General features: G+C 61.5%; 95 protein-coding genes, 2 tRNA genes and 3 rRNA genes (2 of these 100 cut by a window edge). 34 read left to right on the top strand and 66 right to left on the bottom strand.

All coding sequences use genetic code 11. The features are described 5' to 3' along the window. The 4 genes from PPGU16_RS28695 to PPGU16_RS28680 form a co-directional block, all read right to left on the bottom strand. Window positions 1-427, bottom strand: partial view of an alpha/beta fold hydrolase gene (locus PPGU16_RS28695; RefSeq protein WP_180723740.1) — the 5' portion only. 605 nt of this gene lie to the left of the window's left edge; the window shows 427 of its 1,032 coding nt (coding positions 1-427); the start codon lies at window positions 425-427; its stop codon lies beyond the left edge, outside the window. Window positions 428-723: 296 nt separating this feature from the next. Further along, complete coding sequence (locus tag PPGU16_RS28690) at window positions 724-1,140, bottom strand: cupin domain-containing protein (protein ID WP_224031137.1); 417 nt, start codon at window positions 1,138-1,140, stop codon at window positions 724-726. A gap of 55 nt (window positions 1,141-1,195) precedes the next feature. After that, entirely contained in the window at window positions 1,196-2,143 is a 948-nt protein-coding gene (locus PPGU16_RS28685; RefSeq protein ID WP_180723738.1) for an AraC family transcriptional regulator, read from the bottom strand. Window positions 2,144-2,245: 102 nt separating this feature from the next. Then, window positions 2,246-3,715, bottom strand: a complete 1,470-nt coding sequence (locus PPGU16_RS28680) for an aldehyde dehydrogenase family protein (RefSeq protein WP_180723737.1) — start codon at window positions 3,713-3,715, stop codon at window positions 2,246-2,248. 868 nt (window positions 3,716-4,583) lie between these two features. On the opposite strand from PPGU16_RS28680, the gene PPGU16_RS28670 reads away from it, so the two are divergent. Then, complete coding sequence (locus PPGU16_RS28670; RefSeq protein ID WP_224031140.1) at window positions 4,584-5,033, top strand: universal stress protein; 450 nt, start codon at window positions 4,584-4,586, stop codon at window positions 5,031-5,033. Window positions 5,034-5,083: 50 nt separating this feature from the next. On the opposite strand, the gene PPGU16_RS28665 is transcribed toward PPGU16_RS28670, so the two are convergent. From PPGU16_RS28665 to PPGU16_RS28635, 7 genes are all read right to left on the bottom strand, one after another. Next, window positions 5,084-6,484 carry an amidase family protein gene (locus tag PPGU16_RS28665; protein WP_180723735.1) on the bottom strand — a complete coding sequence of 467 codons (1,401 nt, stop codon included), beginning with the start codon at window positions 6,482-6,484 and terminating at the stop codon, window positions 5,084-5,086. Between the two features lie 39 nt (window positions 6,485-6,523). Beyond that, window positions 6,524-6,961 (bottom strand): DUF3331 domain-containing protein, encoded by a 438-nt coding sequence (locus tag PPGU16_RS28660; protein WP_180723734.1) that lies wholly within the window; start codon window positions 6,959-6,961, stop codon window positions 6,524-6,526. A 117-nt stretch (window positions 6,962-7,078) separates the two neighbouring features. Beyond that, window positions 7,079-7,462: a BON domain-containing protein gene (locus PPGU16_RS28655; protein WP_180723733.1), complete on the bottom strand. Its 384-nt coding sequence runs from the start codon at window positions 7,460-7,462 to the stop codon at window positions 7,079-7,081. Window positions 7,463-7,645: 183 nt separating this feature from the next. Further along, complete coding sequence (locus PPGU16_RS28650; RefSeq protein WP_180723732.1) at window positions 7,646-8,023, bottom strand: response regulator transcription factor; 378 nt, start codon at window positions 8,021-8,023, stop codon at window positions 7,646-7,648. A 152-nt stretch (window positions 8,024-8,175) separates the two neighbouring features. Beyond that, entirely contained in the window at window positions 8,176-8,838 is a 663-nt protein-coding gene (locus tag PPGU16_RS28645; RefSeq protein WP_180723731.1) for a response regulator transcription factor, read from the bottom strand. 134 nt (window positions 8,839-8,972) lie between these two features. After that, on the bottom strand, window positions 8,973-14,042 hold the full coding sequence (locus PPGU16_RS28640) for a trifunctional serine/threonine-protein kinase/ATP-binding protein/sensor histidine kinase (RefSeq protein WP_180723730.1): 5,070 nt from the start codon (window positions 14,040-14,042) through the stop codon (window positions 8,973-8,975). Between the two features lie 132 nt (window positions 14,043-14,174). Then, window positions 14,175-15,446 (bottom strand): epoxide hydrolase family protein, encoded by a 1,272-nt coding sequence (locus PPGU16_RS28635; RefSeq protein ID WP_180723729.1) that lies wholly within the window; start codon window positions 15,444-15,446, stop codon window positions 14,175-14,177. A 332-nt stretch (window positions 15,447-15,778) separates the two neighbouring features. Here PPGU16_RS28635 and PPGU16_RS28630 point away from each other — a divergent pair, with 332 nt between their 5' ends. The 7 genes from PPGU16_RS28630 to PPGU16_RS28600 all read left to right on the top strand — a co-directional run bounded on the left by PPGU16_RS28630 (window position 15,779) and on the right by PPGU16_RS28600 (window position 24,099). Continuing rightward, complete coding sequence (locus PPGU16_RS28630; protein WP_180723728.1) at window positions 15,779-17,506, top strand: FAD-dependent oxidoreductase; 1,728 nt, start codon at window positions 15,779-15,781, stop codon at window positions 17,504-17,506. 247 nt (window positions 17,507-17,753) lie between these two features. Further along, complete coding sequence (locus tag PPGU16_RS28625; protein ID WP_180723727.1) at window positions 17,754-18,797, top strand: alpha/beta fold hydrolase; 1,044 nt, start codon at window positions 17,754-17,756, stop codon at window positions 18,795-18,797. A 52-nt stretch (window positions 18,798-18,849) separates the two neighbouring features. Then, a complete protein-coding gene (locus PPGU16_RS28620; RefSeq protein WP_180723726.1) occupies window positions 18,850-19,605 on the top strand; it encodes a response regulator in 756 nt (251 codons plus the stop codon). Between the two features lie 248 nt (window positions 19,606-19,853). Further along, window positions 19,854-21,599: a cytochrome c biogenesis protein DipZ gene (locus PPGU16_RS28615; protein ID WP_180723725.1), complete on the top strand. Its 1,746-nt coding sequence runs from the start codon at window positions 19,854-19,856 to the stop codon at window positions 21,597-21,599. Window positions 21,600-21,905: 306 nt separating this feature from the next. Beyond that, window positions 21,906-22,232, top strand: a complete 327-nt coding sequence (locus tag PPGU16_RS28610) for a DUF4148 domain-containing protein (RefSeq protein WP_180723724.1) — start codon at window positions 21,906-21,908, stop codon at window positions 22,230-22,232. Between the two features lie 102 nt (window positions 22,233-22,334). After that, window positions 22,335-23,114, top strand: a complete 780-nt coding sequence (locus PPGU16_RS28605; protein WP_180723723.1) for an alpha/beta fold hydrolase — start codon at window positions 22,335-22,337, stop codon at window positions 23,112-23,114. A 16-nt stretch (window positions 23,115-23,130) separates the two neighbouring features. Then, a complete protein-coding gene (locus tag PPGU16_RS28600) occupies window positions 23,131-24,099 on the top strand; it encodes a quinone oxidoreductase family protein (protein ID WP_180723722.1) in 969 nt (322 codons plus the stop codon). A 162-nt stretch (window positions 24,100-24,261) separates the two neighbouring features. Here PPGU16_RS28600 and PPGU16_RS28595 read toward each other — a convergent pair whose 3' ends face one another. Next, on the bottom strand, window positions 24,262-25,032 hold the full coding sequence (locus PPGU16_RS28595) for a response regulator (protein WP_180723721.1): 771 nt from the start codon (window positions 25,030-25,032) through the stop codon (window positions 24,262-24,264). A gap of 348 nt (window positions 25,033-25,380) precedes the next feature. Between PPGU16_RS28595 and PPGU16_RS28590 the strand changes: the two genes are divergently transcribed. The 4 genes from PPGU16_RS28590 (at window position 25,381) to PPGU16_RS28575 (ending at window position 31,122) form a co-directional block, all read left to right on the top strand. Continuing rightward, complete coding sequence (locus PPGU16_RS28590; protein ID WP_180725240.1) at window positions 25,381-26,298, top strand: LysR family transcriptional regulator; 918 nt, start codon at window positions 25,381-25,383, stop codon at window positions 26,296-26,298. A 961-nt stretch (window positions 26,299-27,259) separates the two neighbouring features. Next, complete coding sequence (locus tag PPGU16_RS28585; protein ID WP_180723720.1) at window positions 27,260-28,867, top strand: sugar ABC transporter ATP-binding protein; 1,608 nt, start codon at window positions 27,260-27,262, stop codon at window positions 28,865-28,867. Then, complete coding sequence (locus PPGU16_RS28580) at window positions 28,864-29,862, top strand: ABC transporter permease (RefSeq protein WP_180723719.1); 999 nt, start codon at window positions 28,864-28,866, stop codon at window positions 29,860-29,862. Before PPGU16_RS28585 ends, PPGU16_RS28580 begins: the two co-directional genes overlap by 4 nt. 117 nt (window positions 29,863-29,979) lie before the next feature. Beyond that, the gene (locus PPGU16_RS28575) at window positions 29,980-31,122 is read left to right on the top strand and encodes a substrate-binding domain-containing protein (RefSeq protein ID WP_180723718.1); all 1,143 of its coding nucleotides are present in this window, start codon (window positions 29,980-29,982) and stop codon (window positions 31,120-31,122) included. 72 nt (window positions 31,123-31,194) lie between these two features. Here PPGU16_RS28575 and PPGU16_RS28570 read toward each other — a convergent pair whose 3' ends face one another. From PPGU16_RS28570 to PPGU16_RS28560, 3 genes are all read right to left on the bottom strand, one after another. Then, window positions 31,195-32,028 (bottom strand): EAL domain-containing protein, encoded by an 834-nt coding sequence (locus PPGU16_RS28570; protein ID WP_243460623.1) that lies wholly within the window; start codon window positions 32,026-32,028, stop codon window positions 31,195-31,197. Between the two features lie 401 nt (window positions 32,029-32,429). Beyond that, window positions 32,430-33,854, bottom strand: coding sequence for a heavy metal sensor histidine kinase (locus PPGU16_RS28565; protein ID WP_180723716.1), 1,425 nt, complete (start codon window positions 33,852-33,854; stop codon window positions 32,430-32,432). 22 nt (window positions 33,855-33,876) lie between these two features. Next, window positions 33,877-34,500 (bottom strand): hypothetical protein, encoded by a 624-nt coding sequence (locus PPGU16_RS28560; RefSeq protein ID WP_180723715.1) that lies wholly within the window; start codon window positions 34,498-34,500, stop codon window positions 33,877-33,879. A 778-nt stretch (window positions 34,501-35,278) separates the two neighbouring features. Here PPGU16_RS28560 and PPGU16_RS28555 point away from each other — a divergent pair. Next, a complete protein-coding gene (locus PPGU16_RS28555; RefSeq protein WP_180723714.1) occupies window positions 35,279-36,031 on the top strand; it encodes a MipA/OmpV family protein in 753 nt (250 codons plus the stop codon). 281 nt (window positions 36,032-36,312) lie between these two features. Here PPGU16_RS28555 and PPGU16_RS28550 read toward each other — a convergent pair whose 3' ends face one another. From PPGU16_RS28550 to irlR, 3 genes are all read right to left on the bottom strand, one after another. Further along, window positions 36,313-37,473, bottom strand: coding sequence for a porin (locus PPGU16_RS28550; protein WP_180723713.1), 1,161 nt, complete (start codon window positions 37,471-37,473; stop codon window positions 36,313-36,315). Between the two features lie 296 nt (window positions 37,474-37,769). Then, window positions 37,770-39,191: a heavy metal sensor histidine kinase gene (locus PPGU16_RS28545; protein ID WP_180723712.1), complete on the bottom strand. Its 1,422-nt coding sequence runs from the start codon at window positions 39,189-39,191 to the stop codon at window positions 37,770-37,772. A 249-nt stretch (window positions 39,192-39,440) separates the two neighbouring features. Then, complete coding sequence (gene irlR / locus PPGU16_RS28540; protein WP_180723711.1) at window positions 39,441-40,115, bottom strand: heavy metal response regulator transcription factor IrlR; 675 nt, start codon at window positions 40,113-40,115, stop codon at window positions 39,441-39,443. Between the two features lie 367 nt (window positions 40,116-40,482). Between irlR and PPGU16_RS28535 the strand changes: the two genes are divergently transcribed. The 3 genes from PPGU16_RS28535 to PPGU16_RS28525 all read left to right on the top strand — a co-directional run bounded on the left by PPGU16_RS28535 (window position 40,483) and on the right by PPGU16_RS28525 (window position 44,605). Beyond that, window positions 40,483-41,733: an IS701 family transposase gene (locus PPGU16_RS28535; RefSeq protein ID WP_180723710.1), complete on the top strand. Its 1,251-nt coding sequence runs from the start codon at window positions 40,483-40,485 to the stop codon at window positions 41,731-41,733. Window positions 41,734-41,873: 140 nt separating this feature from the next. Then, window positions 41,874-43,463 carry a hypothetical protein gene (locus PPGU16_RS28530; RefSeq protein ID WP_180723709.1) on the top strand — a complete coding sequence of 530 codons (1,590 nt, stop codon included), beginning with the start codon at window positions 41,874-41,876 and terminating at the stop codon, window positions 43,461-43,463. A 188-nt stretch (window positions 43,464-43,651) separates the two neighbouring features. Then, the gene (locus PPGU16_RS28525) at window positions 43,652-44,605 is read left to right on the top strand and encodes a SphA family protein (protein WP_180723708.1); all 954 of its coding nucleotides are present in this window, start codon (window positions 43,652-43,654) and stop codon (window positions 44,603-44,605) included. An 18-nt stretch (window positions 44,606-44,623) separates the two neighbouring features. Here PPGU16_RS28525 and PPGU16_RS28520 read toward each other — a convergent pair whose 3' ends face one another. Further along, window positions 44,624-44,833, bottom strand: coding sequence for a hypothetical protein (locus PPGU16_RS28520; RefSeq protein ID WP_180723707.1), 210 nt, complete (start codon window positions 44,831-44,833; stop codon window positions 44,624-44,626). 213 nt (window positions 44,834-45,046) lie between these two features. Here PPGU16_RS28520 and PPGU16_RS28515 point away from each other — a divergent pair, with 213 nt between their 5' ends. Beyond that, window positions 45,047-45,304 carry a hypothetical protein gene (locus PPGU16_RS28515; protein WP_180723706.1) on the top strand — a complete coding sequence of 86 codons (258 nt, stop codon included), beginning with the start codon at window positions 45,047-45,049 and terminating at the stop codon, window positions 45,302-45,304. 105 nt (window positions 45,305-45,409) lie between these two features. On the opposite strand, the gene PPGU16_RS28510 is transcribed toward PPGU16_RS28515, so the two are convergent. The 7 genes from PPGU16_RS28510 to PPGU16_RS28480 form a co-directional block, all read right to left on the bottom strand. Next, entirely contained in the window at window positions 45,410-46,489 is a 1,080-nt protein-coding gene (locus PPGU16_RS28510; protein ID WP_180723705.1) for a GlxA family transcriptional regulator, read from the bottom strand. A 7-nt stretch (window positions 46,490-46,496) separates the two neighbouring features. Further along, window positions 46,497-47,858, bottom strand: a complete 1,362-nt coding sequence (locus PPGU16_RS28505; protein WP_180723704.1) for an MFS transporter — start codon at window positions 47,856-47,858, stop codon at window positions 46,497-46,499. A 281-nt stretch (window positions 47,859-48,139) separates the two neighbouring features. Next, window positions 48,140-49,615 (bottom strand): purine-cytosine permease family protein, encoded by a 1,476-nt coding sequence (locus PPGU16_RS28500; RefSeq protein WP_180723703.1) that lies wholly within the window; start codon window positions 49,613-49,615, stop codon window positions 48,140-48,142. A gap of 15 nt (window positions 49,616-49,630) precedes the next feature. Further along, window positions 49,631-50,434 carry a creatininase gene (locus PPGU16_RS28495; RefSeq protein ID WP_180723702.1) on the bottom strand — a complete coding sequence of 268 codons (804 nt, stop codon included), beginning with the start codon at window positions 50,432-50,434 and terminating at the stop codon, window positions 49,631-49,633. 68 nt (window positions 50,435-50,502) lie between these two features. Next, on the bottom strand, window positions 50,503-51,759 hold the full coding sequence (glyA, locus tag PPGU16_RS28490) for a serine hydroxymethyltransferase (protein ID WP_180723701.1): 1,257 nt from the start codon (window positions 51,757-51,759) through the stop codon (window positions 50,503-50,505). Window positions 51,760-51,825: 66 nt separating this feature from the next. Then, on the bottom strand, window positions 51,826-53,037 hold the full coding sequence (locus tag PPGU16_RS28485; RefSeq protein WP_180723700.1) for a M24 family metallopeptidase: 1,212 nt from the start codon (window positions 53,035-53,037) through the stop codon (window positions 51,826-51,828). 149 nt (window positions 53,038-53,186) lie between these two features. Then, on the bottom strand, window positions 53,187-54,200 hold the full coding sequence (locus tag PPGU16_RS28480) for a GlxA family transcriptional regulator (RefSeq protein ID WP_180723699.1): 1,014 nt from the start codon (window positions 54,198-54,200) through the stop codon (window positions 53,187-53,189). Between the two features lie 189 nt (window positions 54,201-54,389). Between PPGU16_RS28480 and PPGU16_RS28475 the strand changes: the two genes are divergently transcribed. Further along, window positions 54,390-54,659 (top strand): hypothetical protein, encoded by a 270-nt coding sequence (locus tag PPGU16_RS28475; protein ID WP_180723698.1) that lies wholly within the window; start codon window positions 54,390-54,392, stop codon window positions 54,657-54,659. A 239-nt stretch (window positions 54,660-54,898) separates the two neighbouring features. Here the strand turns inward: PPGU16_RS28475 and PPGU16_RS28470 are convergent, their stop codons facing one another. Next, complete coding sequence (locus tag PPGU16_RS28470; protein WP_180723697.1) at window positions 54,899-55,369, bottom strand: ribonuclease; 471 nt, start codon at window positions 55,367-55,369, stop codon at window positions 54,899-54,901. 386 nt (window positions 55,370-55,755) lie between these two features. On the opposite strand from PPGU16_RS28470, the gene PPGU16_RS28465 reads away from it, so the two are divergent. Genes PPGU16_RS28465 through PPGU16_RS28455 form a run of 3 tightly spaced genes read left to right on the top strand, consistent with a single transcriptional unit; the run spans window position 55,756 to window position 59,385 of the window. Continuing rightward, window positions 55,756-57,045, top strand: a complete 1,290-nt coding sequence (locus tag PPGU16_RS28465; RefSeq protein WP_180723696.1) for an LssY C-terminal domain-containing protein — start codon at window positions 55,756-55,758, stop codon at window positions 57,043-57,045. After that, the gene (locus PPGU16_RS28460) at window positions 57,042-58,295 is read left to right on the top strand and encodes an LssY C-terminal domain-containing protein (protein WP_180723695.1); all 1,254 of its coding nucleotides are present in this window, start codon (window positions 57,042-57,044) and stop codon (window positions 58,293-58,295) included. The genes PPGU16_RS28465 and PPGU16_RS28460 overlap by 4 nt, the downstream gene beginning before the upstream one ends. Continuing rightward, window positions 58,282-59,385 carry a lipase family protein gene (locus tag PPGU16_RS28455; protein ID WP_180723694.1) on the top strand — a complete coding sequence of 368 codons (1,104 nt, stop codon included), beginning with the start codon at window positions 58,282-58,284 and terminating at the stop codon, window positions 59,383-59,385. Before PPGU16_RS28460 ends, PPGU16_RS28455 begins: the two co-directional genes overlap by 14 nt. A 169-nt stretch (window positions 59,386-59,554) precedes the next feature. On the opposite strand, the gene rrf is transcribed toward PPGU16_RS28455, so the two are convergent. The 5 genes from rrf to PPGU16_RS28430 form a co-directional block, all read right to left on the bottom strand. Then, window positions 59,555-59,668 (bottom strand): 5S ribosomal RNA (rrf, locus tag PPGU16_RS28450). A gap of 207 nt (window positions 59,669-59,875) precedes the next feature. Then, window positions 59,876-62,756, bottom strand: a 23S ribosomal RNA gene (locus tag PPGU16_RS28445). A gap of 308 nt (window positions 62,757-63,064) precedes the next feature. Beyond that, window positions 63,065-63,140 (bottom strand) — tRNA-Ala (locus PPGU16_RS28440). Between the two features lie 62 nt (window positions 63,141-63,202). Next, window positions 63,203-63,279, bottom strand: a tRNA-Ile gene (locus PPGU16_RS28435). Window positions 63,280-63,344: 65 nt separating this feature from the next. Beyond that, a 16S ribosomal RNA gene (locus PPGU16_RS28430) occupies window positions 63,345-64,875 on the bottom strand. The 16S, 23S and 5S rRNA genes sit together here with 2 tRNA genes alongside, the layout of an rRNA operon. A gap of 604 nt (window positions 64,876-65,479) precedes the next feature. Between PPGU16_RS28430 and PPGU16_RS28425 the strand changes: the two genes are divergently transcribed. The 3 genes from PPGU16_RS28425 to PPGU16_RS28415 are packed head-to-tail and all read left to right on the top strand — an operon-like array spanning window position 65,480 to window position 68,789. Then, a complete protein-coding gene (locus PPGU16_RS28425) occupies window positions 65,480-66,781 on the top strand; it encodes an NAD(P)/FAD-dependent oxidoreductase (RefSeq protein ID WP_180723693.1) in 1,302 nt (433 codons plus the stop codon). Then, the gene (locus PPGU16_RS28420; protein ID WP_180723692.1) at window positions 66,778-67,575 is read left to right on the top strand and encodes a DUF1365 domain-containing protein; all 798 of its coding nucleotides are present in this window, start codon (window positions 66,778-66,780) and stop codon (window positions 67,573-67,575) included. Before PPGU16_RS28425 ends, PPGU16_RS28420 begins: the two co-directional genes overlap by 4 nt. 2 nt (window positions 67,576-67,577) lie before the next feature. Then, the gene (locus tag PPGU16_RS28415) at window positions 67,578-68,789 is read left to right on the top strand and encodes an SAM-dependent methyltransferase (RefSeq protein ID WP_180723691.1); all 1,212 of its coding nucleotides are present in this window, start codon (window positions 67,578-67,580) and stop codon (window positions 68,787-68,789) included. Window positions 68,790-68,828: 39 nt separating this feature from the next. On the opposite strand, the gene PPGU16_RS28410 is transcribed toward PPGU16_RS28415, so the two are convergent. From PPGU16_RS28410 to PPGU16_RS28335, 16 genes are all read right to left on the bottom strand, one after another. Next, window positions 68,829-69,428, bottom strand: coding sequence for a lipocalin family protein (locus PPGU16_RS28410; RefSeq protein ID WP_180723690.1), 600 nt, complete (start codon window positions 69,426-69,428; stop codon window positions 68,829-68,831). Window positions 69,429-69,432: 4 nt separating this feature from the next. Continuing rightward, window positions 69,433-70,530 (bottom strand): SAM-dependent methyltransferase, encoded by a 1,098-nt coding sequence (locus PPGU16_RS28405; RefSeq protein ID WP_180723689.1) that lies wholly within the window; start codon window positions 70,528-70,530, stop codon window positions 69,433-69,435. 39 nt (window positions 70,531-70,569) lie between these two features. Then, on the bottom strand, window positions 70,570-71,349 hold the full coding sequence (locus PPGU16_RS28400; RefSeq protein ID WP_180723688.1) for a DUF1295 domain-containing protein: 780 nt from the start codon (window positions 71,347-71,349) through the stop codon (window positions 70,570-70,572). Window positions 71,350-71,582: 233 nt separating this feature from the next. Then, a complete protein-coding gene (locus PPGU16_RS28395; protein WP_180723687.1) occupies window positions 71,583-72,671 on the bottom strand; it encodes an ABC transporter ATP-binding protein in 1,089 nt (362 codons plus the stop codon). A gap of 43 nt (window positions 72,672-72,714) precedes the next feature. Then, a complete protein-coding gene (locus PPGU16_RS28390; RefSeq protein ID WP_180723686.1) occupies window positions 72,715-73,590 on the bottom strand; it encodes an ABC transporter permease in 876 nt (291 codons plus the stop codon). Continuing rightward, complete coding sequence (locus tag PPGU16_RS28385) at window positions 73,590-74,540, bottom strand: ABC transporter permease (RefSeq protein WP_180723685.1); 951 nt, start codon at window positions 74,538-74,540, stop codon at window positions 73,590-73,592. Before PPGU16_RS28385 ends, PPGU16_RS28390 begins: the two co-directional genes overlap by 1 nt. Then, window positions 74,537-75,634 (bottom strand): ABC transporter substrate-binding protein, encoded by a 1,098-nt coding sequence (locus PPGU16_RS28380; RefSeq protein WP_180723684.1) that lies wholly within the window; start codon window positions 75,632-75,634, stop codon window positions 74,537-74,539. The genes PPGU16_RS28385 and PPGU16_RS28380 overlap by 4 nt, the downstream gene beginning before the upstream one ends. Before the next feature lie 219 nt (window positions 75,635-75,853). Next, a complete protein-coding gene (gene dhaK, locus PPGU16_RS28375) occupies window positions 75,854-76,843 on the bottom strand; it encodes a dihydroxyacetone kinase subunit DhaK (RefSeq protein ID WP_180723683.1) in 990 nt (329 codons plus the stop codon). A 14-nt stretch (window positions 76,844-76,857) separates the two neighbouring features. Further along, complete coding sequence (dhaL, locus tag PPGU16_RS28370) at window positions 76,858-77,496, bottom strand: dihydroxyacetone kinase subunit DhaL (protein WP_180723682.1); 639 nt, start codon at window positions 77,494-77,496, stop codon at window positions 76,858-76,860. Beyond that, window positions 77,493-78,512, bottom strand: coding sequence for an ABC transporter ATP-binding protein (locus PPGU16_RS28365; protein ID WP_180723681.1), 1,020 nt, complete (start codon window positions 78,510-78,512; stop codon window positions 77,493-77,495). The genes dhaL and PPGU16_RS28365 overlap by 4 nt, the downstream gene beginning before the upstream one ends. Continuing rightward, window positions 78,505-79,626: an ABC transporter ATP-binding protein gene (locus tag PPGU16_RS28360; protein WP_180723680.1), complete on the bottom strand. Its 1,122-nt coding sequence runs from the start codon at window positions 79,624-79,626 to the stop codon at window positions 78,505-78,507. The genes PPGU16_RS28365 and PPGU16_RS28360 overlap by 8 nt, the downstream gene beginning before the upstream one ends. A 3-nt stretch (window positions 79,627-79,629) precedes the next feature. Beyond that, entirely contained in the window at window positions 79,630-79,824 is a 195-nt protein-coding gene (locus tag PPGU16_RS28355; protein ID WP_042310889.1) for a hypothetical protein, read from the bottom strand. Next, complete coding sequence (locus PPGU16_RS28350; RefSeq protein ID WP_180723679.1) at window positions 79,821-80,774, bottom strand: carbohydrate ABC transporter permease; 954 nt, start codon at window positions 80,772-80,774, stop codon at window positions 79,821-79,823. Before PPGU16_RS28350 ends, PPGU16_RS28355 begins: the two co-directional genes overlap by 4 nt. Next, window positions 80,771-81,727, bottom strand: coding sequence for a carbohydrate ABC transporter permease (locus PPGU16_RS28345; RefSeq protein ID WP_180723678.1), 957 nt, complete (start codon window positions 81,725-81,727; stop codon window positions 80,771-80,773). Before PPGU16_RS28345 ends, PPGU16_RS28350 begins: the two co-directional genes overlap by 4 nt. A 79-nt stretch (window positions 81,728-81,806) precedes the next feature. Continuing rightward, on the bottom strand, window positions 81,807-83,135 hold the full coding sequence (locus PPGU16_RS28340; RefSeq protein ID WP_180723677.1) for an ABC transporter substrate-binding protein: 1,329 nt from the start codon (window positions 83,133-83,135) through the stop codon (window positions 81,807-81,809). Between the two features lie 114 nt (window positions 83,136-83,249). Further along, window positions 83,250-84,269: a LacI family DNA-binding transcriptional regulator gene (locus PPGU16_RS28335; RefSeq protein ID WP_180723676.1), complete on the bottom strand. Its 1,020-nt coding sequence runs from the start codon at window positions 84,267-84,269 to the stop codon at window positions 83,250-83,252. A gap of 275 nt (window positions 84,270-84,544) precedes the next feature. On the opposite strand from PPGU16_RS28335, the gene bfr reads away from it, so the two are divergent. Continuing rightward, a complete protein-coding gene (gene bfr / locus PPGU16_RS28330) occupies window positions 84,545-85,021 on the top strand; it encodes a bacterioferritin (protein WP_180723675.1) in 477 nt (158 codons plus the stop codon). Window positions 85,022-85,060: 39 nt separating this feature from the next. On the opposite strand, the gene PPGU16_RS28325 is transcribed toward bfr, so the two are convergent. From PPGU16_RS28325 to manD, 6 genes are all read right to left on the bottom strand, one after another. After that, window positions 85,061-87,550: a glycogen/starch/alpha-glucan phosphorylase gene (locus PPGU16_RS28325; RefSeq protein ID WP_180723674.1), complete on the bottom strand. Its 2,490-nt coding sequence runs from the start codon at window positions 87,548-87,550 to the stop codon at window positions 85,061-85,063. Between the two features lie 224 nt (window positions 87,551-87,774). Further along, complete coding sequence (locus tag PPGU16_RS28320) at window positions 87,775-88,620, bottom strand: GntR family transcriptional regulator (RefSeq protein ID WP_274599985.1); 846 nt, start codon at window positions 88,618-88,620, stop codon at window positions 87,775-87,777. 30 nt (window positions 88,621-88,650) lie between these two features. Then, the gene (locus PPGU16_RS28315; RefSeq protein ID WP_180723673.1) at window positions 88,651-89,949 is read right to left on the bottom strand and encodes an MFS transporter; all 1,299 of its coding nucleotides are present in this window, start codon (window positions 89,947-89,949) and stop codon (window positions 88,651-88,653) included. Window positions 89,950-90,004: 55 nt separating this feature from the next. Then, entirely contained in the window at window positions 90,005-91,042 is a 1,038-nt protein-coding gene (locus PPGU16_RS28310; RefSeq protein WP_180723672.1) for an L-idonate 5-dehydrogenase, read from the bottom strand. A 64-nt stretch (window positions 91,043-91,106) separates the two neighbouring features. Continuing rightward, window positions 91,107-92,477, bottom strand: coding sequence for an MFS transporter (locus PPGU16_RS28305; RefSeq protein ID WP_180723671.1), 1,371 nt, complete (start codon window positions 92,475-92,477; stop codon window positions 91,107-91,109). A 38-nt stretch (window positions 92,478-92,515) separates the two neighbouring features. Beyond that, entirely contained in the window at window positions 92,516-93,724 is a 1,209-nt protein-coding gene (manD, locus tag PPGU16_RS28300; protein WP_180723670.1) for a D-mannonate dehydratase ManD, read from the bottom strand. 95 nt (window positions 93,725-93,819) lie between these two features. Between manD and PPGU16_RS28295 the strand changes: the two genes are divergently transcribed. Then, complete coding sequence (locus tag PPGU16_RS28295) at window positions 93,820-95,289, top strand: mannitol dehydrogenase family protein (protein ID WP_180723669.1); 1,470 nt, start codon at window positions 93,820-93,822, stop codon at window positions 95,287-95,289. 85 nt (window positions 95,290-95,374) lie between these two features. Here the strand turns inward: PPGU16_RS28295 and PPGU16_RS28290 are convergent, their stop codons facing one another. The 3 genes from PPGU16_RS28290 to PPGU16_RS28280 form a co-directional block, all read right to left on the bottom strand. Continuing rightward, the gene (locus tag PPGU16_RS28290) at window positions 95,375-96,742 is read right to left on the bottom strand and encodes a TRAFs-binding domain-containing protein (RefSeq protein ID WP_180723668.1); all 1,368 of its coding nucleotides are present in this window, start codon (window positions 96,740-96,742) and stop codon (window positions 95,375-95,377) included. A 7-nt stretch (window positions 96,743-96,749) separates the two neighbouring features. Next, the gene (locus tag PPGU16_RS28285; protein WP_197986843.1) at window positions 96,750-97,334 is read right to left on the bottom strand and encodes a hypothetical protein; all 585 of its coding nucleotides are present in this window, start codon (window positions 97,332-97,334) and stop codon (window positions 96,750-96,752) included. Window positions 97,335-97,565: 231 nt separating this feature from the next. Continuing rightward, complete coding sequence (locus tag PPGU16_RS28280) at window positions 97,566-98,615, bottom strand: hypothetical protein (RefSeq protein ID WP_180723666.1); 1,050 nt, start codon at window positions 98,613-98,615, stop codon at window positions 97,566-97,568. Between the two features lie 265 nt (window positions 98,616-98,880). On the opposite strand from PPGU16_RS28280, the gene PPGU16_RS28275 reads away from it, so the two are divergent. Next, window positions 98,881-99,210 (top strand): ArsR/SmtB family transcription factor, encoded by a 330-nt coding sequence (locus PPGU16_RS28275; RefSeq protein WP_180723665.1) that lies wholly within the window; start codon window positions 98,881-98,883, stop codon window positions 99,208-99,210. 74 nt (window positions 99,211-99,284) lie between these two features. Beyond that, complete coding sequence (locus tag PPGU16_RS28270) at window positions 99,285-100,346, top strand: alkene reductase (protein ID WP_180723664.1); 1,062 nt, start codon at window positions 99,285-99,287, stop codon at window positions 100,344-100,346. Window positions 100,347-100,419: 73 nt separating this feature from the next. Here the strand turns inward: PPGU16_RS28270 and PPGU16_RS28265 are convergent, their stop codons facing one another. Then, window positions 100,420-100,986 carry a GNAT family N-acetyltransferase gene (locus tag PPGU16_RS28265; protein ID WP_243460621.1) on the bottom strand — a complete coding sequence of 189 codons (567 nt, stop codon included), beginning with the start codon at window positions 100,984-100,986 and terminating at the stop codon, window positions 100,420-100,422. A gap of 81 nt (window positions 100,987-101,067) precedes the next feature. Here PPGU16_RS28265 and PPGU16_RS28260 point away from each other — a divergent pair, with 81 nt between their 5' ends. Beyond that, on the top strand, window positions 101,068-101,679 hold the full coding sequence (locus tag PPGU16_RS28260) for a LysE family translocator (RefSeq protein ID WP_180723663.1): 612 nt from the start codon (window positions 101,068-101,070) through the stop codon (window positions 101,677-101,679). 30 nt (window positions 101,680-101,709) lie between these two features. Then, window positions 101,710-102,864: an FUSC family protein gene (locus tag PPGU16_RS28255; RefSeq protein WP_180723662.1), complete on the top strand. Its 1,155-nt coding sequence runs from the start codon at window positions 101,710-101,712 to the stop codon at window positions 102,862-102,864. A 24-nt stretch (window positions 102,865-102,888) separates the two neighbouring features. Here PPGU16_RS28255 and PPGU16_RS28250 read toward each other — a convergent pair whose 3' ends face one another. Both PPGU16_RS28250 and PPGU16_RS28245 read right to left on the bottom strand, forming a co-directional pair. Continuing rightward, window positions 102,889-103,197 carry a helix-turn-helix domain-containing protein gene (locus PPGU16_RS28250; protein WP_180723661.1) on the bottom strand — a complete coding sequence of 103 codons (309 nt, stop codon included), beginning with the start codon at window positions 103,195-103,197 and terminating at the stop codon, window positions 102,889-102,891. A gap of 30 nt (window positions 103,198-103,227) precedes the next feature. Next, the gene (locus PPGU16_RS28245) at window positions 103,228-104,655 is read right to left on the bottom strand and encodes an aminotransferase-like domain-containing protein (protein WP_180723660.1); all 1,428 of its coding nucleotides are present in this window, start codon (window positions 104,653-104,655) and stop codon (window positions 103,228-103,230) included. A 193-nt stretch (window positions 104,656-104,848) separates the two neighbouring features. On the opposite strand from PPGU16_RS28245, the gene PPGU16_RS28240 reads away from it, so the two are divergent. Continuing rightward, the gene (locus PPGU16_RS28240; protein ID WP_180723659.1) at window positions 104,849-107,173 is read left to right on the top strand and encodes an FdhF/YdeP family oxidoreductase; all 2,325 of its coding nucleotides are present in this window, start codon (window positions 104,849-104,851) and stop codon (window positions 107,171-107,173) included. A 763-nt stretch (window positions 107,174-107,936) separates the two neighbouring features. Here the strand turns inward: PPGU16_RS28240 and PPGU16_RS28235 are convergent. Then, window positions 107,937-108,794 carry an NmrA family NAD(P)-binding protein gene (locus tag PPGU16_RS28235; protein WP_180723658.1) on the bottom strand — a complete coding sequence of 286 codons (858 nt, stop codon included), beginning with the start codon at window positions 108,792-108,794 and terminating at the stop codon, window positions 107,937-107,939. Between the two features lie 131 nt (window positions 108,795-108,925). On the opposite strand from PPGU16_RS28235, the gene PPGU16_RS28230 reads away from it, so the two are divergent. Next, on the top strand, window positions 108,926-109,858 hold the full coding sequence (locus PPGU16_RS28230; protein ID WP_180723657.1) for a LysR family transcriptional regulator: 933 nt from the start codon (window positions 108,926-108,928) through the stop codon (window positions 109,856-109,858). Between the two features lie 9 nt (window positions 109,859-109,867). Here the strand turns inward: PPGU16_RS28230 and PPGU16_RS28225 are convergent, their stop codons facing one another. After that, complete coding sequence (locus PPGU16_RS28225) at window positions 109,868-110,296, bottom strand: hypothetical protein (protein ID WP_180723656.1); 429 nt, start codon at window positions 110,294-110,296, stop codon at window positions 109,868-109,870. A 206-nt stretch (window positions 110,297-110,502) separates the two neighbouring features. On the opposite strand from PPGU16_RS28225, the gene PPGU16_RS28220 reads away from it, so the two are divergent. Beyond that, on the top strand, window positions 110,503-111,411 hold the full coding sequence (locus PPGU16_RS28220; RefSeq protein WP_180723655.1) for a glutamate/aspartate ABC transporter substrate-binding protein: 909 nt from the start codon (window positions 110,503-110,505) through the stop codon (window positions 111,409-111,411). Between the two features lie 139 nt (window positions 111,412-111,550). Further along, entirely contained in the window at window positions 111,551-111,772 is a 222-nt protein-coding gene (locus PPGU16_RS28215; protein ID WP_180723654.1) for a hypothetical protein, read from the top strand. Window positions 111,773-111,870: 98 nt separating this feature from the next. Here the strand turns inward: PPGU16_RS28215 and PPGU16_RS28210 are convergent, their stop codons facing one another. The 4 genes from PPGU16_RS28210 to ftrA all read right to left on the bottom strand — a co-directional run. Further along, window positions 111,871-112,794 (bottom strand): recombination-associated protein RdgC, encoded by a 924-nt coding sequence (locus PPGU16_RS28210; protein ID WP_180723653.1) that lies wholly within the window; start codon window positions 112,792-112,794, stop codon window positions 111,871-111,873. Window positions 112,795-112,893: 99 nt separating this feature from the next. Continuing rightward, window positions 112,894-113,952, bottom strand: coding sequence for an ABC transporter substrate-binding protein (locus tag PPGU16_RS28205; protein WP_180723652.1), 1,059 nt, complete (start codon window positions 113,950-113,952; stop codon window positions 112,894-112,896). Between the two features lie 277 nt (window positions 113,953-114,229). After that, window positions 114,230-114,802, bottom strand: a complete 573-nt coding sequence (locus tag PPGU16_RS28200; RefSeq protein ID WP_180723651.1) for a nitrogen fixation protein NifQ — start codon at window positions 114,800-114,802, stop codon at window positions 114,230-114,232. A 52-nt stretch (window positions 114,803-114,854) separates the two neighbouring features. After that, window positions 114,855-115,343 carry the 3' portion of a transcriptional regulator FtrA gene (gene ftrA, locus PPGU16_RS28195; protein WP_180723650.1) on the bottom strand. It continues 477 nt past the right edge of the window, so only the last 489 of its 966 coding nucleotides appear in the window; the start codon falls outside the window, past its right edge — the gene reads right to left on this strand; it ends in the stop codon at window positions 114,855-114,857.

Below are 115,343 nucleotides of genomic sequence, written 5' to 3'. Positions count from 1 at the left end.
CCTTGTCGATTTTCAGCGCGTCCATCAGCGCGATGATGTCGACGGCGATCACGGCTTGCTGGCCGTTGCGCGGCGTATCCGCGGACAGGAAGCGCGTGCTGCCGTAGCCGCGCAGATACGGCATGATCACCCGATAGCCCGCGGCGGCAAGCAGCGGCGCGACTTCGGCAAAGCTGTAGATGTCGTACGGCCAGCCATGCAGCAGAATCACCACCGGCCCGTTCTGTGGGCCCGCTTCCGCGTAGCCGATGTTCAGCGTGCCGGCATTGATCTGTTTGATCGTATCGAACGAAGCCACGCGTCCGCCCGTCTTCGTGCCGCTGGTTTGCGCATTGGCGAACCCGCTCAAGCCCAGTTCCATCAGGCCGATGCCTGCAACGGTCGTCCCGAGCAGACGACGGCGCCGCGTGTTGATCTGATCCGACATGTTTTTTTCCTCAGGTACGGTTGCTTGGATGACATCTGCGCGCTCTTGCCGGGCGCGCAGCCTGTTGATTCGGCAGCACACGGAACGCGGACCGCGCGAACGTCCGTTCGCGCTTCCCGTTCGCAACGCCAGAACGGCTGGCATGGAGGTATTAAACATGTCGGACGTATCTGCGGTTTGTCCGCAATGTCCGCCAATGAGTCGTTATGTATCAGGCGGCGGCGCAGATACATTGGGATACAAACTCGCTGCTACATACGGTCCGCGAAACGGATTCAGCCGTCCGGACCGTCTTACTACTTCTTTGCCTCGTCCGCATCGTAGGTGACGTAGAGCTTCGTATAGCCCTGTGTGTCGAATTGCCCCGTCCATCCTTTCGGAAGCGTGACGGCTTCGCCTGTATTCACGACCATCACCGAACCATCCGACGACGTCAGCTTCACGCTGCCAGAAAGAAAATAAAGAAACTCGCTATACGGCAGCCCTTGCGGACCCTTTATGTCCTCGTGCAGCGGACCGGATTTGTACACGCCCGTCTGATACGCGTTATCGGGCGACGTGAAGGTGACCACGTCAGTACTGCGATGACCGTTTTCGTCCTTCTTGACTGCGTCTTGACGGTTGAATATCGCGCCTGCAAGTTCGGGCTTCGATACCTTGACGGGCTTGATCGTTTCCGCGTGCACACCCGCCGATGCGATTGCACTGCTCATTGCCACTGCTGCGAAAAATGCTTTGTACACGATGTTTTCCTGTGACTGAATGCTTCTACAACTGATTACCCGAAAAGCGGAAATCCGATGGCGACACGCCATATTGCCGCTTGAACAGACGGCTGAAATGCGCTGCTGTGGTGAATCCGCATTGCCATGCAATTTCCTGAATCGAACTGTCGTACGCGCCGCGCGTTCGCAGCAACAACGCCGCGCGTTCGAGCCGCGCCTGCCACAGATACCGCATCAGCGACATGCCCTTTGCACGGAACAGGCGTTGCAGATGCTGTGCGGAAACATGCACGCCTGACGCAATCGCAGCGACGTCCAGCCCGGCCTCGCCGAGATGGCTGTCGATATAGCGCTTCGTCTGATGCACCAACGCTTCGGGACATCGCCTCTTCGACCTTGCGCCAGGATCGATCATCGCGAACTCGACGAGTTCGAGCAACTGATCGCCCATCATGTTTTGCGCAATGACACCCGGCGCAGTAGATTGCCGCGCGATGCACTGAATGAGATCGCAGGTTGCGCGAACATCAGGCGACCGCGCGTCGCCCACCAGCGGCCCCGCACTCGAACGATGCACGCCGCGCTCGCGCAAACGCACCTTCGGCACGCGCAGCACCGTCATCCGCGCGCGCTCCGGAAACACTTCGACAAACGGATAGACGGGGTCGATGATGAACATGCTGCCCGCGTCGAACCGCTCGACCAGGCCGCGCGATTGCACATGCACATGCCCCTGCGTCACGAGCTTCACGAACAGCCAGCCGCCTTGCCACGACGGTAATTCTTCGCCGACGGGCGACAGGGTTTGCGTCGCCAGATTGGCGAGCGAGACACCGACTTCACCCAGGCGCCAGCTCCTGACGGTCGAGTCGATCGATTGCCGCGGATCGAATGCGCATCGCAACCCGCGGCTGTTCAACATGATGTGCGACCATCGTTCGCCCGCGCTCAGACCGGTGTCGAACGTGATCTCGTGCGTGTCGAAGTGCATGAAAACGTCCCATCAATCAAAACGGACGGGCATGCGCAGGACTTTGGCGCGGGCGTCATGAATCGATCACCACGATCGGTCACGCCCGCGCCTCTCTGCCTGTCATCCAGCCGCCGTCGGCATGAACACTGCCTTGGTTTCGAGGTACGCCTCCAGTCCCTCGCGGCCGCCTTCGCGGCCCACTCCTGATAATTTGAAACCGCCGAACGGCACATTCGCAGCCAGTTCGATACCGTTAATGCCGATATGGCCCGACTGGACGCGGCATGCAACCGCGTAAGCCCGCTCCACATCACGGCTATAAACCGAGCCGCTCAAGCCATACGGCGTGTCGTTTGCGATGCGCACCGCGTCGTCGATGTCGTCATACGGAAGAATCGACACGACGGGGCCGAAGATTTCCTGCTGCGCAATCGTCATGTGCGGCGTGACGTCAGCGAATACCGTCGGCTCGACGAAATAGCCCCTCTCGAAGCCGCCGTTGCCCGTTCCGCCCAACACGAGGCGCGCGCCTTCGCCGATACCCCGTTCGATATAGCCGCGCACGCGATCGCGCTGCACGGCGTTCAATACCGGTCCGATACGTGTATCGGCCTCGCGCGGGTCGCCGAGCTTCAGCTTCGAAATGATCTCAGCGTACGCGCTGACGACCTCGTCATGGCGTGCCCTGGGCGCAAGTATGCGCGTCTGCGCGAAGCAGATCTGCCCGGAAAACGGCATCGTGAATGGCGTGAGCGCTGCCAGCGCCGCAGGCAGATCGACGTCGTCGAGCAGAATCGCTGCCGATTTCCCGCCGAGTTCCAACGTCACACGAGCCAACCGGTCCGCTGCCGCGCGCGCGATCCATTGCCCCGTTGCGACGCTGCCCGTAAAGCTGATCTTGTCGACATCGCGCGATTGCACCAGTTGCGCGCCCTGGTCGCGGCCCGCCGTGATGACATTCAGCACGCCCGGCGGAAGGCCCGCAGCCGCCGCGCATTCCGCGATGATCAGCGCATCCAGCGGACTTTCCAGCGGCGACTTGACGACGACCGTGCAACCCGCCGCCAGCGCGGCCGCGATCTTGTGCGCCACGATCGGGAAGGTCGCATTCCACGGCGCAATCAACGCGGCGACGCCGACGGGTTCGCGTCGCACGCGCGCATGGCCGCGCCGCGTCGGTCGCGCGTCCTCGAATTCGAACGTCTCCGCGAGCGATGCAAAGAACTCGAAACGCGTGATGCCCGTCGGAAGCAGGCCGCTCGCGAACGTAATCGGCGCACCAACCTGATCGGTCCACAGTTGCGCGAGCACCGGCAAGCGCTGGCGAATTTCTTCTGTCAACCGCTTCAGATACGCGCTTCGCTCGGCACCCGAAAGCTTCGGCCACGGACCCTCGTCGAACGCCCGGCGAGCCGCCGCGATCGCACGGTCGACGTCCACGGAATCCGCGAGCGGAACCGACATGAACGGCTCTTCCGTTGCAGGAGAAATCAGGACATGTCGCGCGTCGGCGTGGTTCAGCACCCATTCGCCATCGATAAAGAAGCGATTACGGACATTCGACGAAACTGCTGTGGCGTACCCGGTCATGGTCTTTCCGATTGAAAGTCTTCTACAGCTACAGTGAAAGGGTTTCGAAGCACGTACCCGTCGTATTGCGCAATGTCGGGTTGAAACCCACCAACGGATTCCGCCAACGTCGGGAACCTGTGACTTTTCAGTGTAGTGATTCGACTCTTTCGGAAATTGTCCAAAGCAATTCGTCGCTTGTCCAAAACGCGCATTCTGACCGACGCCTGGTTATAGCCTGGTTTTAGCGCAGGCGTATGTCGCAATGTATCTGCCACCGCTCCCGATACATCCGGTTTCAAAGACCTTTACCGGACATGAACACTTGCTGCCGTTCGCGTTGTTAGTGTTCGAATGCGCGTTCCAGACAAGACAAATGCGCCGTATGGACAAGGCATCCGTGAACGGGAAGCGATAGAGTTGGCAGTTCCCCTCAGTCAATCCGCTTCTCGATTGCAATGCAGTGCATAGATCTTTCGCTCATTCTTCCGGACATGCTTCCCCGGCTCTGGTCTTTCGCGTTACGGCTGACAGAGAGCGAATATGAAGCGGAAGAACTGGTTCATCGGGCCTGCGCGCGCGGGCTTGAAGACTCACACAATCTGCCTCGCGATACATCGCCGCACGACTGGATGTTTTCGATCGTCTATTCGATCTGGCGCGCCGACCCTGGGCGCCATGCGCGACGGCATTCTACTGCGAAGAAAAGTTCTCATTGTTCACAACACCTTTTCCAGAAAAACGTGCGCGGAATAGATCCGCCTGGCTAAGCGTTGTTGAGAGGAGCACCGGAAAATCCAGCATCGGATGCATCCGGCTCGCATTACGAAACTCTCACTTTCAATCGGAGTACGACCCGCTTCGCACTCCGTTACGGCCTCGAAAGAACATGTCATCCTGCTCAAGAATGCTGCTCGTCTACGACGAAACGCTCGAAGCTCAAGCCGCGCTGAAACGTTGCTCGCAATTGTCGCTGGCGTTGTCCGCGCATGTCGATGTGATTTCCGTCGTCGATGCGATCACGGCCAGCGCGACCTGTGCAGGCATGCTGTCGGATCTCGCGTGCAGCAGCATGGAGGCGCACGCGCGTCACGCGCTCGACGTTGCGGTCGGTCATCTCGTGAATCTCGGCGTCACCGCGCATGGCTTCGTCAAGTTCGGACGCCCTATCGACGTGATTCCACTGCACGTCGCGGCATTCAATGCCGATATCGTGGTGATCGGCCATCGCGTGCAAACGGGGCTAGCGCGCTGGTGGGGCGAGCGCCCGATTCATCTCGATCTCGCCGAACGGCTGCGCGGCTCGGCGATCGTGGCCGTCACCGCGCCCCTCGCCTGATCTTGTATGAGGACGCGTGCGGACCGGGCGGCAGCAGCCGCCCGGCAAGCTCAAACAACCGGATCGATCGGCGCAGGCGGCACGCCGCGCGCTTCGATCGCTTCACCCGCGAGCAGACACAGATCCTCGCGATAATGCGCGGCGACGATCTGCACGCCGACGGGCACGCCATCCACGAGTTGCGTGGTGACAGCCAGCCCCGGCAGGCCCATCGCGGGCAGCGCGCGCATCGTGAGCTGCGCTTCCCATACCCGGTCGAAACCTTCTGCACCACGCTGATCCAGGTCGTCGGGGAAAGGCAGTTCGCCGGACACGGGCATCAACACCACGGCATACTGATCGAGAAACAGACGCCACTGACGCACCAGCGTCGAACGCCGCACCAGCGAACGGCTGATCACATCGGCGGGCAGACCTTGCACCTTCAGACGCGCCGCCGCGACGACGGCCGCCGCGCCCGGATCGCCGTCACGCGCAACGGAGTCGGCCAGTGCATCGAAGCCGTCGCCCAGCCATAAGCGCTCCTGCAGTTGCCCGGCTTCGCGGATCGACGGCACGTCGTCGATTTCCTCGACGCTCCAGCCTGCATCGACGAGCCGGCGCGCCGCATCGAGCAACGCCTCCTCGACTTCCTTCGCGATCTGCAGACCGCCGGGCCGCAGGCACAGCGCCGCGCGCCGTGGCACGGCTCGCCCTTCCAGCGGCAGCGGCACATACCAGGGATCGCGAAGATCCGGCGCGGCAAGCGCAAGCAGGCCGAGACGCAGATCGTCGATCGTGCGGGCAATCGGTCCCGCTGCCGACATCAGTTGCGCGCCGATCGCGCGTTCCGGCGACGACGCGTTGAACGCCGGCACACGCCCGAAGCTCGGCCTGAGTCCGTGCACACCACACGCATAGGCCGGATAGCGGACCGAGCCGCCGATATCGGTGCCGAGCGCAAGCTGTCCGATCCCCGCCGTAACGGCGGCAGCCGCGCCGCCCGACGAGCCGCCCGGCGTGAGCTTCGGGTCGCGCGGATTCAACGTGCGGCCATGTACCTGATTCGACGTGAACCAGCGCAGCGCGAAGGTCGGCGAATTGCTGCGGCCAAGCAGCACCGCGCCCGCCTTCGAGAGATTGTCGACGGCCGGACTGCTCGTTTCGGCAATCAGGTTTTCCTGCAGACGCGTGCCGTTCGTGGTCGCAAAGCCGGCCTGATCGACGTTGATTTTCACGGTGACGGGCACGCCCGCGAGCGGACCCGGGTCTTCGCCGCGCGCGATCGCGCGGTCGATCTCGTCCGCCTGGCGCAGCACCCATTCGGGCTTGTGCGCGACGACCGCGTTGATGATGGGGTTCACTGCATCGAGACGCGCCAGCGCGGACTGCGCCGCGTCGCGCGCGGATACTTCACGGCTGCGAACCCGCCTCGCGAGTTCAGCCGCCGACAAGCGCCATAGTTCACTCATGTTGTCCCCGATAAAGATTCGGACTGGAAATGATACGCCTCATGCAACGGGCTGTTCCGCGTGCGGATCGAGCGTCGCCGCGAGGATCATCTGATGCCGGTTGGAAGGGACATGAAAGTCGTGCGCGCGCGGACGGAACACCTCGTCGCCGCGGCTGATCGCGCGGCCCGTCAGCGCGCATACGGCTGCGTCGCGCGCGAGTCCGCTGCGCCAGATCTGCGCGTTGTATCGCCCCGAGCAGGGATCGCTCCACGAGACGCTGATCGTGCACGACGACAGCCGTTCTTCGACCACGATATGTGCGGGCCGCGACGGCGCGTCGCTTGCCTCTTCAACGACAGGCGACGGTAAGCTGACGCGCAGCTTCTTCAGCGCGGCATAACGGTTGACCGCGCACGCATCGCGCTGTGCTGCGGAAGGGTCCAGCACATTCAGCAGTGTGCGAACCACGATATTGTCTTCGGATAGCGCGCTCATCGGCTTGTCTCCCGTCACTGTCGCGGGCCATAGCGTGAAAACGTCTTCGTTCTGACGGCGGCGGCCCTGCGGGTTGCATTCCCGCGGGGCCGTTCGCCGCCGTGTATTACGCCGCGATCAACCGCCGCCTTGCTGGCGCAGCGTCAGCTTGCTGACGACGGCCGTCACGCCGTGCACCTGCTTTGCCGTTTCGACGGCGAGGTGGTCCTGGTCTTCGCTCACGATCTGGCCGGCCAAGGTCACCTGACCCGTCTTCGCGTTGCCGAATACGGTGATCGACGAATCTTCCAGGCCCTTCGTCTTCAACAGCGTCTTTTGAACGGTCTTCGAGAACGCGCGATTCGCGACGCGAACCGACTTCTTCGACGTGGCGGCGGGAGCGGCCGTCGTTGCGGCTGCATCCGTTGCCGATGCTGCTGCGTCCGCAGCGAAGGTCGGCGCGCAAGAGAAAGCGATCACGGCGGCGAGGCCGCTGCCCATCACGAATTGGCGGAGGTTCATTGTCTTGTCCTTGTCGTTGTAGAAACTGGTTTGCAGGCCATCGACGCGCTAACGCCGATGCCTGCCAGGGATTAGAAGCGCCGAATGTGTCGTCTGTTTTTCCTCGACGTATCCAAATGTATCGGCATTACAGTTGCATTGCATTCGCTCACGCGTCACGCTTTCAACAGCACGGCCCGAGCGTCATCCATATCCGAGCGCGCGGCCAATCCACGTCTCCAGTTCCACGGCTTCGATCGGCTTTTCGATCATGCAAAGCGCCGCGCCCGCCTGCACGCGCTCGCGGATGCGAACCGTGGCGAAGGCGGTAATGAAGATCGTGGGGATGCGCATGCCTTTGCGCTCGAGCGTCTCGACTAGCTCGATGCCGTCCATATCGGGCATCTGCACGTCGCAGACGAGGCAACGCGTGCGTTCGAGCACGCCGGAAGCAAGCAGCTCCGCGCCGGATGAAAAGACCCGCGCTTCCCATCCAAACGAACGCACCAGACTGCTGGTCGCGGCGCGTACGAGGGAATCGTCGTCGACGATGGAGACTAGCTCGTTGTTGTGCTGGAACAAGGACACTCTCGCTGATGGCCCGGCAAGCGAATGAGCGGATCGCAATCTTGCCCGGCAGCTTCAGGATAGAGCGCGCCTCAACGGGCCGCCATCATATGATCGTATATGGCCCTACTTGCCGTGCGTTGGCCGGCGGCGTGCGGCTATTGCGGCTATTGCGGCGCTCGCGCGATTCCCAGCGCTTCCATTTTGCGCATCAGTTCCGCGACGGAACGTGAGTTCATCTTGCGCATGGCCTGGCCGCGGTGGATCTTCGCGGTGATCTCCGCGATTCCCATGTTCGCGGCAATCTGCTTGTTCAACAGACCCGTGGCGACGAGTTGCAGCACTTCGCGCTCGCGCGGCGTCAGCGAGTCCCACGCCGCGCGCATCGCGTGCAGCGAGCGATCCGACGCGAGACGGCGCGCGTCGCGCTCCAGTGCGGCAATCACGGCGTCGATCATGTCCTGATCGCGAAACGGCTTCGCGAGAAAATCCATCGCACCTGCCTTCATCGCTTTCACCGACATCGCAATGTCGCCGTAGCCCGTCATGAAGATGATGGGCATATGCAGGCGACCATCGTCGATCAGCGTTTGCTGCAACGCGAGTCCGCTTTGACCGCGCAGCCGCACGTCGAGCACGAGACACGAAGGAATGGCCGGCTTGTCGGCAGCCAGAAACTCTTCCGTCGACGCGAACGCGCGCACATCGATATCGATCGAGCGCAACAGGCCCGAGAGCGCGCCACGCACGAGCTCATCGTCATCGACTACGTACACGAGGCGCGCATCGGATTCAAGGGAACCAGTCTGGAACGGCGTGGATTTGGACATCGTTGGTTTTTGCTGTTTTCGACGACGCGAACGTCCGCGCAATCAGGCGGACGGCGATGGTAACAAATGCGATTGCGATGGTCCACGACGCTCATCGGCGAACGCGCGGCAATCATACGATCGTATGCGGCGGCTCATGACACGAAGCGCGGCAACGTGAACGTCGCGCGCGTGCCTGTTACTTCGCGCGGCGACAGCGTCAACGTGCCGCCATGTGCTTCGACGATCGAGTTGCAGATGGCGAGGCCCATGCCCATGCCGTTTTCCTTCGTGGTGAACAGCGGTTCGAGCAGACGCCCGGCAATCTGCGGATCGATACCGCTGCCGCGGTCTTCCACCGATACACAAACAGGCGCCCCGTCATCCGAGGTGCAGATCAGCCTCAGCTTGCGCTCGCCCTGCGCGAGCGACGCCATCGATTCGGCGCCGTTGGTCAGCAAGTTGATCGCGACCTGCTGCAACTGGATGCGGTCGCCGCGCACCTGCACGGGACAATCAAGGCCGCGCAATTCCAATGTGATCTTCATGGCATCGAGTTGCCCGGCCACGAGCGCGGCCGCTTCCCGCAGCGCCTCGTTCAGATCGAGCGTCGTGAATTGCGGCTCTGCCCGGCGCGCCTTCGCGCGCAGTCCCTGAATGATCGCCCTCGCCCGCGTCGCGCTCAGGCTGATATGCGAGAGCATCTCGCGCGTCTCGCCGATTTCGGGCGGATTGCGGTTCAGCCAGCGCAACGCCGCGCTCGCCGACGTATCGACGGCAGCGAGCGGCTGCCCGACTTCATGCACGATCGACGCGACCAGCTCGCCCATCGCCTTCAGACGGCTCGCGCGCTCCAGCTCGCCTAGCGCATTGCGCAACTGGTCTTCGGCCTTGGCGCGCTGCCGGTTCTGCTCGAACAGCTCTTCATAGAGACGCGCGTTTTCGAGCGCGAACGCCGCTTGCGAAGCGACGACTTCGAGCAACGCCGCTTTCGCCGACGTGAACACATTCGCCGCGAGATTGTTCTCGATATAGAGCACGCCCACGAGCATCGCATAACGCATCAGCGGCACGCACAGCACCGAGCGCGGACGATGACGCCGCACGTAATCGTCCTGCGCATAGGCGGGCGAATCGCACACGTCGTCCAGCACGAGCTTTTCCTGCGTGCGCGCGACGGCATGCACGATCGACACCGGCAGCGTCGCCGACGAGAAATCGGCCGCTTCGTGCGAGACGACGATCGCGCCGCCCAGCACATGCGCGCGCGCCGCCACACGCCACACGCCACGCTGCAACAGCACGAGCGCGCCCTGCTCGGCGCCCGCGCTTTCGAGCGCCGTGCGCAACAGCGTTTCGACCAGACGCGCCGGCACGATGTTGCTGGCGAGCGCATTGGAAATCCGCAGCACGGCCTGCACGTCGAGTTCCTGCAGACGGCTTGCACCCGGTGCGCTGCTATCGGATTCGAAATAATCCGGGTAGTCGGCCTGCAACTGACGCACCTTGCCCGTCGCGCCCCAACGCTGCCACGCGCCGCGCGCGTGATTCAGATACGCCTGCGCGGGCACCTCTTCTTCGCGGGCGGCATGAAAGCGCGCCGCCAGTTCGGCGGCCAATGCTTCGACCTGCGTGAAGCCGTGACGGCGCGCGTGCGACACAGCCTTCGCATACCCTTGCCCTGCTTCGTTCGAAAGGCCGACTGCGCGCAGGTATTCGGCGCGCACCAGTTCGCGACGCGCGACGAAGTTCATCGGGCAGGCGCGAGCCCATACATCGAGCTGATCCATATGACGCTGAAGCGCCGCTTGCTGTCCGGCATCGCGCGTGGGCAACGCGAGCAGCGTCAGCGCGCCGTAGTACGGCAACTCGGCGCGTTCCGCGAACGAGCGCGCGAAGTGCGCGCAGGCTTCGGCGCGACGATGCGACTCGACGGCATCCTGAAGATCGCCGAACAGCAGCGCCCGCTGCATGCGGTACACCCAGTACGCGAGATCCACCAGCGTGACGGGCGCACCCTCGACGGGAACGGGCGGCGGCTCTTCGCCGGGGTCCGGTGCGCCATCCTGCAGCGCCGTGACGAAGGCCCACTTCGCGAGAAACGATTTGATGACGAGGCGAAAATTTGCATCGCGCACCAGCGCGAGACCTCGCGTAATCGTTGCGCGCACGTCGCCGAGGAACTCGCCAGCGAACAGCATCCCCGTGACCTGGTTGCTTGGGCAATACATCGCGAAGGTGTGATCGCCGCTTTGGACGGCGACATCGAACGCACGGCGGATGTAGTCGTGCCCGGCCCTCGCCGGCAACGCCCACGGCACGACGAAGGTGCCGAACACCATATAGACCCGCGCGCGATAACGCGCGAGACCGCGCTCGTCGACGAGATGCAGCGCAAGCTCGCCGAACGGCAACGCGGCCGTATGGTCGCCGTAACGCGCGCCGAAAATCTGCTGCATGCAGGTGTACACATTCGCGGACGCATCGGAGTGACCGTGCTCGATCCCGAGATTGACGGCGCGCAGCAGCATCAGATCGACGAGATCCTGATCCGTGTATAGCGCGGGCGGAATCAGGTCGGCGAAGATGTCGGTGATCGCGCGGCGCAACGGGTCGGCGACGATCGGCAGGCGGCGCAGCGCGTCGATGCCATGCTCGTCGAGCCAGCCGCGCAGGCGCGCGTATTCGCGATCGACGTCGCAGGCGCCCGGGCGCAACGGCACGTCGATGCCCGCTTTGCTCAGGAACGCGAGCCCCACTTGCAGCGCGAGATCGTAGCGGCCGAGCGTCGTGTACAGCGCCGCGCGCAGCCGCGCGAGGTCCGCCCCGAAGATGCCGTCGCCCGCCACCTGTTCCAGCGCCGCAAGCCGCGCCTCGGCCGGTTCGAGCGCGCCCGTCATGAACTCCGCCTCGCCGCACAGCATGCGGGCTGTCAGACCATCTTCGCTGGCGTCGTCGCCGAGAAAATCCAGCGCGGCGCGAAACAGACCCAGGGCTGAATGGTGCGCGGTCGCTGCCTTCGCTTGCCGGCCGGCATCGAGGTTGAGACGCGCGAACGCGAGCCGTTCGTCAGCATCGATGACGACGGGCCGCGCGAGATTGACCTGCACGGCCATCGCGAACACGTCAGCCTGTGCGCCGCGATGCGCGATCATGCGCCGCGCGATCTTCAGATGCAGCAGCGCGCGGTCGGCTTCCGGGATCGACGCATACGCCGCCTCGCGGATGCGGTCATGCCAGAACACCCAGTCGTCGCCATCGCGATAGACGCTGCCCGCTTCGAGCGCGGCTTGCAGACCCTGGACCGCATCGCAGGTGGGCAGCGCCGAGGCGATGGCCAGCATGTCGCCCGATGCGCGGTCGCCGAGGCAAGCCAGCGTGCGCAGCACGCACTGTGCGGGCACGGGCAACTGTTCGAGCTTGTGCGTCAGCAGTTCGATGACGTTGTCCGCGCCGCGATGGCTTACGATGCGTTCGAGATGCCAGCCCCACGCGCCCGTTTCGAGGTCGTATTCGAGCGCGCCTTCGTCGGCAAGTACCCGCAGCAGATGGCGAACGAAGAACGGGTTGCGCCCGGTCTTGCGACCGATCTCGTCGGCCAGTGGCGCGAGCGCGTGCATGTCCCGATGTAGCGCCAGCGCGATCAGTTCGCGCAGCGCGTGGTCGTTCAACGGCCCCAGCTCGATGCGCAGCGTGTCGCGCGACTGGGCAAGCGGACCGACCCGCAACGGATGGTCCGCGCCGACCTCGTTGCCCCGGTATGCGCCGATGAACAGCAGCGCCGCGTCCGCCTGCCTGAACAGGCGCTCGAGCACATGCAGCGTGCCGACATCGGCCCATTGCAGGTCGTCGAGCAGGAGCACGAGCGGACGCGAGGCCGTCGCGAAGCACGCGATCAGACGCGCCATGCCTTGCAACACGCGCTCGCGTTCGAGCGAAGGCTGCGGGTCCGGCGCCTCGCCGATGCCCGGCTGCGAACCGAGCACGGCCGTGAGGGTCGGCAACAGGCCTGCGAGCGTGCGGCCTGCCGGACCTGCCGCCTCGCGAATGCGGTTGCGCCATTGCGCGAATTCGTCGTCGGCACAGCCCAACACGTATTGCAGCAATGGCTCCAGTGCCTGCACGAGGATCGCATAGGGTGTCGCGCGGCGGCCTTCCTCGCTCTTGCCCGCGGCAAGCAGCGGCGCGTCCGTACGGCGGATGCGCGCGACAGCTTCCTGCAGCAAGGTCGACTTGCCGATGCCGGACGCGCCGGCTATCCACGCGACGCGCGCCTTGCCGCCGTCAGCGACGACACGGTAAGCCGTGGTCAATGCTTCGAGTTCGGCTTCGCGTCCGAACACACCGTCCGCGCGCTGCAGCGATTGCAGCGCGGCGTGCGTGTCGAGTGCAAATGGTGGGATATGCCCGACCCGGTCGTACAGATCCTCGCAGCGGCGCAGGTCGGCGAGCAGGCTTGCGGCATTGGCGTAACGCTGCCCGGGCGCCTTCTCCAGCAGCTTCATCACCAGTTGCGAGAGTTGCGGCGGTACGTGCGGGGCGAGTTCGACGGGAAGACGCGGGCGATGCGTCGCGTGCGCGTGGACACGCGAGGCGGCATCGGTTGCGCCGTCGAACGGCACGACACCCGTCAGCAGTTCATAGAGGATGCAGCCTAGCGAATAGAGATCGGCCCGTTCGTCGACCCGCACGTTCATGCGCGCGCCAAGCTCGGGCGCCATATAGCTGAAGCTCGCTTCGCACCATTCGAAGTCGGCGTCGGGCACGCTCGTCATGTCGTTCACCGCACACGACGCAAAGCCGAAGCCCACCAGGCGAGCCCGGCCTGCTTCGTCGATAAGGAAGCTGCGCGGCATCAGCGCGCGATGGATCAGGCCGGCCGCATGCATCGCGTCCAACGCCGTGGCAAGACTCACGGCCAGCGCAAAGAATGCCTTCAACCCTGCCGGACCTTGCGTGCCCGCAGGCAACAACTCGCCGCCCGGGTCGGCGAGGATCAGCAGTGCGCCATTGCCATGCGCCTGCAACGCCAGCGGCATCGCGCACCATGCTTCGTGCAACCGGTCCCGCAGCGCGTACTCGCGTTGCAGCGCGGCCAGTTCGGCGGGCGTCGCATTGGCACGGCCGACGACGAGAACGGGCGCCGCGTCGTCGGCGACGGCCCGTTGCAGTCTAAGCGCTCCCGCGCTGAGTTCAATAAAGGTTCGGGTGAAAAGATCGATCATGCGATGACGTTGCAGACACGGCGGCAGGCGTAACAGGCTCGCTACTGTACCGTGCCTGTCACCCCGCAACGCCCGTATGTGATGCCGGGCTCATATTGTGGCGCCGGCCATCGCGCGTCGATCTCCCCGATCTCAACGCAATGGTCTGAACCCGGCCCGCACTTCCTGGGCGAACAGCAGCGGCTCTTCCCATGCCGCGAAATGGCCGCCCTTGTCGACCTCGTTGAAATAGATCAGGTTGTGATAACACCGCTCGGCCCAGCTGCGCGGCGCCTGATAGATCTCGCCCGGGAAGACCGTGATCGCGGTGGGCAGCGAGATATCGACGGCATTGAAGTTGTTCGAGTGGTCTTCCCAATAGATCTGCGCCGACGATGTCGCGCTGTCGGTCAGCCAGTACAGCGAGATGTCGTCGAGTATCTCGTCGCGCGTCAACGAGCGCTCGGGCACGCCGCCGCTATAGGTCCACTGCGATATCTTGTCGTACATCCACGCGGCCTGGCCGGAGGGCGAATCGGCCAGCGCATAGCCGACCGTTTGCGGGCGCGTGACCATCATCGCCGAATAACCGCAGTTGTCGCGATAGAAGACGGCGAGCTTCTCGTAGGCGTTCTTCTCTTTGGGCGACAGGCCGGCCGGCGCGGGATCGCCCAGTGCCAGCGAGCGTGCGATGTCGGCGGGGACCGTCGCAGGCATGTTCACATGAATGCCGATCAAGCCCTTGACGTGCTGCATCGCCATGCGGTGCGAGACCACAGAGCCGCAATCGCCGCCTTGCGACACGAAGCGCGTATAACCGAGCCGTTCCATCAGCGTGCCCCATGCGCGCGCGATATGGTCCGAGCCCCAGCCCGGCGTGGTCGGCTTGCCCGAAAAGCCGAAGCCAGGCAAGGACGGCACGACCACATGGAACGCATCGTCGGCGCTGGCGCCGTAGGCGGTCGGGTCGGTGAGCGGACCGATCGCCTTGATCAGCTCGAAGATCGAACCCGGCCAGCCATGCGTCATGATCATCGGCATCGCGTTCTTGTGACGCGAGCGGACATGGATGAACTGGATATCCAGTCCGTCGATCTCCGTCACGAACATCGGCAAGGCATTCAGCTTGGCTTCGCCCTTTCGCCAGTCGTATTCGCTGCCCCAGTATTGAACGAGCTGCTGCATGCGCGCGAGCCGAACGCCCTGAGATTCGTCGGCGACCGTTTCCTTACCTGGCCAGCGCGTTCTGGCCAGGCGCTGGCGTAAATCGGCGAGGTCGCTATCGGGTATATGGGCTTTGAATGGGCGGATATTCTCCGCGTTACTCGCGGCATAAATCGCTTCCGGAAATAACGCCATTGCGCCCGCTGCCGCCGTGGCGGCCAGCACATTACGCCGCATCGGCGAGAACGGAGTTGAAGACATGCTGTGTCATCCTGTTTCCAAAGAATGGGCATCGCGTGCATGACGCCATGCACGGCAATGTGAGCGAACTGGCAGAGCAATGCTTGACCGCTTGCGAGGCGCATGGCCCGCAGCGTCCCACTCATTAGAAACCGCGAATGTATCTCGCGTTTGTCCGCGATGTACCGGTTCGTAACAGGCCGGCGTTAAATCACCAGGAATAACTTAACGTTGCACGCGGGAATAAAGGAAGGATTCGATATAGGCGAGCGTGCATATCATACGTTCGTTTGGATTGACCCTCGACCCCATAGCCGCGATTATTCCAGCGCAATAGCCAATAAAGGAATCCGATGAGTCAGCATCGACACGACAGCGACGATCCGCAGGCAGGCAATCGCCCTTCCCCTATGGAGCCGCAATCGGATTCGAATGCGGCTCCGAAGGCCGCGCCTGCCGACGACCGTTACCCGCGCTTCAGCCACGCCGACATCGAAAAGATGATGCGCTTCGGCATGATTGAGCATTGGCGCGCGGGCGACGTGATGTTCCGCATCGGTCAGCCGGGACTCGGCATGCGCGTGCTGCTGAGCGGACGCGCCAGGCTCTCGCGGCGCGATGGACTCGGCCGGTCGCAGACCATCGTCGAACTGGGCGCAGGCCAGTTCCTCGGCGAAGTGGCACAGCTCACGGGCAAGCCCGCGCTCGCGGATGGCCTCGCACTCGACGACGTTCAGGCGCTGATGATCGCGCCGCAGCAGATCCGCGAAATGCTGGTCGCGCAGGCGCACATCGGCGAACGGATTATGCGCTCGCTCGTGCTGCGCCGTTTCGGTCTCGTGCGCGAAGGCGCCGGTCCGGTGCTGATCGGACGTTCCGGCGACCTGAAGTTGCTCGCGCTCGAAGGGCTGCTGCATCGGCTCGATCATCCGTACTCCGTCGCGGACCCCGCGACGGATGCCGACATCCGCGATCTGCTCGAAGAATGGGGCGTCTGGCATGACGACGTGCCCGTCGTGATGCTCGCGGACGGCACGCTGCTTCGCGATCCCGACGAACGGCAGCTGGCCGCGCGCCTCGGGCTGTTGCCCGAACTCGATTCGACGCGCACCTATGACGTCGCCGTAGTCGGCGCAGGGCCAGCCGGCCTCGCTGCTGCCGTCTATGCGGCATCCGAGGGACTGTCGGTCATCGTCTTCGATAGCCACGGACCAGGCGGACAGGCGGGCGCCAGCGCGCGGATCGAGAACTACCTGGGCTTTTCGACGGGCGTGTCGGGCCGCGAGCTGGCGGCGAACGCGTTCGCGCAAGCCGTGAAGTTCGGCGCGGAAGTCGTGATTCCCACGCGCATCGACCGGCTTGATTGTGCGCAGGCGCCGCTACAGCTCGAACTGCAAGGCGGCCAGCGCATCTCGTCGCGCACGGTCGTGATCGCGACGGGCGCGGCGTACCGGAAGCCGGTCATCGAAGGCCTCGACGACGTGAAAGGCCGTGGCGTCTACTACTGGGCTTCGTCGATCGAAGGACGTCTGTGCCGGGGCGCGGAAGTGGTGCTCGTCGGCGGCGGCAACTCGGCGGGACAGGCCGCCGTGTTCCTGTCGACACACGCGAGCCGTGTCCACCTGTTGATTCGCGGCGACAGTCTCGAGACCAGCATGTCGCGTTATCTGATCGATCGTCTTGCTTCGCTGGGCAACGTGGTGCTGCATACCCGGACCGTCGTGGCGTCCGTCAGAAGCGACGAATGGGGCCTCGAAGCCGTCACGTGCAGCACGCCCGAAGGCGAACTCGTGTTCGATACGCGCCACCTGTTCCTGTTCACGGGCGCGAACCCCAACACGCAATGGCTGCGCGACTGCAGTGTCGAGATCGATGATCGGGGCTTCGTCAAGACCGGCCTCGCGGCGGGCGTGCGCGCCGACACGGCATGCTTCGCGTTGCAGACCAACGTGCCCGGCGTGTTTGCGATCGGTGATGTGCGCAATGCATCGGCAAAGCGCGTCGCGGCGGCAGTGGGCGACGGTGCCGCTGTCGTAGCGGAGATTCATCAGTTTCTGAGCGCCGCGTTGCCCGTCGCGTGAGCGCGCCGTTCGCGCGTTGCGAACGAGCCAGGGGAGAAACCCGGCGTAACCTATACGAACGTATGCGGTTGCCCATCCATATGAATCAGCTGGCTAGATGCAGATTGTATGGAACACATGCAAGCCGCAGATTACTCTTTGCACATCGATGCTTTGAAGCGGCGATCGGTCATCTTGCCCTGCATGAACGGAGCGAGCCGCCCGAACGACTCTGACAAAAAACTGTACGAATAAAAGGAGAACGCATATGCAAGACACGGTGAATCTGCGCCGCCGTCGCCTGATCGGGACGACTGCGGCAGGCATCGGGCTGCTGGAACTGGGCCTCGGCAACCTCGCGCACGCGCAGGGCACGAAGAGCGCGCATGCCGCAAAGAAAGCCGCACGCCATACGTCGTTCGATGCGATCGAGCAGATCGACGCGGGCACGCTGAACGTCGGCTACGTCGACATGGGCCCGAAGGACGGGCAGCCCGTCATCCTGTTGCACGGCTGGCCGTATGACATCTACGCGTTCGTCGATGTCGCGCCGATTCTCGCGGCGGCGGGTTATCGGGTGATCGTGCCGTTTCTGCGCGGCTACGGCTCGACGCGCTTTCTGGCCAACGAAACGCCGCGCAACGGCCAGCAGGCCGTGGTCGCCGTCGACATCATCGCGCTGATGGATGCATTGAAGATCGATCAGGCCATCTTCGGCGCATTCGACTGGGGCGCGCGCACCGCGTGCATCATCGCTGCGTTGTGGCCGCAGCGCTGCAAGGGGCTGGTGTCGGTGAGCGGCTATCTGATCGGCAGCCAGGAGGCGAACCGCAAGCCGCTGCCGCCCAAGGCGGAATTCGCGTGGTGGTATCAGTTCTATTTCGCCACCGAGCGCGGCGAACTGGGCTATGCGGCCAACCGCAACGACTTCAACCGGCTGATCTGGCAACTCGCATCGCCCAAATGGCATTTCGACGATGCAACGTATCAGCGCACGGCGGCATCGTTCAACAACCCCGATCACGTGGCCGTGGTGATTCACAACTACCGCTGGCGTCTGGGACTCGTGCAAGGCGAGCCGCAATACGACGAGATCGAGCAGCGTCTCGCGGCGCTGCCCACCATCGGTGTGCCGACCATCACGATGGAAGGCGACGCGAACGGCGCGCCGCATCCCGATCCGTCCGCGTACGCGAAGATGTTCACGGGCAAGTACCAGCACCGCAATGTGAGCGGCGGCATCGGTCACAACCTGCCGCAGGAAGCGCCCCAGGCATTCGCCGAAGCCGTCTTGCAGGTCACCCGGCTTTGATCCCGGATGCGTTCAACCATCACACGCCAATCGTCGCGCCTGACCTGACATCATGGACAAACCCGACCACGTTCTGATCGTCGACGAGGACCGCGGTATGCGCGAGTTCGTCGCCAGCTATCTGGAGAAAAACGGCATGCGCGTATCGCTCGCGTCCAGCGGGCGCGACATGCACGCCGTGCTCGAGCGGCATACGCCCGATGTGATCCTGCTCGATGTGATGCTGCCGGGCGAAGACGGCCTCGCGCTATGCCGCTGGCTGCGCGCGGGGCGTTATCGCGCGGTGCCCGTGATGATGCTGACCGAGCATTGCGACGAGATGGACCGGATCATCGGTCTGGAGATGGGCGCGGACGACTATCTGGCCAAGCCATGCGCGGTGCGCGAGTTACTTGCGCGCATCCGCGCGGTGCTGCGGCGCACGCGCATGCTGCCGCCCGGCATGCTGGTCGAGGAATCGACGGAGATGTTGAGCTTCGGCGACTGGCGGCTCGATACCACCGCGCGTCACCTGCTCGACACCGAGGATGCCGTGGTCGCGTTGAGCGGCGCGGAATACCGGCTGCTGCGCGCGTTTCTCGATCACCCGCAACGCGTGCTGACGCGCGACCAGCTGCTCAATCTGACGCAGCGGCGCAACGCCGAGCCGTTCGATCGTTCGATCGACCTGCTGGTCAGCCGTCTGCGGCAACGGCTCGGCGACGTCGCCCGCGTGCCGCGCTACATCAAGACGCTGCGCAACGAGGGCTATGTGTTTTCGTCGACGGTGAAGGCTGTCGAGGAAGCGCGCGCGAGGCAGCAGGCGTGATGCGTGGCGCGCCCCTGGCGTTTTTATGACGTCGTTTTAGCCCCGCCTGTCTGCGCTCGTATCACCACGTTTGTATCGCCATGTATCCGGCCCGTCTGGCCGATACATCGCGATACGCAACCCCTCCCTCCTGAAATCCGCCGGATACATGTGCGGGCTCTAATCCGTCACAAGGGCACGCGCGAGAACGACATGCGCAGCGTGCAAACCGGTTGAATCAACCGTTTCCGGATCAGGAGGTCGGTTCCATGTTACTCATCGTCATTGCGTTTCTGGGCGGGGTGCTCACCATATTGAGCCCATGTATCCTGCCCGTCGTGCCATTCGTCTTCGCCCGTTCCGACAAGCCGTTCGTGACGGGCCGGCTGCCGCTGCTGCTCGGCCTGGCTATCACGTTCGCGCTCGTCACGGGCGTCGGCATTGCCGGCTTGAGCGGCGCCGCGCAGCTGAACCACTACGGGCGCTGGGTGTCGCTCGCGCTGTTCGGCGTGTTCGGCGCGTCGCTGCTGTTCCCGGCACTCGCGGCGCGTCTGTCGCGCCCGTTCTTCGGGATCGGCAACCGCGTCGCCGCGCTGTCGCAAATGCGCGGCACACGGTTCCAGATCGGCTCTGCGCTGCTGCTCGGCGTGGCGACGGGACTCTTGTGGGCGCCTTGCGCGGGCCCGATTCTCGGCCTGATTCTCACGGGCGCCGCGTTGCATGGCGCGACCTGGGCGACGGCGGCGGCACTGACCGCGTATGCGCTCGGCGCGGCCAGCTCGCTCGCCGTTGTGTCGGGGCTCGGCAAGCAGGCGCTCGACGGACTCAAGCGATCGCTCGGTCTTGGCGAGCGCGTCCGCCGCGCGATGGGCGCGCTGGTGCTGCTCAGCGTCACGGCCATCGGCTTCGGCTTCGATACGCGCGCCCTCGCGCATGTGCCGTCGACGTCGACGACGGGTGTCGAAAGCCGGCTGGTCGGTCTGCTTTCTGCGAACAGCAGCCAGAAGCCGCACATCCAGCGCATCAGCGCAAAGGTGCCGTCCGCGCTGCCCGTCGAAGGCCGTCTGCCTTCGCTCGATGGCGCCGAGAGCTGGCTCAATTCGCCGCCGCTCACCAGCGATGCATTGCGCGGCAAGGTCGCCGTCGTCAACTTCTGGACGTATTCGTGTATCAACTGCCTGCGCACGCTGCCGTATCTGAAGACGTGGTCGGACCGCTATCGTAACGACGGTCTCGTAGTGGTCGGCGTGCATACGCCGGAGTTCGCCTTCGAGCACGATCCGTCGAACGTGAAGCGCGCCGTCGCCGATCTCGGCGTGCACTACCCCGTCGCGATCGATAACGGCTACAAGATCTGGCAGGCGTTCGGCAACCAGTACTGGCCTGCGTTCTATATCGTCGATGCACAAGGCCGCATCCGGTATCACCATTTCGGCGAAGGCGGCTATGCCGAAGCCGAGAAGGTCATCCAGCAGTTGCTGGCGGAGTCGGGGCACACGATGCAAGCGCGCGATCTGCCGCCCATTCAGGGCGCCGGCGCACAGGCGGCCGCAGATAACCGGGATGTCGAATCGGGCGAGACCTATGTGGGTTATCAGCAGGCGCGCGGCTTCGCATCGCCGGAAGACCTCCGGCCCGACGACGTCGCTGCGTACTCCGTGCCGTCGCAGTTGCAACTCAATAGCTGGGCATTCGGCGGGAAGTGGATCGTGGGCGGCGAAGCGGCCGTGCTCGCTGACGCGCATGGGCGCATCGCCTACCGCTTCCACGCACGCGACCTGCATCTCGTGCTCGGCCCCGGCGCGAATGGCAAGCCCGTACGCTTTCGCGTCACGATCGACGGCGCGGCTCCCGGCGACTCCCATGGCGCCGACGTCGCCGCCGACGGCAGTGGTGTCGTGACGAGCGCGCGCCTGTATCAGCTGGTGCGCCAGCACGACGCCGTGCGCGACCGTACCTTCACGATCGAGTTTCTCGATCCGGGTGTGCAGGCCTTCTCGTTCACGTTCGGCTGAACCTGGCCGCAACGCTTCGTGAAACGCCACTGCGCTTTCGCGGCGCAGTGGCGTTTGTCATTGGCAAGCCGCTGCCCGAGATTTGTACCGCAATGTGTATATCCGCGATAGAGAAATACTGGCTTACATTCCGGCGCGTTCTTGAAACAAGCCAGATACGTGAGCGGGTTCAAATAACGACACGCAAGGTTGATTCATGACAGTGCGACTGACCGGGCGCGAAGGCATCGCAAGTGCAATACGCAAAGCGCGATGACCGCCCGGAATGACATCAACGCAGACCCGCTTCACTACTGGAGAATACTCATGAAACTCGTTCAATCCCTCATCGTTGCAGCCTTGATCGCCGCTCCCGCTGTGTCGTTCGCGCAGTCGAGCCAGCCCGTGACCCGCGCCCAGGTGCGCGCCGAATTGGTCCAGTTGCAACAGGCCGGCTACAACCCGGCGAGCGACAACACGCAATACCCGAAGAACATCGAAGCCGCGCTGTCGCGCATCCAGGCTGAAAAGGGTGCTGCATACGGCGGCGTCGCAGCAGGTCAATCGAACTCGGGCGCGCATCGTGACACCGCGCAAACGCCCGCTCCGCAACAAGATGTGCTGGGTCTCGAACCGATCTACGCGCATTCGTAATCGCCACGGCTCCGTTGCCGATGCATGCATGCTCGCAACGGAGCGCCCGACTGACGCAGCAGAAAAACATCCATCGATAACGCGGTACTCAGGGGCAACACAATGACAAGAAGCTTCAGGACCATCCTCGCGTTCGCCACGATGCTGTGCGGACTTTTCGCATTGCAGACGGCGCAGGCGGCCACGCAAGCCGATCTCAAAGGCACCAGTGTCGTTCTCGTTCACGGCGCATTCGCCGACGGATCGAGCTGGAACCGCGTGATCCCGCTGCTCGAAGCACATGGACTGCATGTCGTCGCCGTGCAGAATCCATTGAGTTCGCTCGCCGACGATGTCGCGGCCACGAAACGCGTCATCGATCAGCAGACAGGACCTGTCGTGCTGGTCGGTCATTCGTGGGGCGGCGTGGTCGTCAGCCAGGCGGGCAACGACGACAAGGTCAAGTCGCTCGTCTACGTCGCGGCCTTCGCGCCCGACGCCAACCAGTCGATCGCCGACATCACGCAGGGCATGAAGCCGCCCGCCTGGGCGAACGAACTGCGGAAGGATGCGGCCGGCTATCTGACGCTGTCGGACAAAGCGGTGCGCGACGACTTCGCGCTCGATCTGCCCGCAGGCCAGCAGCGCATCGTCGCCGCGACGCAAGGGCCATGGTTTTCCGGCTGCCTGAACGACAAGGTGACGCAGGCCGCCTGGCACGAGAAGCCGTCGTACTTCGTGATTCCCGGCCGCGACAAGATGATCGATCCGCAGTTGCAGGCGAAGATGGCGACGCAGATCCATGCGCAGGTGACGCGTGTCGACGCGAGCCACGTCGCGATGCTGAGCCAGCCCGAAGCAGTCGCCAACGCGATCATCGCGGCGGCTCGCAACGCGCGCTGATGCGGGGACGCACGACATGAAGACCATCGTGATGGACGGTCCGGGAGGGCCGGAGAAGCTTCGGCTGGCCGAATGCGGCGATCCTGTTGCCGGTCAGGGCCTTGTCGTCGTCGCCGTGGATGCGGCAGGCGTCAACTTTATGGACGTCGGCGTGCGGCGCGGCGGCATCTGGTCGACGATGGCGAATCCGAAACCGCTGGGCGTCGAAGGCGCGGGGCGCGTGCTGAGCGTCGGCGACGACGTCGAGGATATCCGGCCGGGACAGCGTGTCGCGTGGGTCTATGCGCCCGGCAGCTATGCGCAGCGTGTTGCGATACCGGCCGCCTCGCTCGTCCCGATTCCGGATGCGATCGACCACACCACCGCCGCAGCCGTGATGATGCAGGGCCTCACGGCCAGTCACTTCGCGACTGACTTCTACCCCGTGCGTCAGGGCGACATCGCGCTGGTGCATGCGGCAGCGGGCGGCCTCGGGCTGTTGCTGACGCAGATCATCAAGCTGCGCGGCGGTATGGTGATCGGTCGCGTGTCGCATGAAGACAAGATCGAAGCTGCGAGGCAAGCGGGCGCCGATCATGTGATCGTCGACAGTGAAGGCCGGTTCGCCGACGACGTGATGCGCATCACCGACGGCGAAGGCGTGAACGTCGTCTACGACGGTTCGGGGCCGGCGACGTTTCAAGGCTCGCTCGCATCGCTGCGGCGCTCCGGCACGTTCTGCTGGTATGGGCCCGTGCTGGGCGCGGCAGGCCCGCTTCATATCATGAGCCTGCCGAAGAGCATCAAGATCGGCTACGCGACGTTCGCTGATCATATCCACACGCCCGCCCTGCTGCGCGCGCGTGCGAAGCAACTGTTCGACTGGATCATCGCGGGCGTGCTCGACGTGCGGATCGGCGGCGTCTATCCGCTTGCGGATGCCGCACGTGCGCATGCCGATATGGAAAGCCGCAGGACGACGGGCAAGCTGCTGCTGATTCCTTAGGCGAACTCGGGCACGCTGCCGATCGGACAACGCGACAGCTCTCCTGTCGGGGAGAACTCAAGGGAACATGGGCTTGTTAAAGGTCATCCATTAACAAGCCCACTATCCCCCGGTAGTCATTTGAAGAACTGAAATCACACGACACACAACCACGACGAAACGCTACGTGGTGCAGTCGAGTAAAGGCGCATCTGATACATGACTGGCGACACGCATGACCGTGGCCGAGAACAGATAGCCTTCATTGCGCAGCGTCTTGATGAAGCGTCCGTCGCGCACGCCGTCCTGCAGCCGTTGACGCACGCGGCTCACGAGCAGATCGATCGAACGGTCGAGCAGATCGGCGTGACGCCCTTGCGTCAGGTTCAGCAACTGGTCGCGCGTGAGCACGCGGTTCGGATGATCGAGGAATACCCGCAACAGCCGGTACTCCGCGCCGCTCAACGCGACCACCGTGCCTTCGGGATCGAGCAGACGGCGCGCCGCCGTGTCGAGCCGCCATTCGCCGAAGCGCAGCACGGTGGCCGATTCGGCGACGCGCATCCCCGGCGGCAGCATGTTGGTGCGGCGCAGGACGGCACGGATGCGCGCCAGCAGTTCGCGGATCGCAAACGGCTTGGCCATGTAGTCGTCGGCGCCCAGTTCGAGGCCGACGATGCGGTCCGCTTCATCGTGACGTGCGGACAGCATGACGATGGGTATCGCGTGAAATTCGCCTGCGCGCAATTCGCGGCACAGCGACAGGCCATCCGCATCTGGCAGTCTCACGTCGAGGACGATGAGATCGGGCGGGTCGCGGTCGAGCGCCACGCGCATGTCGCGCCCACTGGACGCGCGCGATACCCGCATGCCATTGCGTTGCAGATAGATGGCGACCGGTTCGCGGATCTCACGATCGTCATCGACGATCAACACGTGTTCGAGCTTCTTCATGACAGGTTCAACGACTGCGGCTGCAACGGCGACTGCGGCGGAATGCACTGCTTCCGGATCGCACTGACGGCGCGACGTGGCGGGATGCCCGCACGGTCGCCGCATTCGTACGCGCATGTATCCGGCCCACACCCGCCGATACAAAACACTGCCGGCGCGCCACTTCACGACATGTGACGGATACATCCCGATGCTCAAATGAGCAGCGTCGACACGCGTCACACCGGCCATCGGGTGCGGGTTAATGTGCGCGCATGGTGGCAGGAACCCATCGTTGACACAACAGCAACTGTGCTCACTCTCCGTTGCCCAACGGGCAACACTCGAGATTTCATGGGTCTGACAACGATGCGAACAATCAACCACCAGCGCCTGAGATATTTCTACGCGGTCCTGACGCAGGGATCGATTCGTGGCGCCGCCGACGACATGAACACATCGCCGTCGGTCATCACGCGGCAGATCCGGCTGCTCGAAGAGGAGCTGGGGGTCACGCTGTTCGAGCGGGGCGCGAGAGGCGCCCGGCCGACGGAACCGGCAGCGCATCTGCTGGAGTTCTGGGAGGGCTGCCAGTCGCAGCAGGAAAAACTCGAAGATCAGCTGCATGCTTTTCGCGGCCTGCGTCATGGACGGGTGCAACTGGCCGTCAGCGAAGGTTTCGTCGATACGCTGACCGAGGACGTGCTCGCGCCGTTCTGCGCGCAGTATCCCGCGCTGACGATCGAGATGAGCATGCTGGCACGCGATGGCATCGTTGAAGAGGTGGCTGAAAGCCGCGCGCATATCGGGCTGGCGTATAACCCGCCGCCGCATCCGCGGCTTCAGTGTCGCGCGAGTTCGGTGCAGCGGGCGGTGTTGCTGTTACGGCGCGGGCATCCGCTTGCGATGCGAAAGCGGGCCGCTACGATTCAGGATTTGCGGGCGTTTCCGCTGGCGCTGATGCCGCAGACGTTCGGGATCGGGCACGCGGTGAAGATGCTGGAAATCGCCGAGGGCGTGCAGATCGAGCCGGCTATGACGACCAATTCGCTGGCTGTGCTTAAACGGATGGTGGCGGTGGAGAACTTCGTCACGTTGATTGGGGAGTTTGCTGCGCGGCGCGAAGTGGCAAGCGGTGAGTTGACGACCGTGCCGGTCGATCATCCCGTTTTTCAGAGTACGCATGCGAGGTTGCTGGTGAAGACGAGTCGTATGTTGGGGCCGGGGCCGGCGGCCTTGCTTGAGTGGATTCAGCGAAGGCTGTCGGTGTTTGATGTGCAGGGGTAGGTGTTTTTTTTGTCTGCGACGCTGGGTGGTTTGCCTGCCTTTGTGCTGGCATCCGCGTTTTGTTATTGGTTCGCTAGCGTTGCCCCTGTGCGGGGCGGCACCTACTTTTCTTTGCCGCCGCAAAGAAAAGTAGGCAAAAGAAAGCGGCTAACACCGCCAGCACATGTGTTTGCCTGAGGGCCCCCACAGGTTCTTACGCTTCACACGGCAACGCACCAGTCCGCGCTCGTTGCCAACGTTCTCCCTGTACGCCTCACCTGCTTCATGCCCCCACGTCTCAGCACGCCGCGCCACATAGTCCTCAGCCGCCCAGGTGGCAAACTGTGTGTAGGCATTCGCGCCATAGGCGCATTACTCCGGACTGTGTAGCAGGATTGGTGTTTCTGGTAAGCACGCTGATCTGTACGGTGCGACAACCTGCACACCGTTTGCCACTTGGGCGGCACAAGCCATTCGCTACCGCTGACGGTTGTACGGGTGCCTGAAGTGGGTGACGCGATTGTTCGAAGCGCTGGCAACGGGCAATGAACAACGCGTTACCGTGAGAAGTGTGGGGACGTTGGGGGCCCGTGGATAAGAACAAGGATTGGCGGTGTGAGCCGCTTTCTTTTGCCTACTTTTCTTTGCGGCGGCAAAGAAAAGTAGGTGCCGCCCCGCACAGGGGCAACGCATGCGAACCAGAAGCAAAACGCGGATGCCAGCGCAAGGGCCAAAACCCCAACCCCAAACCCTACCCCAACCCCTACCCCTACCCCAACCGGCAACGCCCGCCCCGAAGGCACCAAAAACGATAGAATCATCACATTCCACGCTACAATCATTCCAAAACCCCAACAATAACAAACCATATAGGGGCTAAATGTTATTGACGCATCATTTGCCTGATGCGAAGATCACAACATATACCGCGATCCGATCGCGAAACATAAGAATTCGTCATACCGACGAAGGAGACTCCAGGATGAGTGAGCCGGTTGCGGTCGCGGCCGCTTCATCGCCCCGTGTGCCATTGATCCGCGTTGCAGGCGTCACCAAGAAATTCGGTGGCGTGCAGGCGCTGCGCGGCGTCAATCTGGAAGTCCTGCCGGGCGAAGTCCACGCCCTGCTCGGCGAAAACGGCGCTGGCAAATCCACCCTCATCAAAATACTCAGCGGCGTCCACACCTACGACGAGGGCTCAATCGAAATCGCCGGCCAGAAGGTCGCGTTCGAATCGCCAGCCAGGTCGCGCGAGGCAGGCGTCGCCGTCGTCTATCAGGACCTGAGTCTCGTCGAATCGTTGTCGGTCGGTGCCAACCTGATGCTCGGGCGCGAGCCACGCACCCGCCTCGGCTTCGTCAGACAGCGCGAACTGATGGCGCAAGTCGGCGCTTTTCTGCGCGAACACAATATCCCGCTCGATCCCCGCGTACCCGTCGATTCCCTGCCGTTCGCGTACCGGCAAATGACCGAGATCTGCAAGGCGCTGATGGGCGACGTGCGCGTGCTCATTCTCGATGAACCGACGTCTGCCCTCACAGGCGGCGAGGAACAGATTCTCTTCGACGCAATCCGCACTGTGACAGCGCGCGGCGTCGGTGTGATTTACGTCACGCACCGGCTGAACGAGGTGTTTCGCATCTCGCAGCGCGTGACCGTGTTCCGCGACGGCGCGAACGCCGGTCATTTCGCCACGGCGGACACCGACATGAAACAACTCGTCGCGGCGATCGTCGGCCCGCGTCATGCTGCGATGCAGGCCCGGCAGGAAACCTCGACGGGCGCGTCGGCGCAAACCGTCCAAAGCAAAGCAGCACAAACAGCAGAACCGAACACGCTCGATGCTCCCGTGCTGGCGCTATCGAACGTGAGCAACGCGCGTTTGCACGGCGTGAATTTCGCGGTGCGCAAGGGCGAAGTGCATGGTCTTGCAGGGCTGATCGGCAGCGGCCGCACCGAGATATTGCAGACCATCTTCGGCCTGCGGCCGATCGACGCCGGCTCGATCGAACTCGACGGCCAGCCGCTCGCCGCGCGTCGCCCCGGCGACGCGATCCAGCGCGGCATCGCGCTCGTGCCGGAAGACCGGCATCTGCAAGGACTCGTGCTCGATCATTCGATCGAACGCAATCTGACCTTGCCGCGCCTGCCGCAGTTTTCGCGCGGCGGCTGGCTGCGCGCGCAAGCCGCCGCGCAACAGGCACGCACGGCGATGAAGCAGTTGTCCGTGAAGGCGCCCGATGCGTCGACGCATGTGAAGTTTCTCTCGGGCGGCAACCAGCAGAAAGTCGTGTTCGCCAAGTGGAATCATCCGCGCCCGAAGGTGTTGCTGCTCGATGAGCCAACCGTGGGCGTCGATGTCGGCGCGCGCGAAGAAATCTATGGCGTGGTCCATGACGCGGCCAGCGCGGGCACGGGCGTCGTCGTGGTGTCGTCGGATCTGGACGAACTGCTGCGGCTGTGCGACCGCATTTCCATCGTGGTGGACGGCTCGATCGTGCGAACCGTCGAGCGCGCGCAGTTACGCACCGCCGAAGAACTGCACCATCTCATTCAACTCCCCCGGCCTACTGAAGAGCTTGCAACATGAACGAGTCCGTTTCGCCCATGCCCGCCGAGCAACAGGCCGCCCAGCGTCACGGCCGCGCCTGGCGCATTGCGCGGCGTCTGCTACAGGGCGATCGCCCGTACATGCTGTATATCGCGTTCGCGATTCTGCTGGTGGTGTTCAGCTTCGCGTCGCCGTGGTTTCTGTCGATCGACAACTTCCTCAATATCGGGCGGCAGACGGCCCTCGTGTCGATCATCGCGATCGGCATGACGTTCGTGATCATCGCGCGGCAGATCGATCTCTCCGTCGGCTCGGCGCTCGCGCTGTCGGGCATGTCGGCCGCGCTGGCGATGTCGCATATCAGCGATACCTGGATCGTCGGCGCGATTGCGGGCATCGGCACGGGCGCGATCGTCGGCGCGATCAACGGCTTCGTCACGACGCGCCTGAACATTCCGTCGTTCCTCGTCACGCTCGGCACGCTGAGCGCGGCGCGCGGCCTCGCGCTGATGGTCACCACCACGCGCCCCGAGATCATCACCAACGATCACTTCATCGCGATCTTCGGCGAAGGCGATATTGCGGGCGTCCCCGTGCCGATTCTGTGGACACTGCTTGCCGTGATCGGCGGCATCCTGCTGCTGCACTACAGCGTGTTCGGCCGGCAGATTTACGCGGCAGGCGGCAACCCGACTGCCGCGCTCTATTCGGGCATCAACATCCGGCGCGTGACGACGCTCGCGTTCGTGCTGACAGGCGTGCTGGCCGGTCTCGCCGCGCTCGTGCTGTCGGCGCGTTCGCATGCGGCGCGGCCGGACGTCGTGCAGGGCATGGAACTCGACGTGATCGCATCCGTCACGCTGGGCGGCTGCAGTCTGTTCGGCGGACGCGGCTTCATTCTCGGCACGCTGCTCGGCAGTCTGATCATCGGCACGCTGAATAACGGCCTCGTGTTGCTCGGCGTCAGTTCGTCGCTGCAACTCGTCATCAAGGGCGTCATCATCGTCGCGGCAGTCGCGTTCACCCGCAAATGAACATTCAGCGGTGACAGTCGATCGGCCTCTTGCGCATGCGGCGTTGCGCGTCGGGCCAAAAAGGGCAATTCCAAAAACGGCAGGAGACGCAGTACATCACGACCAACGGAGGAAAACATGAACGACCGTCGTGTATCAGGAGCGAGGCTGGCGAGTGTGGTGGCGGCGACTGCGCTGGCCATGTGCTGTTCGCAGGCGTTTGCGCAGGCATGCACGAGCCTGCCTGCGAAATCGATTGGACCGGCGGGCATCGTCGGGCAAGGACCGAATGGCGAGAAGGCAGCATCCGCTGATGCCGTCAAGCTGACGGATGCCGAGGCCGCGAAGGTCAAGGCCGGCAAGTTCAAGGTCGGCATCTCGATGCAGACGATGAACCTCGACTGGTCGCAACTCCAGGTCGCCGGCATCACCGATACGCTGAAGAAATACGGCGTCGAAGTGATCGGCACGGCATCGGCCGAGTATCAGGTCGACAAGCAGATCGCCGACATCGAAAACACGATCCAGCGCCATCCTGACGGCATCATTTCGATTCCCGTCGACGGCACGGCGACGGCTGCCACCTACAAGAAGGTCTCGCAGGCAGGCATCAAGCTCGTGTTCATGGACAACGTGCCGACAGGCCTCAAGCATCCCGAGCAGTACGCGGCGATGGTGTCCGCGGATAGCGAGGGCAATGGCCAGATCGCGGCGAAGGTACTTGCATCGTGCGTACCGAAAGGCGGCACGGTCGGTCTCGTGAACTTCGGCGTCGACTACTTCAGTACGACGGAGCGCACGAAGGCCGTCAACGAGTGGCTGAAGAAGAATCGCCCCGACATCAAGGTCAAGCAGGTCGCGTTCACGGACCCGTCGAAGGTCGGCCAGATTGCGGGCGACTTCCTCACCGCGAATCCCGACGTGAAGGGCGTGTTTGCCGTATGGGACCAGCCCGCGCTCGACACGCTGACGTCGATGCGCGCACAAGGCATCAATACGCCCGTGACGACGGTCGATCTCGGACTTGAATCGGCAATCGAAATCGCCAAGGGCGGTCCGCTCAAGGCAACGGGTTCGCAGCGTCCGTACGACCAGGGTGTCGCCGAAGCGATGGCGATGATGAAGGCGCTGATCGGTCAGACGCCGCCGGCATGGATCGGCGTGCAATCGCTGCCCGTCGTTCAATCCAACGTGCTCGAATCGTACAAGACGGTGTTCAAGAAAGATCCGCCGCCGCAACTGGCCGATGCGTGCAAGAAGGCAGCGCCTGCTTGTGGGTAATGAATTGCAGATGCTTTAATGCAGTTGACTGAGTTTGCCTGAGAGCGGAGCCTTTGCGGGCTTCGCTCTTTTTTACGCGCGCAATAACTGCAAATGCGGCGCACCGGCGCAACGCCCACGCTCACCCTTCTTCCCCGACTGTGCATGCTGCTCTAGCCACGGCACCAGTTCGCTAATCGGCATGGCTTTGGCGAAGTACCAGCCCTGTCCGTACTGCACGCCTTTATCCAGCAGATACTCTGCCTGCGCCGCCGATTCGATGCCTTCGGCGACGATCTCCATGCCCAGGTCGTGCGCCATCGCGATGATGCGCGGCGCCACTACGCAACTGGCGTGAGCATTCTCGACGGGACTGACGAACGCCTTGTCGAGCTTCAGGGCATCGACGTGAAAGGTCCCGAGGTAGGAAAGACACGAATAGCCCGTCCCAAAGTCGTCGATATAAACAGGATGTCCCGCCCACCTGAGCGCGGCAATGACGCTGCGCGTTGCGTCCGGATGCATGAAGCCTCGTTCCGTCGCTTCGATTCCCACTTGCGAGGCGTGCACGCCCGTCCATTTCAACGCTTGTGCGAGCACGTCGAGGAAGCGGACACTGCGTAGATCGTCGCTGCCGACATTGATCGATACGCGAAATGACCGGTCAGAACTCAGTATGCAAGCCAGATCCTCGAGGCTCTTATGGAGCACGAAATCGGTCAAGGGTGCCATGAGCCGATGCTCTTCAGCCACGCCAACAAAGATCTCCGGCGAGATATCCTGTCCGTGCAGCCGCCACCTGAGTAGCGATTCGACACCGACGCATTTGTTGTCGGCAAGCCTGACGACAGGCTGATAAAACACCTCGAGTGTCTTACGGGCGATGGCCAGTCTTAGCTGCTCGGGTAATGCGAGTTCGGAGATCATAAAGTCGTGCGATTGACAGGCAGAGTACATAGCATGCCGTCGGGGCGGTGCGCTTCCATGACGCGGACATGAGATTTACGTCATGGTCGACGCTTCGAGGTACGCGCGCGACATGTGGCCGGAAGCTCGAGAACGGCCGATGCAGAATTGAGCCGCGCATCCCTTGCTATTGATCCCTGGCAATGCGACGTGATGAGTCATGCGACAGAATCGTTCTGTCAGCGGCGAGTCGATGGTGCGCGTCGCTGATGTGTCCAGTATCGAAGTTCTCTGTTACCCAACGGAGTGCTCGATCGACCTCCGTTTCGGGCGACTTCGGTCGCCCGTTTTTTTGGCCGCGCCACGCGGCACGCCGTTAGTTTCGATACCTGATTGACGATTTGCGTTGCCGGACATTCCGATCAGCGTGGTTGGCTCGTGTCAGCATCCGGTCTTACATCGCCAGCGGGAAAGCGAAGCCAGAACGTCGTGCGCACACCCGGCCGGCTTTCCACACCACATTGGCCGCCATGGCTTTCCATGATCGACTTCACGATCGCCAGCCCGAGGCCTGTACCTGATCCGGAGTTGCGCCGCGATGGATCGACACGGTAAAACCGTTCGAAGACGCGCTCGACGTGCTTTCCCTCTATACCGACGCCAGCATCCGTAACGGTGATTTCCGCTACACCGCCCTCCTCCCGGCAATCGACCAGAACAGCCGATCCGCGCGGTGCGTGCGCGAGCGCATTGGAAAGCAGATTGCTCAACGCACGCTGATAGAGCAACAGGTTCGCGCGAACGGTGGCGCACCCACTCACCACGATCGTGACTTCCGCATCCGACGCCATCGGCTCGTAGTAACCGGCAACCCGTTCGGCCTCCGCTACGGCGTCGAGCCGGCGAAGCTCGCCGACCGCATGCGTCGCCTCGGATCGGGCAAGGAAGAGCATGTCTTCGATCATCCAGGAAAGACGCCGATACTCGTCCACGCTCGATTCCATGACGTCACGGTATTCCTCCGCTGTGCGCGGCTGCGAAAGCGCCACCTGCGCGGCCGCCTGCAGATTGGTCAACGGCGTACGCATATCGTGCGCGAGGTTCGAGGAAAACTGGCTGAGGCGCGTAAACGAATCGTTCAGTCTTTCCCGCATGCCGTTAAAGGCGTGCTCCAATTCCTTGAGTTCTTCCGAAGTATCGAATCCCGACAAAGGTTGCGCCAGTCGGCTCGACGACATCTCTTCTGCGTATGAGACGAAGCGCCGAAGCGGGCTTAGTCCGAACACGGCAATCGCATAGGCAAAGGCGGCCGCTATCCCTACGCCCACGACTTCGATCAGCACGATCGTCCATGCATGTGCGCGCAATGACGCCAGGTTGTCCGACTTGTCGTACTGGACGACGACGCGCACGGAAACGCAGCCCGCCCCCGCGAGCCGCGTCACCGCCGTGAGATAGCGGAACCTTGCACCTCGGGTATCGAACGCAGCCGTCCGTGTGTCTGACGACAGGTCGCGAAGCACTGCGGATGTCTGAAAGCCGCTCGTGCCGACGAGACGGTTCCCGGCCATATCGTAGATGGCCATGTCCATGTTCTGATGGCCATCCATCTGATCGGTCCAGACATGAGGATGGTTCGAGATGTCGGTCGTCGCGCGCACGCTGGCGAGATCGACCTGCAGGGCCTCCAGCGTGGTCTGCATATGACCGCCTGCCGAGACGGCCATACGGCTGCGCAGCGCCTCGTAAAGCGCGGCACCGCTGAGCGCCAGAATGATCGACGTAGAGAAGAAAATCAGCGCGGTAAGTCTCGCCCCCAGGCTTCGCGGCGCAAACCGATTGATCATCGGTTTCGCACGCCAACGCGCATCAACGTGCATTAATTGGCGTCACTCGCGTCGCATAGGCCGACACGAATACGGCGTGAACGGTATCGCCCACTGTTAAAGTCTTGAAATCGATATCGGGACCGACTACGAGCGTAACGGTCCGATAGGCGCCACGCAACCGCACCTCGCGCTTTTTCGCGTCCATATGCAGCACCGTCGCCTGAACCTCGACCTGGCGCGCGGCGCTGTATCCCGACGGTGTCGACTGATACACGCTCGAATCAACGCGTTTGCGAATGCCCTTGTCCGCGTCTCCGACCTTGTCGGCAGACACCAGCAGTGCGTTTTTGTAGAGCACTTCGACGTCGTCGCCCACCCGAAGCTGATCGAAATTGTCGACCTGCGGCCCGATCGCGACGTCGATGTCGTGCCCCTTCTTCCCATGCAACGTCATGATGCGCGAAGCCCGGTCGATATCCGATATTTTGGCCCTGATCTCCACCGGGGACGCTTTCGCGAGAAGCGACTGTACGCGCGTGGCGAGTGCGGATTGCTCTTGCGTGCCTGAAGCGGTTCGAGCGGCTTGAGCGGTCTGCGCACTCGCCCATGATGTCATTCCAACGCTCACGATGACTGCCACTGCCAGAGTTGCTGCTTTATTCATCCGCATTTTCCTGTTCTAAAGGGATTCTGATAACGAGGTCTATCAGCCGGCTTTGCTTCGATATCGAGTCAAGGGGCACACGTCAGTCGACCTTCCGTTCTCGCCTGACATCACCGACGCGATCACTTCCAGTTTCCCCGCCTCGGAGGGTTCCAGTGAATTTCGCCTTGGGTTCGCTTCGTGTGGGCATCGTCGGCTCGGCTATAGGCGGCATAACCACACGATGCCCGATTCTCCCCGTTGCTTCATAGGGTCCAAAACGAAGACTAAAAGGCTTTTTGTATCACGAGTCTCGGCTTCAACTTCAAGCATGAATCAAATCTTTGATTCAACATAAATTCCGTTATTCAAACGACAACTCGAGTTCGAGAAATGACCAATCTGGACGGTGTTTTCTTTAGAACGACGGTAGAGTAAAAATTCCTGGCAATTAAATTCTCGTCTTACTCAATCAATCATTGATAAGCATGCCTACTCATTAAGGTCACATTTTTTCTTTTCTTAAAGACGCCAGATCATGATCAGTAACTTCACTCACCAATTCAATTTTTAAGAGCCACCAACGACGTTTGACCTTCCAGGCCTTCAACACTGCTCTCTGTCACGGCTGTTCTCCGCGACAGCGCATCGACCTTGCGTTCAAGCGCATGCCAACACCGCAGTTGTTACGCCCCTGACGAAGCCGATCTACAAGAACTTCGCACCCGACATAGCCGCCAGACGTCCTGGCGCAATTGTCAGCCCTGACCCATCAGGTCGATCATTCAAGGAATTATTCATGCGATATCTTCACGTCGCAGCGGCGCTAACCATTGGCGCAGCCATGGCAATCCCATCCAGCCCCGCCTACCCGGCCGAGGCCTCGCTTGGCGCACAAGTCAACGTCATGCCCAAATACGACGGCGCGGCATCGTACCGCGCACTGCCTCTGCCTGTGTTCGCCTATGACAATGGGCTCTTTTTTGTTTCCGGTCTCTCAGCCGGAATACGCTATCCGATCGGGGCTGGATTTTCGACAGGTTTGATCGCGCAGTTCGACTTCGGGCGGGATGCTGACGATTCCTCCCGCCTGGCAGGAACCGATGACATTTCCAACACGGCCCGCCTTGGCGCTTTCGTCGATTGGCGTCACGGCAGATGGCGCGCGTCGCTCAACGCCCTGCAGGCGACGCACGACGGATATGGTCTGAAAGTCCGTCTCACGGGCGGTTACACCGCTTTGGCCACGCCGAAGAACACGGTTCATCTGGCCGTGGGTGCGACTTTCGGTAACGAAGACTATATGAACACCTATTTCGGCGTGACCGGGCAGGAGTCAGTCGCCAGCCAGTCGAGGCTCGCCGCATATTCGCCTTCAGCGGGTATCAAGGGGGTTGATGCAAGCGTCACCTGGAAACACCAGATCAACCCGCATTGGAGCACGGCAGCCGTGCTGGGCGTGTCGAGCCTGGTGGGTGACGCAGCCGACAGCCCCGTCGTGGAACACAAGGCTGCCCTCTTCGGATCGGTTGGTCTAGCGTACCGCTTTTAATTCCGTCGTTGCGGTATGCATGTGCCGACACATGCATACCGCACTCTTCAGCGCAGTCCCGTACGCGCGCGACCCGGTTTCATTTCCACGCGCTGAAAGACGCTTCCGCACACGTCGCATCGTGCGCATTGCTTCGCGCATTCTGTCTGCTAACGTCACCTCGCTTTGACAAGCGAGCCTTCGCCACCGCGGTCCAACCATGGGACACGGAAGGACGATCGGCGAAGTCGGTCACACGTAGGGCAGACGACGCATTGCGTCATCTGCCCGATCAGCGCCGATCAGAAGCGGTGACGCAACCCGATCGTTGCCGCAACCTGGTTGTTGGTCGACGACGGTGTCAGCATATTGATGGATGCCACGTTCGTGATGCCGTTACCGTTCGCGTCATAACCAAGCGAGCCCGAAGCGTGCTGGTACACGCCGGCCAGGTACACGTCGGTACGCTTGCTGAGCGAATAGTCCGTACCCAGAACGAATGTGTGCCACTTCGGAGAATTGCCGCTGCTGTTGCCCGTCACTGTGCCGTCGGTGAACGTGTAGGAACTGACGACCGCCAGCGCCGGCGTAACACGGTATTGGCCGTTGATTTCATAGTTGTCGAGGTGCAGGTTCATCCCCGTGAGACCGGGCAATGCAGCACCGCCACTCGAGAGGCTTGCGAGACCGTCGAGCTGTGAGTGCGTCCACACGAGCCCGACCTGTGCAGGACCGAATGCATAGGTTGCGCCCAGACCATACGTGCGCTGAAGCGTGGCCGAAATGTTCTGGCTCGCCGACGCTGCGCTGTTCGGCGCCCCGAGTCCGCCTGAATTGTTCGACTGCGTGTAACCGGCCGCGACGTTCAACGGACCGGTACCGTACCTGGCGCCAAGGCTCCACGTGCGGCCGTTGGCAAAGCCGTTCGCGTCGTTGCTGAAGCCATACATGGCACCGACCTGCATGCCCGCATAGTTCGAGCTTGTGTACTTGATGGCATTTTTGGTCGAGACCGTCTGCGCGAGGTTGTCGTTGTCGAACGGGTGACCGGCGAGATTGTTTCCGAAGCCTCCGCCTGCCGCCGACAGCGGTCCGAGATACTCCGAGGTCGAATCGTATTGACGGCCCAGCGTCACAGCGCCGTACTGGTCACTCTTCAGACCGACGAAAGCCTGCCGGTTGAAAACATCGTCGCTGTTATGGAAGCCGCCGTTGTTCAGATCGAAGCCGCTCTCCATCGTAAAGATGGCCTTCAGGCCGCCGCCGAGATCCTCGGCACCGCGCAAGCCAAAGTAGTTGTCCGACAGGTTGCCGCTACCCTGCTGCCAGACACTCTTCCCGCCGACGTTGTTCGCGTAGGTGATCCCTGCGTCGATTGAGCCGTAAAGGGTCACGCTGCTTTGCGCATGCGCACTCACGGCAAAGGTACATACCGCACAGGCAAGAATAATATGTTGTTTCATGCTTCAAACTCCTAGGTACATGGAAATCTCCCCGACCGCCGGAACAGCAAAAGCAATCGGTGATCTGACGAGTCAGATTCCAAAGTATTCCATCGATTTGAAGCACTTCCGCTTTAGCACGGCACTACAGTTGATTTCAGAAAAAGAACGGTTATCTGACCAATACGCATAGAAGATTGTTTTCAATGAAATAAAAAGCCCGTGATGCGCCAAGACATCGAGTTCTCTTTATTGTTTATGTCTCCCGGAAACCACGCCTGATGATTCGCGCGCGGATCAATAATGTCAAAACCTGCTTAGGCTTTTCGCGAGGGTGCGCCCGTCGGCTCTTCCTGTGACACAAACCGCAACCAGAACGTCGTGCCGATAGCGGGATCACTTTTCACACCGCACGATCCGCGGTGCAAATCCATGATTGATTTGACGATGGCAAGCCCGAGTCCTGCTCCGCTGGAGATGTCGTTTTGGCGGGCTTGCCCGGTGCGATAGAAACGTTCGAAGATTCGTTCCGCATGGGGCGGTGCAACGCCTGGACCACGGTCGGTCAACAGAACCATTACCGCACCCGGTTCCTCCCGACATTCGACGTCGATCGTCGAATGGCGCGGCGCGTACGCGATCGAATTAGCGAGCAAATTGCTAACCGCGCGCTGATACAACAACAGGTCGGCATAGATGAACCCCTCTCCACGGATATCGATAGTGATATTCGACGCTCGTGCCAGCGATTCGTAAAAGCCAACGACGTGACCTGCTTCCGCCGCCGCGTCGAACTCGCGGATCGACAACACCAGGTCAGCCCGCTCGGCGCGCGCGAGAAAAAGCATGTCGTCGATCATTCGGGACAAGCGCTCGTATTCGCTTAGGCTCGATTCAATGACTTCGCGGTATTCGGGCGCAGCACGTGATTGCGCGAGCGCAAACTGAGCCGCTGCCCGCAAGTTCGTGAGCGGAGTGCGCAGATCATGTGCGAGATTCGAGGAGAACTCGTTCAAGCGTGTGAACGCGTCGTCCAGACGCGCCAGCATGCCGTTGAACGCCTGCCCCAGTTCCAGCAATTCACCCGAGTTGGCGAGCTTCGGCAAAGGTTGCCTGAGACGGTTGATCGACATCTCCTCGGCTCGTGTGACAACGCGGCTCAGAGGGCTCAACCCGAGCATCGTTACGCCATAAGTCGAGATGGCCGCGAGCAGAATTCCGACCATCTCCGTGATAAAGAGGGTCTCGATGTTCGACCTTACCAACTCTCGCTCTTCATTGCTGTCGTACTGTACGACGACACGAACGGCAGCCTTGTCGTGCACGCCAAGCGGCACGATGGTCACGAGATATCGTAACGCGGTAGTGGGTGTGGAAAGACTGACAGGATTGTGAGGCGTCTGTACGTCCAGAACCCGCGAGTAGTCACGAAAACCTCGCGTCGCCAGTACGGCCTTGCCCGTCATGTCGAAGATAGCAAATGCCATGTACTCGCGCCCATGCACATGCTCCTTCCAGACATCGGGATTACGGCTGATCTCTGCCGTCGATTTCAGCCCGGAGAGGTGAGCATCGAGTGCCGACATCACGTCTTCCATCTGTTCGGCCGCATTGGCTTCGACACGGCTCATCATCGCTTCATAGACTGCGAATCCGCTGATCGCGAACGCAACCGATGCATGGAAAACGATCAGCGCGGTGAGCCTTACACGCAGGCTACCCGGCAAATAACGAAGCATGATTAGCTGACGCCGGCTATTGCAACGAGCAGAATGCGCATGCCATCCACCTCAGAGTTCGATCCGCGACCTCCGCGCTGTCGACGAGAGCATAGTACTGTACCCGTTGTCGCCATGTGATTAAGCACGCCGGCAACAGGGACAACTTTGAGAAAACACAAAAAATCCCGATACCTGTCAGGCGCGCGGTAGTCCGCACGACGCATCTTTTGCAGTTTCCCATGCGTGATTCATGAGCAGATCGTCCAGTTACGTATTTCGGACTTCCAGAACATAGCCCATGCCCCTGACGGTATGAATCAGCTTGGATTCGAAAGGGTCGTCCAGTTTGGAGCGCAGGCGCCGGATAGCCGAATCCACCACGTTCGTGTCGCTGCTGAAATTCATGTCCCACACCTTTGACGCAATGATCGCGCGCGGCAGAATTTCTCCTTCGCACCGCATCAAAAGCCACAGCAGCGCGAACTCTTTTGCCGTCAACAGAATGACTTTCCCCTGTCTCGTGGCTTTACGACGTGTGAGATCGAGTTCCAGGTCGGACACACGCAGCGTGTTCGAATCCTGCGACCGCGTGCGGCGAAGGATCGACTTTACGCGCGCAGTCAGTTCGACAAAGTCGAAGGGTTTCGCGAGGTAATCATCGGCGCCGAGTTCCAGCCCGCGGATCCGGTCTCCCACGTCGTCTCTCGCGGTGAGAAAGAGAACCGGTGTCGATTTGCTGCGCCTGAGATTCTGCAGCAGTGTCCACCCGTCTTGCCCTGGCAGCATGACATCCACGATGAGCAGATCATAGTCCTCCGTTTCAGCCTGGTGCTGCCCGGAAATGCCGTCCTCCACCCAGTCGGCGACATACCCCGCTTCCGTCAAGCCCTTGCGTAGATATAAGCCCGTCATGCCTTCGTCTTCGACAATCAGAATTCGCATTACCTGTTACCTCGTTTGAATCACTTTCGGTCCGAAGACCCTCCGGAAGGCGCACAACGATAGCAAAGCGAAAGTTTCCTTGGAAGGCCGCCCCTGCTTTGCGGGTTTCCTCGAGCCTTGCTCCGCGTCAAACATGACAGGAATGTCACGTTCGCCTCATGCAGACGCATCACTCGAACGTCAAGCTATCCGGGTCTCACTTTGACGCTTTCCGCACCCTTGAATTCAAAACCCAATGCTGCCGCATAGCGCTGACTGATATGCCGGGAATTACCTCAGCAGTCCCACTGCATATGCAGATTCACTCACGCAGCCTTTCGATGATGCGACTGAAACATCTGGCGTCCAACGAAGCTATCTCAATGCAATGAGTACATCTCAACGGTTTGATGAATACCTGGAACATCTTTCTCAAGGATTCCGGCACAAGCATCATATTGCCGGGCTGCGTGACTATTGCACGGGACTGATGCGCCCGTTGGAACGAAAGAGCACGAATGCCATTGCGGAGGATCTGCAACCCGCGCGTGCAGCAGCAATGCGTCAGGCGCTGCATCATTTCGTGGCCAGAGCTCCATGGTGCGATGAAGAACTGCTAAGACAGATCGCCCGCTGGGTGACCCCGCGGATGACGGGCTTGTCCCGCAGTGGCTGGTGGGTCATCGGCTGCAACACCTTTCCGAAGCGTGGCAGTCAGCCAGTGGGCGTCGCGAGACAACATCACGGAGCATCGGCCAGATATGACAAATGTCAAATTGCCGTGAGTGTTTCGCTGGCCTGCGAAAGCGCCAGTCTGCCTGTCGGCTGGCGGCTGTATCTGCCGCGCGCTTGGGCCGACGATCCAATCCGGCGCAGAAAGGCAGGCGTCCCCACCGAAGTGCAATTTGCGAGCAGACCCACACTGGCGCTTCAACAGATCGAAAGACTACTGGCCGCAGGAACGCCTTCACGCCCTGTGCTCGCTGATGTCAGCTACGGCATGGATCCGGACTTCAGGCAAGGCTTGATCGACCTCGGGCTGCCATACGTACTGGGTGTCACGTCGCAAGCACGCGTCTGGCGCACGCAAGCCGAAACACCACCGTCGACGGGATACAGGGACGCGGGACGCACAGGCGCACAGACATGGCGTACGGCCGCGCACTACCCCGTCAGTGTCAGGGCGCTCGCCATGGAATTGCCGGCGCACATGTTGCAGACGATCAACTGGCGAGAAGGAAACGGAAATCTGAGAAGCAGCCGGTTTGGCGTGGCGCGGGTGCAGTATGCCGACAACTACGCATGCTGGACGCGATTGCAGCCGCTGCAGTGGCTGCTATTGAAGTGGCCAGTGGGCGAACCGGAACCCGTCAGATACTGGTTGTCGACACTGCCAGAGGACACGTCGATCAGTGAACTCGTCGCAGCGGCACATTACCACTGGCGCACCGATCGGGATCACGAGGAACTTCGTCAGGATTTCGGCCTTGATCATTATTCGGGCCGCGGCTGGAGAGGATTTCATCACCACGCCACGCTATGCACGGCCTCGTATGGCTTCCGTCTCGGAGAGCGACTGGCGAGTGAGCGGGACCTTGCGTCCCGAAGACTCTCAATGTACCCGGAACCTGGCGCGTGATGCACTGCGTCGTTCGTCTGTGTTTGGCCCCCTTGTCAACGCTCTCTATCACTACATGGAGCATCTTCTTTTGAAAATGTAAGCAACAACCCCTCCCTCATTTCGATGGATGATCGCAGTTCCGTGATAAAGGATAATTAATGTCGAAACGTTTCCGTTTGTTGGCTGGTATCGCTACTCTCATCCCTGCATTCGCTCTCCTTGCGCAAGACCTCTCAGCCAACCCGAAACCCAATCCTTATCTGGCGGCAGAAAAATATGCCATTACCCATTTCGATCCATCCCAGAGCGATTCCTTTCCGTATGCCGTTCCGCGCGGCACGTTCAAGGTCGATCTGCGGAAGGAAAAGCGGATTGTCGCGGGTCCCGTCAACATCATGACGCTCGCATCGACTTCTCCGTCTTATATGTGGGGAGTGTCGAGTGAAGGTGTCACCTACATCGACGTGTCGAATGGCGAGTTCAAGGAAGTCGCCCGTATGGCGGCGCCAGGCCAGAAAATCATCTCCGCACAGATGCACGACAAGGTTTTGGGTCAGCATTTCACCAATGCTGCACAAGTGCAAAAAGCAGTGACTGATATCTATGGCCTCGACTGGACGCGCGCGGTGAATGGTGTCTATTCGGTCGTCGACAAGAACAACGACGTGTTCTACAACACCGCCGACGGCTTCCTGACGAAATTCAGCCTGGTCGATGATAAGAACCCGTCCGCAGGGATAAAAGTCATCAAGACCATCAATATGCGTTCGATTATCGGTCCGGACGCGTACCTGGTCGGCACTGGCGTCACGTATGACGGAAAGCTCGTCGTCGCGTCCAATTTCACCGTGAGTGTTCTTGACCGGTCTCTTGAAGGCAACGCGCAAACGATACGCCTCGCACCGGGTGAGGTCGTCACCAACTCATTTGCGATCGACGATCAGAACGGCATCTACATTGCGTCGAACAAGATGATGCACAAGCTGGTCTGGACCGGGACGAAGCTCTCCTCCGACGCGGCGGATGGCGCCTGGACGTCGCCGTACGACACCGGCGAGCAGCCGCCAACCATCAAGCTCGGCAATGGCACGGGCTCCACCCCCACGCTGATGGGATTCGGACGGGATCAGGACCAGCTCGTCGTGATCACCGACGGCGCAAATCGCACGCATCTGGTCGCGTTCTGGCGCAATGAAATCCCCACCGGCTGGAAAGCACCAGCTGGCGCGAAGTCGAACCGCATAGCAGGCCAGATCGCCGTGACGGCTGGATTGACGCCACTGCCGAAATTCATTCAAACCGAACAGTCTGTCGTCGTGAACGGCTATGGCGCCTTTGTAGTCAACAACATTTCGGAATCCGGCGAGAAGGACAAACTCGTCGACGTACTGGCGCTTGGCCCCGTCAACCAGCCGGGCCACGGTACCGAGCGTTTCGAATGGGACCCGAAAACACATCGCTGGCATTCGGTCTGGACGAGAAGCGATGTGATCTCGATCAGCATGGTACCGAGCGTCAGTTCTGCATCGGGTATCGTCTTCGTGAACGGCTATTACAAAAAGACTGGCTGGGAGTTGACAGGTCTTGACTGGAACACCGGCAAAACCGTACAGCGCGTCGAGTTCGGCAAAGACAATCTCGGCAACGGCGCTTACGCAATCATCCAGTACGCGCCGAACGGCGACCTCATCTTCAACAGCATAGGCGGCCCGGTTCGCGTGAATCTGAAAGATCCCGCAAACACCTGATTGGCTGACGGCACCCGAGTGATGGGCTGATCTCCGGAACCGTCCCGGGCCAGCCTTACTCGCCATTTTCGCGCTCAGGCGCGCGTCAATCCGCGAAGCCTCATCGAATGCCCAATCGTTGCGGCAGGTGGTCTGCACGCCGCCTGTCTGCACGTTTGGGGCATTCATAAAACCTAAGCAAAATCACTATGCATAAACGTCGCTTGATTCGACACGTGACCAATAGTCTGCTGGTGACCGTTTGTGTAGCCGGCATACCGCAACATTCGTCGGCGACGGAAACGGGCGTCGGTCGCCCGATAACCGGTCAACAGGTAACGCCATACGGTGGAATCGTTCCACCCACCAGCGAGTGGATCGTTTCGTGGGCGACCATCTATTACGACGGATCGCTCAGTGCCAGCAAGAAAGTGTCGACAGGAAAGCAGATAACAGGCGGCCTGAATTATCAGGTTGTCTACACGATCGCCAACCTGGTTAAGACATGGGGCATCAATCTGGCAGGATGGAACTTTGCTTCATCCATTGGCGTACCTGTTCAGTATTCCAGTGCGTCGTCGTTCAACGGTCTTCTGCGCCCCGACCATGGCACCCAGTTTGCCGATCTCTTCTTTGCACCCGTCATTGCGGGTTATCGTTTCTCGCCAACTGACTACACTGCACTGAGCCTGCAAATCTACGCACCGACGGGCGCGTACAATTCCGGTCGCCTCGCCAACGCCGGTCAGAACACCTGGACATTCACGCCGAATATTGCCTATACGAAGCTGTTTCCCAGCAATAACATCGAGTTGACCGTCAACTACGGCGTCGAGTTCTATACAACGAATGGCGAGACCAACTACCACAATGCCGCCGTCAGCGTACTCGACGTGCTGGCACTCAAGCGCTTCAGGAGTGGATGGAGCGTGGGCGTCGTCGGCGGGTGGATTCAGCAGCTCGGCGACGATACCGGCCCCACAGCTGATCTGATCGGTGGCGCGAAAGGCTACTCCGTCGGCATGGGTCCAATGATCGGCTGGGCCGGCAAGGTTGGGAAAACGCCTGTTTCTGCCAATCTTCGGTGGATCAACGAATTTGCGGCACATGCAAGACCCAGCGGAAATGCAGTGCAGTTGTCGATGAGTGCAACGTTTGAATAGGCCAATTCCAGATGGAAACTAGCGGAAGAATGCGACGACCTGCTGAATCGTTCCAGCCCCGGCAATAACCGTGAACACTGCCGCCAGCCAAACGCCAGCGGTTTCTTCAATCCATTCGGTAACTGATGATGAACGGCCATCCCGGTCGCCGGTATCTATCAGGCGCTGGTCCGATACTTGTTGCGCCATCCCTTTAACAGCCGTCTCGCGATAATTCTTCGTGTTCATTGTAGACCTGTGCCGCAGAGAAGAGAGAAACAGCGAGAGGCGTTGAGCCTTCTGTTGACACTCTGCTATTTCGGCACCGGTCCGAAAAACTTTAAGGTCGCGTACTGGAAAAGCCATTTCGAAATCGCCATCCGCCCCATGCGTTCGAGTGAATGCCACCGGGCACAGGGTGTGCGCTGTGTCTGTCACACCTTGAAATAAGCGGAGGCAGAGATGAACAGATTCTTCTCAATTGCAGCGGTCGTACTGATAACCGCCTCGGCGGGTGCCGGCGCTCAGACGAAACCCGGGGACGCGTCGGGCGGCGACGCGATGAAGATGCAATCCGGCGACGCTGGTAAAAGCCTTACCGACAAGGCGCAACAAGGCGGCCCGGGAAATGCGGAAGGAACGCTGATGGATAAGCGATCGAAAGCGCTATCTCCTCAAGGCGCCTCCGCGGCGGGAAAGACAGGCGAAGTCAAGCAATGATCGTGACCGAAGTCCAGCTGCAAAGACGCGTAGCTGCATAAAAAGGCCGTGGCCGGGCAGCGGGCAATAGCTGCACCCACTGCGCCGGCTTCCCGTCCCTACCACCTACAGCGCGGAATAACCGGCCGCTTTAGGGCTACGGCGAACCGCTTGAGTTTCCCCGTTGCCGCGCGCACCTACCGGCAAATTGCCCCGAGCGGCGCGATACACGTTGGGGGCGACGCCATACTCGCGTCGAAATTCACGCCCCATGTGAGAGGCGTCCGAAAAGCCACAGGTTGCCGCGATATCCGCCACCGTCCGGTCCGAGTCCGTCAACAGCCATGCAGCCGTCTTCAGCCGCATCCGACGCGCGTACGCAAGGGGCGATTCACCCGTTTGCGTCTTGAACAGCCGTTGGAGTTGTCGCACGGACACCTCCACCCGATCGGCCAGTTCTTCCATGCTCAACGGTCGCCCAATGTGCTGCTCCATCAGATGAACGACTCGCTTCACCCGAGGATGTGTCACGGGTTCGGTGCCGGGCGGGTGCGGTTGCGGTGCGCTCGGGCGCTGCGCATCTTCCACGAGCAGGATACGCAGCGCTTTCTGAACAGTCGCAACGTCGATGTGCCGCTGCAGAATGGCCGCTGCCACATCGATGGACGCGCGACCACCCGAGCACGTGATACGGCGCCCATCGATCGCGAACAGCCGGTCGGCGACGAGCAGGCTTTCGTCGACATGCGGAAACCGTCCAATGTAGTCCCAGTAGTGAAACCAGCTGACACACACGCGATGTCCGTCCATCACACCCGCGCTCGACAACGCGAACACGCCAGTGCAAATCCCCACGAGCGTGGACGACGAATCGGCGGCATGTCGAATGAAGCGAAGTGTGGCATCCCCGACGCCAGGTCCCGAATGCAGCAGGCCGCCGATCACGACCACATAATCGAAGCGCCCTGCGTCGTCGAAGGTTTGCCACGGCTGGACCTGAATGCCGCAACTCGCCCTCACTGGCGTCAGCGTTTCGCCGACTATCGTCCATGCGCACCGCACCGGCTTGCTGAAATCGGCATCGTCGCTGGCAAGACGCAAGAGATCCACAAAGCCGGAAAATGCTGTCAGCGTGAAATTCGGCAGAAGGACAATGCCGAAGTGCACGGGCGGCTTGACCTCGAATGAATCGGCTGTAGTGCCCATGGCCGGGTTACTCGTCGGCCAACGGTGCTTGCGAGGTCTCGCGGCTGAAGATCATCGCGATCAGCGCGACACCTGCCGCGCCGACCAGATACCACGCTGGCGCGAGCTTATTGCCCGTCGCACCGATCAGCCATGTCGCGACGAGCGGCGCCGTGCCGCCGAAGAGCGCATTCGCCGCATTGAAGCAGAACGCGAAGCCGCTATAGCGCACCCGTGTCGGAAAGATCTCTGAGAGAAAGCAAGGCAGCGTGCCGTCGTTCATCGTCAGCAATGCGCCAAAGGCGATCTGGATCGCGACGATCATCATGAAGCTCGCGCCGGCCAGCCCCTTGAAGAGCGGCACCGTCAACACCGCGAACAGGATCGACGCGCCGATCAGCATCGACTTGCGTCCGATGCGATCGGACAGCGCGCCCATCACGAACACCAGCCCGATGTAGGCCGTCAGCGAGATCGTCGCAGCAATGAACGAGGCCGTCTCGTCCATACCCAATTCCGTCGACAGATAGGTCGGCATATAGCTCAACACCAGATAGAACGCGACGGCATTCAGGCACGTCACACCGAACGCGATCAACATCTTCATCCGATGCTTGCCCAGCAGTTCGGCAATGGGCGCGCGCGCCACGTGATGGTCGTGCTCCAGCGCCTTGAAACGCGGCGTGTCCTCGAGTTTCACGCGGATGTACCGACCGATCAGACCAAACGGTGCTGCCAGCAGGAACGGCAAACGCCATCCGAACGAATGCAGTTGCTCGGTGCTCAACGCGGCATGCAATACAGCGATGAGAATCGAGCCAAACAGCAGACCTGCCGCTGTGCTCGCCGGTACGATGCTCGTATAGAAGCCACGTCGCTTTGCCGGTGCGTATTCGGCGAGGAACGCCGAAGCGCCCGCGTATTCGCCCGAGGCCGAAAAGCCCTGAATCACGCGTACGACCAGAAGCAGAACGGGCGCGAACACCCCGACCTGCGCATAGGTTGGCAATAGTGCAATGACGAAAGTCGAGCACGACATGATCAGAATAGACAGCGATAACGATGTCCGCCGGCCGACCTTGTCGCCGAAGTGACCCCAGACAATACCGCCGATCGGCCGCACGATGAACGAAATGGCGAACACGCCATATGCCGCCAGCAGTCCCGTGGTGCCGTCCGTCTTCGGAAAGAACACCACGGCAATGATCGTCGCGAGATAACCGTACGACGCGTAATCGAACCATTCGACAAAGTTGCCGATGAAGCTCGCACATGCCGCGCGCCTGAGCAGTTTCGGGTCCACCGATTCATTCATGGAACTGTCACTTGCTCCTGACGGCGCGATGATGCCGTTCGCGGAATCGCCCGACAAGGTTCTTCTCGTGCTCATTGATTCTCTCCGGACCTGATGTTGCGATAACGGTGCGCAGGCAGCAACATGCGCTCGCGCGGTGCTTCGGCTCGTCCGATCGGACCTCAATCGATCGAGCCTGCTTGAGTGCATGGTAGGAGTCCAATATCAACGAACATTTCCCGTCTCGACGCAATACTTTCTGTTTTCGACATCGAGGGTATACCTGATCCAGCCGTGACCAGCATGCAAAAAGCCCGCTGTATCCGCTGACGTTTTGCAACGTCGGCGAATACAGCGGGCAACCTTGGCAGATACGATCAGATCGAGCTGGAGTGCACGTCGCCTTGCAGGCGATCCCCAGACGACGATGTGTGAAAGAGCGGATGCCGGCGCGCAAGCAGGAAGTACGCAATACCGCCCGTCAGCAGGGAGAACTCGAAGCTCAGGTCGCCCCAGCCGAGATAGTCGCGCATCAACGGGCTGACATAGGTCGGCGAGTTGGAGAACACGATCGACGCGACGATCCCCAGTGCCCACGCAATGATGCCAGGCCAGAATATCCCGCCCGTGTACCAGTACGCGCCACTGCCCCACTTCATCCAGTCGTCGGTGCGATAGCGGCCTCCGCGCATGAAGTAGTCGACGACGACAATCGCGGCCCAAGGCGCAGTCCAGAAGACCATGTAGTTGAGAAAGACCTGGTACATGTCGAAGAACTGTCCGTAGAACACCGTGACGATACGAAACGTCAATGTGAACAATGCGATGATCGCCAGCGACGTAATGCGGTTGATCGGAATGCGCAACGCGAGCAGACCGAGACCCGCCGTATAGCCGTTGGGCACGTTGGCCGCGATGCCGCCGAGAATGATCGCGAACAGCAACGGCACGATGAACCACGTCGGCAGAAAGCGCGACAACTGGCTGACAGGATCGTCGCCGAGCGAGCCACCGAGCGCCGTCGCGAACAGCACACCGATCACTTCGCAGAACACCAGCGCGACGAACTGGCCACCGCCCGCCGCGAGCACGATCTTCTTCCAGCTCGTTTCCGCAGGGAAATAGCGGCTGTAGTCCGAGGCAAAATTGGCCCAGCCGATCGGGTAAGAAAACACGATCCCCATTGCGATCAGCCACGTGCTGAACGACCCGCCGCCATGATTGACCTGCGACGCGATTGCAAGGCTCGTATGCGGCAACACGAATGCGGCGAGTCCCGCAAACAGGACCGCAAGTACTACCGCGATCCATTTTTCTGCCGCAATGATGGTGGCGTGACCGAATATCGCCAGCACGATCTCCGCAGCCAGAATGATCGCAAGCGAGACCCACACCACGCCGTGGCTGTGAAAACCGCCCATTTTCAGCAGCGATTCGAGTGCCTGGGTCGCGACGACGGAGTTGATCGAGAACCAGCTCAAGGCCGAAATCAGACTGACGGCTTTCGGCAGAAAAGAACCAAGCTGCCCGAATGAACTTCGCGACGTCATGATGCCCGATGTGCCCGTCTTCGGCCCCATGATGGTCGTCAGACCGAGCACGAAACAGCCAAATGCATTGCCCACCAGAATCGCGAGCAACGCCTGCCATAACGACAGCCCCTGCGAGAGCGCCAGCGCGCCCGTGACGACGACTACGTAGTTCGTGTTTGCGCCGATCCACATCTTGAAGAGTTCGGCTGGCGTGCCATGCCGGTCTTTGCGGGGAATGGGATCGATGGCGTGCTGCTCGATGCTCCACGCCTTGTCGGCCTCCACTGCCTGTTGCGTGTGACTGCTTTCATGCGTGCTCATGGCTCTTCCCCGGTTTCAGGCTCGCGATGCAAGCGATGCGTTGGCGCGGGCTTGCCACGCCTCGCTCAGTGCCTGCGACATACCTTCAACGCAGACGTCGAATAGCAGCTTGCCTTTGTCCGCCGTGGCGGCCGCCGCGGACGAAAGACATCCTGATGCGGGCGTCCATTCGGGGATCGGCGGAAACACGTCGTAGGGCGGAAACGTCGCCGCCGCATGCGCGGGCACCTGCGACATATCCACCAGATGCGGATGCAGATGCAACATCAGCGACGTCTCCAATACGCCGCCGTGCTCGACGGCCCAGCCCGGAAATCCGTCCGGGTAGATCCGCGCAATCGTCGCCTCGGTGACGAAGTCCCAATACGACAGCAGCACCACCTGAACGTCGTCAATGCCCTCCCAGCGCAGCTCGCGCAACGCAAGGTCGATACCTTCGACGGCGAACATCGAGTTCTCAAAGTGACCGTTGATGAGACACATTCTGCGCGCGCCGTGCCGCGCGAATTCCTTGAGGATGTCCTTGATGGTCGACGACAACGTATGGCCGTCGAGACTCGTGGTGCCGCACAGATGATTGCCGCCGCCACTCTTTTGCTGTGACTTATAGCCGTAGGCGATGGCCGGTGCGACGAGCGCGTCGATGTTTTGCGCAACGGCAATGCCGATCGCCGTCGGCAGCAGCACGTCGGGGTTCATCGACATGTGCGGACCGTGCTGCTCCAGTGCGCCGAGGGGGATCAGCACGGGCCAGCCGTCGCCGATACGGCGCGCGTAGTCCGGCGCCGCGAGCTCTCCAATTACCACGCTTTGCTTCATGTACGTCTCCTCGTTAGCAGGTTCTATTCATCGCTATAGGTCGATGCATCGGCGTCGCGGCAAAACCATCAGCGGTCATACACGGGCAATCGCGCGCAAAGCTGCCCAACCTGCTCGCGCACGCGGGCTTCCGTCTGCGCATCGCCCAGGTGTTCGAGTACATCGCATACGAGCGATGCCGTGAGCTTCGCGTCGTTCTCGTCGAAGCCACGCGTGGTCAGTGCAGGCGTGCCGATGCGGATGCCGCTCGTCACGAATGGCGATTGTGGATCGTTCGGCACCGCGTTCTTGTTCACCGTGATGTGCGCGCGGCCGAGCGCGGCGTCCGCGTCCTTGCCTGTGATGCCTTTATCGATCAGATCCACCAGGAACAGATGATCGTCGGTGCCGCCCGATACGATCTTATAGCCGCGTTCGATGAAAACAGCCACCATCGCGCGCGCATTGGCCAACGTCTGCTTCTGGTAGGCAACGAATTCCGCGCCGAGCGCCTCACGGAAGGCGACCGCTTTCGCTGCGATCACATGCATCAGCGGGCCGCCTTGCGTGCCCGGAAAGACCATCGAATTAAGCTTCTTTTCGATCGCTTCATTTGCGCGCGCGAGAATCAGGCCGCCGCGCGGGCCGCGCAAGGTCTTGTGCGTGGTCGTCGTCACGACATCCGCAAACGGAATGGGATTCGGATACAGGCCGGCGGCAACGAGACCCGCCACATGCGCCATATCGACGAATAGATATGCGTCGATACGATCGGCGATTTCACGAAAGCGTGCAAAGTCGAGCACACGCGAATACGCCGAAAAGCCCGCGACGATCATCTTCGGCCGATGCTCGAGCGCGAGCCGTTCGACTTCGTCGTAATCGATCAAGCCGGTCGACGCATCGACGCCGTATTGCACCGCATTGAACACCTTGCCCGAAAACGACACTTTCGCACCGTGCGTCAGATGACCGCCGTGCGCGAGGCTCATGCCGAGAATGGTGTCGCCCGGTGCGAGCAAGGCCAGATACACGGCTGCGTTGGCCTGTGAGCCGCTGTGCGGTTGAACGTTCGCATACGCTGCGCCGAAAAGCTGCCTGGCGCGGTCAATGGCGAGTGACTCGACCACGTCCACATGCTCGCAGCCGCCGTAATAGCGCTTGCCTGGATACCCTTCCGCGTACTTGTTGGTCAGCACCGAACCCTGTGCTTCGAGCACGCGCGGGCTCGTGTAGTTTTCCGATGCGATCAGCTCGATATGATCTTCCTGCCGTTGCCGCTCGAGCAGCATCGCATTCGACAGTTCGGGATCGAAGCCTGCGATCGTCTGTTCTTTTGAAAACATCAGTGAAGCCTCCTGCCATGTTTGATCGCCTGCGGCATACGCCGCAGGGCTTCGCGCTACTGGCCTTCAGGCCGCGATGATGTTGTGGTCCGGCCCATACGGAAAACCGGTGATGTTGGTCGCGCCCTTCTCGCCGATCACGAGAATGTCGTGCTCACGGTAACCGCCCGCGCCCGGCTGGCCTTCCGGCAACATGATCATCGGCTCCATTGAGACGACCATGTTCGGCTCCAGCACCGTCTCGATGTCTTCGCGCAATTCGAGGCCGGCTTCGCGTCCGTAGTAGTGGGACAACACGCCGAAAGAATGGCCGTAGCCGAACGTGCGGTATTTGAGCAGGCCATACTCGGCGTAGATCTTGTTCAGTTCATTCGCGATATCGCAGCAGCGCGCACCCGGCTTGATGAGTTTGAGCCCGGCTTCATGCACCTCGACATTCACCTTCCAGAGCCGCAGATGCTCGTCCGGGCAATGATCGAAGAACATCGTGCGTTCGAGTGCCGTGTAGTAACCCGCGATCATCGAAAAGCAGTTCAGGCTCAGGATGTCGCCCTTTTGCACCTTGCGCGTCGTCACAGGGTTGTGTGCGCCGTCGGTATTGATGCCGGACTGAAACCACGTCCACGTATCCATCAGTTCCGAATCGGGAAAGCGCCGCGCGATTTCACGCACCATGGCCTGCGTCGATGCCAGCGCCACTTCGTGCTCAGGCACGCCTTCGTGCACGGCTGCCGCGAGCGCCGCGCCACCCACGTCGCACACATTCGCGCCGTGTTTGATCACTTCGATTTCTTCCGCGGACTTGATCATGCGCATCCGCATGGTCTGCGCGCTGATGTCGACGAACTCGACGGACGACAGCGCGGCCTTCAGTTTGCCCAGTACTTCGACGGGGATCTGATCGAACTCGACGCCCACGCGTCCCTTGTTGTCGATCTCGCCCTGTACGGCACGAAAGAAGTTGTCACGCTGCCAGTCGGTATAGACCACGTTGTAGTCGCCGACGGTACGACGCCACGGCTGTCCGCCATCGATATTCGCCGAGATCGACACGACTTTCCTGTCCGTCACGACCAGCCCGTACTTGCGGCCGAACGAGCAGTAAAGAAAATCCGCGTAATAGTTGATGTTGTGATACGAGGTGAACAATACGGCGTCGATGTTCTCGCGCGCCATCAGTTCACGCAGCTTGCCTTGACGGCCTGCATATTCGGCATCGGAGAAAGTGTGCTTCACTTTCTCGCCGTTCTCGATCCGGATCAGGTTCTCCAGTTTCATGCGCTCGACTCCTCGGTGAAAAATGCAGTGGAAGTGAGCGAATGTTAGGAGTGTGGTGATTCAGAATATTTCCCGATACGACATCAGACTCTTCATTTTCGACATTGAGGGTTAACCACAAGGGAGCGTGACGGGGGAATTTCAGAGGCTTATAGCGCCTTTTGATAACGCCTGCGGTCCGCCATCGGCGAGATGTGAAACTGCGCCTTGTAGCGGGTCGCAAAATGCGTCAGCGAAGTAAAACCCGTGCGTGCGCAAACTTCTTCGAGGGACTTTGCCGTTCGGTAGAGCAACTGCCTCGCGCGCAACAAGCGAATTTCCAGGTAAGCCTGCGCGGGCGTCTTGCCTAGCCGCTCCTGAAACCAGCGTTCGAGTTGCCGCTGCGAGACTTCGAGAAACGACGCGATCTCCGCTACCGACAAGGTCTCTTCGACATTGCTCTCCATGACCTGCAGCGCTTCATCCAGTTTCGCGTGCTCGGCACCGATGTACTGCCGCAGCGACGTGACCTGTCGTTGCTCATGACTGCGCCGCTCCGCGACCAGCAGTTCGAGTACGCGCGCTGCCAGCGAATGGCTTCCGGGCGGCATGCCGAGCAGATGAATCATGAGATCCAGCGGCGCTACGCCGCCGCTGCACGTATAGCGGTCGCGGTCGACCTCATACAGGCGGTTCGACACTGTGAGTTTGGGGAACTGCTCGAGTAACACGTCCTGATCTTCCCAGTGGATCGTGCATCGATAGCCGTTGAGCAGACCGGCTCGCGCCAGAAAATAGCTGCCCGTGTCGAGGCCGCCGAGTGCCGTCCCACTGCGTGCGTGCAAGCGCAACCAGTCCAGCACAGCGCCGATCCCCTTGCGCGGAATCGGATTGGGCCCGACGACGAAGACGGCGTCGAACTTGCCGGCTTCCGCCATCGACGTGTCGGGCATCACGCGGATCCCATCGCTGGAACACACGTATTCGTCGCTTGCCCCGATCAGCTGGTACTCGTAGACCTTCCGCTCGATCAGCATGTTCGCGATTCGCAACGGATCCACGGCGGTGCCCAACGCGATCAGCGAGAAGTTGTCCAGCAGCAGAAATCCATAACGCGTGACGCGCAAGTCATGCAGTCCTGCATCGAGGCGACTTTCGTGGCGAGTTTCAATGGTTGACGACATGACCGGTTATAGCAGGGGGTAAAGAATATGCACGCATCATAGCCGCAGCGCGTTGGAAACCTCTCACATCACGGCAGATGCCAGGAACGATCGCCCGACGGATTGGCATATGTCAGGGATTTCACCAAGTATTCGCGCAATGACTGCTGTGCGACGCTATAGCCAGTGCCATTCCTCATGGAGACAGGCATGCAATCTGAGACACACAAGAAAGCGGCAGTCGGAGCTTTTCTTAATCGGTCGGCTCTGTTCCTGCTGATGTTGCCAGTTGCCTGCTTTTTATGGGCACTCCACGCCTACCCGCTTCACGAAGCATGCTGGCTTGGCTTCGCCGCCGCCATCTATGGCTGGCCAGTGGCTGGAATCCTCTTTGTCATCGCCGCGGGCTTTCACGTCGGCGCTGCCACCCGTCAGCGAGCGGAAATAACCGCCGAATTGAGGAAGGCACTCGGGCATTAGTTCTCGCTCGGCGGGTACGTGTGCGGGGCACTCGACGGCCCCAGCCGGGAACCCGATGACGACGTTCGTCGAAAGCTGCTCCGGAAGGCTTCGGTGCGCGGCTGAGTGGGCTGTCCTCGTGCCGCACAAGGCTATGCCGAAACGACGCACGTTGATCGTGCGGTCGCGGAACCGTCTCTGAAAATGCAACGCCCCAGACTCTGCTTCAAGAGGCCTGGGGCGTTTTTAATTGGCTCGAATTATTCTGCAATGCGTTTGAAACTGGCGTAGTAGTCCTCGGTGTAATAGCAGTCGGTGGTTTGCTTGCGTGGTCCACCACATACGATGCGGCGTAGCCCGCGATCCGTTGAACCAGGCGTGCGAACTGTGTATGCGTGGTAGTAGCCCCGCGGATGCTGCGGCAGCAAAGACGCGCTGTTGCGGAACAACACACCGTCCTCGCCAAAAGGAAAAGGACCGCCCGCTTTGATCAGACGCAGTGTCTCAGCTGCTTCCCCTGGCAACTGAGCTTTGGTGATGGCGGCCGGCGTGCTCCGCTCCTGCGCGCCCGATGCAGCGGGTGTGCCACTCGCGGCCTGCCCAGGCTGCGGCAGCGCCTGACTCGCAGATGCGTCAGGATTCTGAGTGGCATTTTGCGATCCGTCCTTGTTGCATCCGCTGAGGATCGCGCCCAAGGCGAGGATGCAGGAGAAAGCCCACGCTCGTTTCACGAAACGGTTATCTCCGGGTTGACCAGCATTCGACGATCACGAACGATTTCAGGGTATCGCTAATGGCACGGTGAATCAACGTCGCCGTGACCGATCTTGCGTTGATGCGTGTTCGGCGCAATCGTGCAGAAATGCATCGCCTCGATGTTGTACTAGAGGAAGCTGGTTTGCCGTATTTATGGCGTCCGTCGATGAACGCAGATGCATCGTCAATCGTTCCCATGCATTACTGAGTGTCCCCGTGCGACAAACTCGCTGTCCTGTCACTTCCGTGGCTGGCAATCCATTCGACGCACTATAATTTTCTTGCGTTTCGGAAGGCAGGTCCGAAACATCCAAGGACGGTAATTCAGTTTTCCGCTGTCGCGCAGTCGTGAGGTGCTCCAATGAAGCGCATCGTACTGCAAGTGCTGACGATCGTTTTCGCGGCCTGCTCGATAGTCGGCTGCGCCGACACCCCTTCCACGACGGCTGGACGCGATTACCAGAGCCGCGCTGTCTCTCGCGCCAATGGCGACCTGCGCGTGTCGACAGCGGTACTTTCGTCGGATGAAAGCCGCTCTCTATACCAGGCAGAACTCGCCAAAAAGAAAATTCAGCCTGTCTGGATCGAAGTCGAGAATAACGACCATCGCAGCTATTTCCTGATGAGTCCGGGACTGGATCCAAACTTCTTTCCGCCTTCAGAAGCAGCCGAAGCATTCGACAGTGACGCGACGCAGCAACAACAGAGCGCACTCGACCAACGCTTTAATGCAGTCGCTTTTCGCAATCCTGTTCTGCCCGGCCAGACGGCATCCGGCTTCGTGCTGACCAACCTCAGTGAAGGCGCGAAGCTGGTCGAGGTGGACCTCGTCGCAAGCGGGCGGGCCCAGACGTTCTCGATCCTCACCGTCGTCCCCGGGTTTCAGGCCGACTACAAGACCAGCAACGTTTTCAAGCGCGCAGCTGACCCGGACATTCCTGTCGTCGACTATACGGATGACGACGCCTTCCGCTCGGCGCTCGAAGCCTTGCCATGCTGCCTCACCAACAAGGACGGTTCGAAGAATGGCGACCCCATCAACCTGGTGATCGTGGGCGGTCTCGACGACGCCTTTCCCGCGCTGGTGCGGCGCGGCTGGAGTCCGACCGAGCAGAAGTGGTCAGGCGCGATCTGGAAGATGGTGACGTCCGCGCTCTCCGGCGAACCCTATGTCAACGCGCCCGTGAGCGATCTCTATCTGTTCGGCCGCGCACAGGATCTCGCGCTGCAAAAAGCGCGCGACACCATTCACCAGCGCAACCATTTGCGGCTCTGGCTCACCACCATGCGCTATCACGGCAAATCCGTGTGGGTCGGACAGATCAGCCGCGACATTGGTGTTCGCCTCACCGTTCATTCGCCGACGCTCACGACGCACAAGATCGATCCTGACGTGGACGAGGCGCGCACGGCGCTAACGGAAGACATGGCCTACTCGCAGAGCCTCGTGAAGCTCGGTCTCGTCGCGGGTGTGGGTGCTGCGCCGCAAAGCGCGCCGCGCGAAAACCTGACAACCGATCCGTACTACACGGATGGTTATCGCCAGGTGCTCGTATTCGACCATGCGCCGAGATCGCTTGCGGAGATCGAGCTATTCCCCTGGGTCGCCGATGACGCGTTCAGGGGAACATCGTCCGGGGGCAAACGATGAACGCCGTGCGCCCCCTAAGTCGTGCGTTGATGCGCACGATGTTCAAGGCGAGCCTTGCGCTTGCCATCGCCGGCTGCTCGACATGGCAGCCCCCGCCGCATGCCGACGACGGCCCATTGCGCACGCGTGCCGTAAGCGCCACCAATCGCGATGTGCGCGTCAGCGCAGCCGTGCTGGGCAGTGAAGACAGCGTGCGCATGTTCGGTGTCGATATCGACAAAACGCATGTGCAGTCGGTTTGGGTCGAAGTGCAGAATGGGACATCGCAGCCGCTATGGCTGCTGCGCTCGGGTACGGATCCGGACTACTTCTCGCCGCATGAAGTCGCGTGGTCGTTTCACAAGCTGTTTGGCGGCGCAACGAATACGCAGATCGACGACTACTTCACCGACCTCGGATTCAAAAACCCGATACCACCGGGAGAGACGCGCAGCGGTGTACTGTTCACGAACCCGGATCGCGTGACCAAGCTCGTCAATATCGATCTGTTCGGTAGTCAAACGCTGATCCCGTTCACGCTCTTTGCGCCCGTGCCAGGCGGTACATCAGTCACGCAACCCGGACAGTTCCTGTTCGCGTATCCCGAAACCTCGATCACGGACTGCCCGGATCTCGCGTCGCTGCGGGCCGCACTGGAACGCCTGCCATGCTGTGCCACCAACGCGGATGGCACCGCCAATGCCGATCCGCTCAACGCAGTGCTCGTCGGCCAGCTTACCGACATCGGAGCGGCGATGGTGCGGCGCAACTATCGACGCGACTTGCGCGAGTCCGACGCCGTGCAGAGAGTGTTCGGGCGCGAGGCGGATGCCGTCGGGCGCAAGCAGGCGCAGGGCGGCGCGCCCGCCACCTGGATACGCGGATGGCTCACGCCGATCCGCTTTCAGGGACAACCGGTCTATATCGCGCAAGTTGGCCGCCCTGTTGGCGGACGCTTCGTACCGCGCGGTGACGCGCACCTCATCCTGCAAGGCAACGTCGACGAAGCGCGCAACTTCCTGATCCAGGACCTGATGTACTCGGGCGGTCTCGACAAGCTCGGCTTCGTGTACGGTGTCGGCGAGGCAACGACCGGGCAGCCCCGGACGACGCTCGACAACGCAACCTACTATACGGATGGGCTGCGCGCAGTGATGTTCTTTGCAACGCGGCCGCTCAGTTTCTCGGATGTGCAACTTATCGACTGGGTGCCGTTTATCGAGCAACGCGAAGCGATCCGGCGTGGAGAAACGGGCGATGCACCCAAGTGACCTGAGCTTCGCTCGCCCGGCAGCAGCCATGACCGCGGCATGCGTCGCTCTGCTGCTCGGCGCATGCGCGACGAAACCGCTCGTTCCGTATTCGACCGATACCCCTCCGCTGGCACTCGTTCCGGCATCGCAGGCGGGCGTGCTGGACAAGCGTGGGCACTTCCGCGAGATCTATTGCGCCGTCCTCGAAGCGCACGGCGCCGCATTGCCCGACTACCGGCCTTGTGACGACGCGCTGACGCGCGTAGGCGACGAGCCGCCCGGCACCGGCAAGCCCGTCGATCTGAAGCCGTCGGAACGGCACCTGGTCGCTGCAGTCGTCGCCGGGATCGGATACGACTGCTTCAAACCTTGGCTGAATACGCAAGGCACGGTCGTCGCGAATCTGCGCCAGTCCGGCTATGACGGCATGCTGCTCGATGTCGATGCGCTGTCGGGTTCGGCGAATAACGCGCGGCAGATCCGCGACGCCATCATGGCCATGCCGCCTCCCGGAGGCGCACCGCGCGTCGTGCTGATCGGTTATTCGAAGGGCGCGCCCGACATTCTTGAAGCCGTGGTGGCCTACCCGGAGATCCGCGCCCGCATAGCGGCGGTCGTCAGCGCGGCGGGCGCGGTAGGCGGGTCGCCACTCGCGAACGACGCGGAGCAGTACCAGGCCGATCTGATGAGGCACTTCCCGGGGGCGATGTGCACCCCTGGCGACGGGGGCGCGGTGCAGAGCCTGCGGCCCGCCGTACGCAAGGCGTGGCTCGCGCAGCATCCGCTTCCGGACGAGGTGCACTTCTATTCGCTCGTGACCTTCCCGCAGCAGGAACGGATTTCGTCGATTCTAAAATCGAGCTATGACAAGCTCGCGCGGATCGATTCACGCAACGATAGTCAGGTCATTTTCTACGATCAGTTGATACCTGGAAGTACTCTTCTTGGCTATGTAAACGCCGATCACTGGGCGCTCGCCGTGCCCATTGCCAGGACGCATCCCACGATCGGCGCGTTGTTCGTCACGCAGAATGCCTATCCGCGTGAGGCGCTGACAGAGGCGATTCTGCGCTTCGTTGAAGAGGATCTGATGACGTCCTCGAAGTGAATGGGCGCGTCAATGTTCGCCGGAATCGACGAGTTCTGATGGGGAATATGCGGGATCGTGAAGCGGGCCATTTCGGCCTGAGCCCCTCGCCGGGCGCGCGACATTAAAAACATGCGCCCCAAACGCCAAGACCCCGCTTTTGAGGGCGGGGTCTTGGTTGATATAGGGAGCCTGACGATTACCTACTTTCACACGGGCAATCCGCACTATCATCGGCGTGGAGTCGTTTCACGGTCCTGTTCGGGATGGGAAGGGGTGGGACCGACTCGCTATGGTCATCAGGCTTTGACGGGTTGCTGCGTCGCGGTTTTGCGCGCCACAGCCAATCTGGAAGAAGCGTAAAGAGGGGGGTTGTGTTGTTTAATCTGGCACAACACTGATCTCAACCTGTGTGTCCTGATACCTCCTCTGGAGGTTCACAGTATCCCCTTCGGGGATCGGACCAGCGTAAGCGCTGAAGCGCTAACGCTGGTCGAGACACACCTGTTATAGGATCAAGCCTTACGGGCAATTAGTATCAGTTAGCTTAACGCATTACTGCGCTTCCACACCTGACCTATCAACGTCCTGGTCTTGAACGACCCTTCAAGGGGCTCGAAGCCCCGGGGATATCTCATCTCAAGGCGAGTTTCCCGCTTAGATGCTTTCAGCGGTTATCTCTTCCGAACATAGCTACCCGGCGATGCCACTGGCGTGACAACCGGTACACCAGAGGTTCGTCCACTCCGGTCCTCTCGTACTAGGAGCAGCCCCCTTCAAATATCCAGCGCCCACGGCAGATAGGGACCAAACTGTCTCACGACGTTTTAAACCCAGCTCACGTACCTCTTTAAATGGCGAACAGCCATACCCTTGGGACCGGCTACAGCCCCAGGATGAGATGAGCCGACATCGAGGTGCCAAACACCGCCGTCGATATGAACTCTTGGGCGGTATCAGCCTGTTATCCCCAGAGTACCTTTTATCCGTTGAGCGATGGCCCTTCCATACAGAACCACCGGATCACTATGACCTGCTTTCGCACCTGCTCGACTTGTCGGTCTCGCAGTTAAGCACGCTTATGCCATTGCACTATCAGCACGATTTCCGACCGTACCTAGCGTACCTTCGTACTCCTCCGTTACACTTTGGGAGGAGACCGCCCCAGTCAAACTGCCCACCATGCACTGTCCCCAACCCGGATCACGGGCCAAGGTTAGAACCTCAAACAAACCAGGGTGGTATTTCAAGGACGGCTCCACGCAAACTGGCGTTCACGCTTCATAGCCTCCCACCTATCCTACACAGATCGGTTCAAAGTCCAATGCAAAGCTACAGTAAAGGTTCATGGGGTCTTTCCGTCTAGCCGCGGGGAGATTGCATCATCACAAACACTTCAACTTCGCTGAGTCTCGGGAGGAGACAGTGTGGCCATCGTTACGCCATTCGTGCAGGTCGGAACTTACCCGACAAGGAATTTCGCTACCTTAGGACCGTTATAGTTACGGCCGCCGTTTACCGGGACTTCAATCAAGAGCTTGCACCCCATCATTTAATCTTCCGGCACCGGGCAGGCGTCACACCCTATACGTCCACTTTCGTGTTTGCAGAGTGCTGTGTTTTTATTAAACAGTCGCAGCCACCAGTTTATTGCAACCCCTTCACCCTTTGCCCGCAGGGGCATCAAGCTACAGGGGCGTACCTTATCCCGAAGTTACGGTACCAATTTGCCGAGTTCCTTCTCCCGAGTTCTCTCAAGCGCCTTAGAATACTCATCTCGCCCACCTGTGTCGGTTTGCGGTACGGTCAATGTGAAACTGAAGCTTAGAGGCTTTTCCTGGAACCCCTTCCGATTGCTTCGCTTCCGAAGAAGCTCGCGCCACGCCCTTGAATTCCGTGCCCGGATTTGCCAGAGCACCTTCTCCAACGCAGCGACCGGGACTTCCAACACCCGGACAACCTTCCGCGATCCGTCCCCCCATCGCATTTCACACTGGTGCAGGAATATTGACCTGCTTCCCATCAGCTACGCATTTCTGCCTCGCCTTAGGGGCCGACTCACCCTACGCCGATGAACGTTGCGTAGGAAACCTTGGGCTTACGGCGAGGGGGCCTTTCACCCCCTTTATCGCTACTCATGTCAGCATTCGCACTTCCGATACCTCCAGCACGCTTTTCAACGCACCTTCGCAGGCTTACGGAACGCTCTCCTACCATGCACATAAATGTGCATCCGCAGCTTCGGTATATGACTTAGCCCCGTTACATCTTCCGCGCAGGACGACTCGATCAGTGAGCTATTACGCTTTCTTTAAAGGGTGGCTGCTTCTAAGCCAACCTCCTGACTGTTTTAGCCTTCCCACTTCGTTTCCCACTTAGTCATATTTGGGGACCTTAGCTGGCGGTCTGGGTTGTTTCCCTCTTGACACCGGACGTTAGCACCCGATGTCTGTCTCCCGTGATTGCACTCTTCGGTATTCGGAGTTTGCTATGGCGAAGTAATCCGCAATGGACCCTTCAACCATGACAGTGCTCTACCCCCGAAGGTGATACACGAGGCACTACCTAAATAGTTTTCGGAGAGAACCAGCTATTTCCAGGTTTGTTTAGCCTTTCACCCCTATCCACAGCTCATCCCCTAACTTTTCAACGTTAGTGGGTTCGGACCTCCAGTACGTGTTACCGCACCTTCATCCTGGCCATGGATAGATCACCTGGTTTCGGGTCTACACCCAGCGACTGAATCGCCCTGTTCGGACTCGCTTTCGCTACGCCTGCCCTAATCGGTTAAGCTCGCCACTGAATGTAAGTCGCTGACCCATTATACAAAAGGTACGCCGTCACCCCTTGCGAGGCTCCGACTGTTTGTATGCATGCGGTTTCAGGATCTGTTTCACTCCCCTCCCGGGGTTCTTTTCGCCTTTCCCTCACGGTACTGGTTCACTATCGGTCGATCACGAGTATTTAGCCTTGGAGGATGGTCCCCCCATCTTCAGACAGGATTTCACGTGTCCCGCCCTACTTGTCGTACACCTAGTTCTTCCTCGCTGTTTTCGCCTACGGGGCTATCACCCACTATGGCCGCACTTTCCAGAGCGTTTGGCTAACAACGAAGATAAAGAGTACAGGCTGGTCCCATTTCGCTCGCCACTACTTTGGGAATCTCGGTTGATTTCTGTTCCTGCGGTTACTTAGATGTTTCAGTTCACCGCGTTCGCTTCACATGGCCTATGTATTCAGCCATGGATGACCCATACGGGCCGGGTTTCCCCATTCGGATATCGGAGGATCAAAGCTCGTTTGCCAGCTCCCCTCCGCTTTTCGCAGGCTACCGCGTCCTTCATCGCCTGTGATCGCCAAGGCATCCACCACATGCACTTGTTCGCTTGACCCTATAACGGGTGTGTCTCTCAGTGATTGCTCACCGGATAACATCCGCTACAGGTTGAGTATTCGCGTTGTGCCGTATTCCAGGTTCGTCTTTCGATGAACTCAAAAAATACATTGATACAATCACAACCCTGATTCACCTACTCACGCGCCCATCTCTAAGCACGCTTTCGTGAATCTCTTTACTACTTCTTCCTGATTGTTAAAGAACGACAGCCGATATAAGGCGCTATGCCTTAAATCACTTGCTGACTGGCTCAATTGCCAATGCTTAATGCTCAGTTCGCACTGAACGCTAGGCATTGGGAATTGGTGGAGGATGACGGGATCGAACCGACGACCCCCTGCTTGCAAAGCAGGTGCTCTCCCAGCTGAGCTAATCCCCCAGTCATACAGCGCACAGGGCATATCCAGCCAGCTACATCAGCAGCCACACCAGACAAGGCAATGGTGGGTCTGGATGGATTCGAACCATCGACCCCCGCCTTATCAAGACGGTGCTCTAACCGACTGAGCTACAGACCCCTGAGCCTGTCTTCAATTAACAGCCGACAAGTGTGAGCGCTCAACTTTGAGACGCGAAGCTCTGGAAAGGAGGTGATCCAGCCGCACCTTCCGATACGGCTACCTTGTTACGACTTCACCCCAGTCATGAATCCTACCGTGGTGACCGTCCTCCTTGCGGTTAGACTAGCCACTTCTGGTAAAACCCACTCCCATGGTGTGACGGGCGGTGTGTACAAGACCCGGGAACGTATTCACCGCGGCATGCTGATCCGCGATTACTAGCGATTCCAGCTTCACGCAGTCGAGTTGCAGACTGCGATCCGGACTACGATCGGTTTTCTGGGATTGGCTCCACCTCGCGGCTTGGCAACCCTCTGTTCCGACCATTGTATGACGTGTGAAGCCCTACCCATAAGGGCCATGAGGACTTGACGTCATCCCCACCTTCCTCCGGTTTGTCACCGGCAGTCTCCCTAGAGTGCTCTTGCGTAGCAACTAGGGACAAGGGTTGCGCTCGTTGCGGGACTTAACCCAACATCTCACGACACGAGCTGACGACAGCCATGCAGCACCTGTGTTACGGCTCCCTTTCGGGCACTCCCACCTCTCAGCAGGATTCCGTACATGTCAAGGGTAGGTAAGGTTTTTCGCGTTGCATCGAATTAATCCACATCATCCACCGCTTGTGCGGGTCCCCGTCAATTCCTTTGAGTTTTAATCTTGCGACCGTACTCCCCAGGCGGTCAACTTCACGCGTTAGCTTCGTTACCAAGTCAATGAAGACCCGACAACTAGTTGACATCGTTTAGGGCGTGGACTACCAGGGTATCTAATCCTGTTTGCTCCCCACGCTTTCGTGCATGAGCGTCAGTATTGGCCCAGGGGGCTGCCTTCGCCATCGGTATTCCTCCACATCTCTACGCATTTCACTGCTACACGTGGAATTCTACCCCCCTCTGCCATACTCTAGCCCGCCAGTCACCAATGCAGTTCCCAGGTTAAGCCCGGGGATTTCACATCGGTCTTAGCGAACCGCCTGCGCACGCTTTACGCCCAGTAATTCCGATTAACGCTTGCACCCTACGTATTACCGCGGCTGCTGGCACGTAGTTAGCCGGTGCTTATTCTTCCGGTACCGTCATCCCCCCACCGTATTAGGACGGAGGTTTTCTTTCCGGACAAAAGTGCTTTACAACCCGAAGGCCTTCTTCACACACGCGGCATTGCTGGATCAGGGTTGCCCCCATTGTCCAAAATTCCCCACTGCTGCCTCCCGTAGGAGTCTGGGCCGTGTCTCAGTCCCAGTGTGGCTGGTCGTCCTCTCAGACCAGCTACAGATCGTCGCCTTGGTAGGCCTTTACCCCACCAACTAGCTAATCTGCCATCGGCCGCCCCTTGAGCGCGAGGTCCGAAGATCCCCCGCTTTCCTCCATAGAGCGTATGCGGTATTAATCCGGCTTTCGCCGGGCTATCCCCCACTCCAGGACACGTTCCGATGTATTACTCACCCGTTCGCCACTCGCCGCCAGGGTTGCCCCCGCGCTGCCGTCCGACTTGCATGTGTAAGGCATGCCGCCAGCGTTCAATCTGAGCCAGGATCAAACTCTTCAGTTCAAACCTGTTACTGTTTTTCGGTTCATTTAAGAACCGGTCGCTCACTCAAAATCACTGACGAAAGATCTGATTACTCAAACCTTCCTCAATTACTTCTGTGTGAGACTCGATTACTTTCGCTATTCAGTGACCCGAAAGTCACCGCGCGCCGCCATCGAGCACCCACACTTATCGGCTGTTGATTGTTAAAGAACATTCGCTAAAAAGCCGCTGTTTTCTGCTGCTTTCCTGCGTCTCCGTCGTTTGGAGAGGCCGAATTATGCGGAACCCCCAGGGGGCTGTCAAGCACTTATTTCGCACGATCTACGAAAAGATTGCGATGCCACTTTATTAGGCGCACGCGGACACTTGAGCCCGACACTCTCTGTCGGCGTCCCATTCCTGTTCCATTTCTGCCCACCATATCCGGCTATATTTTTTACGGGTCAAGGAATCCGGACGTTCGCGCGAAGTCACGCTCCCGACGCGGTTCGCATCGGTGCAGGTATTCGCGTGCAACGGATGCTTCGCCGGCAGATCCGGGAGGACCCCGCCGCATGGCTGCATCCGTCTGCTGTTGCCGTGCGTAAAAGAGGAATGACGCGCCGCCGATGGAGAACACGCAATGGATGTGCAGACGGAAACTCATCCCGTTCCGCCGGGGAGCCGTGTTGCTGTCATCGGCTCCGGCATCGCTGGACTTGCGAGTGCGTATCTGCTGGCGCGTCGCCATCGCGTGACGCTTTACGAAGCCGCCGCTTACGCCGGCGGCCACACCAACACGGTCGACGTCGAACTGGACGGCCTCACCCATCCCGTCGATACGGGCTTTGTCGTCTTCAACGATCGCACTTATCCCAACCTGATCGCGCTCTTCAACGAGCTAGGTGTCACGTCACACGAAAGCGACATGACATTTTCCGTCTCGCTCGACCACGGACGACTCGAATGGGCCGGCACCAGTCTGAACACCGTCTTCGCCCAACGGCACAATCTGCTTTCGCCCAGCTTTCTCGGCATGTTGCGCGATATCGTGCGTTTCAATTCCGCGGCTGAAAGGCATCTCGAGGCGGCATCGGCCAGCGGATACTCCGTTGGCGACCTGTTGACGGCGGGCCGCTACGGCGATCCGTTCAGACAACACTATCTGTTGCCGATGGCCGCCGCCATCTGGTCGTGCGCAACCTCTGACGTGCTGCGTTTCCCTGCCGAGACCTTTCTGCGCTTCTGTCTCAACCATGCGCTGTTGCAGGTGAATCGCCGCCCCCGCTGGAAAACGGTGGAAGGCGGTGCACGCGAATACGTGCGCCGGATCATCGCCACACTCGACGACGTGCGCACGAACGAGCCTGTCCTCGCAGTACGCCGCGAGCAAGGCGGCGTTCACGTAACGAGCGTATCCGGCTGCGAGCGCTTCGACGCGGTGATTCTCGCCACGCACGCACCCGACAGTCTGCGCATGCTCGCCGACCCCGAGCCCGACGAACGCCACGTGCTCGGCGCGATCCGCTATCAACCCAATATCGCGTGGCTACATACCGATCTGGCCTTGCTTCCGCGTCGCGAGCGGATATGGTCCGCGTGGAACTACGTGTCGTCGCATGGTGTGGACGGCACGCATCCGGTCTGCGTGAGCTATCTGATCAACCGCCTGCAACCTTTGCCCTTCCAGAGGCCGGTGATCGTGACACTCAATCCGTCGCGGCCGCCCTCGCCCGAATCGGTATTGAAGCGCTTCAACTACGACCATCCACTGCTCGACAGCGCGGCCGTCGCAGCGCAAAGCCGCCTTCCTTCGATACAGCGCACGAGACGCACATGGTTTGCGGGCGCGTGGACAGGGTATGGCTTTCATGAAGACGGGCTGAAATCGGCGCTGCGCATTGCCCGCGACTTCGGCGTCGAACCGTCGTGGTGCGTACGATGAGCGACCATTCATCCGATAGCGCTGGATGGCTGTTGTCCGGGCGCGTGATGCACGAGCGGCTGCGCCCCGCGCATCATCGCTTCGTCTATCCCGTGTTCTGCGTCCGTTGCGATCTGGCAAGGCTTCATGAGCTGGATAGCTGGTGGCTAGGCATCGACCGGCTGCGGCCGTTGAGCCTGCGCATGCGCGACTACGGCGCATGCGACGGCACCGATCCGCTCCTGTGGATACGCGGCAAACTCGCAGACGCGGGCATCGACCTCGACGGCGGCGCCATCTGGCTGCAGACCTGCCCGCGCGTATTCGGCTACGCGTTCAACCCCGTCAGCTTCTGGCTCTGTCACGACCGCGACGGCAATCTGCGCGCGTTGCTCGCTGAAGTGCGCAACACGTTCGGGCAACGTCACGCCTATCTGCTCAAAGCGGGCGACAACGGACCCATCGACGCGCACACCCATCTTCACTGCATTAAGAAGCTACACGTATCGCCGTTTTGCGGCGTCGAAGGACATTACGCATTCCGTATCCACGAAAGCGAGCGCCGATCTTCGATTTTCATCGACTATTACGACGCGCAAGGGCTCCTGATCCGCACCGCCATCTCGCTCGCGAAGCGCCCGCTCACTCGCGGGCACGCGCTGCGCGCACTCATGCGGCAACCGCTGCTCACGGTCGGCGTCATCGCACGCATTCACTGGCAGGCGCTGCGCCTGTGGCTCAAGAAAGTGCCGTTCTACGGCAGCCAGCCGCCCTCGACTCACACACATCCAACAACGATCAACGAGGAATCGTGACCATGACGTTCTCACGCGCCTTCTATGCCGCCGGCGGAGCGCCCCTGTTCGCCCGCCTGTTTCTCGCGCTGCTGGACCGTTTGCGCGTCGGCCATCTCGTCCTGACGACGCCCGGCGGCCAGCAACGCGTGTACGGCGATCCCCATGCCCATCCCGGCGCGCAACTCATCGTGCACGACTGGCGGGCGTGCCGCGCGATCCTGCAGGCGGGCGACATCGGATTTGCCGAAGCGTACCGCGCGCGGTGGGTCGATACGCCTGACATCGTGGCGCTGGCGCGCCTCGCCATTCGCAATGAATCCGCATTGCCGCGCACCATATCGGGCAGCGCCCCTGCGCGTCTGCTTTATGGATTGCGCCACTGGCTGCGTCCCAACACGCGTCGGCGCAGCCAGCGCAACGTGCACGCGCACTACGATTTGGGCAATCCGTTTTACGCACTCTGGCTCGACCCGACGATGACCTATTCGAGCGCATTGTTCGAGGGCGATGCCAGCCGTTCGCTCGAAGACGCTCAGGCAGCCAAGTTTCAGCGCATCGTCGATGTGTTGCAGTTGCGGGCCGGCATGCGCGTGCTGGAGATCGGCTGCGGCTGGGGCGGCTTTGCGCTACACGCGGCGCGCCAGGGCATCCATGTGCATGGCGTGACGATCTCGCCTGCGCAGTACGAATGGACACGCGAACGCGTGGCACAAGCCGGGCTCAACGATCTCGTGACGATCGAATTGCGCGACTATCGCGATCTGCGGGGCATCTATGATGCGGTGGTGTCGGTCGAAATGTTCGAAGCCGTCGGAGAGCGCTACTGGCCTACGTTTTTCGCTGTCCTCGCGCGCATGCTGAAGCCCGGCGCACGCGCGCTCGTCCAGTCGATCACGATGGACGACTCGCGCTTTGCCGAGTACCGGGCCTCGAGTGATTTCATCCGCGAGTACATTTTCCCGGGCGGTATGCTGCCGGGCGCCGAACGCTTTCGCGCTACGGCAAGGCACGCAGGTATGGCATGCATCGAGTCGCAATCGTTCGGCCTCGACTATGCGCGCACATTGCAGTGCTGGCACGCACGCTTCGAGGAGAATCTCGACGCCGTGCGGGCACTCGGTTTCGACGATCTGTTCATACGCACGTGGCGGCTCTACTTTGCGTATTGCGAAGCGGGCTTCGCCGAACGGCGCACGGACGTCAGGCAATTCGTCCTCACTGCCATGCCGTGACGGGCGCGTGATCGTCGAACACGCGCCCCGAACCGGCTGTCATTCGTCTTGCGACAGAAACCCTGGCTGGCCGATCTGCTGCGGATGTTGCGGCACGCGGCGAAAGCGCGACGCGTCGAAGCCCATCGTATCGAATCGCGCGAGCAACGAACGATAAACATCGTCGCTCATATCCGGCTCTCGGGAGAAAATCCAGCCGAGGCTCTTGTCGCCGACACCGAGCAGCGTGTAGCGGTATTCGTCGTCGACATAGAGCGTCAGTTGCGTCACATGAACCGGCCAGAATATACGTACCTTCCACTCGCCGTTTCCGCTGCCCGGCACGACGCTGTCGACGAAATGAAACTTCGACGGCGACGCGTCGAATGTTCTCTTGTGCGCGGTGTAGCGGTCGTCGATCTTTCCGTCTTCGCGCAGCGACCATTCCGCATAACTGCCCACGTACTTGTTCTCAAGGAAATACGGAATGATCGCGATGACGTACCAGCGGCCCATATAGCGCGGCAGATCGACGCTCGCGGGCTTGAGTGGTACGTCTGCGCGCGGATTGGGATTAGGCGGCGACTGCGAGCACGCCGATATCAGAATGGCCGTCGCCGCGACGGCGGCCAGTGCCAGAGCAATGCGTGTCGCTTTCATCACATCACCGCTTGTCGAACAGATAGTGCGCAATGCCCCATTCATTGCCCTGCGCATAACCAAAGAGTTCTGCCACCGCCATGTAGAACATACGCCAGCGCTGGAACCAGAGTCGCGCGTCACGCTCTCCGTATGTCAGGATCAGTTCTGGCATGACGCGCTCCCGTGCCGTATCGAGATTCGCAAGCCATTGCTCCGCCGTGCGCGCGTAGTGCGCGCCGCTTATCCACCACTGCCGGTCGATCCGGAGGTCGTTCTGAAAGTGCAGCAACAAGGCTTCCGAAGGCATCGTGCCGCCGGTAAAAAAGTACTTCGACATCCAGTCCGTCGAGTCCCGGGTCTGAAAGTGATAAGCGAGTGTTCGATGCGCGAAAATATGGGCGAAGAGTTTTCCATTGGGGCGCATCCAGTTCGCAACGCGTTCCAGCAGCAGGCCGTAGTTCTTCATATGCTCGAACATCTCGACCGACAGCACGCGGTCGAAATAGCCGGCGGATAATTCACTTTCGAAATCGAACTGGGCAACGTTACCCGTCACGACGCGCAGATTCGTCACGCCCGCCGACGCTGCACGCGCCTCGATAAATTCGCGCTGGCTGCGCGAATTCGACAAAGCGACGATGCGTGCATTCGGATAATGCATGGCCAGCCACAACGCCAGCGCGCCCCAGCCGCAACCGAGATCGAGTATGGTCTGCCCGTCTTCGATTTGTGCCCGTTCCGCGCAGAGCGCGAGCATCGCCTCTTCCGCCTGCCCGAGCGTCTCGTCGCCGCGTGGATACAGGCAGCACGAATACTTCAGGTGCGGCCCGAGATGCTCCTCGAAGAACGATGGGGGCAATTCGTAGTGTTGCGTGTTTGCGGCATCCGTTTCGATCGCGATAGGACTCGCGCGCAACTCATCCCGTAGCGAATTGAATCGTTGCGAACGCAGCTCGCCGTCCGATGCGCCTTCTTCGATCAGACGTTGCCGCATCAGACGGCGCATGCCAAAGCGGATCGCGCGATCCGGTATCCATCCGCGTTCGCATGCATGGATGAGCCAGTCTTCTTTCGCACGAAGCGGGTTACCCATCGAAGGCTGAGTTGCCGTAAATGTCATGGCGGTCACCGTTCGGGTGTATTGAAAGCGTCGCAGGCGTCAGCCGCGTCGCGGCGGCCACGGTATCAACGCGCTGGTCTCGCGCATGTACTCGGCGTAACCCGGACGCGAATGGACCAGATGCGCTTCGATCATCGGCACGCCGGAGAGCTTCATCAGCAGCCATGCCATCAGCACGGGCGGGAGCAGCGTCAACCACGCCCAGGGCGAACCGATCGACAGCGCGATATACGCCACCCAGTGCAAACACTCGAAGAAATAATTCGGGTGCCGCGAATAGCGCCACAGGCCGACACGGCACACTTTGCCTCGATTCGCAGGATCGGCGACGAAGCGCCGGAGCTGGCTGTCCGCCACGGCTTCGCCGGCTACCGACACCAGCCAGATCGACACCGCAATCGCGACCCATACAGCGGAAGGCGGCTCTGCACGCCACGCGGGCACGGCGAACGCCAATGACAGCACCATCGAAATGAGCGTCTGAAATTCGAGGAACCAGAACATCTTTCGTCCCGCGGCCGCGCCCCATTGCTTGCGGAAGCGGTGATAACGCGGGTCCTCGCTTTTGCCCGCGTTACGCCGCCACAAATGCCAGCCAAGGCGCACGCCCCAGATACCGCCTCCCGCCGCAACGAGCGCACGGACAAGCGGATCGCCGTGGCTCGCCATGCCGTAGAACACTGCAATGGCACCCAGTGAGAAAGCCCATATCGGATCGATCATCCCCGCGTTCGCGCTCTTCAGTTGCCACGCCCAGAAAGCAGCAAATAACGCGACGAGTACTACGAACGCGATCGACGCTGCGGCAGCAGGAGACATCAAAAGCTCCTAACGTAAATCAGCAAATGCGTTATCGACAGGTTATACGTGCAATGACAGCGCGTGGATGCATCGCGCGAAGAAGGCGCGCAAACAGCGTGCCCCCGCTGGGGCCGTGTCGCGGATTTGAATCGGTTCCCCGCGCTTCAACGCGCAGAACCGCTAAGAGTGGGATACCAGAAGAACGGTTGCAGGCAGCATGTCTACCGCAACCAGCCTGACGCGAAACCGCATCAGGCCGAAGCGCGCACCCCATGCGCAGAGATGAGCTTGCACGCATGCGCCGGCAACCCCGCAAGCACCGGCACGCCGGGTGCAAGTCCCGGCACTTCGCGCGGTGTGGTCGCAGCAGTCAGCGTAAAGCCTGCGCATTCGATCGTCGCTTCGAGCGAAGCGCCGACATCGCGAATGAACCGTACCGTGCCCCGGACGCTGTTCGTATCGTGGACGGCCTGGTCGACGCCCAACTGAATATGCACATCTTCCGGCCGGATCAGAAGACGGATATCGCCGGACGCGACGGACATCGGCGCCGTATTGGCGACGACGATCTGCTGCCCGCCTGGCAGGCGCACTTTACCGCTCTCGTCGTTCGTCACGGGCAAGATGTTGCCAAGGCCGATGAAGTCGGCCACGAACTCGCTGACCGGGTCGCGGTAGATATCGAGCGGCTTGCCGACCTGCGCGATCCGGCCTTTCTCCATCACGACGATGAGGTCGGCCATGGTCATTGCTTCGCGCTGATCGTGCGTGACCATGATCGTCGTGATGCCCAGCCGCTGCTGCAGCAGGCGAATTTCGATCTGCATCGCCTCGCGCAACTTTGCATCGAGCGCCGACAGCGGCTCGTCGAGCAACAGCAGCTTCGGCGAGGTCGCAATCGCACGGGCGATTGCCACGCGCTGCCGCTGCCCACCGGAAAGCTGGGTGACGGCCCGCCCGGCCATATGCGGCAACTGGATCAGTTCGAGCAGCTCGGCAACCCGCTTCGCCTGCTCGCTCTTGCCCGTCTTGCGCAACTTGAGCGGATACGCAATGTTCTCCGCGACGGTCATATGCGGGAACAGTGCGAGCGACTGGAACACCATGCCGAAATCACGCCGGTTCGCGCTCAGGTGCGTAATATCGCGACCGGCGAACATCACCGCTCCCGACGTCGGCTGTTCGAGCCCGGCGATCATCCGCAACAGCGTGGTCTTGCCGCAACCCGATGGGCCGAGAAAACACACCAGCTTGCCTTCTGGAATGGCGAGGTCGACGTTGTCGACCGCCTGCGCGGCACCGAAGCGTTTCGTGACGGCCTGCAGCGTGAGATGAGTCATGACAGTTTCCAGTCCGTTTCGCGGCAAGGCGCGATGAATGGGATCACAGCGCGATCCCTTTGTCGCCCACCAGCTTTTCGAGCAGCCAGATCAGCGCAAAGTCGATTGCGACGACGAACACCGCGAACGAAAACACGGTCGGATCGAGTGAAGACACCGTGCGGCTATACAGCCATACAGGCAGTGTCATCGTGTCGATGCCATATAGAAAGAACGTCACCGTGAATTCGTTGAACGAGATGATGAACGCGAACAGCATGCCAGCGAGAATGCCCGGCCGCATCAGCGGCAACACGACATCGACGAGCGCGCGTCGCGGGCTCGCGCCCATCACGTATGCCGCCTCTTCGAACTCCGGCCCGATCGACGCAACGGAAGCCGCGCAATTCTTCACCGTGAACGGCAACGCGAGAATCACGTGAGCGATGATCAGCCGGAACACGCCGAGTTCGACAGGCAGAACGTTGAACACCAGCAGCAACGACAGTCCCAGCATGACGAGCGGATAGACGAGCGGCAGCGCGACCAGTTGTTCGACCAGCCGCTTACCGCGAAAACGGTAGCGGCTCAACGCGTACGCAGCGGGCACGGATACGAGCGTCGCAATGATCATCGTCGATACGGCGACGAGCAGGCTCGTGCCGAGCGCCGCGCCCATCGACAGCGCATCGCTGGCATCAGGCGAAACGAACGTGTGCCATGCCGCGCGGTACCACCGCAAGCTGTACGCCTGCGGCGGAAATTCGAGCGTATCGGCCGCGCTGAACGACATCGCGATCATCGTCAGAATGGGAAGCGCCGCCAGAAACAGCACGATCGCAGCCGACAGAGCCGCCATCTTGCCAAGCCGGCCCGGCATCGTCGAGGATGGTCTCAGCGCGCCCAACGGCCGGCGCGGTAACACACCTTGCGTACTCATCAGGCAGAACCCTCCAGACGCCGCATGCGGCGCAGCAGCCATTGCGACAGCGCCATCAACGAAAGCGTGGCGACCATCAGCACGACGCCCGATGCCGACGCCGCAGGCCAGTTCAGCAGCGGTGAGACCTGGTCGTGGACCAGCACCGCGAGCATCGGGACGCGCCGCCCGCCGAGCAGCAGCGGCACCGCGAACGCACTTGCGTTATAGGCGAACACGAGCAGCGCGCCGGAAACGATGCCGGGCATCGCGAGCGGCAGCACGATGTCGCGCATGGTTTGCCAGCGCGTCGCGCCGAGCGTCGCCGCGGCCTCTTCATACGAAACGGAAATCGCACGCATCGCGCTCGACATCGGCAGCACGGCCAGCGGAAACGCGGTCTGGATCAGACCGAGCAATACGCCATGTTCGCGATAGAGCCACATGACGGGACGCGACACGAGACCGCTGCCGAGCAGCGCATGGTTGAGTAACCCGGCGGGACCGAGAATCACGAGCCACCCGTAGCCCTGCAACAGCAGATTGACGAGCAGCGGCAGCAGCACGCCCGCAAGCAGCAGGCGCCGCACGAAGCGCGACTCGGTGCGCGCCATCGCAAGCGCAACGGGCATGGCGAGCAGCACCGCGCACACCATGCTTTGAAAAGCGAGCCGCAGCGTCAGCCACAGCGACTTGACGAAGTAGCTGTCGGCGAGTTCGACATAGTTGTGCAGCGTGTACGCGCGCCACTCGTTCCCTGAGACACCGAAGCTCATTCGCACCACGACCAGCGCGGCTGCGGCGAGCACGGCGAGAAACACGAGAATCGGCGCAAGCAGCAGCCACGGCCTCGCGCGCGCGGACGCGGCATCGGCAGCGCTCGCGGCGTGCCCGCCGGGCACGCCCGTCGACCCAGCCGGCGCGACGTCAGCGCGCCCGCGCCGCGAAAAGAGCGCGGGCATGCCGTTCATGCCGAGAAGATCTCCGTGTAGCGCTTGATCCATGCGGGCTGCACGGCCGCGAGTGCCTTGTCGTCATGCAGCACCGCTTTTTCGGCGATCTGCTTCGGGCTCGGCACATAGGCGCTGCTCTCGGCGGGAATCATGGCCTTCGAATTGACCGGGCCATTCAGGACGTCGGCGGCCATGCGGCCCTGCACACCTGCATCGAGCGAATGGTTGATGAACGCGTGGATCAGATCGGCATCGCCCGGATGCGACTTCGGAATGACGGTGAACATGAGTTGCGTCGCGAAGCCTTCCTTCATCCCGTACGTCACGCCCATCTTGTACTCCGGCTTGCGGATCTGAGCGGGGAAAAACGCGGGTGAATAAATGCCGCCGATATCGAGCGAGCCGGTGCGAAACAGATCGGCAACCTGATTCGGGTTTTCACCGAGCGTCATCACATGATCTTTCAGTAGCGCAAGCTTCTTGAAACCCGGATCGATGTTCTGCTGCGAACCGCCCGCGAGTTTCGCCGCGATGATCGCGAGATCGACTGCCTCGGCCCACTCGGGCGGCGGCAGGAACAGGCGTCCCGCGTATTTCGGGTCCCACAGCGCTTCGTACGAGTCGGGCGCCGTCTTGACCGTCGACGTGTTGTAAATCAGCCCATCCGACCAGAGCAGATAACCGACGCCGAAGCCGTTCGCCCCGGTGCGGTATTGCGGCGACACGTCTTTCAGGTTCGGCAGTTTGTCCAGATCCGGCTTGACGAGCAGGCCTGCGTCGCCGAGACCGGCCGCGCCGACGCCTGCCAGCGTGATCACGTCGTACGTGGGACGGTCGCCTGCTGCCTTGACCTTCGCGACCATGCCGGACGTCCCGTCAGCGCGGTCGGCGATCACTTTCGCCCCCGTCTTCGCGGTGAAGGTCGCGGCGATGTTGCGCAGCGCGGCGGTGCCCGTATCGTCGGACCAGGTGAGGAGACGCAGGGTCTTTCCGGAGAAATTCTGTTGCTGCTGGGCGCGCACGTTGATGAAAGGCATGGGCAACGTCGATGCCGCGAGTGCCGCGCCAATCGTCTTGATTGCCTGCCTTCTGCCCCGTTTGATGTCTTGCATGACGGTCTCCTGATGAACAATCGATGTCCACTGCCTGTCTCACGTGACACAGCGGCACGGTGCGAAGGCGTTGCGCGACAACCGACTGTAGGTTTGCCAATATCACGCAACAAGCGAAATCTGCGCATGCACACCATGTCAAAAACTCATGCGCAGTCAGGCGAGCGAGGCGTTCAGGGCATTGTGTCCTTCACACAGGAGAACCGCATCCGACGTCCGCTACATACCCCACCTCAACGACGGCGTGTGCACTGCGCTATCCCAGTGTCGTAGCATTTCGTCGTTCATCACGCACAACGTAATCGACGCGCCCGCCATTTCGAGCGAAGTCGTCAGCGAATCGACCTGTACGCGTGCAATCTTCAGATCACGCTGCTGCAGCCACAAACGCGTGGAATTGAACAATAGATAGAGTTCGCCGAGTGGCGTACCGCCCAGCCCGTTGATCAGGACCAGCAATTCCGCGCCGGCTGGCGGCTTGAGATCCGCGACAATGGCCGTCAGCAGTTCCCCCGCAATCGCATCGGCCGCGGCGAAACGCGCGCGCCGCCGCCCCGGCTCGCCATGGATCCCAACGCCGACTTCGATTTCGTCGTCGCCGATCTTGAACGTGAGCGTGCCCGCCGCAGGCACCGTGCAACTGGAAAAGGCCACGCCCATCGACGCCGTATGCTTGTTGATCCGGTCGCCGAACGCCTTGCATTGTTCGAGGTCGGCGCCGCTTTCGGCCAGACTGCCCACCAGCTTCTCGACGATCACGGCACCCGCCACGCCGCGCCGCCCCGTCGTGTAGCTGGAATTTTCGACGGCGACGTCGTCGTTGATCAGCACCATCGCATTGGGCAACTCCGACATCTCCGACGCCATTTCGAAGTTCATCAGATCGCCCGAATAGTTCTTGACGATGAACAACGTGCCCGCGCCCGTATCGACGGCCTTAGCGGCCGCCATCATCTGGTCGGGGGTGGGCGATGTGAAGACCTGGCCGGGACAGGCGGCGTCCAGCATGCCGTAACCGACGAAGCCGATGTGCAGCGGTTCGTGCCCCGAGCCGCCGCCCGAGATCAGCGCGACTTTGCCCGGCTTCAGGGTCTTGCGCCGCACGAATACCGGTTCCTGATTGAGCACGACGAGATCGCTGTGCGCGGCGCCGAATCCAGCCAGGCTCTCGACCAGAAAGTCGTCGACGTGATTGATGAATTTCTTCATGGTCTCCGCTCCTTCTACGCTCTGTCTTGCGCGAGCCGCGCACATACCGCGTCGATCATCAACTGGCTCGACCGCGCGCCCGGATCGATGTGACCTCGCGAGCGCTCGCCGAGAAACGACGCGCGCCCTTTGGTCGCGAGCATGTCGCGCGTGGCGAGCATGCTCTGCTCCGCGACTTCCGGCAATGTGTCGAGCACGACTTCCGGCGGCGCATCGTCGTCAGCCAGCTCCCCCAGGCGCGACGCCACGGGAATCAGCACGTCCATCATCGTCTTGCTGCCGAGACCGGCCTTGCCGCGCTGCGCCACGGCATCGACACCCGCGGCGAAGATGCGCGCCGCCTCCTGCACGCTGGCCATGTCCCCGCTTTCGGCCGACGCCTTCGCCATGCCGTGCAACAGCGAATAGAACAGCGGCCCCGACGATCCGCCCACCGTCGACAGCAATTTCGACGCAGCGAGATCCAGCGCCGGTGCGAATGCGTCGGCTTCGATATCGGCGCGCATGCCGAGCAGCGCATCGGCGCCGCGCAACAGGTTGAAGATGTGATCGCCGTCGCCGATCTGCTGATCGAGCGCGGCGATCTCGTCAGTGTGTTCCTTTAGCGTGGCATGCGCAGCCTCGATGCACGCCATGACCGTTTTGCCGTTCATGCCGGAATCCTCCTGCCGTCGGAGCGGAAATAAAGAAGGCTGCGCGGCGGCAGTGACACGCCGACCGTTTGCCCGGGCGTGAAGTTGCGTTCTGTCATCGTGGTCGCGACGATCGCGGTGCCTTCGCGATCGAGAATCAGCATATGCCGCAGCGGCGAATATTCAAGCACGCGAAGGTTGAGCGCATCGCGGGCATCGGCGCCGTGCAGCACGATGTCTTCCGGACGGATCGCGACCGTCGAGGTCCCCGCTGGCATCGCCGCCGGATCGAACAGCGCGGGCGGCAGCAGGTTGATGGGCGGCGAGCCGAGACGTTGCGCCGCGCTGAGCGAAGCGGGGTTGCCATAGACCTCGCGCGGCGTGCCCATCTGCACGATGCGGCCGTGTTCGAGTATGCCGATGCGATCGGCGAGCGTCGTGGCCTCGACCTGGTCGTGCGTCACGTAGATGATCGTGGCGCCAATGGAGCGATGCAGCCGCTTCAGCTCGATACGCAGTTCCTCGCGCAGTTTTGCATCGAGCGACGACAGGGGCTCGTCCATCAGAAAGACTTTGGGTTCGCGCACCAGCGCACGGCCAATCGCAACCCGCTGCATCTCGCCACCCGACAGATGCGTCGCCATGTTGGCGAGTTTCGACTCGATGTGCAGCATCTGCGCGACCGACCGCACGCGCGCGCTGACGTCCGCCTCGCTCGTGCGGCGCCGCGGCGAGCGCAACGGAAACGCCAGATTGCCGAACACCGTCAGATGCGGATAGAGCGAATACTGCTGGAAAATGAAGGCGACGTCGCGGTCTGCGGGATGCATGTCGGTGGCCGCTTCGCCGTCGATGAAGATCTCGCCTTCGTCGGGCCGTTCGAGCCCGGCAATGAGCCGCAATGTCGTCGTCTTGCCTGCGCCGCTCGGCCCGAGCAGCACGACGAACTCGCCCTCGTTCACATCGATCGACACATCGTTCACTGCGACGATATCGCCGAACCGCTTGGTCACGTTGTGCAGGCGAATCTCAGACATAAGCGCCTCCGCTGCCGTTTCCGTTTCCGTTGAAGGCCATCTGGCGCGCCGCGCCGGGCAGCAGCTTGCCGCTGTCCGCGTCGTACAGCAGCGTGCGTTCCTTGCGGAACGACAGCCCGACCTGCGAGCCCGCCGCGCGCCCCTCGTCCTTCCCGACCCGCACACGCACGATGCCGAGCGCGGTCTCGACGACCAGAATCTGATGCGAGCCGAGATACTCGTCGGCGATCACACGCCCACGCAACGCACCGCGTTCGTCGATCACGACGTGCTCGGGCCGCACGCCCACCAGCGCCTTCGCAGCAGACGCATCGGTACGCGGCACGGCCACGACGGCGCCGCCCAGCGAGACCTGTTCCGCGCCCGCGGGAACGCCGCCGTCCACCGCCAGAAAATTCATCGGCGGGCTGCCGATGAAGCTGCCGACGAACACCGTCGCGGGAAAGTGATAGATCTCATGCGGCGACGCAGACTGCAGCACTTCTCCGCGATTCATCACGACGATGTCGTCGGCCATCGCCATCGCTTCGCTCTGGTCGTGCGTGACATAAACGGTGGTCGCCGTGAGCGCGTTATGCAACTTGCGCAACTCGAGGCACATCAGTTCGCGGAAGTCCGCGTCGAGCGTGCCGAGCGGTTCGTCCATCAGAAAGGCCTTGGGATGACGCACGATGGCGCGGCCCAATGCGACGCGCTGACGGTCGCCGCCCGACAACCCGCCCGTCTTTCGATCCAGCAGATGTTCGATACGCAGCATGCGCGCAGCCGTATCGACGCGCGTCGCTATTTCGTGTCGCGAGATACCCTCGTTCTTCAGCGGAAACGCGATGTTGTTGCGCACCGTCATGTGCGGATAGAGCGCGAACATCTGGAACACGAAGGCAATGTCGCGCTGACGGGCTCGCAGTGCCGTCACGTCTTCGCCGTCGATCAGGATCTGGCCCGACGTCGGCAGTTCGAGCCCGGCGATCATCCGCAACGTGGTGGTCTTTCCGCATCCAGACGGTCCGAGCAGCACCACGAAACGGCCATTGCCCACCGTGAGATTCGTATCGTGCACGGCGGTGAATTCGCCGAAACGCTTGTGGAGATTGGAGAGAACGATCGTCGACATGGCTCAGTCCGGGAAGTGGCTCGTCACGACAAAGGCCAGCGCGCCCACCAGAATCACGGGAAACGACCACGTATAGAGGTCGACGGTGAACGGTTGAACGAGCATCGCAATGCCCAGACCGATGAGCGCCATCGATGCGCCTTCCCAGTAGCGCCTGCGAAGGAAGCGCCGCCGCGGCGTGGCAGGTAGGGCTTTCATTTGCGCACCGCTCCAAAAGTAATGCCGCGCAACAGATGCTTGCGCAGCACGACGGTGAAGATCAGGATCGGCAGCACGAACAGGGTGGTGGCGGCCGCAACAGCCGGCCAGTCCTGACCGCCCTCGCCGATGATGAACGGAATGAACGGCGGCATCGTCTGCGCGTCGCCGCTTGTCAGCAATAGCGCGAACGCGTACTCGTTCCACGCGAAGATCAGGCAGAAGATCGCGGTGGCGGCAATGCCCGTGATCGCTTGCGGCAGCACGACCTTGATGAATGCCTGCATGCGGGTGTAGCCGTCCACGAGCGCGGCCTCTTCGTATTCGCGCGGAATCTCGTCGATGAAACCCTTCAGCAGCCACACGGCCAGCGATACGTTGACCGCTGTATAAAGCACGATCATGCCCAGATACGTGTCCGCAAGGCCGAGCGCGCGGTACATCAGGTAGATCGGAATCGCGACGGCAATGGGCGGCATCATTCGCGTCGACAGAATGAAGAACAGCAAGTCGTCGGCGAGCGGCACTTTGAAGCGCGAGAACGCATAGGCGGCGAGCGTGCCGAGAAACACCGCGAGAAACGTCGAGCCGAAACCGATTACCAGCGAGTTCACGAAGCGCGGCAAGACCTTCGACGGTCCCGCAATCACCATGTTGCGTTTGCGCACGTCGCGGTCATACCAGGCCGTTGCGGGCGGCAGGCTCGCGATGAACTCCGGCGTCTGCCGCGAGCGGATCGTGAAGAGATTCACATAGCCTTCCATCGACGGTTGAAACATCACGACGGGCGGATAGGCAATCGCATCTTCCTGCGTCTTGAAGCTCGTCAGAATGATCCAGACGATTGGCAAGGTCGCAATGAGCGCGTATGCGATCACAATGACGGCGGCAACCGTCTTGCTACGCGGCGTGGCGGCTACGACCGATTGTTGAAGGGCAAGGTCTGTCATCGCTGTTTCACCTTGTTGAGTGCCTTCACATAGATATTCGCGGCGCCGAACACGACGACGAACAGGATGATCGCCAGCGCCGACGAATAGCCCGTCTGCCACTTCTCGAACGCGGCGCGCTTGAGCGTGATCGACACGGTTTCCGTCACGGAGCCAGGACCGCCCGACGTCAGCAAATTCACCATGTCGAACATCTTGAAGTTCTCGATGCCGCGAAACAGGATCGCCAGCATCAGGAACGGCAGTGTCATCGGCAGCGTGATCGACCAGAACTGGCGCCATGGCGAAGCACGATCCACTTCCGCTGCTTCGTAGATGTAGTCGGGAATCGAGCGCAGCCCGGCAAGGCAGATCAGCATCACGTACGGTGTCCACATCCATGTATCGACCATCACGATGGTCCATGGCGCGAGCGGCACGTCGCCGATCATCTGGAACGAGCTGGGCGGAATGCCCGTGAAGAAGCTGACGATGTCGTTGAAAAGGCCGGTTTGCGGCTGCAGCAGGAAGGTCCAGAAGTTGCCGACCACGGCGGGCGATAACATCATCGGCAGCAGGATCAGCGTGGTCCAGAAACTATGACCTCTGAACTGCCGGTTGATCAGCAGCGCGAGCCCGAACCCAAGCAGGACTTCCAGTCCGACCGACCAGAATACGAAGCGCGCGGTGACCTGCATCGCGTACCAGATGTCTTCGTCGGTCAGAATGTCCGTGTAGTTGTCGATGCCGACGTTGCGCGCGGGCACGCTGGGCATGTTCGACTTGAAGTTCGTGAACGACAGGCGCAATGCCCAGATCAACGGAAAGATGTTGATCGCGAGCAGCAATACGATGGTCGGAAGAATGAACAGCCACGCGATCGTCCTGTCGGACAGCCCGCGCTGGCGCGCGGCCGCACGCGGCGGCCGTTTCGCCTGTAACCCTTCCGGAGCAAAAGGCTTGTTTGCCAACATGCCGACTCCTTTTCGCGGATCAGCGAGGTTGCCCTACCGCTAACCCGCGAGCCGAGATACTCTGATTGCTAACGCGTCTCTACTTCCCTTCCGCCTTGAAGACCTTGTTCCAGTCCTTGACCAGCAGATCGAGTGCTTCTTTTGCGGTGCCTTTATCGGCCACCACATAGTCGTGCACGCGCTTCTGCATGTCGAGCAGCAGCTCGGCGTAGGCGGGCTCCGCCCAGAAGTCCTTGACGATCGACATCGACTTCAGGAAAGCCGGCGCGAACGGTGCGCTCTTCGGAAAGTCCGGTGCATCGACGACCGACTTCGCCGCCGAATAGCCGCCGAGTTGCCACCATTTCTTCTGCACATCAGCTTGCGCGAACCATTTGATGTATTCGAGCGCGTCCGCTTTGTGATCCGAGTACGACACGACGGAGATGCCCTGCCCGCCGAGTTGCGTGAACTGCTTGGTTTCCTTCGGATTGACGAAGAAGCCGATCTTGTCGCCGCCGACATTCGGGTCCTTATACAGTCCCGGGAAGAACGCGAACCAGTTCATCTGCATCGCGACCTGACCGGACTTGAACGCGTCGAGTCCTTCCTGCATGTACGCGTTCGTCATGCCCGGTGCCGTGCAGCATTTGTACAGCGCCTTATAGAACTCCAGCCCCTTGATTGCACCGGGTGAGTTCACAAAGCCTTCGAGGTGATACGGCTTCTTCGGGTCCTGGTATTCGAAACCGAAGTTGTAGAGCATGTTCGTCACGCCCATCGTGATGCCTTCCGAACCGCGCTCCGTGAAGATATACACGCCGTACACGGTCTTTCCATCGATCTTCCGCCCCTGGAAAAACTCGGCTGTTTGCTTGAGTTCGTCCATCGTGGTCGGCGGTTCGAGTTCGCGTTTGTATTTCTGCTTGAACTCGGCGCGCAGTTCGGGCCGTGCAAACCAGTCCTTCCGATAGGTCCAGCCCACCGCGTCCGCCATGGCAGGCAACGCCCAGTAGTTCGGCGTGTTCTTCGGCCATTCCGCGTAACCGACAACGGTTGCCGGTACGAAGTCGTCCATTGAAATCTTGTTCTTCGCGAAGAAATCATTCAGCTTCACGTAGTGACCATTGACGGCCGCTCCGCCAATCCACTGGCTGTCGCCGATGATCAGATCGCACAGCTTGCCGTGTGAATTGAGTTCATTGAGGAAGCGGTCCGCGTAGCTGGTCCATGGCACGAATTCGAATTTCATTGCAATGCCGGTTTTGGCCGTAAAGTCCTTCGATAATTCGACGAGTGCATTGGCGGGGTCCCATGCCGCCCAGCACAATGTCAATTGCTTGCCCTGGGCGTGCGCCGCCGATCCCAGGCAAAGTCCCAATGATGCGAGGACCGCCGCGACTACCCTTGCTGACGTAAGACGTAACATGTGTCTTCTCCTTGTCTTTCTCGGGTCTCCAACCTGATGACAGACAGCGTCCATGCGCCGGACGCCGTATAAGGGCTCTGGCGGATTCAGAAAGCGGTCCGCGTGTCGCGAGCGTCAGGCATGCGCATTCTCACGAAGATAAATCCGGGTTTCGGGCGTCGGGATGTTGAGCACGCCCCGCACATCGTTCAGAAAATTGATGGCTGCGAGGCCCGCCCAATGGACGATGCCGCGCACATCCTGATCGAGGATCACGTCGATGGCGCGCTCGGACAATTGCACGCGCGTCTCGGCCGTACATTCGTGGCCGATCAGAATGACGCGCGCCTTGTCGCCCGATTCCTGCAATGCGGACGCAATGCCGGAAATGCCGCCGCCTGTCACATACACGCCGACCAGATCCGGGTGTCCTGCAATCAGGCCTTGAACAGCGAGTCCGGCGCTATCGTCGTCTTCGGCGAAATCGGGTTCGGTGACCCAGCGCAGGTTGCGAAAATCTTCTTCGAGAACCTGCGAGAAACCTGTGCGGCGCTCCAGTTGATCGTGCAACCGTGACGACGCGGACAGCACCGCGACGGTACCGATGCGAGATCCGACGAAGCGACCCATCAGCAGCCCGGCCGTCCGTCCCGCGATGCGGTTATCGACACCGACATAAGCCGCGCGCGCACTCGACGGTAAATCGGAAAAGACGGTGACGACGGGCATGTTGGCGTCCGTCATGTCCTGGATCAGGCGAACGACCCACGGGTAATCGAGCGGCACGAGCACGAGCGCATCGTAGTCCGTCATTTGCTGGGCAAAGGATGCCGCATCGCGCTGGTTCGACAGGTCGCACCGATAAAACGACGGGACGATGCGATGCTCGCGGAAAAAGCTCGCTGACAGCGCGATATCGCGCTCGGCCTGGTCGAGAAAGCGGGAATTGATTTGCGGCAGAACGAATGCAACCCGAAAAGACGTGGCTTTTGCCGGACGACCACGACTTGCACGCTCGTCGCGCAATGTCGCGAGCGCGAGATGAACGCGTTCGGCTGTCTCCGGGCGCACGCCCTGATCGTCGCGCAGCACACGATCGACCGTGGCGACGCTCACGCCGGCGCGACGCGCAATCATCATACGGGTAGCCGGCATGGGTCTCCTCCGTTGCCGAGCCAAGAATCGTTTTGTTATTTGAAAATAGTTTTTCCAGCGAAGAATGCAAGGTTTTTTGTTGAGTTAAATGCGTCATTCTTGATGACGTTGCCGCGCAAGATACTGCGCTTGTAAGTGGCGAGGGAATAGAGATTTCTGCAGACGATAAGGACGGTCCGCAGAAAGAGAATTATTTGCGCTCCCTGTCTCGTTACCGCCCTGCTCACGCGAGCGGTCTATCCTGTATGGAACTCTGAGGAATCCCGGGAGCAGTCATGCAAGCCGATCCAAAAGTCATTGAATATCTGAATGCCGAACTGAAGTACGAATTGACGGCCATCAACCAGTACTTTCTGCATGCACGCCTCTACAAGCACTGGGGCCTGGAAGCGCTCGGCAAGCACGAATATGACGAATCGATCGAGGAAATGAAGCATGCCGACAAGCTGATAGAACGCATCTTCATGCTGGACGGCTTACCGAATTTGCAGGACCTGGCCAAGCTACTCGTCGGCGAAGATACGCTCGAAGTCCTTCAATGCGATCTCAAACTCGAACAGTCCGCCCAGGCTCATTGCAAAGAGGCGATCGCTTACTGTGAATCGGTCAAGGACTACGTATCGCGAATGATCTTTTCCGACATACTCGATGACACTGAAGATCATATCGACTGGCTCGAAATACAGATCGGCTTGATCGATAAGGTCGGAATCCAGAACTACCAGCAATCGTCCATGGGTTCACCGGGTTGAAGTGCGCGAAGCACAGTCACGTCGAGTGACTCAGCGTCGCTAAAGGGCGACACTCATTGGGCTGATCTTCCATATCTCGTTGCAGTACTCACCGATCGCGCGATCCGAGGAGAACTTGCCCGAGCGTGCGGTGTTGAGGATGGACATTCGAGTCCAGCGCCGCACGTCGTGCCATGCATCGTTCACACGCTCCTGACACGCCACGTAGTCCGCGTAGTCCGCCAGCACGAAAAATGGATCGGCGTGCAGCAGATTGTCGACGAGCGGCCGGAACATAGCCCGATCGCCTCGCGAGAAATGCCCGCTGGCGATCAGATCCAGTGCGTCGCGCAATTCGCCATTGCCAGCCGCGAACTCTGCCGCACGATAACCATCGCGACGGAGCTGCTCCACTTGAGCGTCGCTCAGGCCGAACAGGAAAAAGTTCTCCTCACCGACCTCCTGCCGGATTTCGATGTTCGCGCCGTCGAGTGTTCCGATGGTCAGTGCGCCGTTCATCATGAATTTCATGTTACCCGTACCCGATGCCTCCTTGCCCGCCGTCGAGATCTGCTCGGACAGGTCCGCTGCGGGATAGATGAACTGCGCGTTCTTCACATTGAAGTCCGGGTAGAACACCACTTTGAGCCGTCCGTTTATCGACGGGTCGTTGTTCACGACTTCGGCCACGCCGTTGATCAGGCGAATGATGAGCTTGGCCATCGCATACCCCGGCGCCGCTTTTCCGCCGAAGACGAAGCAGCGCGGCGCGACAGCGAGTTGCGGGTCACGGCGCAGGCGCTGATACAGCGTCACGATATACAGCGCGTTCAGGTGCTGGCGCTTGTACTCGTGAATGCGTTTGACCTGGATGTCGAACAACGCGGCAGGGTCCACTTCGACGCCTGTCGTGCTTCGGATGTGCTGCGCGAGAAGCGCCTTGTTCGCATGCTTGACGTTGCGCCATTGGTCGAGGAAGTCCGGGTCGTCGGCACGCGATTCGAGGGCGCGAAGCCGTGTGAGATCGGTTGCCCATCCCTCGCCCACCGTCTTGTCCAGCAATCGCGCAAGTCCTGGATTGCTGAGCAGCATGAAGCGACGCGGCGTCACGCCATTGGTGACGTTTTTGAAGCGCTCGGGCCACAGTTGTGCGAAATCGCGCAGCACCGTTTGCTTGAGTAGCGCGGAATGAAGCTCCGCCACACCGTTCACGGCATGGCAGCCCACCGTCGCCAGATGCGCCATGCGCACCTTCTTCTCGCCGGCCTCGTCGATCATCGACATGCGCGCGACGCGTGCATCGTCGCCGGGATAGCGTTGCCGGACCTCGTCGAGGAAACGGCGGTTGATCTCATAGATGATTTCGATCAGGCGCGGCAGCAGGCTGCGAAAAAGCGGCAGCCCCCAGGTTTCGAGCGCTTCGGGCAGCAGGGTATGGTTGGTATAGGCCAGAGTACGGCGGGTAAGGTCCCAGGCTTCGTCCCAAGGAACACGCCGCTCGTCCACGAGCAGGCGCATCAGTTCCGCGACTGCGATCGAAGGATGCGTATCGTTCAGTTGCACCGTGAACATGTCGGCGAACCGCGCGATGGGTTCGCCCTTGATATCGAGCAGGCGCAGCATGTCCTGCAACGAGCAGGAAACGAAGAAGTACTGTTGCGCGAGACGCAGCCGTTTGCCGGCTTCGGGCTCATCGTTGGGATAGAGCACCTTGGACAGCGTTTCGGATATCACCTTTTCCTGCACTGCCTGGTAGTAGTCGCCGGCGTTGAAGTCCTCCAGATCGAAGGACTCGACGGCTTCGCTCTTCCATAGACGCAGCGTGTTGCAGGTGTTGACCCGGAATCCCAGCATCGGTGTATCGCAGGCCACGCCCTTGACCATGTGCGCCGGTATCCAGCGCACGCAATAGCGGCCCTGCGCGTCGCTCTCGCTCTCTGTGTGTCCACCGAAGCGCACGTAGTAGTTCACGTTGGGACGCACGATCTCCCATGGGTTGCCCTTCTGCAGCCATTTGTCGGTGGCCTCCACCTGCCAGCCGTCGCGGATCACCTGATCGAAGATACCGAACTCATAGCGGATGCCGTATCCAACCGACGGGATCTGGAGCGTGGCCAGCGAGTCCAGATAGCAGGCAGCGAGTCTTCCGAGTCCGCCATTGCCGAGTCCCGGCTCTTCCTCGAGCGCAATGAGCGCATCGAGATCCTGGCCGAGTGACTGCATGGCAGCACGCGCTTGGGCCTCGATGCCCAGATTCACGAGATTGTTGCCGAGTTGCGGCCCGATCAGGAACTCTGCAGAGAGGTAACACGCCACTCTCAGTTCTTGAGCAGCATAGGTCTGGATGGTGGCGGCCCAGCGCGCCAGCATGCGGTCGCGCACGCTGTAGGCAAGCGCCATGTACCAGTCGTGCGGCGTAGCAATGGCGAGCGGCCGAGCCTGCAGGCAGATGAGATTGTCGAGCACGCCACGCCGCAATGCGTCGGGGTCCAGCCCGCTACGCGCGGAATCGCCACAGCGGGTGGCGCTGGCGGACATGTCGGCAGCCATGGTCTTGCCCTCCTGTTTTTGCGTGACCGCTTCAAACCCGAGGGCAATCTCACATTCGCAGCGCTACCCAAGGAGACAGGCGTACACGAAGGGAGCATACGTTACTACGCGCGCATTTCAAGGCAATGTCCGATTCATCGCCGTTCGTTCAGATGATTGGGCGCGATTTGAAGCAAGCTTCAGGAACTAAGCCTCGCGCACAACGGCGCGTCCGCGCGAGGGCTTTAGAGCATCAACCTCACGGCCTCAGGCTCGTCCGGCTCGAACCAGTCGGGGTTGAGCTGCGCCACGGGCCCGAGCGACACGAGAATCTCGCGCAAATGCGCACGCATCGCGTTTTCTGCGGCGTCGGGATCGTGTGCCTTCAGCCCGCTCACGATCAGCGCATGCTGTCTGATCAGCAGGTCGAGCGGCGACACTTCATGCAGGCTCAGATAGCGCACGCGATCCATCTGCGCCTTGATGTCCTGGATCGTCTCCCACGCCGCCACGCAATCGATGGACTGAGCGATCAGGAAATGAAACTGCTCGTCGCAGGCGAGGAACGCGGCCGTGTCGTTGAGTTTGGACGCTGCCTTCTGCTCGCGCAGATTCGCTGCAAGGTCCGCGAGTTGCGCATCGGTAATGGCGACGGCCGCCTTGCGCACCACGGCAGCCTCGATCGCCTCGCGAATGAAGCGCCCTTCGCGCACCTTTCGCGGCGAGATCCGCTTCACGAACGTGCCGCGCTGCGGCAACACCTGCAGGACGCCAGCCTCGACGAGTTTGATGAATGCTTCGCGCACGGGCTGCCGGGACACCTGAAACATGTCCGACACCTCTTTCTCCGAAAGCGGTGTGCCCGGCGCGAGCAGGCCGGTGAAGATCGCCTCGCGCAACGAACGGAAGATCTGCTTGCCGATCGGCTCGTGCGATTCGACGGACAAACCCGTCAGCGCGCCGCGCAGCGGCGATTTCAGTCCGCCGTCGGAAACCGTGCGTGCCTGGCTCGCGACGGGTGCGACCGCCAGCGTGGCAGTTTTCTTTTCGCGCCGTGACGCGGACTTCGGGCTTGCAATTTTCGTGTCCATACCGGGTAATCGAAGGCTAGTATCGCGAAACTACCATACTAGTTTACGCTCTGCCGGTGCTTTTTGCGACTTGGGCTCGCGGATGAAAACGAGCGCACACAACGCGCCGATCACCGCGATCGCCCCAGCCAGCACAAACGCGCTGCCATACGCGCCGTGCGTAGCCTGCACGATGAAGCCCGTCACGGCCGGCCCGATCACGCCCGCGAGATTCGCGAGCAGATGCACGAAACCGCCGACGCCGCCCACGTTCTCGCGGCGCACCGTATCCTGGATCACCGCCCAGTAGACGGAGCCCGTGACATACAGGAAGAAAATCGACACCGACATCAGCGCCACGGCGCCCTGCATGCTCTGCACGCGTCCGGCGAAGCCGACACATACGGCCGCCGCGCCGAGGCACACTGAAAGCACGATCCGGCGCGACAACAACGGCCTGCCCGTCAGGCGCAGGATGAAGTCGGTGATGAAGCCGCCCGCCGCCAGCCCGATGCTGCCGAGCACCCACGGAATCACCGTGGCGATGCTCATGTCGTGCAGCGACATGTGATGTGCTTCCGTCAGATAGGTCGGGAACCACGACAGGAAAAAGAACAGCACGTAGTTGTAGGAGAAGAACGCGAGCGCGGTCGCCAGAATGATGGGCTGCTTCAGGTAGAACCCGAGTCCCGTCTTCTTGCCCGCCGGCGCGTGTTCCATCGACGAAGCCTGCTGCTGGCCCGCGACGATCAGATCGAGTTCGGCCGGTTTCACGCGCCTGTTCTGCTGCGGATGCTCGGTCGTGGCAAGCGACCAGAACACTAGCCACGCGAGGCCGAACACCATGATCGCGACGAACGCCCAGCGCCAGCCGAACTGGATCGCCATGTAGCCGACGACCGGCCCCGCGAGCGCGCCGCCAAGCGGCGTACCCGAACTGATGACGCCGATTGCGCTCGCCACTTCGCGACGCGGAAACCAGTTGTTCACCATCTTGCTGTTCGACGAACTGAACGGACCCTCGCCCATGCCGAACAGCACGCGAAGCACGATCAGCGAGACGAGTCCGCTTGCGAGCGCCGTCGCGCCGCAGAAGATCGACCAGATACCCATTGCGCCGCCGAACACTTTCTTCGCGCCGAATTTATCGGAAGCCACGCCGCCGATGAAGTTGAACAGCGCATAGCCGATGAAGAAGCTGCTGAACACGATGCCCATCTGCGCATGCGAGAAATTCAGGTCCTTCTGGATCAGCGGCGCGGCAATCGAAAGCGCCGCGCGGTCGAGGTAATTGATGACGCCCGCAAGAAACAGCAGGCCGACGACGAACCATCGCTGGCTCTTGATCATGATGTGTCTCCAGTGCTCCGCCTCTTTGTCTGCCCGGGCGGTTCATGCGGATGAGTTAGTCGAACTTCAGATGAACCTTCATCGATTGCGTGCGGTCATGGGCGACTTCGAACGCATGGTTTGCGTCTTCGAGCGAGAACGCATGCGTCATCAGCGGACGCAGATCGATCTTGTGCGCGCCGAGTTCTTCGGCGGCAACGGCGTATTCGTCGGTGAAGCGGAACGAGCCCTGATAGCGAAGCTCCTTCGACATCACCAGGTTCGCCGCCACGGGCGACTGTCCCGCCGGCAGGTTGCCGACCTGGATGACCGTGCCGCCCGCGCGCGCAGCGCGCAGCGCGGTGTCGAGGCCAGCCGTACTGCCCGACGCTTCCAGCACGACGTCGAAAGTGCCGCGCTGCTGCACCCACTGATCGATGCGCGCCTGGTCATTGGCCAGCACGGTTTCATCGGCGCCGAGTGTTGCGGCCATCTGCAACGCTTTCTCCGCGAGATCGAGCGCAACGATGCGGTGCGCGCCCGCGCGCTTCGCCACCGCGAGCAGAATGCAACCGATCGGCCCACAACCCACCAGCAGCACCTTCGCGCCGACCAGCGAGCCGGCCAGGCGCAGCGCATGCAGCGCCACCGCGAGCGGCTCGGCCATCGACGCCTGCGCGAAGTCGAGTCCGTCCGGCACAGGCACGCACTGATGCGCGCTCACCGCGATGAACTGGCGGAACATGCCCTGCATGTGCGGAAACGTCGACGCGCTGCCCATGAAGCGCATGTTCAGGCAGTGATTGGGCATGCCCTTGACGCAGTATCGGCAGATGCCGCAGTTGAGCCCCGGATTCACGGCCACGCGCTGCCCGACGGCCAGGCCACTCACGCCCTCGCCGAGCGCCGCGACTTCGCCCGCCACTTCATGACCCAGCACGAACGGCTCGCGCACTGCGAAGTCGCCGCTCTTGCCCTTGAAGTAATACGAGAGATCGGAGCCGCAGATGCCGCCGGCGCGCACGCGAACCTGGACTTGACCCGCTTGCGGTTGGGGGGCATCGAGTTCGTCGATGAGGAGTTTCTTCGGTTCGTGGAGAACGGCTGCAAACATGGTCGTGGTCCTGTATCGAGGTGCTGCCGTATCGGCGCGCTTATCGGCGTGCTTATTGGCGTGCTTATTGGCGTGCAGCAAAAGCAGCCGGAGCGGATGCTTCGTGCAAGGCTGGCTCGCGTTGCGGCGCGCCCCAGTCGTGGAGATCTCCGCCGCGTCGCGCGGGGGCGGTTTCGGGCAGAAGGAAGAGGCAAATGGCCGAGACGATCCCGAGCAGCGCCACATAGATGACGAGCCCGATCGAGTTTCCGTGTGTCGCCTGAATCAGCTTGACCGCGACGAGTCCGAGCACGCCGCTGCCGATCAGCGATCCGATCTGCCAGATCAGCGCAATGCCGCTGCATCGAACACGTGCCGGAAACAGCTCGGGAAAAAGCGACGCCTGAGGCGCATAACACAAGCTGTGTCCGATCGAGATCGCGAGAATCATCGCCGCCTGGATGGCGAGGCGGTTGCCGCTATCGACGGCATGGAACAGCGGCACGACGAGTAGCACCTGTAGCACCGCGCCCGCGATGAACGTCGTGCGCCGGCCAATCCGGTCCGACAGCGCGCCCGCCAGCGGAATCGCGAGAAGCTCCAGCACGACAGCAACGATGATGGTCTGCAGCAGCAGGCTTTCGCTGATGCCATGCGCGCGTCCATAGGCGAGCACGATCATCGTGTACATCGCGAACGTGCACGCCTCGATCAGCTTTGCGCCGACGCCTTTCACGATGGTCGGCCCAAACTGTTTGACGACCTCGACGACCGGCCGAGACTCGACTGCCTTGGTCTCGCGGATGCTGGCGAAAATCGGCGACTCTTCCGTACGCAGCCGGATATAAAGGCCGACCACGACCAGCACGATGCTGCCCAGAAACGGCAGACGCCAGCCCCAGTCCATCAGTTGCTCATGCGTGAGTGTGGCGCTCAGCAACGCGAAGAGACCCGACGGAATCAGGAAGCCCGCGGGGGCGCCAAGTTGCACGAGACTCGCAAAAAAACCGCGCTCGCGAGGCGGTGCGTATTCCGCCGTCAGCAACACCGCGCCCGCCTGCTCGCCGCCTACGCCAAAGCCTTGCAGCACGCGAATCAGAATCAGCGAGGCCGGCGCCCAGACGCCGATCTGCGAATAGTCAGGCAGCAGTCCGATTGCGAAGGTCCCCAGCCCGACGATCAGGATCGTGACGATCAACGCCTTCTTGCGTCCGATGCGATCGCCGAAATGCCCGAACACGATGCCGCCGAGCGGCCGTGCGACGAAACCCACGGCGTAGGTCGCGAATGCCGCAAGCGTGCCGATGAGCGGATCGCTCGACGGGAAGAACTTTGCGCCAAACACGAGCACGGCCGCCGTGCCGTACACGAAGAAATCGTAGTATTCGGCGGCTGTGCCGATCGTCGATGCAGCGGCCACGCGCCGCAGCATCGCACTGGTTTTCCTGTCTGCCATGCCTGTCTCCTGGCTGTCGTTCTATTCGTTGAAGGAACTTACCAGTTCCACAACGTGCCGTCTTCGAGCCGAGCAACGGGCAGATACGCCGGGTCGTACGGATAGCGCGCGGCCGCTTCTTCATCGATATCGACGCCATGCCCCGGCGCCTCGCCCGGATGCATCATGCCGTGATCGAAAGTCCATGCATGCGGGAACACGTCGAGTGCTTCCTTCGGGAAGCCCATGTATTCCTGCACGCCGAAGTTCGGCACCCACAGGTCGAAATGCAGCGCCGCGCCCATGCAGACGGGCGACAGATCCGATGGTCCGTGACAGCCCGTGCGCACCTGATAGAGCGAAGCGAAATCGGCGATGCGCTTCAGGTGCGTAATGCCGCCCGCGTGCGTCAAGGTCGCGCGAATGTAGTCGATCAACTGCTCTTCGATCAGTTGCTTGCAGTCCCAGATGCTGTTGAACACTTCACCGACGGCGATCGGCGTGACCGTGTGCTCACGGATCAGACGGAATCCCGCCTGGTTCTCGGCGGGCGTCGGGTCTTCCATCCAGAAGAGCCGATACGGTTCGACCGATTTGCCCAGACGCGCCGCTTCGATCGGCGTGAGCCGGTGATGCACGTCGTGCAGCATATGCGTATCGAAGCCGAACTTGTCGCGCACGGCTTCGAAGAGTTTCGGCACGAAGTCGAGATACTTTTCCGTCGACCAGCTTTGCTCTTCGACGGCGCCTTTGGTCGCCGGCTCATACATGCCGGCGCCCTTCGACACGCCATAGACCGAACGCATGTTCGGCACGCCGCACTGGATCCGGATAGCCTTGTAGCCGGCTTCGATGTGCTCCTGGTAACGTTCGAGCGCTTCGGGAATGTCGCGGCCCGTCGCGTGGCCGTAGACCATCACGCCTTCGCGCGACGCGCCGCCCAGCAAGCGGTACAGCGGCAGGTTCGCCACCTTGCCGAGAATGTCCCACAGCGCCATGTCGACGGCGGCGATCGCGGTCATCGTTACCGGGCCGCGGCGCCAGTACGCGCCTTTGTAGAGAAATTGCCAGATATCCTCGATTCGCCCGGGATCGCACCCGATCAGCAACGGGCACACATGGTCCTTCAGATACGACGCCACGGCGAGTTCGCGGCCGTTCAACGTGGCATCGCCGATGCCGTGAACGCCCTCGTCCGTCACCACTTTGAGCGTAACGAAGTTGCGGCCGGGACACGTGACGATCACATCGGCGCGGACGATTTTCATGGGGATTTCCTTGAGTCGCATTCGATGGAACTGATGCTACCATACAAGTATATTCAATCGTCAACAACGGGTTTTCCCGCGCTTCGGACCTGAACATGACCGCCAAGCCATCGCTTTGCCGCGCTGCACTCGACTCATTGAACGACCACGTATCGGGGCCGGGGTGGCGCGATCCACGTATCGGCATCGTTCATCTGGGGATCGGTAATTTTCATCGCGCGCACGAGGCCGTTTATACGGAAGAAGCGATGCTCGCGGCGGGTGGAGACTGGGGCATCTGCGGCGTGACGCTGCAGGGCGACGTGGCCAAGCGCGACGCATTGATGGCGCAGGATGGTCTGTATAGCGTGGTCGAACGCGGGCCTGAAGGCGTGCGCGTCACGGTGATTCGCGCGCTCAAGGAAGTGCTCGCGATGCCTTTCGACCGTGCGCGTCTTGTCGAATTGCTAGCCGATGGAAACGTGCGCATCGTGTCGCTGACAGTCACCGAGAAAGGTTATTGCCGCGATACGCGAACGGGCGACGTGGATCTGGATCACACAGGGATTGCGCATGATCTGGCGCATCCCGAGGAGCCGTCCACGGTGCCCGGCATCCTCGCCGCCGCGCTCAGGCAGAGGCGCAATGCCGGCACGCCGCCCTTCACCGTGCTGTCGTGCGACAACCTCTCGCACAACGGCGCGGCCTTGAAGCAGGCGGTCGTGTCGTTTGCCCGCATGCTCGAACCTGAACTCGCCGACTGGATCGACGCGCATGTCGCGTTTCCATCGACGATGGTGGACCGCATCGTCCCCTCCACCACCGACGCCGAACGCGAAGCGGCGCTGCGTGCCTTGCATACCCACGACGCCGTGCCCGTGCCGTGCGAGCCGTTCCGCCAATGGGTGATCGAAGACCGCTTTCCGGCGGGACGCCCTGCGTGGGAGCGAGCCGGCGCGCAACTCGTCGACGACGTGATGCCGTTCGAACTCGCCAAGCTGCGCATGCTCAACGGCACGCATTCGACGCTCGCGTATCTGTCGATGCTCGCGGGCTTTGCGACGATCGACGAAGCGATCACTCATCCGCCGCTGAAAGCACTGATCCACGCAATGATGACGCACGAAATCGCGCCGACGCTCGATGTGCCGCCCTCATTCGACGTGCTCGCCTATCGCGACGCGTTGCTTGCACGCTATGCGAACGCCGCGCTCAAGCATCGCACCGCGCAGATCGCGATGGACGGCAGCCAGAAGATTCCGCCACGGCTGCTCGCAACGATCGAGGCGCGTCTGAATGCGGGGCAATCGATCGAACGGCTCACGCTGGCCGTCGCAGCATGGCTCGTATTTCTGCGCGGCCAAGCCGACGACGGCACGCGTTACGACATCAGCGACCCGATGGCTGCACGCCTGACGGCGAACGCCCCCGCCGATCCGCAGCAACTCGTCGACACGATGCTGGCGATCAAGGAAGTGTTCCCGCCCGAACTGGCGAACCGGGAGGTTTTCCGACGGGCACTGGTGGACGCTGTCAGGCTCCTGCAACACGGAGCACGACAAGCCATTGCGATCGAGCGTGACTGACGCGAGACGCACGGCGCGAATCCGATGGGTGCTTTGGCAGCAGGACGTCAATGCATCTGAAACCCTGGTTGAGCACACACTCTTTTCACCCCGCCTTACCCTCGCTACCCGATTGCTCCGCCAGCTTGTCGGCCACGCCGACGAGCCGTGCGCGCCGCGCTTCGTCCGGCTCGAGTTGCGCACTCGCGTGAAGATCGGCCAATACGCTTTCGATTTTCCAGCGCGTCACGCCTTCGGCCGCGACTTTTTCCGCGAGATCTTCCGCGAGATCCGCGTCGCCGTCGTCAAAGGCAGCCGCCAGCCAGGTGGGCCGCAGCCATTCGTCCGTCACGCCACGCCGCAGTGCACGCTCGCATGCGGCGTTCACGACAGCCGATATTACATGCGCGCGCTTCAGATCATCCTTGCCATTGCGCGCGCGATACAGGCGCGGCAGATTGGACGAGCAGTAGTAGTCGTTGAGATCGAGGTCCATGCCACGCTCGTAGCAATCGATCGCCTGATCGAGGAATTGCTGCTTCTGGAACGGCTCGACTGTATCGCGGTAGAGCCGCTTATACCTGCCGCCCAGCAGCCCAAGACGCTCGACCGATGGACCGGCCATCTCCAGCACGACCTCGAGTTGCTCGATCGCGTCGCGCACATCGCCCGCCTGCGACACGGCGAATGCGCGCTGCGACTGCACCTCGGACTGCTCACGGAAGTCGTCCGGCAGTGCGTCGATGAAGGCGAGCAGCTTGTTCCAGTCCTCGGGGACCTCGATCGAATCGCGCAGAAGCAGCAGCAACGCAAATACGACACTCGCCATCAAAGGCGGCACGCCGTGCTTTTTGACGAGTTCCTGTGCTCGCGCCATACGCTGCGGCTTGGGTAGCAAACGTACGCCCCGAATAGCGGACTGAAAGGCGGCGAGTTCCGCCATGCGTTGCTTCATCGTAGACGCGAGGGCCGGCTCCGGAGACGACGGATATCCCTTGATGGCTTCGAACATCGGCGACGGCCCGACCGCGAGCGCCTCGATGCCAGGCGAGATCGTGTCACGAATGCGCTGCGCGGTCGCATCGTCGATGTCGCCGTTTGCAAGGGGATAGCGCACCGTGCGCAATTGCGCGACGTCGAAGAGCGGCTGCGACCAGTCCGCCGCAAGCAGGACGCAGCCGGTGGGCTTCGCCGCATGGCGGATACCGACCTCGTAGTAGACATTGCCGTTGGGGATGGTCATGTCGGCGAGCACGAGATCCGCGTAATAGATGCGCTCGAGCATCTGCGTAATGATCATCGAGCCCGTGTCCTGGTCCGCGCGAACGGCGTCATAGCCCAGGGACTCGATCACGGGCACGTACGCACGATCCCACAGCGCATTGAAATCGATCTCGCCGGGGCCGCGCGTGGCATCCGCCTGCGTCGGCTTGCGGCCATAGGGCATGATGACGAAGCAAAGAGGTCGTGGCATGTTCGCCTCACCGTGTGAACCCGAGAGGATGAATGGGAGGCTCCGCGACGCCGCCTGCCGCCTCGACCGCCTCGACCATATGGCCCGTGCCGCCGGGCCCGTCGCCCGCTGCACCGTCCCATACGCAGATGAAGTAGACCTGTTGCGCGCCACGGCTGAACGCGCGCTCGAGCATCCAGAGGTTCGTGCGCTCGTACGGCGATAGCTGCCCCTCGTCTGCCGTCCGGGCCTCGGGCAACACGATGGTGCGCACGCGCGGGTCCGCCCGGACTGCGTCGAAGCGTTCGCGCCAGTTCGCGTTCGCGAAGTCGACGGAATCCGTCACGAACACGGCGGGCTCGAACGGAAGGTGAAGATCGACATGAGCACCGCGCCCGAGCATGAGTTCCGCGAAGATCAGATCGCCCCCGCATGCGCCGCTACAGACGGCAAGATCAGCGGCGCCAGCTTGCAGCCTGTCGAGCACGCCGGCGATGTCCTTCGTCACGGCGTCTTCACGCTCCGGCGGGAAGCGCGCTTGTGGGCGGTCGGGCCGGTCTATCATGTGCCCGCTGAACAGAAAGACCCGCTTCGGCGAAAATAAGTCGGTCACATCCGTCATCCCTGTCGGTGTCCCCTCGTTTCACGCGCCGTGTGGCAGCCGTCGGCGATTCGCCGGGCATCCTGTTCGCGAGAGCGCAGAATCCCGGCAACTTAGGTTACGCCATCGGACTAAACGTTTCCATATAGCGACTAATCTGCCGCCGCGTCGAGTGCACATCTAATGACGAACCGCTCGCCCGCGCCGCCAGCTTGCCTTGCTTCAATGTGACGGCCACTCTGTTCACGCCTCCGACGCTCGTCCCTTGACGAGCAATTCCTGTCGAGCGTGTTCGAGCATGTGAATGCGTGCCGGGTCGTTGGGATTGCGTCCTGCTAAAGCCAGGGCCTTGTCGATGGCGAGTTCGAGGTTCGCGTCGGCCTCGGCAGGCAGGCTGCGGACGGCCTGGGCGAGCGCGGTCGCCGCCTGATAGCCAACGAATGGCGTTTCGACATCCGAGTTCAGACGCTCGGCCAACCAGTTGATCTCCTCTTCCCGCGGAAAGGCCCTGAGCACCGCGACAGCCGCGAGGCGCTCGCCTGCCGACCTGCTTGTCTTCAGTTTTTCAAGGGCTTTGATCGCGACGGGTGCCTGCGACATCAGGCTCGAAAAAATGGCCGTCATTTTCGTTGTCCGCTCCGCACCCGAGGGCATCGCGTCGCGGACGTCGTCATAACTTCGCGCCAGTTCTGCGATACTTGCCGGCACTTCCGCTGTCGACGCCTCGCGGTCCGTCGATTCGACGCGCACCGCCGATGGCCGATGCTGCACATCGGCGACGGCACGCAGCAGTCCGCCACGCACACGCTCCCTGAAGCTCGCCCGATCCGGGTAAGACATCGTCAATCCGATTTGCGCAAGCTCGTCGCGGAATTTCATCACTCCGGCAAGCTGGCTTATGGCCTCTGCCGTGCGCGGCAACGATGATGGCGCCTCATCCGAGAAATAGAACATGACGATCGGGCGTCCCGTCGCCTCCCGGCGCTTCATTGCCTGCCGGAATTCGTGGATCGTTCCGCTCGGATCGTCCATGGTGGGCGTGCCGCAGCGCATCCACATGATACCGAGATAAATATCGAAGTCCTTCGGCATCTGGCGGTCGACCACTTCTTGCGGACGCCCCGCATCGGGATACACGTTGTCCTGATATCGCAGCACTTCCAGCCGCACGTCGAGATCCGGGGACAGAAAAGCGATGACGTCGTTGATTTCCTCAGCCAGTGCAAGCACCGCCTGCTGTTCGGCGAGCACATCGGCTGGAGAAGACAGGAAGATTTTGACGATCTGCGTCATTTGCCTTGAGGCCGTTGAGCCCCCCTCCATCTCGACATGCGACAGATAACGAACTCAACCGGCGGAACGGATGCTGCAGCCTCGGACACGTTAATCATAGTCGGCGATCTCCGGCAAAACTGCAGACTTTTTGAATGTGGGGACCGGGGCTATCACCCCCATTGCCAGTAAGGCCATCCACGCATATCGTTAAATTCCGATATAAGATTCGGTCCATAGCGATTCAGACGCCGACGTTCCGGCCAGAGAGTCTGTCCGCTGTTTCATGAGCACGAAGCCCAACCCGAAGACTACTGATATCGACATCGACGCGATCCACAAGGCGCTGGCCAACCCGGCGCGTCGCGTGATTCTTGCGAAGCTGCGCGAGCCGGATAAGTATTTCCCGGAGCAGGAGCTGTCGTACGAACACGGTGTTTGCGCCGGACAGTTCGACGACTGCTGCGGTCTGTCGCAGTCCACGGTGTCCGCGCACCTCGCCGCGTTACAGCGCGCGGGGCTGATCACGTCGAAACGTGTCGGTCAATGGGTGTTCTTCAAGCGCAACGAGGCCGTCATCGAGGCGTTCCTCGCGCACATGAACGCGGATCTCTGATTCACGCCAGCGTCTTCGCTCTCCCTGAATGCAGTCTTGACACATCGGGCCATGCGCCCGCAAGGATTGAACACATGCCGACACTTTTCGACCCGCTCCAGATTGGCGATATCACGCTGAAAAACCGTATCGTGATGGCGCCGCTCACGCGTCAGCGCGCCGGCAACGTGCGCGTGCCCAACGCGTTGATGGCGAAGTACTACGCCGAACGCGCAACGGCCGGCCTGATCATTTCCGAAGCCACGTCCGTGACGCCGCAAGGCCTCGGCTATGCCGACACGCCGGGCATCTGGTCGGATGAACAGGTAGAAGGCTGGAAGCTCGTGACGGACGCCGTCCACAAGGAAGGCGGCAAGATCTTCCTGCAACTGTGGCACGTCGGCCGTGTGTCGGACCCTGTGTTCCTGAACGGCGAACTGCCCGTCGCGCCGAGCGCGCTCGCGCCAGAAGGCCACGTGAGCCTCGTGCGTCCGCAGCGCCCGTACGTGACGCCGCGCGCACTCGACATCTCGGAGATTCCGGGCATCGTCGCCGCGTATCGCAAGGGCGCGGAAAACGCGAAGAAGGCGGGCTTCGACGGTGTTCAGGTGCACGGCGCGAACGGCTATCTGCTCGACCAGTTCCTGCAGGACAGCACCAACAAGCGCACCGACGCATACGGCGGCTCGATCGAAAACCGTGCGCGCCTGTTGCTCGAAGTGACGGACGCGTGTATCGACGTGTGGGGCGCGGATCGCGTGGGCATGCACCTCGCGCCGCGCGGCGATTCGCACACGATGGGCGATACCGATCCCGCCGCGACGTTCGGCTATGTCGCGCGTGAACTGGGCAAGCGCAAGATCGCGTTCATCGCGGCACGCGAAGCGATCGGCGACGATCGCGTCGGCCCGCTGTTGAAGAAGGAATTCGGCGGCGTGTACATCGCCAACGAAAAGTTCACGAAGCAAAGCGCGCAACAGGTGCTGGACGCTGGCGAAGCGGACGCCGTCGCATGGGGCAAGCTGTATATCGCGAATCCGGACCTCGTGCGTCGCTTCGAACTGGATGCACCGCTGAACGAGCCGGTTCCCGCAACGTTCTATGCGGAAGGCGAAGCCGGCTACACCGACTATCCGGCGCTGGAAACCGTCAACTGATCTCGCGCCGGGCTGGAAACTGACAGCCGGTATCGCAACGAACGCGGCGGGGAGTCATTCCCGCCGCGTTTTTTCATTCATGCCCAGCGGACTTCACCGCGCGCCGCATGAACACGCGCTTCGTTTCATCGACACCACGCGCGATCCGCAGATTCCGGATGCGCAGCAGCGCGGCATCGAGTTCATCGTCGTCCAGCACGCTGAAGCCGAGCCGCTGGTAATACGGCGCATTCCACGGCACATGCCGGAACGTCGACAGTTCGACATGCGTCGCGCCTGTCTCGCGCGCCCTGGCGTCGACATGATCGAGCAAGGCCGCGCCGATCCGCCGCCCCGCATGCTGGGGCACGACATCGAGCGCTTCGACATAGATGCGCCCGCGCAGCACCGCGAACATCACGAAACCGACACATTCGCCGTCGCACTGCGCGACGATCACTTCCGCCGCGCCCACCTTCTTCAGCACGAACGGCGCATCCATCGGGCGCGCGGCTGCAATGCCCGTCAGCCCGACGCTGACGAAACGCTGCGCCGCTTCGTATTCAACGACGCGGATCGACGGAACATCTTCGGGCACGGCAGGCCGGTAATGAACGACAGGCAGTTGCATCGGATTGGCTGGCAGAGTCTCAGCGGACATATTGACACTGCTTGCCCGCGCAACTCAACCCGCCACGCCGATATAATCCAGCCACAGACCCTCTCGCACAGGAGTCGTTCGATGGCACTTTCCGGTCTTCTCGTCTTCGCGCTCGCGCTGATCGTTGCCGCCGGCTCGCCTGGCCCGAGCATCGCAGCGCTCGTCGCGCGTGTGCTCACCAACGGCTTCAAGGACGTGCTGCCGTTTCTCGCGGCGATGTGGATCGGCGAAGCGCTGTGGCTCACCTGCGCGGTCGCCGGCCTCGCAGTCGTCGCGCATACGTTCGCGCTCGTATTCATCGCGCTGAAGTTCGCGGGCGTCGGGTATCTGCTGTTCCTCGCGTGGAAAATGTGGTTCGCGCCCACCGACGTCCACGAAAGCACGCTGCCGAGCGGCCAGTCGCCGTGGCGCATGTTCGTCGCGGGGCTGATGGTCACGCTTGGCAATCCCAAGATCATGGTTTTCTATCTGGCGCTGCTGCCGACCATCGTCGACCTGTCGCGCGTCGGCACGCTCGCCTGGCTCGAACTGACGCTGACGATGCTCGCCGTGCTGATGTCCGTCGATTTCATCTGGGCGCTCGCCGCCGTCAAGGCGCGCACGCTGTTGACCAGCCGCCGCGCGGTGAAGATCGCGAACCGCACCAGCGCGACGATGATGGCGGGCGCTGCGGCCGCCATCGCCACGCGCTGAACTCACCCCTTCCCTCTCGACGAGGTTCGCATGCGCGCCCGCATGTTCACGCAGATCGGCCGTGAAGCCGTGGCCGCGCTCGGCCGCGAGCTTGCCGCCTGGAAGCCGACGCCCGAGCGCGCGCTGTTCGGCGTCGAAGCGGTGATCTCGGTCGTGCTGTCGGTGGCGCTCGCGCATCTGCTGCATCTGCCGTACACCTGGTGGGCCGCTATCAGCGGTTTCGCCGTGATGCAGACGCGCTTCTCGGCTTCCGCGCAACGCGCGCTGCATCGCGTGCTCGGCACCATTCTCGGCGGCCTGCTCGGCACGCTGCTGGGCCCCATCATCGGCGATCGTCCGTGGCTGTTCGTGCCCGTGCTGGGCGTGATCGGCGGCTTCTGCGTCTATCGCGGCAACGGCTCGTCGGCGTCGTATGCGTGGGTGCTGGGCGGCATCACGTGGGTGCTGGTCACGTTCGAGGCGCACAAGCTGATCGCATTCGGCCCGACGGCGTCGTTTGCGATGCTGCGCGTCGCCGAGGTGTGCGTCGGCACGTTTGCGTGCCTCCTCGTGTCGGGGCTGTTTCATGTCGGCATCAGCTGGTATGAGCGGCGACGGCCTGCGTCGAAAGTCGTCGCGGCGGCTACCGCTAACGCGAATGCCGCGCCGCCCACCTTCGAAACATTGCGCCACGCGCGCATGGTGCTGGGCGTGCAGGCGGGCATTGCGGTGGCGATTCTCGCGGCGCTCACCTACACGCTGAATCTGCCCGGCTTCGCGCAAGCGCTGGTGACGACGATCGCAGTGATGATCCTGCCGCCCACTTCCGTCGTCGTGCGCTCGCAAAAGCCCGTCGCCGACAAGATGGTGCAACGCATGGTGGGCTGCCTGATCGCGGGGGCGGTCGGGATCGCGCTTTTACCGCTGATGCAAGGCCAGATCGTGCTCTCCCTGCTCGCGCTGGCGGCAGGCATCTGGGCGGGCTGCCACGTACAGACGGGCAAGCAGGGCGCGAGCTATATCGGGCGGCAGTTCACGATCGCGTTCATCATGGTTTTCGTGCAGGACCATGCATGGTCCGCCGATCCACACGCCGCCATGCTGCGGCTCGCGGGCATCCTGACGGGCATTGTGATTCTCACGTGCGTGATGCTGCTCGCGTCGCGCCTGTCGTTTCTGCCGGTTTCGGAAGAAGCCACGCCGTAAGCGTCGCGCAGACTTCGATGCTTCTCAAGGCTCGCCAAACAGCGCCTCGCACAGCTCCAGCCCTTCGCCCGTCAGCGACGCCGAGCCGCGCCCTTCCTCGTCCATCTGCACGGCGATCACGCCCGCCGACTGCAACTGCGTGAAATAGCGCCGCAGCGTGCTCATCGGGAGATCGGCGCGCTTGCTGATCTTCGCGAGCGACCATGGCTTGTCGGGCGATTCACGCGACGCTTCCCAAAGCAGCATCAGTAGTTGCTCGACAGTAGGATCGAGCTCGTTGTCGTCGTCATCGTCTTCGCAATGCTTGTCGTGTGCCGCATCATTCGGATTCACGTCGGTTCTCCTCTCGACGAAAACGTCTGTTCATTCGCGCATGCTCGCGGCCGCCAGCTTGCCGACCGTCACCAGCGCGCTCTCGATTTCCGGCGACCATGCGTAACTGTAATTCAAGCGGATGCAATGGCTATACCCGTCCGTGGTCGAGAACATATAGCCCGGGCCAACCGTGATGCCATGCTCCAGCGCGAGCTTGTAGAGCTGCATTGAATCGACGCTGCGCGGCAGCTCGACCCACAGCACGTAGCCGCCCATCGGATGCGACACGCGCGTGCCTTCGGGAAAGAAGCGCGTGACCATCGTCGTCATCAGTTTGGCGCGCTGCGCGAGGCCCTTGCGCAGCTTGCGCAGATGATGCTCGTAGCCATCCTGCTTCAGATACTCGGCAATCGCGAGTTGCGGAATGGACGGCGTGGTCAGCGTGTTGAGGAACTTGAGCTTCTCGACCTGCTCGCGGTAGCGGCCCGGCATCGCCCAGCCGATCCGGTACGCGGACGTAAGCGTCTTCGAAAACGACGCGCAATGCAGCACCAGCCCTTTCCTGTCGTAGTTTTTCAGCGCACCGGGATGCACGTCGCCGAAGTACAGCTCGTGATAGACGTTGTTCTCGATGACAGGCACATCGTGCCGCGTCAGCAGCTTGACGAGTTCGCGCTTCTTGTCGTCGGGCATCTGGAAGCCGAGCGGATTCTGGAAGTTCGGCATCACCATGCACGCGGCGATCTTGCGCTTGTCGAGTATCTGCGCGAGTGCGCCGAGGTCGATGCCTTCGCGCGGATGGGTCGCCACTTCGATTGCGCGCATGCCCATGCGCTCGATGGCGTGCAGCATCGCGTAGAAGGTGGGCGATTCGACGGCGACCGTGTCGCCCGGTTTCGCGACCGCCTGCAGGCACAGATTGATCGCTTCCGTTGCGCCGACCGTCACGACGATCTCGTTCGGATCGATCGCGATGCCGTTCTCCAGATAGCGTCGCGCAATCTGCCGGATCAGGTCGGGATTGCCGGGAGGCAGCTCGTCGGTGACGCCCCATTGCGTCTTGCGCCGGCCGATCACATGCGCGTAGCGGTTGATCTTCTGGAACGGATACAGACTGGGATCGGGATACGGCGAGCCGAGCGGCACGGCCTCGTCGCTGCCGATGGAACGTAACGTGGACAGCACGAGCCGGCTCACGTCGACCTGCGCCGACACGGCGATCGGCTTCGATACGTCGAGTTCCTGCACGGGCGGCGGCGCGTCGTTCGCGCCGAGCCGCACGAAGTAGCCCGACTGCGGACGGCTCTGGATCACGCCCTTGCTCTCGAGCATCAGGTACGCGCGCAGCACCGTCGTGATGGAGATCTGCCGGTGCTGGCTGGTCTGCCGCACGGACGGCACGCGCTCGCCCGGACGGAACACGCCGCGCCGGATCTGCCCTTCGATTTCCTTCGCCAGTTCTTCGTAAAGCTTCAAGAGATGCCTCTGTCGCAGGCACAGCGGACGGGCGCCGCGCCCAATTTTTGAGCACAGTTCACCGAAATTGAGCCTTTCAGTCGATAACAGTCGCAACTGTACTCTTTTTCTATCGCACATTGTGTACACGCCGGGTACGCGTATTCCCCACTACCCTAGCGTCAACATCAAGCCACACCGGACACAAGAACACATGGACAAGACCAGCACCAAACCGGGCCGCATCGAACCGTACACCGGGCCTGCCGCTGGATGGGGCGCATTGAAGTACGTCGCGATCAATCTCGTCAAGGAGAAGGTCGCCGGGGGCAAGTACAAGACGCTTTTCAGGCAGAACCAGCCGGACGGCTTCGACTGCCCGGGCTGCGCATGGCCGGACCGCCAGCACGCGTCGACGTTCGAATTCTGCGAGAACGGCGTGAAGGCCGTTGCGGCGGAAGCGACGAGCAAGCGCGTGACGCCCGCGTTCTTCGCGGAGCACACCGTCGACGAGTTGATGAAGCAGGACGATTACACGCTCGAACAGCACGGCCGCCTCACTGACCCGATGGTGTTCGATCCGCTGACGGACAAGTACCAGCCCATTTCGTGGGACGCTGCGTATCAACTGATCGCGAAGCACCTGAAAGGGCTGGACAGCCCGCATCGGGCCGCGTTCTACACGTCGGGCCGCGCCAGCAACGAAGCTGCGTTCCTGTACCAGCTGTTCGTGCGCATGTACGGCACGAACAACTTCCCCGACTGCTCGAACATGTGCCACGAGGCGACGAGCCGCGGCCTGCCGACGACGGTCGGCATCGGCAAGGGCACGGTGCTGCTCGAAGACTTCGAGCACGCCGACACGCTGCTGATCTTCGGCCAGAACCCGGCGACGAACCATCCGCGCATGCTCAACGAACTGCGCGACGCGGCGAAGCGCGGCGCGACGATCGTGTCGATCAACCCGTTGCGCGAGCGCGGCCTGGAACGGTTCGCGAGCCCGCAGCACGTGGCGGACATGCTGACGTCGGGCGTGCAGATTGCGTCGACGTTCGTCCAGCCGAAGATCGGCGGCGACTTCGCGCTGATCAAGGGCGTGGCCAAGCGCGTGCTGGAACTCGACGACCTCGCCGTCGAACAGAACGCCGAGCGCGTGCTCGATGTCGCGTTCATCGAAGAGCACACGGCGAACTTCAACGCATTCGCTGCCGATCTGCGCGAGCAGAGCTGGGAAGCGCTCGTCGAAGAATCGGGCGTGCCGCGCGAAGACATCGAGAACCTGGCGCGCATCTACGCGAACGGCAAGCGCGTGATCTCGACGTGGGGCATGGGTATTACGCAGCACAAGCATTCCGTGCCGACGGTGCACATGCTGTCGAACCTGATGATGATGCGCGGCAATATCGGCCGTCTCGGCGCGGGCCTGTGCCCGGTGCGCGGCCACTCGAACGTGCAGGGCAACCGCACGGTCGGCATCGAGGAAAAGCCGAGCGACGCGTTTCTCGACCGCCTCGGCAAGGTGTTCGATTTCGAGCCGCCGCGCGGGCATGGCTACGACGTGGTCGAAACGATCGAAGCGATGCTCGAAGGTCACGTGAAGGTGTTCATTGGCCTGGGCGGCAACTTCTCGATTGCGACGCCCGACACGCCGCGTACGTGGGACGCGCTGCGTGCGTGCGATCTGACCGTGCACATCACGACCAAGCTGAATCGCAGCCATCTCGTGCATGGTCGCGAAGCGTTGATTCTGCCGACGCTCGGTCGCACTGAAATCGATTTGCAGAATGGCGTGGCGCAAGGCGTGACCGTCGAAGACTCGATGAGCATGGTGCACGTGTCGTACGGGATGAATACGCCTGCGTCGGCCAATCTCGTGTCGGAGACGCGTATCGTCGCGCAGATCGCCGAGGCGACGCTTGGCAGCGCGAAAGCGGACTGGCTCGGTTACGCGGATGACTACGCGAAGATTCGCGATGCGATCGAGTGGTCGGTCGACGGTTTTTACGAGTACAACAAGCGGATCGAGCAGCCGGGCGGTTTTCATTTACGCGTGGCTTCGCGCGAGCGTGACTGGAAGACTGGCACGGGGAAGGCGAACTTCGTCGTGCATCAGATTCAGCGCGATACGCCCATTCAGCGTGCCCGCAAGTTGCATGGCGAGCGTGCGATGACCTTGATGACGACGCGGTCGCATGATCAGTACAACACGACTATCTATGCGCTCGATGATCGCTATCGCGGGGTTTATAACCAGCGGCGCGTGGTGTTTGCGAATGCTGCCGATATCGCGATGCTTGGGTTCAAGGCTGGCGATTGGGTCGATATGGAAACCATCTGGGATGATGGCATCGAGCGGCGCGCTGAGCGGTTTATGCTCGTCGAGTATGACATTCCGCGTGGGTGTCTCGGGGCTTATTATCCGGAGACGAATCCGCTTGTGCCGTTGAATAGCGTTGCTGATGTTTGTAATACGCCGACTTCGAAGTCGATTCCGGTTTTGTTGTGGGCGTCTGATGCGCCTGCGGCGCGGGCTGCTTGATGTAGGGTTTTTTTGCTCTGGTGTCTGCGACGCTGGTGTGGTTTGCTTGTGGTTTTGCTGGCATCCGCGTGATGTTATTGGTTCACTAGCGTTGCCCCTGTGCGGGGCGGCACCTACTTTTCTTTGCCGCCGCAAAGAAAAGTAGGCAAAAGAAAGCGGCTAACACCGCCAGTTCTTGTGTTTGCCTGAGGGCCCCCACAGGGTCTTACGCTTCACACGGCAACGCGCGTGTTCGCGTGCGTTGCCAACGTTCTCTCTGAACGCCTCACCCGCTTCATCTGCCCGCGTCGCGGCACGCGGCGTCAGACAGTCCGCCGCCGCCCAGGTGGCAAACTGTGTGTAGGTCGTAGAGCCTCACACGCCTCACTCCGGACCGATAGCGCATGCGTTCCACCCTGTAGGAGCGCCAGGTTATGCGATGCGAAAACCTACACACAGTTTGCCACCTGGGCGGCGCATATAACTCGCTGCCGCTGGCCCTTGTGCAGGTGTCTGAAGCGGGTGAGGCATCTGTTCGAAGCGCTGGCAACGCTCGCAAACAAGTACGTTGCGGTGTGAAGTGTGGGGACGTTGGGGGCCCGTGGATAAACACACGTGCTGGCGGTGTGAGCCGCTTTCTTTTGCCTACTTTTCTTTGCGGCGGCAAAGAAAAGTAGGTGCCGCCCCGCACAGGGGCAACGCGTGAAGCACCAATTACAAAACGCGGATGCCACCGCACAACACCAGCAAACCAAAACCACCCACGCCGCGCGAACAAAATCCACTATCCCCTCACTAACCGTCGAATCACCACTTCAACCGCAACATCCCCTTTAACCACCGCCGAAGGCGCTTCAAACTCGATCCACCCTTCATTAAACCCATCGATCATCTGCATACGCGGCAGCGGATTCTTCATCCCTTGCGCCCGAAACAACGACTCCCACTCGTCACGCGGAACAAGCTGCATCCGCACCGGCCGATCCAGTGCATCGGCAAACGCAGCTGCAATCTCATCCGGCGTAACGCGTCGCGGACCTTCAAGCTCGACAACCCGCGCCCCCTCCCAGGCATCCTGAAGCAATGCCGCGGCAACGCGCCCAATATCATCCGTCGCCACCATCGGCACCGGCTTATCGAGCGGTTGAAGAAAGCTCGGAATCACACCCGTCTCACGAGCCGGCTCAACGTCCCATACGAAGTTCTCAAAGAACCACGCAGCACGCAAGAACACAACAGGCATCGGCAGAGTGCCCAACTCCTGCTCCATGATGCCAAGCTGATTCAGCAGATTAGGCTGCGCGGCTTGCGCGCCAATCGTCGACAGCACGACCACCCGCGTAGGCCTCGCCTCGCTCAGCGCAACCCGCAGCGCGGCAATATTCCTCCGCGACTCCGAAAAATCCGGCGACGGATCGAACACGGGCGGCAGCAGCACGAACACGCCTTCCGCCCCCTCGAACGCACGACGCAGCGCATCCCGATCATGCATCTCGGCAAGCGCCACGTCGCAGCCTTGCGCGGCCCACGGCGCGCCCTTTTCCTCGCTGCGCACCACCGCGCGCACGTTCTTGCCCTGCGCCAGCAGCGTCCTCGCGACTACACCGCCCACCTGACCCGTGATACCCGTAATTGCGTACATCCCACACTCCCGTTCAATGAAAAATTGCTTGCGTCGGGATTGATTCTGGTCTTCCGCAGTGCTTTACACCATGACATCAGTGTCATTTGATTCATGACACAATGTCATCCTCATCAAACGAGGAACACACCATGTCGTTCGACGAACGGATTCTCAACGGCATGGGCGTGCTGACGGCGATCGTCGAAAGCGGCAGCTTTGCGGGCGCAAGCGAACGGCTCGACATGTCGCAATCCGGCGTGAGCCGCTCGGTCGCGCGGCTCGAGGCGCGGCTCGGCATCCGCCTGTTCGATCGCACCACGCGCACCGTCAAACTCACCGACGAAGGCCTGCGCCTGTACGAGCAGATCGTGCCGCTCATGGACGGCCTCGAAGAAGCCGCCGCATCGGCGGCAGGCGGCGCGACCGCCGTGCGCGGACGGCTGCGCGTGAACGTCGATCCGTTCTTCTCGAAGATCGTGCTGAGCCCGCGCATCGGCGAATTCGTTGCGCGTTATCCGGAACTCGATCTCGACCTGATCACGCGCGATCAGCTCGGCGACATGGTCGCCGACGGCTTCGATCTCGCGGTGCGCTTTGGCGAGCCGCGCCCGTCGACGCTCGTCGCGCGCAGGCTGCTCGACACGCGCATCGTGACGGCCGCGTCCCCTGGTTATCTGAAGAAGCATGGCAGGCCACTCAAGCCGTCCGATCTCGAACGCGAGCCGCACAATTGCATCCAGTACCGCGATCCGGAAACGGGACGGCCGTTCGTGTGGGAATTTCACCGGCCGCGCAAAAAAGTCATCATCGACGCGCGCGGCCGCCTCACCGTCAACGACGTCTCGACGATGCACGGTGCATGTCTCGCTGGCCACGGGATCGCGCAGATCATGGCGCTCGGCACGCAGCCGCTGTTCGACAGCGGCCGGCTCGTCGATCTGTTTCCCGACTGGCCCGACGAGCGCTTTCCGCTCTACGCGCTCTACCCTTCGCGGCGTCATCCGTCCGCGAAGGTGCGCGCGTTTCTCGAGTTCATCGTCAAGATCACCGGCTCGCCGCTCAACGACAAGCCGTGGTACTGACGCGGCGGCTCACTTGCCGTTTTTCGCCCGCGCCTGCTCGGCGATCGCCTTGTAGTCGTAGGTCGGGTAGAAATCGGTGCTGTAGCCGCCCCACGCGGTCTCCTCGATCGCGCGGTTCACCTCGCGCAGGCGGTTAGCGGGCACGCGCAGCGTCACGACCTGGCCGATCCCCATCATCACGTACCACGACACCACTTCGATGCCGGGCGGCGGAAACGCCTTGTAGAAGCCCTGATCGGCCAGTTGCTGGTTGATCTTCGGCAGCGGCTTCGACTGGTCGTGCTTCAGGAAGATCGTCAGCAGGAATGTGCCGTCCCCCGCGGGCGCTGGCGGCGGCATCGTTTCGGGGTTGGTCTGGGCAGCGGCAGGCAGCGGGGCCAGCGCGGCGAGCGTCGTGGCGAGGGCAATTCCGGCGATCCATTGGCGAACGGCGTGCATCGGCTTTCTCCTTGATTTTGTTGATGGACAAGTACACAGGGCTACAGAGGAACGCACCGCTGCATTCATCATGCCACCGCCGCGTGCCACGCACATGACCGCGCGCCAGCCGTTGCGACCACATTTAAGGGTAAAACATATGTTGCAATAATTATTTTCATGGCAACATTCGTAAACACGCTACCGATTCAACCAGAGGACCTGCAATGAACCGACTGACTTCGCTCGCACTTGCCCTGTGCGTCGCGGCGCCCTGCCTCACGACGATGACGAACGCCACCGCGCAGGACGCGCAGCCGACGCTCGCCAAGGTCGAGGCCGCCAATCTGATCGCGATCGGCCATCGCGAGACGTCAGTGCCGTTCTCATATGTCGATGCGAGCAATCAGGTGATCGGCTTTTCGCAGGACCTGTGCAACCGGATCATCGATGCGGTGAAGGCCAAAACGCACAAGCCCAATCTGCAGGTGCGCTTCATTCCCGTCACGTCGCAGAACCGCATTTCGCTGGTGCAGAACGGCACCGTCGATCTCGAATGCGGCGTGACGACGAACCTCACGTCGCGTCAGAACCAGGTCGCGTTCGGCGATACGTTCTTTGTCGCGACCACGCGCCTGCTCACGCGCAAGGATTCGGGCGTCAAGGACTTTCCCGATCTGGCGGGCAAAACGGTCGTGACGAATCAGGGCACGACGTCGGAACGCATTCTGCGCAAGATGAACGAAGAAAAGAAGATGAACATGCAGATCATCAGCGCGAAGGACTACGGCGAAGGCCGCATGACGCTGGAGACGGGCCGCGCCGTCGCGTACATGATGGACGACGTGCTGCTCGCGGGCACGCGCACCTTGACCGCGAAGCCCGCCGACTGGGTGATCGTCGGCACGCCGCAATCGTCGGAAGCGTATGGCTTCATGCTGCGCAAGGGCGACCCGGCGTTTCTCAAGATCGTCGACGACACGCTCGCGCAGGTCATGAAGAGCGGCGAGATCGACGCGATGTACGACCGGTGGTTCATGAAGCCCGTGCCGCCGAAGAACATGAACTTCGACTTTCCGATGAGCGTCAACCTGCGTGCGCTCTACAAGAATCCGAACGACAAGGCATTCGAGTAAACCTTGCAGGCGAGGCTTGCGTCAGCCTTCACTGCGCTTTCAGGGCGGCGCGGCAGCGCGACGGCTATTGAGCCGCGCGCATGCCGCCGGAGTAAAATCGAACGAATCGAAACTCGTGACGATCCGCTCCGGAGCCGCAATGAACTCGCCTTCGCCCAAAGAACAAAAGACGCGCTGGAAACCGTCGCCCACGACGCTGAACATTCTGACCGCGCTCATCGGCATCGGCACGCTGTGTGCGGGCATCGGCTGGCTCGTCTATAGCTGGTACGTCGATCTCGAAGTGCCTTACTTCGCGATCCCGCTCGTAATGTGCGTGCCCGTGATCGTCGCCGTTGCGTTCAGGAACATGTTCGACTGATCCGCGCCGCACGCAGCGCGCCCAGCGCAAATGAAAAGGCCCGCTTCGCGCGGGCCTTTCTGTGTCGGCTGGCTGGCGTTACAGCGCGCTGACGTGCGTTACGCGGCCTTTGCCGGCGCAATGCCGTCGTCGAGTTCGCCGCCGAGCGCATCGACGATGCCGTCCAGCATCTTCGCCAGTTCGCCCGTCATCAGCGTGAAATCGGACTCGAACTGTTCGTCGTCGTTCTGCGCGGTCGGGTCGGCGGCTTCCTTGATGACGTCGAGCGGCGTGACGCGCTTGATGGTCAGCGACGGCGTCAGCACGAACGACACGCGGTCGTTCCACGTCATCGCCAGGCGCATGCACTGCTTGCCCGCTTCGATATGACGGCGCATATCGTCCGCTTCGAGCGCGTGGCCGACATAGCGCACCGTCGCGTTGCCCTCTGCGGGCGAGCGCAATTCGGTGTCCTGGTCCAGCGTGAAATTGACGGGGCCTTCGCCCGCGAGCAGCCAGTTGGTCATCGCGGAAACGGGCGCCTGCGCGACGCGCACGCTCATGATCGGCAGACGATCCACTGATTTCACCAGCAGCCCGAGCACGTCGTCGCCCAGCGCCTGCGATGCGGAATCGATCGCGAGCCAGCCGTTGACGGTGTCGATCCACACGCGCGTATCGCGCTGGATGCTGAATGCGCGCGGCAGCAGTTCGTCGGTGACCTGCTCTTTCAGGTCGCGCATCTGCTTGCGGCCCGGCTTGAAGCCCTGCTGCTCTTCGAGTTCCAGCGCGCGGGCCTTCGTCACCTGCGTCACGACGGACGCCGGCAGCAGTTTCTTTTCCGCGCGGAACGTGAGCAGCAGCTGCTTGTTGGACGAGTAGACGAGCGTGCCGTCATTGCGCGGCGACGCCCAGCCCTGGCGCGTCGTCTCCACGCTGTTGGCCGGCTGGAACGCGTGCGGCTCGAGCCACTTTTCCATTTGCTCGACGCTCACTTTCCACGGAGCGGGAAGACGGTGAAGCTGTAGATTCTTGAACCACATGGCGAGAACGGGCAAAGCGCGTCATTCTATATGACGATGGCGGCGCGGCGGATTTTTGCTTCCGCTTTTCGTTTTCACCACGCCGCCTTCTGTGCGAAATCAGCTCGCCAGACCCGCCTGCACCTTCGCTGCGACATCGGCGGGCACCCACGTCTTCCACATTTCCGGATGCGTGCGCAGGAACAGCGCGGCCATGGTCTGCGCGTCGAGTTTCTTGACGCTCATGTCGAGAATCGTCGCGTTCAGGAAGTCCATCGGAAACTTGACCTTCGTGAACATCGTCATCAGTTGCGGCTCGGCGTTGTAGAACGGCGTCGAGGCGCCGACCGTCACGTGCGACACCATATACGACGACGCGCATTGCTGCGTGCTGCTCTCGTTGCGCAGCGTCTGCCAGCACGCGTCGTTGAACGCGGGCATTTTCAGCTCGGTCAATTTGTACTTCGCCATCAGCGCGGCGGGGCCCCAGTAGTAGAACAGGATCGGCGCGCCGCGCGTGTAGGCCGATGCGATCGCGGCATCGAGCGCCGCGCCCGTGCCGGGACGGAAGTTCGTGTAGGCGTCATCCAGCTTGAGTACCTTCAGGAGCCGCGTGTTGACGCGCTCGCAATCCCAGCCGCTCGGGCAGTTCAGAAAGCGGCCCTTGTTCGGTTCTTCATCGTCGGTGAAGACGTTCTTGTACTTCGGCAGATCCGCCACCGATGCGAGTCCCGGCGCCGATGCCTTGATGCCGCGCGCGGGATCGCCCTTCACGACGTAGTCGGGCACGAACCAGCCTTCCTTCGTGCCGCCCGGCAGCGTATCGCCGACCAGCTTCACGCTGCCCGTCTCGACGGCTTTCGCGGTGATCTCGCTGCGGCCCGTCCATTGCTCGGCCCAGATCTGCACGTCGTTATGCGCGAGCGCGGTTTCCGTCGCGGCCGTGCTGCCCGGCACGACGTCCGTCTTGCAGCCGTAGCCTTTCTCCAGAATCTGTCGCAGCACCTCCGTCGCGAACGCGCCGCTTTCCCACGTGATGCCCGCAAAGTGCACGGTCTTGCCCGCGCTGCACCAGCTTCCGGATTTCGCGGCGTTGCTGTCGGCGGCGTGCGCGCTGCCTGCCGTGAGAGCGGTTGCCGCAACGGCAACGGCGGCGAGCAGCTTGAAAGATCGCATCATCGAATGTCTCCATTGTCGATGGGAGTTAGCGCTTGAGCGCTTACTCCCGTCCCATGCAAATGCATTTGCCGGGAAGGTCTCGAATCTTGTTGTGATCGGCCGCGCGGATGTCGCGACCCGCCGCGTCGACGCAAGGGCGTGACATGGCATCGCGATTGTGCGGTCCGTTTTTTCGACGATGAAGCGATGTTTTTTGATGCCGGGTATGAGTCCCGCTCAACTTCGGGTTTCTACGGCCGGGTTTGCGCGGAGCGTCCCGCTCAGCGCGCAGGCAGGTTCAGCGTGACGGGTAGCAGAAGGCGTAGTCTTCGCAGCCGGGGCAGCCCGGCGCGGGCACAGGCGCGCGGCCTTCGGACAGCGCCCGTTCGCGCGCGAGAAATTTCTTCCAGCGCGTGTTATCCGTGTTGCGCGCGACGAGTTGCGGATAGTGGCGAGTCAGGATCGCCGTCACGTCGTCGCGCCCATCGAGTCCGAGATCGCGCCACAAGTGATCGGGACGCAGGCACGCCGTGGCGATGATCGTCGCGAGGCATTGCGCGTCGGCATCCGTCGCCGCGAGCGAGGACTCGTGATGCAGCAGGAAAGCACGCAATGCATCGACGAAAGGCTGGTGCTCGCTCGCGGTAATGTGCTCTGGCACGGCACGCAGCGGCGCTGCCTCGGTGAAATGACGGGCGCGCAACGCGTCGAGCGCAGCGCGCGTCAAGCCGAGATGCAGCAGTTCGCCGCTCGCGAGCTTCGCGCCGATCAGCCGCGCGAACATGATCGTATCGGCCGCGTTGCGCTGCGGCGCATGATCGAGCAACCGCGCGACTTCCGCGTCGCGTGCGTGATTCGAGTCCGCTGTCATGCCAATCGCCCCCTGTCGCATCGATTCCGGCATCCAGCATAGCGCAGCAACATCACGTCACAGCCGACGCGCCGAACTTCTTGCGATATGCGCCCGGGCTCGTCAACGCCACGCGCCGGAAATGCCGCCGCAGCGACTCCTCGGACCCGAAGCCGGCCAGTTCCGCGACGCGCGACATCGGCAGATCGGCGGGCGATTCCAGCAACTCGCGCGCAATCGCCACGCGCTCGCGAATCAGCCATTCGTAAGGCGCCATCCCCGTCGCGTCGCGGAACTGCCGCTGCAACGTGCGCGGACTCATCGCCGCCTGATCCGCGAGCGACGCCAGCGTATGCTCGAGCGCTGGGTTGGCGCGCACATAGTCCATCAGACGCGCGAGACGGCCGCTGTCGTCCTGCGGCATCGGACGCGGCACGAACTGCGCCTGGCCTCCCTCGCGATGCGGCGGCACGACGAGCCGCTGCGCGACCCGGTTCGCAATCGCGCTGCCGTAGTCGCGCCGCACCAGATGCAACAGCATGTCGAGCCCCGCCGCCGAACC

It is taken from the genome of Paraburkholderia largidicola (assembly GCF_013426895.1).
GTDB lineage: Bacteria > Pseudomonadota > Gammaproteobacteria > Burkholderiales > Burkholderiaceae > Paraburkholderia > Paraburkholderia largidicola.
Note: the sequence above shows the minus strand (reverse complement) of the source record. Positions and strands in the feature narration are given on the sequence as shown.

Bases quoted from the DNA above. Each gene is read 5' to 3' on its own strand.
- PPGU16_RS28690 (WP_224031137.1), bottom strand. From the start codon at position 1,140: ATGAGCAGTGCAATCGCATCGGCGGGTGTGCACGCGGAAACGATCAAG.
- PPGU16_RS28685 (WP_180723738.1), bottom strand. From the start codon at position 2,143: ATGCACTTCGACACGCACGAGATCACGTTCGACACCGGTCTGAGCGCG.
- PPGU16_RS28680 (WP_180723737.1), bottom strand. From the start codon at position 3,715: ATGACCGGGTACGCCACAGCAGTTTCGTCGAATGTCCGTAATCGCTTC.
- PPGU16_RS28670 (WP_224031140.1), top strand. From the start codon at position 4,584: ATGTCATCCTGCTCAAGAATGCTGCTCGTCTACGACGAAACGCTCGAA.
- PPGU16_RS28665 (WP_180723735.1), bottom strand. From the start codon at position 6,484: ATGAGTGAACTATGGCGCTTGTCGGCGGCTGAACTCGCGAGGCGGGTT.
- PPGU16_RS28660 (WP_180723734.1), bottom strand. From the start codon at position 6,961: ATGAGCGCGCTATCCGAAGACAATATCGTGGTTCGCACACTGCTGAAT.
- PPGU16_RS28655 (WP_180723733.1), bottom strand. From the start codon at position 7,462: ATGAACCTCCGCCAATTCGTGATGGGCAGCGGCCTCGCCGCCGTGATC.
- PPGU16_RS28645 (WP_180723731.1), bottom strand. From the start codon at position 8,838: ATGTCCAAATCCACGCCGTTCCAGACTGGTTCCCTTGAATCCGATGCG.
- PPGU16_RS28640 (WP_180723730.1), bottom strand. From the start codon at position 14,042: ATGATCGATCTTTTCACCCGAACCTTTATTGAACTCAGCGCGGGAGCG.
- PPGU16_RS28635 (WP_180723729.1), bottom strand. From the start codon at position 15,446: ATGTCTTCAACTCCGTTCTCGCCGATGCGGCGTAATGTGCTGGCCGCC.
- PPGU16_RS28630 (WP_180723728.1), top strand. From the start codon at position 15,779: ATGAGTCAGCATCGACACGACAGCGACGATCCGCAGGCAGGCAATCGC.
- PPGU16_RS28625 (WP_180723727.1), top strand. From the start codon at position 17,754: ATGCAAGACACGGTGAATCTGCGCCGCCGTCGCCTGATCGGGACGACT.
- PPGU16_RS28620 (WP_180723726.1), top strand. From the start codon at position 18,850: ATGGACAAACCCGACCACGTTCTGATCGTCGACGAGGACCGCGGTATG.
- PPGU16_RS28615 (WP_180723725.1), top strand. From the start codon at position 19,854: ATGTTACTCATCGTCATTGCGTTTCTGGGCGGGGTGCTCACCATATTG.
- PPGU16_RS28610 (WP_180723724.1), top strand. From the start codon at position 21,906: ATGAAACTCGTTCAATCCCTCATCGTTGCAGCCTTGATCGCCGCTCCC.
- PPGU16_RS28605 (WP_180723723.1), top strand. From the start codon at position 22,335: ATGACAAGAAGCTTCAGGACCATCCTCGCGTTCGCCACGATGCTGTGC.
- PPGU16_RS28600 (WP_180723722.1), top strand. From the start codon at position 23,131: ATGAAGACCATCGTGATGGACGGTCCGGGAGGGCCGGAGAAGCTTCGG.
- PPGU16_RS28595 (WP_180723721.1), bottom strand. From the start codon at position 25,032: ATGAAGAAGCTCGAACACGTGTTGATCGTCGATGACGATCGTGAGATC.
- PPGU16_RS28590 (WP_180725240.1), top strand. From the start codon at position 25,381: ATGCGAACAATCAACCACCAGCGCCTGAGATATTTCTACGCGGTCCTG.
- PPGU16_RS28585 (WP_180723720.1), top strand. From the start codon at position 27,260: ATGAGTGAGCCGGTTGCGGTCGCGGCCGCTTCATCGCCCCGTGTGCCA.
- PPGU16_RS28580 (WP_180723719.1), top strand. From the start codon at position 28,864: ATGAACGAGTCCGTTTCGCCCATGCCCGCCGAGCAACAGGCCGCCCAG.
- PPGU16_RS28575 (WP_180723718.1), top strand. From the start codon at position 29,980: ATGAACGACCGTCGTGTATCAGGAGCGAGGCTGGCGAGTGTGGTGGCG.
- PPGU16_RS28570 (WP_243460623.1), bottom strand. From the start codon at position 32,028: ATGATCTCCGAACTCGCATTACCCGAGCAGCTAAGACTGGCCATCGCC.
- PPGU16_RS28565 (WP_180723716.1), bottom strand. From the start codon at position 33,854: ATGATCAATCGGTTTGCGCCGCGAAGCCTGGGGGCGAGACTTACCGCG.
- PPGU16_RS28560 (WP_180723715.1), bottom strand. From the start codon at position 34,500: ATGAATAAAGCAGCAACTCTGGCAGTGGCAGTCATCGTGAGCGTTGGA.
- PPGU16_RS28555 (WP_180723714.1), top strand. From the start codon at position 35,279: ATGCGATATCTTCACGTCGCAGCGGCGCTAACCATTGGCGCAGCCATG.
- PPGU16_RS28550 (WP_180723713.1), bottom strand. From the start codon at position 37,473: ATGAAACAACATATTATTCTTGCCTGTGCGGTATGTACCTTTGCCGTG.
- PPGU16_RS28545 (WP_180723712.1), bottom strand. From the start codon at position 39,191: ATGCTTCGTTATTTGCCGGGTAGCCTGCGTGTAAGGCTCACCGCGCTG.
- irlR (WP_180723711.1), bottom strand. From the start codon at position 40,115: ATGCGAATTCTGATTGTCGAAGACGAAGGCATGACGGGCTTATATCTA.
- PPGU16_RS28535 (WP_180723710.1), top strand. From the start codon at position 40,483: ATGAGTACATCTCAACGGTTTGATGAATACCTGGAACATCTTTCTCAA.
- PPGU16_RS28530 (WP_180723709.1), top strand. From the start codon at position 41,874: ATGTCGAAACGTTTCCGTTTGTTGGCTGGTATCGCTACTCTCATCCCT.
- PPGU16_RS28525 (WP_180723708.1), top strand. From the start codon at position 43,652: ATGCATAAACGTCGCTTGATTCGACACGTGACCAATAGTCTGCTGGTG.
- PPGU16_RS28520 (WP_180723707.1), bottom strand. From the start codon at position 44,833: ATGAACACGAAGAATTATCGCGAGACGGCTGTTAAAGGGATGGCGCAA.
- PPGU16_RS28515 (WP_180723706.1), top strand. From the start codon at position 45,047: ATGAACAGATTCTTCTCAATTGCAGCGGTCGTACTGATAACCGCCTCG.
- PPGU16_RS28510 (WP_180723705.1), bottom strand. From the start codon at position 46,489: ATGGGCACTACAGCCGATTCATTCGAGGTCAAGCCGCCCGTGCACTTC.
- PPGU16_RS28505 (WP_180723704.1), bottom strand. From the start codon at position 47,858: ATGAGCACGAGAAGAACCTTGTCGGGCGATTCCGCGAACGGCATCATC.
- PPGU16_RS28500 (WP_180723703.1), bottom strand. From the start codon at position 49,615: ATGAGCACGCATGAAAGCAGTCACACGCAACAGGCAGTGGAGGCCGAC.
- PPGU16_RS28495 (WP_180723702.1), bottom strand. From the start codon at position 50,434: ATGAAGCAAAGCGTGGTAATTGGAGAGCTCGCGGCGCCGGACTACGCG.
- glyA (WP_180723701.1), bottom strand. From the start codon at position 51,759: ATGTTTTCAAAAGAACAGACGATCGCAGGCTTCGATCCCGAACTGTCG.
- PPGU16_RS28485 (WP_180723700.1), bottom strand. From the start codon at position 53,037: ATGAAACTGGAGAACCTGATCCGGATCGAGAACGGCGAGAAAGTGAAG.
- PPGU16_RS28480 (WP_180723699.1), bottom strand. From the start codon at position 54,200: ATGTCGTCAACCATTGAAACTCGCCACGAAAGTCGCCTCGATGCAGGA.
- PPGU16_RS28475 (WP_180723698.1), top strand. From the start codon at position 54,390: ATGCAATCTGAGACACACAAGAAAGCGGCAGTCGGAGCTTTTCTTAAT.
- PPGU16_RS28465 (WP_180723696.1), top strand. From the start codon at position 55,756: ATGAAGCGCATCGTACTGCAAGTGCTGACGATCGTTTTCGCGGCCTGC.
- PPGU16_RS28460 (WP_180723695.1), top strand. From the start codon at position 57,042: ATGAACGCCGTGCGCCCCCTAAGTCGTGCGTTGATGCGCACGATGTTC.
- PPGU16_RS28455 (WP_180723694.1), top strand. From the start codon at position 58,282: ATGCACCCAAGTGACCTGAGCTTCGCTCGCCCGGCAGCAGCCATGACC.
- PPGU16_RS28425 (WP_180723693.1), top strand. From the start codon at position 65,480: ATGGATGTGCAGACGGAAACTCATCCCGTTCCGCCGGGGAGCCGTGTT.
- PPGU16_RS28420 (WP_180723692.1), top strand. From the start codon at position 66,778: ATGAGCGACCATTCATCCGATAGCGCTGGATGGCTGTTGTCCGGGCGC.
- PPGU16_RS28415 (WP_180723691.1), top strand. From the start codon at position 67,578: ATGACGTTCTCACGCGCCTTCTATGCCGCCGGCGGAGCGCCCCTGTTC.
- PPGU16_RS28410 (WP_180723690.1), bottom strand. From the start codon at position 69,428: ATGAAAGCGACACGCATTGCTCTGGCACTGGCCGCCGTCGCGGCGACG.
- PPGU16_RS28405 (WP_180723689.1), bottom strand. From the start codon at position 70,530: ATGACATTTACGGCAACTCAGCCTTCGATGGGTAACCCGCTTCGTGCG.
- PPGU16_RS28400 (WP_180723688.1), bottom strand. From the start codon at position 71,349: ATGTCTCCTGCTGCCGCAGCGTCGATCGCGTTCGTAGTACTCGTCGCG.
- PPGU16_RS28395 (WP_180723687.1), bottom strand. From the start codon at position 72,671: ATGACTCATCTCACGCTGCAGGCCGTCACGAAACGCTTCGGTGCCGCG.
- PPGU16_RS28390 (WP_180723686.1), bottom strand. From the start codon at position 73,590: ATGAGTACGCAAGGTGTGTTACCGCGCCGGCCGTTGGGCGCGCTGAGA.
- PPGU16_RS28385 (WP_180723685.1), bottom strand. From the start codon at position 74,540: ATGAACGGCATGCCCGCGCTCTTTTCGCGGCGCGGGCGCGCTGACGTC.
- PPGU16_RS28380 (WP_180723684.1), bottom strand. From the start codon at position 75,634: ATGCAAGACATCAAACGGGGCAGAAGGCAGGCAATCAAGACGATTGGC.
- dhaK (WP_180723683.1), bottom strand. From the start codon at position 76,843: ATGAAGAAATTCATCAATCACGTCGACGACTTTCTGGTCGAGAGCCTG.
- dhaL (WP_180723682.1), bottom strand. From the start codon at position 77,496: ATGAACGGCAAAACGGTCATGGCGTGCATCGAGGCTGCGCATGCCACG.
- PPGU16_RS28365 (WP_180723681.1), bottom strand. From the start codon at position 78,512: ATGTCTGAGATTCGCCTGCACAACGTGACCAAGCGGTTCGGCGATATC.
- PPGU16_RS28360 (WP_180723680.1), bottom strand. From the start codon at position 79,626: ATGTCGACGATCGTTCTCTCCAATCTCCACAAGCGTTTCGGCGAATTC.
- PPGU16_RS28355 (WP_042310889.1), bottom strand. From the start codon at position 79,824: ATGAAAGCCCTACCTGCCACGCCGCGGCGGCGCTTCCTTCGCAGGCGC.
- PPGU16_RS28350 (WP_180723679.1), bottom strand. From the start codon at position 80,774: ATGACAGACCTTGCCCTTCAACAATCGGTCGTAGCCGCCACGCCGCGT.
- PPGU16_RS28345 (WP_180723678.1), bottom strand. From the start codon at position 81,727: ATGTTGGCAAACAAGCCTTTTGCTCCGGAAGGGTTACAGGCGAAACGG.
- PPGU16_RS28340 (WP_180723677.1), bottom strand. From the start codon at position 83,135: ATGTTACGTCTTACGTCAGCAAGGGTAGTCGCGGCGGTCCTCGCATCA.
- PPGU16_RS28335 (WP_180723676.1), bottom strand. From the start codon at position 84,269: ATGCCGGCTACCCGTATGATGATTGCGCGTCGCGCCGGCGTGAGCGTC.
- bfr (WP_180723675.1), top strand. From the start codon at position 84,545: ATGCAAGCCGATCCAAAAGTCATTGAATATCTGAATGCCGAACTGAAG.
- PPGU16_RS28325 (WP_180723674.1), bottom strand. From the start codon at position 87,550: ATGGCTGCCGACATGTCCGCCAGCGCCACCCGCTGTGGCGATTCCGCG.
- PPGU16_RS28320 (WP_274599985.1), bottom strand. From the start codon at position 88,620: ATGGACACGAAAATTGCAAGCCCGAAGTCCGCGTCACGGCGCGAAAAG.
- PPGU16_RS28315 (WP_180723673.1), bottom strand. From the start codon at position 89,949: ATGATCAAGAGCCAGCGATGGTTCGTCGTCGGCCTGCTGTTTCTTGCG.
- PPGU16_RS28310 (WP_180723672.1), bottom strand. From the start codon at position 91,042: ATGTTTGCAGCCGTTCTCCACGAACCGAAGAAACTCCTCATCGACGAA.
- PPGU16_RS28305 (WP_180723671.1), bottom strand. From the start codon at position 92,477: ATGGCAGACAGGAAAACCAGTGCGATGCTGCGGCGCGTGGCCGCTGCA.
- manD (WP_180723670.1), bottom strand. From the start codon at position 93,724: ATGAAAATCGTCCGCGCCGATGTGATCGTCACGTGTCCCGGCCGCAAC.
- PPGU16_RS28295 (WP_180723669.1), top strand. From the start codon at position 93,820: ATGACCGCCAAGCCATCGCTTTGCCGCGCTGCACTCGACTCATTGAAC.
- PPGU16_RS28290 (WP_180723668.1), bottom strand. From the start codon at position 96,742: ATGCCACGACCTCTTTGCTTCGTCATCATGCCCTATGGCCGCAAGCCG.
- PPGU16_RS28280 (WP_180723666.1), bottom strand. From the start codon at position 98,615: ATGACGCAGATCGTCAAAATCTTCCTGTCTTCTCCAGCCGATGTGCTC.
- PPGU16_RS28275 (WP_180723665.1), top strand. From the start codon at position 98,881: ATGAGCACGAAGCCCAACCCGAAGACTACTGATATCGACATCGACGCG.
- PPGU16_RS28270 (WP_180723664.1), top strand. From the start codon at position 99,285: ATGCCGACACTTTTCGACCCGCTCCAGATTGGCGATATCACGCTGAAA.
- PPGU16_RS28265 (WP_243460621.1), bottom strand. From the start codon at position 100,986: ATGTCCGCTGAGACTCTGCCAGCCAATCCGATGCAACTGCCTGTCGTT.
- PPGU16_RS28260 (WP_180723663.1), top strand. From the start codon at position 101,068: ATGGCACTTTCCGGTCTTCTCGTCTTCGCGCTCGCGCTGATCGTTGCC.
- PPGU16_RS28255 (WP_180723662.1), top strand. From the start codon at position 101,710: ATGCGCGCCCGCATGTTCACGCAGATCGGCCGTGAAGCCGTGGCCGCG.
- PPGU16_RS28240 (WP_180723659.1), top strand. From the start codon at position 104,849: ATGGACAAGACCAGCACCAAACCGGGCCGCATCGAACCGTACACCGGG.
- PPGU16_RS28235 (WP_180723658.1), bottom strand. From the start codon at position 108,794: ATGTACGCAATTACGGGTATCACGGGTCAGGTGGGCGGTGTAGTCGCG.
- PPGU16_RS28230 (WP_180723657.1), top strand. From the start codon at position 108,926: ATGTCGTTCGACGAACGGATTCTCAACGGCATGGGCGTGCTGACGGCG.
- PPGU16_RS28225 (WP_180723656.1), bottom strand. From the start codon at position 110,296: ATGCACGCCGTTCGCCAATGGATCGCCGGAATTGCCCTCGCCACGACG.
- PPGU16_RS28220 (WP_180723655.1), top strand. From the start codon at position 110,503: ATGAACCGACTGACTTCGCTCGCACTTGCCCTGTGCGTCGCGGCGCCC.
- PPGU16_RS28215 (WP_180723654.1), top strand. From the start codon at position 111,551: ATGAACTCGCCTTCGCCCAAAGAACAAAAGACGCGCTGGAAACCGTCG.
- PPGU16_RS28210 (WP_180723653.1), bottom strand. From the start codon at position 112,794: ATGTGGTTCAAGAATCTACAGCTTCACCGTCTTCCCGCTCCGTGGAAA.
- PPGU16_RS28205 (WP_180723652.1), bottom strand. From the start codon at position 113,952: ATGATGCGATCTTTCAAGCTGCTCGCCGCCGTTGCCGTTGCGGCAACC.
- PPGU16_RS28200 (WP_180723651.1), bottom strand. From the start codon at position 114,802: ATGACAGCGGACTCGAATCACGCACGCGACGCGGAAGTCGCGCGGTTG.